General features: G+C 68.1%; 100 protein-coding genes and 1 pseudogene (1 of these 101 running past the window's edge). 47 read left to right on the top strand and 54 right to left on the bottom strand.

What is annotated here, in order from left to right; genetic code table 11:
* The 3 genes in view from N1F91_RS14005 to N1F91_RS13995 are tightly spaced (each overlapping or abutting the next) and all read left to right on the top strand, a layout consistent with a single transcriptional unit that may run on beyond the window.
* A protein-coding gene (locus N1F91_RS14005; protein ID WP_289992945.1) for a phytoene desaturase crosses the window boundary here: on the top strand, positions 1–1,186 show its 3' portion. Its footprint begins 347 nt before the window's first position; 1,186 of the gene's 1,533 nt are visible here — the last part of the coding sequence; its start codon lies off the left edge, out of view; its stop codon occupies positions 1,184–1,186.
* On the top strand, positions 1,164–2,246 hold the full coding sequence (locus tag N1F91_RS14000) for a phytoene/squalene synthase family protein (protein WP_289992944.1): 1,083 nt from the start codon (positions 1,164–1,166) through the stop codon (positions 2,244–2,246). The genes N1F91_RS14005 and N1F91_RS14000 overlap by 23 nt, the downstream gene beginning before the upstream one ends.
* The gene (locus N1F91_RS13995) at positions 2,243–2,443 is read left to right on the top strand and encodes a hypothetical protein (protein ID WP_289992943.1); all 201 of its coding nucleotides are present in this window, start codon (positions 2,243–2,245) and stop codon (positions 2,441–2,443) included. Before N1F91_RS14000 ends, N1F91_RS13995 begins: the two co-directional genes overlap by 4 nt.
* Before the next feature lie 36 nt (positions 2,444–2,479).
* Here the strand turns inward: N1F91_RS13995 and N1F91_RS13990 are convergent, their stop codons facing one another.
* Both N1F91_RS13990 and crtD read right to left on the bottom strand, forming a co-directional pair.
* Positions 2,480–3,427, bottom strand: a complete 948-nt coding sequence (locus N1F91_RS13990; RefSeq protein ID WP_289992941.1) for a carotenoid 1,2-hydratase — start codon at positions 3,425–3,427, stop codon at positions 2,480–2,482.
* Entirely contained in the window at positions 3,313–4,902 is a 1,590-nt protein-coding gene (gene crtD, locus N1F91_RS13985) for a 1-hydroxycarotenoid 3,4-desaturase CrtD (RefSeq protein ID WP_289992940.1), read from the bottom strand. The genes N1F91_RS13990 and crtD overlap by 115 nt, the downstream gene beginning before the upstream one ends.
* Positions 4,903–4,970: 68 nt before the next feature.
* On the opposite strand from crtD, the gene N1F91_RS13980 reads away from it, so the two are divergent.
* From N1F91_RS13980 to pufM, 11 genes are all read left to right on the top strand, one after another.
* Entirely contained in the window at positions 4,971–5,849 is an 879-nt protein-coding gene (locus tag N1F91_RS13980) for a polyprenyl synthetase family protein (protein WP_289992938.1), read from the top strand.
* Positions 5,846–6,994, top strand: coding sequence for a methyltransferase (locus N1F91_RS13975; RefSeq protein ID WP_289992936.1), 1,149 nt, complete (start codon positions 5,846–5,848; stop codon positions 6,992–6,994). The genes N1F91_RS13980 and N1F91_RS13975 overlap by 4 nt, the downstream gene beginning before the upstream one ends.
* Before the next feature lie 98 nt (positions 6,995–7,092).
* Complete coding sequence (bchC, locus tag N1F91_RS13970; protein ID WP_289992935.1) at positions 7,093–8,034, top strand: chlorophyll synthesis pathway protein BchC; 942 nt, start codon at positions 7,093–7,095, stop codon at positions 8,032–8,034.
* Positions 8,031–9,044, top strand: a complete 1,014-nt coding sequence (locus tag N1F91_RS13965; protein ID WP_289992933.1) for a chlorophyllide a reductase iron protein subunit X — start codon at positions 8,031–8,033, stop codon at positions 9,042–9,044. Before bchC ends, N1F91_RS13965 begins: the two co-directional genes overlap by 4 nt.
* A gap of 12 nt (positions 9,045–9,056) precedes the next feature.
* Positions 9,057–10,670: a chlorophyllide a reductase subunit Y gene (gene bchY / locus N1F91_RS13960; protein WP_289992932.1), complete on the top strand. Its 1,614-nt coding sequence runs from the start codon at positions 9,057–9,059 to the stop codon at positions 10,668–10,670.
* On the top strand, positions 10,670–12,118 hold the full coding sequence (gene bchZ / locus N1F91_RS13955; protein WP_289992931.1) for a chlorophyllide a reductase subunit Z: 1,449 nt from the start codon (positions 10,670–10,672) through the stop codon (positions 12,116–12,118). The genes bchY and bchZ overlap by 1 nt, the downstream gene beginning before the upstream one ends.
* Positions 12,119–12,146: 28 nt before the next feature.
* The gene (locus N1F91_RS13950; RefSeq protein ID WP_289992930.1) at positions 12,147–12,380 is read left to right on the top strand and encodes a hypothetical protein; all 234 of its coding nucleotides are present in this window, start codon (positions 12,147–12,149) and stop codon (positions 12,378–12,380) included.
* Between the two features lie 123 nt (positions 12,381–12,503).
* The gene (pufB, locus tag N1F91_RS13945) at positions 12,504–12,725 is read left to right on the top strand and encodes a light-harvesting antenna LH1, beta subunit (protein WP_289992928.1); all 222 of its coding nucleotides are present in this window, start codon (positions 12,504–12,506) and stop codon (positions 12,723–12,725) included.
* 13 nt (positions 12,726–12,738) lie between these two features.
* Positions 12,739–12,921 (top strand): light-harvesting antenna LH1, alpha subunit, encoded by a 183-nt coding sequence (gene pufA / locus N1F91_RS13940; RefSeq protein ID WP_187972610.1) that lies wholly within the window; start codon positions 12,739–12,741, stop codon positions 12,919–12,921.
* Positions 12,922–13,039: 118 nt separating this feature from the next.
* Positions 13,040–13,864 (top strand): photosynthetic reaction center subunit L, encoded by an 825-nt coding sequence (pufL, locus tag N1F91_RS13935; protein WP_289992926.1) that lies wholly within the window; start codon positions 13,040–13,042, stop codon positions 13,862–13,864.
* Between the two features lie 11 nt (positions 13,865–13,875).
* Entirely contained in the window at positions 13,876–14,799 is a 924-nt protein-coding gene (gene pufM, locus N1F91_RS13930; RefSeq protein WP_289992925.1) for a photosynthetic reaction center subunit M, read from the top strand.
* 558 nt (positions 14,800–15,357) lie between these two features.
* Here pufM and N1F91_RS13925 read toward each other — a convergent pair.
* From N1F91_RS13925 to bchF, 15 genes are all read right to left on the bottom strand, one after another.
* Positions 15,358–15,945, bottom strand: a complete 588-nt coding sequence (locus tag N1F91_RS13925; protein ID WP_289992924.1) for an NUDIX domain-containing protein — start codon at positions 15,943–15,945, stop codon at positions 15,358–15,360.
* Positions 15,946–15,976: 31 nt separating this feature from the next.
* A complete protein-coding gene (gene hemA, locus N1F91_RS13920) occupies positions 15,977–17,191 on the bottom strand; it encodes a 5-aminolevulinate synthase (RefSeq protein ID WP_289992923.1) in 1,215 nt (404 codons plus the stop codon).
* A 62-nt stretch (positions 17,192–17,253) separates the two neighbouring features.
* Entirely contained in the window at positions 17,254–18,087 is an 834-nt protein-coding gene (gene puhE / locus N1F91_RS13915) for a putative photosynthetic complex assembly protein PuhE (RefSeq protein ID WP_289992922.1), read from the bottom strand.
* Between the two features lie 8 nt (positions 18,088–18,095).
* The gene (gene acsF, locus N1F91_RS13910; protein WP_289992921.1) at positions 18,096–19,160 is read right to left on the bottom strand and encodes a magnesium-protoporphyrin IX monomethyl ester (oxidative) cyclase; all 1,065 of its coding nucleotides are present in this window, start codon (positions 19,158–19,160) and stop codon (positions 18,096–18,098) included.
* The gene (locus N1F91_RS13905; protein ID WP_289992920.1) at positions 19,157–19,459 is read right to left on the bottom strand and encodes a hypothetical protein; all 303 of its coding nucleotides are present in this window, start codon (positions 19,457–19,459) and stop codon (positions 19,157–19,159) included. The genes acsF and N1F91_RS13905 overlap by 4 nt, the downstream gene beginning before the upstream one ends.
* Positions 19,456–19,905, bottom strand: a complete 450-nt coding sequence (puhC, locus tag N1F91_RS13900) for a photosynthetic complex assembly protein PuhC (RefSeq protein WP_289992919.1) — start codon at positions 19,903–19,905, stop codon at positions 19,456–19,458. Before puhC ends, N1F91_RS13905 begins: the two co-directional genes overlap by 4 nt.
* A gap of 13 nt (positions 19,906–19,918) precedes the next feature.
* Positions 19,919–20,596: a photosynthetic complex putative assembly protein PuhB gene (gene puhB / locus N1F91_RS13895; RefSeq protein WP_289992918.1), complete on the bottom strand. Its 678-nt coding sequence runs from the start codon at positions 20,594–20,596 to the stop codon at positions 19,919–19,921.
* Positions 20,593–21,375 (bottom strand): photosynthetic reaction center subunit H, encoded by a 783-nt coding sequence (puhA, locus tag N1F91_RS13890; protein ID WP_289992917.1) that lies wholly within the window; start codon positions 21,373–21,375, stop codon positions 20,593–20,595. The genes puhB and puhA overlap by 4 nt, the downstream gene beginning before the upstream one ends.
* 23 nt (positions 21,376–21,398) lie before the next feature.
* The gene (locus N1F91_RS13885) at positions 21,399–22,841 is read right to left on the bottom strand and encodes a BCD family MFS transporter (protein ID WP_289992916.1); all 1,443 of its coding nucleotides are present in this window, start codon (positions 22,839–22,841) and stop codon (positions 21,399–21,401) included.
* Positions 22,838–23,530, bottom strand: a complete 693-nt coding sequence (gene bchM, locus N1F91_RS13880; protein WP_289992915.1) for a magnesium protoporphyrin IX methyltransferase — start codon at positions 23,528–23,530, stop codon at positions 22,838–22,840. Before bchM ends, N1F91_RS13885 begins: the two co-directional genes overlap by 4 nt.
* Positions 23,530–24,438 carry a ferredoxin:protochlorophyllide reductase (ATP-dependent) iron-sulfur ATP-binding protein gene (bchL, locus tag N1F91_RS13875; RefSeq protein ID WP_289992914.1) on the bottom strand — a complete coding sequence of 303 codons (909 nt, stop codon included), beginning with the start codon at positions 24,436–24,438 and terminating at the stop codon, positions 23,530–23,532. The genes bchM and bchL overlap by 1 nt, the downstream gene beginning before the upstream one ends.
* Positions 24,435–28,142 (bottom strand): magnesium chelatase subunit H, encoded by a 3,708-nt coding sequence (locus N1F91_RS13870; RefSeq protein ID WP_289992912.1) that lies wholly within the window; start codon positions 28,140–28,142, stop codon positions 24,435–24,437. The genes bchL and N1F91_RS13870 overlap by 4 nt, the downstream gene beginning before the upstream one ends.
* The gene (gene bchB / locus N1F91_RS13865; protein WP_289992911.1) at positions 28,117–29,664 is read right to left on the bottom strand and encodes a ferredoxin:protochlorophyllide reductase (ATP-dependent) subunit B; all 1,548 of its coding nucleotides are present in this window, start codon (positions 29,662–29,664) and stop codon (positions 28,117–28,119) included. Before bchB ends, N1F91_RS13870 begins: the two co-directional genes overlap by 26 nt.
* 2 nt (positions 29,665–29,666) lie before the next feature.
* Positions 29,667–30,956, bottom strand: coding sequence for a ferredoxin:protochlorophyllide reductase (ATP-dependent) subunit N (locus tag N1F91_RS13860; RefSeq protein ID WP_289992910.1), 1,290 nt, complete (start codon positions 30,954–30,956; stop codon positions 29,667–29,669).
* A complete protein-coding gene (bchF, locus tag N1F91_RS13855; RefSeq protein WP_289992909.1) occupies positions 30,953–31,465 on the bottom strand; it encodes a 2-vinyl bacteriochlorophyllide hydratase in 513 nt (170 codons plus the stop codon). Before bchF ends, N1F91_RS13860 begins: the two co-directional genes overlap by 4 nt.
* A gap of 301 nt (positions 31,466–31,766) precedes the next feature.
* Here bchF and N1F91_RS13850 point away from each other — a divergent pair, with 301 nt between their 5' ends.
* The 6 genes from N1F91_RS13850 to N1F91_RS13825 all read left to right on the top strand — a co-directional run bounded on the left by N1F91_RS13850 (position 31,767) and on the right by N1F91_RS13825 (position 37,910).
* Positions 31,767–32,747, top strand: coding sequence for a cobalamin B12-binding domain-containing protein (locus N1F91_RS13850; protein ID WP_289992908.1), 981 nt, complete (start codon positions 31,767–31,769; stop codon positions 32,745–32,747).
* Positions 32,728–34,104: a transcriptional regulator PpsR gene (ppsR, locus tag N1F91_RS13845; protein WP_289992906.1), complete on the top strand. Its 1,377-nt coding sequence runs from the start codon at positions 32,728–32,730 to the stop codon at positions 34,102–34,104. The genes N1F91_RS13850 and ppsR overlap by 20 nt, the downstream gene beginning before the upstream one ends.
* A gap of 57 nt (positions 34,105–34,161) precedes the next feature.
* A complete protein-coding gene (chlG, locus tag N1F91_RS13840; protein ID WP_289992904.1) occupies positions 34,162–35,067 on the top strand; it encodes a chlorophyll synthase ChlG in 906 nt (301 codons plus the stop codon).
* Between the two features lie 5 nt (positions 35,068–35,072).
* A complete protein-coding gene (locus N1F91_RS13835) occupies positions 35,073–36,383 on the top strand; it encodes a BCD family MFS transporter (RefSeq protein WP_289992902.1) in 1,311 nt (436 codons plus the stop codon).
* The gene (locus tag N1F91_RS13830; RefSeq protein ID WP_289992901.1) at positions 36,380–37,585 is read left to right on the top strand and encodes a geranylgeranyl diphosphate reductase; all 1,206 of its coding nucleotides are present in this window, start codon (positions 36,380–36,382) and stop codon (positions 37,583–37,585) included. The genes N1F91_RS13835 and N1F91_RS13830 overlap by 4 nt, the downstream gene beginning before the upstream one ends.
* Positions 37,586–37,655: 70 nt before the next feature.
* Entirely contained in the window at positions 37,656–37,910 is a 255-nt protein-coding gene (locus N1F91_RS13825) for a hypothetical protein (protein ID WP_289992898.1), read from the top strand.
* Between the two features lie 94 nt (positions 37,911–38,004).
* On the opposite strand, the gene N1F91_RS13820 is transcribed toward N1F91_RS13825, so the two are convergent.
* Genes N1F91_RS13820 through N1F91_RS13810 form a run of 3 tightly spaced genes read right to left on the bottom strand, consistent with a single transcriptional unit; the run spans position 38,005 to position 40,423 of the window.
* Entirely contained in the window at positions 38,005–38,772 is a 768-nt protein-coding gene (locus N1F91_RS13820) for a fumarylacetoacetate hydrolase family protein (RefSeq protein WP_289992897.1), read from the bottom strand.
* A gap of 22 nt (positions 38,773–38,794) precedes the next feature.
* Positions 38,795–39,700, bottom strand: coding sequence for a DUF6807 family protein (locus N1F91_RS13815; RefSeq protein ID WP_289992896.1), 906 nt, complete (start codon positions 39,698–39,700; stop codon positions 38,795–38,797).
* 3 nt (positions 39,701–39,703) lie between these two features.
* Positions 39,704–40,423, bottom strand: a complete 720-nt coding sequence (locus tag N1F91_RS13810) for a GntR family transcriptional regulator (RefSeq protein WP_289992895.1) — start codon at positions 40,421–40,423, stop codon at positions 39,704–39,706.
* A gap of 176 nt (positions 40,424–40,599) precedes the next feature.
* On the opposite strand from N1F91_RS13810, the gene N1F91_RS13805 reads away from it, so the two are divergent.
* The 4 genes from N1F91_RS13805 to N1F91_RS13790 are packed head-to-tail and all read left to right on the top strand — an operon-like array spanning position 40,600 to position 45,578.
* Positions 40,600–41,616: a TRAP transporter substrate-binding protein gene (locus N1F91_RS13805; protein WP_289992894.1), complete on the top strand. Its 1,017-nt coding sequence runs from the start codon at positions 40,600–40,602 to the stop codon at positions 41,614–41,616.
* Positions 41,617–41,626: 10 nt separating this feature from the next.
* Complete coding sequence (locus tag N1F91_RS13800) at positions 41,627–43,504, top strand: TRAP transporter large permease subunit (RefSeq protein WP_289992892.1); 1,878 nt, start codon at positions 41,627–41,629, stop codon at positions 43,502–43,504.
* Between the two features lie 26 nt (positions 43,505–43,530).
* Positions 43,531–44,559, top strand: a complete 1,029-nt coding sequence (locus N1F91_RS13795; protein ID WP_289992890.1) for a Gfo/Idh/MocA family oxidoreductase — start codon at positions 43,531–43,533, stop codon at positions 44,557–44,559.
* Positions 44,556–45,578 (top strand): Gfo/Idh/MocA family oxidoreductase, encoded by a 1,023-nt coding sequence (locus N1F91_RS13790; protein ID WP_289992887.1) that lies wholly within the window; start codon positions 44,556–44,558, stop codon positions 45,576–45,578. The genes N1F91_RS13795 and N1F91_RS13790 overlap by 4 nt, the downstream gene beginning before the upstream one ends.
* A gap of 438 nt (positions 45,579–46,016) precedes the next feature.
* On the opposite strand, the gene N1F91_RS13785 is transcribed toward N1F91_RS13790, so the two are convergent.
* From N1F91_RS13785 to N1F91_RS13775, 3 genes are read right to left on the bottom strand one after another with little or no spacing between them, the layout of a single operon-like run.
* Positions 46,017–46,649, bottom strand: a complete 633-nt coding sequence (locus tag N1F91_RS13785; RefSeq protein WP_289992885.1) for a pyridoxamine 5'-phosphate oxidase family protein — start codon at positions 46,647–46,649, stop codon at positions 46,017–46,019.
* Between the two features lie 10 nt (positions 46,650–46,659).
* Positions 46,660–47,124, bottom strand: coding sequence for a nuclear transport factor 2 family protein (locus N1F91_RS13780; protein WP_289992995.1), 465 nt, complete (start codon positions 47,122–47,124; stop codon positions 46,660–46,662).
* A gap of 51 nt (positions 47,125–47,175) precedes the next feature.
* Complete coding sequence (locus tag N1F91_RS13775) at positions 47,176–47,724, bottom strand: peroxidase-related enzyme (RefSeq protein ID WP_289992883.1); 549 nt, start codon at positions 47,722–47,724, stop codon at positions 47,176–47,178.
* Positions 47,725–47,841: 117 nt separating this feature from the next.
* Here N1F91_RS13775 and N1F91_RS13770 point away from each other — a divergent pair, with 117 nt between their 5' ends.
* The 9 genes from N1F91_RS13770 (at position 47,842) to N1F91_RS13730 (ending at position 57,982) form a co-directional block, all read left to right on the top strand.
* Entirely contained in the window at positions 47,842–48,735 is an 894-nt protein-coding gene (locus N1F91_RS13770) for a LysR family transcriptional regulator (protein WP_289992882.1), read from the top strand.
* Positions 48,736–49,623: 888 nt separating this feature from the next.
* Positions 49,624–50,658: an ABC transporter substrate-binding protein gene (locus tag N1F91_RS13765; RefSeq protein ID WP_289992881.1), complete on the top strand. Its 1,035-nt coding sequence runs from the start codon at positions 49,624–49,626 to the stop codon at positions 50,656–50,658.
* Positions 50,659–50,662: 4 nt separating this feature from the next.
* Complete coding sequence (locus N1F91_RS13760) at positions 50,663–51,478, top strand: ABC transporter ATP-binding protein (RefSeq protein WP_289992880.1); 816 nt, start codon at positions 50,663–50,665, stop codon at positions 51,476–51,478.
* Positions 51,478–52,293, top strand: a complete 816-nt coding sequence (locus N1F91_RS13755; RefSeq protein ID WP_289992879.1) for an ABC transporter permease — start codon at positions 51,478–51,480, stop codon at positions 52,291–52,293. The genes N1F91_RS13760 and N1F91_RS13755 overlap by 1 nt, the downstream gene beginning before the upstream one ends.
* 39 nt (positions 52,294–52,332) lie before the next feature.
* The gene (locus N1F91_RS13750) at positions 52,333–53,694 is read left to right on the top strand and encodes an FAD-dependent oxidoreductase (RefSeq protein WP_289992878.1); all 1,362 of its coding nucleotides are present in this window, start codon (positions 52,333–52,335) and stop codon (positions 53,692–53,694) included.
* Positions 53,691–54,848, top strand: a complete 1,158-nt coding sequence (locus tag N1F91_RS13745; protein WP_289992876.1) for a CoA transferase — start codon at positions 53,691–53,693, stop codon at positions 54,846–54,848. Before N1F91_RS13750 ends, N1F91_RS13745 begins: the two co-directional genes overlap by 4 nt.
* A complete protein-coding gene (locus N1F91_RS13740; protein ID WP_289992875.1) occupies positions 54,845–55,618 on the top strand; it encodes an enoyl-CoA hydratase-related protein in 774 nt (257 codons plus the stop codon). Before N1F91_RS13745 ends, N1F91_RS13740 begins: the two co-directional genes overlap by 4 nt.
* A gap of 37 nt (positions 55,619–55,655) precedes the next feature.
* A complete protein-coding gene (locus tag N1F91_RS13735) occupies positions 55,656–56,579 on the top strand; it encodes a LysR family transcriptional regulator (RefSeq protein WP_289992874.1) in 924 nt (307 codons plus the stop codon).
* Positions 56,576–57,982: an amidohydrolase family protein gene (locus tag N1F91_RS13730; RefSeq protein WP_289992873.1), complete on the top strand. Its 1,407-nt coding sequence runs from the start codon at positions 56,576–56,578 to the stop codon at positions 57,980–57,982. Before N1F91_RS13735 ends, N1F91_RS13730 begins: the two co-directional genes overlap by 4 nt.
* Here N1F91_RS13730 and fdxA read toward each other — a convergent pair.
* From fdxA to N1F91_RS13705, 5 genes and pseudogenes are all read right to left on the bottom strand, one after another.
* Positions 57,970–58,314 (bottom strand): ferredoxin, encoded by a 345-nt coding sequence (fdxA, locus tag N1F91_RS13725; RefSeq protein ID WP_289992872.1) that lies wholly within the window; start codon positions 58,312–58,314, stop codon positions 57,970–57,972. The two genes, N1F91_RS13730 and fdxA, sit on opposite strands and share 13 nt — an antisense overlap.
* 115 nt (positions 58,315–58,429) lie before the next feature.
* Positions 58,430–59,488: a lipocalin-like domain-containing protein gene (locus tag N1F91_RS13720; protein ID WP_289992870.1), complete on the bottom strand. Its 1,059-nt coding sequence runs from the start codon at positions 59,486–59,488 to the stop codon at positions 58,430–58,432.
* The gene (locus N1F91_RS13715) at positions 59,478–61,877 is read right to left on the bottom strand and encodes an FtsX-like permease family protein (RefSeq protein ID WP_289992869.1); all 2,400 of its coding nucleotides are present in this window, start codon (positions 61,875–61,877) and stop codon (positions 59,478–59,480) included. The genes N1F91_RS13720 and N1F91_RS13715 overlap by 11 nt, the downstream gene beginning before the upstream one ends.
* Entirely contained in the window at positions 61,874–62,530 is a 657-nt protein-coding gene (locus N1F91_RS13710; RefSeq protein WP_289992868.1) for an ABC transporter ATP-binding protein, read from the bottom strand. The genes N1F91_RS13715 and N1F91_RS13710 overlap by 4 nt, the downstream gene beginning before the upstream one ends.
* Positions 62,531–62,824: 294 nt before the next feature.
* A pseudogene (locus N1F91_RS13705) lies at positions 62,825–64,055 on the bottom strand (IS256 family transposase).
* Between the two features lie 216 nt (positions 64,056–64,271).
* On the opposite strand from N1F91_RS13705, the gene N1F91_RS13700 reads away from it, so the two are divergent.
* A complete protein-coding gene (locus N1F91_RS13700) occupies positions 64,272–64,652 on the top strand; it encodes a hypothetical protein (protein WP_289992867.1) in 381 nt (126 codons plus the stop codon).
* A gap of 82 nt (positions 64,653–64,734) precedes the next feature.
* Here N1F91_RS13700 and N1F91_RS13695 read toward each other — a convergent pair whose 3' ends face one another.
* Complete coding sequence (locus N1F91_RS13695) at positions 64,735–65,406, bottom strand: hypothetical protein (protein WP_289992866.1); 672 nt, start codon at positions 65,404–65,406, stop codon at positions 64,735–64,737.
* 209 nt (positions 65,407–65,615) lie between these two features.
* Here N1F91_RS13695 and N1F91_RS13690 point away from each other — a divergent pair, with 209 nt between their 5' ends.
* Positions 65,616–66,332 (top strand): enoyl-CoA hydratase-related protein, encoded by a 717-nt coding sequence (locus N1F91_RS13690; protein ID WP_289992865.1) that lies wholly within the window; start codon positions 65,616–65,618, stop codon positions 66,330–66,332.
* A gap of 25 nt (positions 66,333–66,357) precedes the next feature.
* Here N1F91_RS13690 and N1F91_RS13685 read toward each other — a convergent pair whose 3' ends face one another.
* The 13 genes from N1F91_RS13685 to N1F91_RS13625 form a co-directional block, all read right to left on the bottom strand.
* Positions 66,358–68,787: an EAL domain-containing protein gene (locus N1F91_RS13685; protein WP_289992864.1), complete on the bottom strand. Its 2,430-nt coding sequence runs from the start codon at positions 68,785–68,787 to the stop codon at positions 66,358–66,360.
* A 260-nt stretch (positions 68,788–69,047) separates the two neighbouring features.
* On the bottom strand, positions 69,048–69,968 hold the full coding sequence (locus N1F91_RS13680) for a methylenetetrahydrofolate reductase (RefSeq protein WP_289992863.1): 921 nt from the start codon (positions 69,966–69,968) through the stop codon (positions 69,048–69,050).
* A gap of 356 nt (positions 69,969–70,324) precedes the next feature.
* Positions 70,325–71,737, bottom strand: coding sequence for an aminomethyltransferase family protein (locus N1F91_RS13675; protein WP_289992862.1), 1,413 nt, complete (start codon positions 71,735–71,737; stop codon positions 70,325–70,327).
* Positions 71,738–71,929: 192 nt separating this feature from the next.
* Positions 71,930–72,892, bottom strand: a complete 963-nt coding sequence (locus N1F91_RS13670) for a VOC family protein (RefSeq protein ID WP_289992861.1) — start codon at positions 72,890–72,892, stop codon at positions 71,930–71,932.
* A gap of 54 nt (positions 72,893–72,946) precedes the next feature.
* A complete protein-coding gene (locus tag N1F91_RS13665; protein ID WP_289992860.1) occupies positions 72,947–73,663 on the bottom strand; it encodes an ABC transporter ATP-binding protein in 717 nt (238 codons plus the stop codon).
* A complete protein-coding gene (locus N1F91_RS13660; RefSeq protein ID WP_289992859.1) occupies positions 73,656–74,417 on the bottom strand; it encodes an ABC transporter ATP-binding protein in 762 nt (253 codons plus the stop codon). The genes N1F91_RS13665 and N1F91_RS13660 overlap by 8 nt, the downstream gene beginning before the upstream one ends.
* Positions 74,414–75,412 (bottom strand): branched-chain amino acid ABC transporter permease, encoded by a 999-nt coding sequence (locus N1F91_RS13655; RefSeq protein ID WP_289992858.1) that lies wholly within the window; start codon positions 75,410–75,412, stop codon positions 74,414–74,416. Before N1F91_RS13655 ends, N1F91_RS13660 begins: the two co-directional genes overlap by 4 nt.
* Positions 75,413–75,416: 4 nt before the next feature.
* On the bottom strand, positions 75,417–76,280 hold the full coding sequence (locus N1F91_RS13650) for a branched-chain amino acid ABC transporter permease (protein WP_289992857.1): 864 nt from the start codon (positions 76,278–76,280) through the stop codon (positions 75,417–75,419).
* Positions 76,281–76,319: 39 nt separating this feature from the next.
* A complete protein-coding gene (locus N1F91_RS13645; protein ID WP_289992855.1) occupies positions 76,320–77,501 on the bottom strand; it encodes an ABC transporter substrate-binding protein in 1,182 nt (393 codons plus the stop codon).
* A 299-nt stretch (positions 77,502–77,800) separates the two neighbouring features.
* Entirely contained in the window at positions 77,801–78,160 is a 360-nt protein-coding gene (locus tag N1F91_RS13640; protein WP_289992854.1) for an MmcQ/YjbR family DNA-binding protein, read from the bottom strand.
* Positions 78,161–78,271: 111 nt separating this feature from the next.
* Positions 78,272–79,168, bottom strand: coding sequence for a transglutaminase family protein (locus tag N1F91_RS13635; protein WP_289992853.1), 897 nt, complete (start codon positions 79,166–79,168; stop codon positions 78,272–78,274).
* Between the two features lie 13 nt (positions 79,169–79,181).
* Entirely contained in the window at positions 79,182–81,587 is a 2,406-nt protein-coding gene (locus N1F91_RS13630; protein WP_289992852.1) for a circularly permuted type 2 ATP-grasp protein, read from the bottom strand.
* A 4-nt stretch (positions 81,588–81,591) separates the two neighbouring features.
* Positions 81,592–84,975, bottom strand: coding sequence for a transglutaminase family protein (locus tag N1F91_RS13625; protein WP_289992851.1), 3,384 nt, complete (start codon positions 84,973–84,975; stop codon positions 81,592–81,594).
* Between the two features lie 398 nt (positions 84,976–85,373).
* On the opposite strand from N1F91_RS13625, the gene N1F91_RS13620 reads away from it, so the two are divergent.
* From N1F91_RS13620 to N1F91_RS13570, 11 genes are all read left to right on the top strand, one after another.
* Positions 85,374–85,712 carry an STAS domain-containing protein gene (locus N1F91_RS13620; RefSeq protein ID WP_289992850.1) on the top strand — a complete coding sequence of 113 codons (339 nt, stop codon included), beginning with the start codon at positions 85,374–85,376 and terminating at the stop codon, positions 85,710–85,712.
* Positions 85,709–86,077, top strand: a complete 369-nt coding sequence (locus N1F91_RS13615; RefSeq protein WP_289992849.1) for a response regulator — start codon at positions 85,709–85,711, stop codon at positions 86,075–86,077. The genes N1F91_RS13620 and N1F91_RS13615 overlap by 4 nt, the downstream gene beginning before the upstream one ends.
* The gene (locus tag N1F91_RS13610) at positions 86,074–88,122 is read left to right on the top strand and encodes a chemotaxis protein CheA (protein WP_289992848.1); all 2,049 of its coding nucleotides are present in this window, start codon (positions 86,074–86,076) and stop codon (positions 88,120–88,122) included. Before N1F91_RS13615 ends, N1F91_RS13610 begins: the two co-directional genes overlap by 4 nt.
* Positions 88,119–88,586, top strand: a complete 468-nt coding sequence (locus N1F91_RS13605) for a chemotaxis protein CheW (protein WP_289992845.1) — start codon at positions 88,119–88,121, stop codon at positions 88,584–88,586. Before N1F91_RS13610 ends, N1F91_RS13605 begins: the two co-directional genes overlap by 4 nt.
* Positions 88,587–88,611: 25 nt before the next feature.
* A complete protein-coding gene (locus N1F91_RS13600) occupies positions 88,612–90,345 on the top strand; it encodes a methyl-accepting chemotaxis protein (RefSeq protein ID WP_289992844.1) in 1,734 nt (577 codons plus the stop codon).
* A 66-nt stretch (positions 90,346–90,411) separates the two neighbouring features.
* The gene (locus N1F91_RS13595) at positions 90,412–92,238 is read left to right on the top strand and encodes a methyl-accepting chemotaxis protein (RefSeq protein WP_289992843.1); all 1,827 of its coding nucleotides are present in this window, start codon (positions 90,412–90,414) and stop codon (positions 92,236–92,238) included.
* A gap of 14 nt (positions 92,239–92,252) precedes the next feature.
* The gene (locus tag N1F91_RS13590) at positions 92,253–92,726 is read left to right on the top strand and encodes a chemotaxis protein CheW (RefSeq protein ID WP_289992842.1); all 474 of its coding nucleotides are present in this window, start codon (positions 92,253–92,255) and stop codon (positions 92,724–92,726) included.
* Positions 92,727–92,769: 43 nt separating this feature from the next.
* Positions 92,770–93,651 (top strand): CheR family methyltransferase, encoded by an 882-nt coding sequence (locus N1F91_RS13585; RefSeq protein WP_289992841.1) that lies wholly within the window; start codon positions 92,770–92,772, stop codon positions 93,649–93,651.
* 8 nt (positions 93,652–93,659) lie between these two features.
* Entirely contained in the window at positions 93,660–94,808 is a 1,149-nt protein-coding gene (locus N1F91_RS13580) for a chemotaxis response regulator protein-glutamate methylesterase (protein ID WP_289992840.1), read from the top strand.
* Positions 94,805–96,502, top strand: a complete 1,698-nt coding sequence (locus N1F91_RS13575; RefSeq protein ID WP_289992839.1) for a hypothetical protein — start codon at positions 94,805–94,807, stop codon at positions 96,500–96,502. Before N1F91_RS13580 ends, N1F91_RS13575 begins: the two co-directional genes overlap by 4 nt.
* 170 nt (positions 96,503–96,672) lie before the next feature.
* Entirely contained in the window at positions 96,673–98,079 is a 1,407-nt protein-coding gene (locus N1F91_RS13570) for a sigma-54 dependent transcriptional regulator (RefSeq protein WP_289992838.1), read from the top strand.
* A gap of 4 nt (positions 98,080–98,083) precedes the next feature.
* On the opposite strand, the gene hpxZ is transcribed toward N1F91_RS13570, so the two are convergent.
* From hpxZ to atzF, 9 genes are all read right to left on the bottom strand, one after another.
* Positions 98,084–98,470, bottom strand: a complete 387-nt coding sequence (gene hpxZ, locus N1F91_RS13565) for an oxalurate catabolism protein HpxZ (RefSeq protein ID WP_289992992.1) — start codon at positions 98,468–98,470, stop codon at positions 98,084–98,086.
* Complete coding sequence (locus N1F91_RS13560) at positions 98,470–99,246, bottom strand: 5-formyltetrahydrofolate cyclo-ligase (protein ID WP_289992836.1); 777 nt, start codon at positions 99,244–99,246, stop codon at positions 98,470–98,472. Before N1F91_RS13560 ends, hpxZ begins: the two co-directional genes overlap by 1 nt.
* Positions 99,239–99,922 carry a cysteine hydrolase gene (locus N1F91_RS13555; protein ID WP_289992834.1) on the bottom strand — a complete coding sequence of 228 codons (684 nt, stop codon included), beginning with the start codon at positions 99,920–99,922 and terminating at the stop codon, positions 99,239–99,241. The genes N1F91_RS13560 and N1F91_RS13555 overlap by 8 nt, the downstream gene beginning before the upstream one ends.
* 1 nt (position 99,923) lies before the next feature.
* Positions 99,924–101,402, bottom strand: coding sequence for an ABC transporter ATP-binding protein (locus N1F91_RS13550; RefSeq protein ID WP_289992990.1), 1,479 nt, complete (start codon positions 101,400–101,402; stop codon positions 99,924–99,926).
* 74 nt (positions 101,403–101,476) lie between these two features.
* On the bottom strand, positions 101,477–102,199 hold the full coding sequence (locus tag N1F91_RS13545) for an isochorismatase family cysteine hydrolase (protein ID WP_289992832.1): 723 nt from the start codon (positions 102,197–102,199) through the stop codon (positions 101,477–101,479).
* 10 nt (positions 102,200–102,209) lie between these two features.
* Positions 102,210–103,130, bottom strand: a complete 921-nt coding sequence (locus N1F91_RS13540) for an ABC transporter permease (RefSeq protein ID WP_289992831.1) — start codon at positions 103,128–103,130, stop codon at positions 102,210–102,212.
* The gene (locus N1F91_RS13535) at positions 103,127–104,236 is read right to left on the bottom strand and encodes an ABC transporter permease (RefSeq protein ID WP_289992830.1); all 1,110 of its coding nucleotides are present in this window, start codon (positions 104,234–104,236) and stop codon (positions 103,127–103,129) included. Before N1F91_RS13535 ends, N1F91_RS13540 begins: the two co-directional genes overlap by 4 nt.
* A gap of 208 nt (positions 104,237–104,444) precedes the next feature.
* Positions 104,445–105,548, bottom strand: a complete 1,104-nt coding sequence (locus N1F91_RS13530) for a BMP family ABC transporter substrate-binding protein (protein ID WP_289992829.1) — start codon at positions 105,546–105,548, stop codon at positions 104,445–104,447.
* 81 nt (positions 105,549–105,629) lie between these two features.
* Positions 105,630–107,456 carry an allophanate hydrolase gene (atzF, locus tag N1F91_RS13525; RefSeq protein WP_289992828.1) on the bottom strand — a complete coding sequence of 609 codons (1,827 nt, stop codon included), beginning with the start codon at positions 107,454–107,456 and terminating at the stop codon, positions 105,630–105,632.
* Between the two features lie 203 nt (positions 107,457–107,659).
* Between atzF and N1F91_RS13520 the strand changes: the two genes are divergently transcribed.
* Positions 107,660–108,571 carry a LysR family transcriptional regulator gene (locus tag N1F91_RS13520; RefSeq protein ID WP_289992827.1) on the top strand — a complete coding sequence of 304 codons (912 nt, stop codon included), beginning with the start codon at positions 107,660–107,662 and terminating at the stop codon, positions 108,569–108,571.
* Positions 108,572–108,586: 15 nt separating this feature from the next.
* Here N1F91_RS13520 and N1F91_RS13515 read toward each other — a convergent pair whose 3' ends face one another.
* The 3 genes from N1F91_RS13515 to N1F91_RS13505 form a co-directional block, all read right to left on the bottom strand.
* Positions 108,587–109,084 carry a hypothetical protein gene (locus tag N1F91_RS13515; RefSeq protein ID WP_289992826.1) on the bottom strand — a complete coding sequence of 166 codons (498 nt, stop codon included), beginning with the start codon at positions 109,082–109,084 and terminating at the stop codon, positions 108,587–108,589.
* Positions 109,081–109,764: an invasion associated locus B family protein gene (locus tag N1F91_RS13510; RefSeq protein WP_289992825.1), complete on the bottom strand. Its 684-nt coding sequence runs from the start codon at positions 109,762–109,764 to the stop codon at positions 109,081–109,083. Before N1F91_RS13510 ends, N1F91_RS13515 begins: the two co-directional genes overlap by 4 nt.
* 94 nt (positions 109,765–109,858) lie before the next feature.
* The gene (locus N1F91_RS13505; protein WP_289992823.1) at positions 109,859–113,908 is read right to left on the bottom strand and encodes an autotransporter outer membrane beta-barrel domain-containing protein; all 4,050 of its coding nucleotides are present in this window, start codon (positions 113,906–113,908) and stop codon (positions 109,859–109,861) included.
* Positions 113,909–114,104: the final 196 nt, after the last annotated feature.

Genomic DNA, 114,104 nt, shown 5'->3' with positions numbered 1-114,104 from the left:
GCGCGACGCGGACGCCATGCGCGCCGAGGTGGCACGAGCAGCGCCCGACGACGTCGAGGGTTGGGACCGCTTCATGGCGATGGCCCGCGAGATCTGTCGCGTCGGCTTCGAACAGCTCGGCCACAAGCCGTTCTCCTCCTTCGCCGACATGCTGCGCATCGCCCCGGACCTCATACGCCTGGAGGGCTGGCGCAGCGTCCACGGGCTCGTCTCCTCCTACGTCCGCTCGCCCAAGCTGCGCACCGTGCTCAGCTTCCACCCGCTCCTGATCGGCGGCAATCCGTTTCGCGCGCCGGCGATCTACTGCCTGATCCCCGATCTCGAGCGGCGCTGGGGCGTGCATTACCCGATCGGCGGCGTCGGCCGGCTGGTCGATGGCCTCGCCGGTCTGATCGCAGAACAAGGCGGGATCGTGCGCACGCGCGCCGAAGTCGCCGGGATCGAGACGAAGGAAGGCCGGGCGACCGGCGTGCGGCTCGCCAGCGGGGAGCGAATCGCCGCGGAGATCGTCGTCTCCAACGCCGATGCCGCCACCACCTATGGACGCCTGCTCGACAAGGCCGCGCCGCGCCGCTGGAGCGACCGCAAGATCGCCCGCGCACGCCATTCGATGGGGCTGCTCGTCTGGTACTTCGGCACCAGGGGCCGCTTCGACGCGGTCGGCCACCACACCATCCTGCTCGGCCCGCGCTACAAGGGCCTGATCGAGGACGTCTTCGAGCGCAAGCGGCTGACCGAAGACTTCTCCATCTACCTCCACCGCCCGAGCGCCAGCGACCCGGCCGTCGCGCCAGCCGGCTGCGATGCCTTCTACGCGCTGACGCCGGTGCCCAATCTCCAGGGCGACGTCGACTGGACGGTCGAGGCCGAACGCCGCCGCGCGGCGATCGAACGCCGGCTCGAGGAGACGCTGATGCCCGGCCTGTCCGGCCGCATCGTCACCTCGAAGGTGATCACGCCGGTCGATTTCCGCGACGACTACCTCTCGGCCCATGGCGCCGGGTTCGGCTTCGAGCCGGTCCTGACGCAGAGCGCCTGGTTTCGCCCGCACAACCGCAGCGAAACCATCCGCGACCTCTTCCTCGTCGGCGCCGGAACGCATCCGGGCGCCGGCCTTCCGGGCGTGCTGTCGTCTGCCCGCATCCTCGACACGGTCGTGCCCCATGCCAGCGCCTACCTTCGATAGACGCTTCTGCACCCCGGCCGATTGCGCGGCCTGCCGGCAGGCGATCCGCCAGGGCTCGCGATCCTTCTACCTCGCCTCCCTGCTCCTGCCGGTATCGATCCGCGAACCCGCCTATGCCGTCTACGCCTTCTGCCGCATGGCCGACGACCGCATCGACAACGAGAACGGCGGCCTTGCCGCCGTGGCCGAGATGCGGGCGCTGCTCGACCGCATCTATGCCGGCGCGCCGGGCGAAAGCACCGTCGAGCGCGCCTTCGCAGACGTCGTGACCGCCTTCGCCATTCCGCGCGCCCTTCCCGATGCACTGCTCGAAGGCCTCGCCTGGGACGCCGAGGCCCGCCGCTACGGGACGCTGTCCGAGCTGCGTGCCTATGCCATGCGGGTCGCGGGCTCCGTCGGCGCGATGATGACGCTGGTCATGGACCGCCGCCTCCCGGCGGTGCTGGCCCGGGCCTGCGATCTGGGCGTCGCCATGCAGCTGACCAACATCTGCCGCGACGTCGGCGAGGATGCCCGTGCCGGGCGTCTCTATTTGCCCCTCGACATGCTGCGCCGGCATGGCATCGATCCGGACCGGTTTCTCGCCGACCCCGTCTGCACGCCGGCGCTTCGCGCCGTCGTGGCGGAACTGCTCGCCGAGGCCGAGAAGCTCTACGACCGCTCGCTCTGCGGCATCGCGGCCCTGCCCGCCTCCACCCGCATCGGCATTTCCGCCGCCCGGCTGCTCTACCGCGAGATCGGGCGCGGCGTATCCGCCGGCATCGACCCGGTCGCGCAGCGTTCCGTCGTCACGATCCCGCGCAAGCTCTCCTTGCTGCTCGATGCGGTCGGCCAGGCCTATCCCGCCGAGGCGCCTTCCGCCTGGCCCGCGCTCGACGAGGCCCGAGGCATGATCCACGCGGTCGTCCGCTCCGCTCCGCCGGCCCGCAGCCGCGCCATGCCGCCCTGGTGGCGCGTCGAGGCGCGCGCGCTTCGGATGGTCGAACTGCTCCACACGTTCCAGCGCCGGCCGCGCGACCGGCGGATCCCCTTCGGCGAAACCCAGCGCTCGCGGCCATGAGTTCGGGCTACATCATCCTGTTCGAACTGGTTCTGGTGCTCGGTCTGGCGCTCGTCTTCGGCGTGCGCGAACTGCGCAATCTGAGGCGCTTCGACCGGGAACGGGCCGAACGGAACCGCCTGGCGGCTGGCCAGGCCGGAAACGGCGCCGATGCGTCCCCGACCGATCGCACCCCTGGCGACCGGACCCGCGACTGAACCGCGGCGACGGCCAGACGTTCAGGCGAACCTTCGCTACCGCCGCCGCGGCATGCGGAACGGCAGCAGCATGCGCACCCAGTTCGAGGCGAAGCGGTCGAGATCGACGCTCTCGCAGACGGTCGGTCCGGTCCGGCCGGGCAGGCCGGCGCGGCATCCGGTGCGGGTGTAGAAGGGCGTATCCTCGAACGTGTGGATGTCGGTCGGTGCGGTCGCCGAACGCATCGCGCGTCCGACACGCCACAGGGTGCCCGGCAGCTGGTGAACCGGTTCCTGCGCGATTCGCTCGACGGTTCCGTCGGCGCGGTAGGAGAGCGCCAGCCCCCGCCCGCCGTCCCGGCGCGTCTCCACGTCGTAGAAGATCGTCGTTTCGTCGGTGCCGGCCGTGCGCGACCATGTCCAGCCGCGAAAGCCGTTCTCGATCGGCTCGTCGCCGGCGTTCATGTCGACATAGGCCAGCCCGCTCCAGCCCAGGCGCGGATTGTCGAAGGACACCGTGGCGCGCGCCAGCGGCGCGACGGGCCGCCAGCGATGCAGCCCCCGGGCATCGAGCGCATGCACCGCATGGAACAGCGGCCCGGGGTCGATGACGACGCGCCCGGCCATCCGGCGCGGCAGCGGAAAGGCCCATTCGTCGATGTCGATGACGAGCTTGCCGTCCACCCACGCCACTCCGCTCGGCCCGATCGTCAGCCGGTCGGGCGCCCGCGCCAGCGCGCCCGCGCCCCGCTCGGTCATTGCCCATCGACCCGGCCCCGACCCGTAGAGGATGGCGTTGACCGCCACGTGGTCGAGCGGATTGACCGCGCCGCGCTGCCGCGCCCAGGCATGGTATGGCGAGAACACGCTGCCGACGAAGGCGATGATCGTCAGCGCGTGACGCCCGTCGTCGCTCGTCGCATCGACGTACCACCAGGCATAGCCGCCGGGCGGGACATCGCCGTCGAAGCGCAGTCGCGGGTCAGCAGGTCCGCCGCGTGCCATCCCGACAGCGCCGCCATCGGCAGGCCCGGCCCCGGATGAACCGCCCCGCCCGCCAGGTAGAGCCCCGGGATGCGGCTCCTCGCCGTCGGCCGCTGGAAGGACGCCGTCCATCCGTGCGAGGCCCGGCCGTAGAGCGCTCCGCCGGTTGCGGGAAAAAGCCGGTGAAACGCCGCAGGCGTCGTCACCTGTGTCCCGATGACCGACAGCGCGAGTCCCGAACGCCGCAGTCGCTTCTCGACCGCCTCGATGCATGTCGCGATCTCCCCTCTGCCCAGTGACGTGGAGCCGGTCTCGGCCGGCGCGTTGATGATGGCGAACAGCCGCTCGGCCCCGGTCGCGCCCGCATCACCCTCGTCGCGGTCCTGGGCGCAGACATAGACCGTCGGGTCGGCCGGCAGCCTGCGCTGCACGAAGATGTCGTCGAACTCGGCCCGGTAGTCCGACGAGAAGAAAACGCCGTGGCGGGCCAGCGGGAAGCCGCCGGCATCGGCGACCATCGACAGCGTCAGCGCCGAGAGCGACCGCTCCGCCGATGCGGCCGGTGCGATGGCGCCGCGCGCGCCCTCGCCCAGCAGGCCGGCGGCGAGCGCGGCCGGGTCGCCGTTGAAGACCACGGCATCCGCTTCGACCGTCTCGCCCGAGGCAAGCCGCACGCCGGCGGCCCTGCCCGACCGCATCACGATCTTGTCTACCGCTGCGCCGCATCGGATGACCGCGCCCGCCTCGGTTGCCGCGGTCGCAAGTCCCTCTGCCAGCCGGCGCATGCCGCCGTCGACGAGCCACACCCCGGACTGCTCGACATGGGCGACCAGCATCAGGGGGCCCGGCGCCGCGTAGGGCGAGGATCCGCAGTAGGTCGCATAGCGGCCAAACAGCTGTCGCAGCCGCTCGTCGGCGAAATAGGTCGACACCACCTGCCACAACGACGAGAAGGCGCGGATACGGGTCAGAGCGCCGAGACCGCCGATGCCGCTGCCGGCGACGAGTTTCGGCAGGCCGGGCTCGGGCTCGCGCATGAAGGGCGCGTCGAGCGTGCGGAACACCTCCTGCGTCCGGGCGCAGAAGGCCCGATAGGCCTTCGCCTCGCGCATCCCGGCCAGATCGCCGATAGCCTCCGCCGACCGGTCGGTGTCGGCATGCAGATCGAGCGCCGATCCGTCCGGCCACCAGTGCCGCGCAAGGATTTCCGCCTTCGACGTCGGCACGCGCTCCGAAAAGCTGAGCCCCGCCTGCGCGAACAGACCGTCGAAGACGGAGCGCATGGTCAGGACCGTCGGGCCCGAGTCGACCGGCCGGCCGGCCACGTCGAGCGCACGCAGCTTGCCGCCTGCGCGCGCCTCTTTCTCGATGACGGTCACCGCATGACCGCGGGCGGCCAGCAGCAGCGCGGCGGAGAGCCCGCCCACCCCTGCGCCGACGATCGCCACACGTGGTGCGGCGGCAATCCTGCCGGTCGGGGTCGAGCCGTTGATCATGCCCTTGTGTAAACTATTTTTTACATGCAAAGTAGTCTAAAGAAAGTGACGCCAAGAGGAATCCGGACATGCCCCATGACGATGCCTCGCTCCGTATCGAAGCCGCCCTGCGGCGGGCGCTGGCAAGGGCCTGCGGGCGCAACGCCCCGCCGAAGATCGCCAGCGCGATGCAGCATGCGGTGTTCCCCGGCGGCCAGCGCATCCGCCCGCGGCTGGCGCTCTCGATCGCCGCGGCTTGCGGCGACGACAAGCCGGTCCTGTCGGCGGCCGGTGCAGCGGCGGTCGAACTCCTGCATTGCGCCTCGCTGGTCCATGACGACATGCCATGCTTCGACAATGCCGGCATGAGACGCGGCAAGGCCTCCGTCCACGTGGCCTACGGCGAACAGATCGCGCTCCTGTCGGGCGACGGTCTGATCGTCCTCGCCTTCGAGACGGTGGCACTCGCGGCCGCAGCCGATCCGCTTCGCTCGGCGGCGCTGGCGAGCGTCGTGGCGCGCGCCGTCGGCATGCCCTTCGGCATCGTCGCCGGCCAGGCCTGGGAGAGCGAGCCATCGCCCGACCTCGTCGCCTACCAGCGCGCCAAGACCGGCTCGCTCTTCGCCGGCGCCTCGATGGCGGGCGCAGCGGCGGCTGGCCACGAGGCCGAGCCCTGGGGCGCGCTCGGCTTCTGCCTCGGCGAAGCATATCAGGTGGCCGACGACATTCGCGACGTGCTGTGCAGCGCAGCCGAGATCGGAAAGCCGATCGGCCAGGACGAGGCGCTCGGCCGGCCGAACATGGTGCGCGAACTGGGCGTCGCCGGCGCCGCCCGCCGGCTGAAGGATCTCGTCGACGAGGCCGTGGCCTCGGTTCCCGCCTGTCCGGGGCAGACCGCGCTGCGGATCGAGATCCAGAGCCAGGCATCGCGCTTTCTCCCGCGGGAGGCCTCGCAGGTCGCAGCGTGAGCGCCGACGGCAGTCTCGGGTCACGGTCGGCGCGGGCTCCGGCCGGCGCCGGTCTTGCCGACGCCTTCGCCGAGTGGAAGGCGCGGCGCCTGGCCGACCCGCGCTTTCGCCGCTTTGCCGCCCGCTTCTGGCCGACGCGCTTCGTGGCGCGCCGCGCTGCCGGCCAGCTGTTCGACCTGACGGCCGGCTTCGTCTATTCGCAGGTGCTGGCCGCTTTCGTGCGGCTGCGCCTGCCGGACTTCCTCTACGCGGCACCCCGCAGCCTGGAAGAGGTCGCGGCCCGGATCCAGCTTCCCGTCGACAGAACCGAGCGGCTGCTCGATGCCGCCGCCGCGCTCGGCCTTGCACGACGGCGGCGCGATGGCTGCTGGGGACTCGGCGATCTCGGCGCGGCCCTCGTCGGCAATGACGGCGTGACTGCGATGATCGAACACCACGCCCTGCTCTACGACGACCTGCGCGATCCGGTCGGCCTGCTGGCGTCGGACAGCGAGACGGAATTGTCCCGCTTCTGGAGCTATGCCGCGCGCGATCCCGCTGCGGCCGCCGAATCGGCCTCCTATTCGCGCCTGATGGAAGCATCGCAGGCCTTCGTCGCCGACGAGGTGCTCGACGCCCTGCCGCTGTCGCGCCATCACCGCCTCATGGATGTCGGCGGCGGCACCGGCGCCTTCGTCGCGGCCGCCGCGCGCCGGTCTCCGAGCCTCGGCCTCATCCTGGCCGACCTGCCGGACGTCGCCGACCTTGCGCGGTCGCGACTAGCGGAGAAGGGGTTGGCCTCCCGCATCCGCGTCCACGGCGTCGACATCTTCGACCAGCCCCTGCCGAAGGGTGCCGACATCATCACGCTGAACCGTATCCTCCACGATCACGACGAACCCAACGCATTGGCCATCCTGTCGGCGGTCCGCGCGGCGCTGCCGTCCGGCGGCACGCTGGCCCTGTCCGAACCCATGGCCGGCACGCCGGGCGCCGAGCGTGCCGGGCATGCCTATTTCGGCTTCTACCTCCTCGCCATGCGCCAGGGACGGCCGCGACGGTTCGACGAAATCGCGCGGCTGGTCGAGGCTGCAGGCTTCAGCGGTGTCCGCGAGTGCGCCACAGCCACCCCGCTCCTCGTCCGCGTGCTGTGCGCGCAAGCCTGACACAGGCATGTGTACATTTTAATTGACAACATCCATTGTAAATATAAGATGACACTCATAGCAGATCGCCGGATCAAGCCGGCGGCAAGGAGGAGGGGATGCGGTCACAAGCCGTCGTTCTCGAGAGCCCCGGGCACATCTCACTCGCGGAACTCGATCTGACTGACCCGAGCGACGATGACGTGATCGTCGAGGTCGAACACAGCGGCATCTCGACCGGAACCGAGAAGCTCCTCTTCACCGGCCGCATGCCGGCATTCCCCGGCATGGCCTACCCGCTGGTCCCGGGATACGAAACCGTCGGAAGGGTGGTCGAAGCCGGACCGCAGTCGCTGCGCCATATCGGCGACCGCGTCTTCGTGCCGGGTGCCAATTGCTACGGTCCCGTGCGCGGGCTGTTCGGCGGCGCGGCATCGCGCATCGTCGTCCCCGGCCGCCGGACCATGGCGGTCTCGCCGGCCATCGGCGACGACGCCGTGCTGCTGGCGCTGGCCGCCACCGCCTGGCATGCCCTGTCGCCCGACCAGTGCCGCCCGCCGGAGCTGATCGTCGGACACGGCGCGCTCGGGCGTCTGGCCGCTCGCATCGTCCTGGCCACCGGCGGCCGCGCCCCGACCATCTGGGAGACCGATCCCGCGCGTCGCACCGGCGCGTTCCCCTACGCGGTCGTCGCCCCGGATGACGATCCGCGCCGCGACTACCACCGCATCCTCGATCTCTCCGGCGATGCCGGCATCTTCGACAGCCTCGTTTCGCGGATTGCCCGCGGTGGCGAGATCGCCCTCGGGGGCTTCTACGCCGATCGGATATCCTTCTCGTTCCCGCCCGCCTTCATGCGGGAGGCGCGGTTCCGCGTCGCCGCCGAGTGGCGCCCCGGCGACCTCGACAGCATCTCGGCGCTCATCGAGGCGGGTCGTCTCTCGCTCGACGGGATCGTCACGCACCACGCGCTCCCGGCTGACGCCGGCGACGCATACCGCACCGCCTTCGGCGACTCGTCCTGCCTGAAGATGGTGCTCGACTGGAGAAATGCCGCATGAACGCTCCCGTGAAAACTCCGGAAGGCGGCTTGCTCGCTTTGGTCGAGGCCGTGCGCGCCGAAGCGGCGCAGGAGCCGGATCCCGTTCATGTCGGCGAGGCGAAGAAGGAAACGCAGATCATCGCGATCTACGGCAAGGGCGGCATCGGCAAGTCGTTCACGCTCGCCAACCTCTCCCACATGATGGCCCAGCAGGGCAAACGCGTCCTGCTCATCGGCTGCGATCCCAAGAGCGACACGACGTCTCTGCTGTTCGGCGGCCGCGCCTGCCCGACCATCATCGAGACCTCCTCGCGCAAGAAGGCCGCAGGCGAGGACGTCCAGATCGGCGACGTCTGCTTCAAGCGCGGCGGCGTCTTCGCCATGGAACTCGGCGGTCCCGAGGTCGGCCGCGGCTGCGGCGGTCGCGGCATCATCCACGGCTTCGAACTGCTGGAGAAGCTCGGCTTCCACGACTGGGGCTTCGACTACGTGCTGCTCGACTTCCTGGGCGACGTGGTCTGCGGCGGCTTCGGCCTGCCGATCGCCCGCGACATGTGCCAGAAGGTCATCGTCGTCGGTTCCAACGACCTGCAGTCGCTCTACGTCGCCAACAATGTCTGCTCGGCCGTCGACTACTTCCGCAAGCTCGGCGGCAATGTCGGCGTCGCCGGCATGGTCATCAACAAGGACGACGGCACCGGCGAGGCGCAGGAATTCGCCAAGGCGGTCGGCATCCCCGTCCTGGCCTCGATCCCGGCCAACGACGACATCCGCAAGAAGAGCGCCAACTACCAGATCGTCGGCTATCCCGGCGGCGAATGGGGCTCGCTCTTCGCCGAACTCGCCGAGAACGTCGCGGTCGCGCAGCCACAGCGGCCCAACCCGCTCACCCAGGACATGCTGCTCGGCCTGTTCTCGGCCAGCGACACCGGCGGCAACGTCGTGCTGGAGCCCGCCTCCCAGGCCGACATGCGCGGCGGCATCGTCATCGAGCGCCCGTCCCTCGAAGTCGTCTACGACGAAATCTGAGTGGCGCGGCCCATGGAAAGCCTTCCGCACAGCCCAGACAGGTCGCTCGACACCGCCGGCCCGGAGGTCGTCTACGACCGCGCCGCCGAGACCGAACTGGACAATCTGCCGGTCGCATCCTCCCGCGATCCGGCGCCGGCAGCCCCGGCCGAGACCGGCCAGGGCTGCCACGGCGGCAAGGCCGAGCTGACACGTGCGGCGATGGCGTCGGGCAATTCGGAACTCATGGAGCGTCTGAAGGCCGACTATCCGCAAGGCCCGCACGACCAGCCGCAATCCATGTGTCCGGCCTTCGGCTCGCTGCGCGTCGGGCTGCGCATGCGCCGCACGGCGACCATCCTCTCGGGCTCGGCCTGCTGCGTTTACGGCCTGACCTTCACGTCCCACTTCTACGGCGCCAAGCGCACCGTCGGCTACGTGCCGTTCAACTCCGAGACGCTCGTCACCGGCAAGCTCTACGAGGACATTCGCGACGCCGTGCACGGCCTCGCCGATCCAGCGCTCTACGACGCGATCGTGGTGACCAATCTCTGCGTTCCCACCGCCTCGGGCGTGCCGCTGCGCGCGCTGCCGAAGGAGATCAACGGCGTGCGCATCATCGGCATCGACGTGCCGGGCTTCGGCGTGCCGACCCATGCCGAGGCCAAGGACGTGCTGGCCGGCGCAATGCTCGCCTATGCCAGAAAGGAAGCCCAGGCGGGTCCGGTGCAGGCGCCCTCCGGCGGCCGCAAGGAGTTGCCGGCGGTGGCGCTTCTGGGCGAAATGTTCCCGGTCGATCCGGTGACCATCGGGCGCATGCTGGAGCCGATGGGCCTTGCCGCCGGTCCGGTCGTGCCGACGCGCGAATGGCGCGAACTCTATGCCGCGCTCGACTGCGTGGCCGTCGCCGCCATCCATCCCTTCTACACCGCCTCGATCCGCGAGTTCGAGGCTGCGGGCCGCCCGATCGTCGGCTCCGCCCCCGTCGGCATTGCCGGAACCGCGGCCTGGCTCGATGCCGTCGGACGCAGCTGCGGCGTTCCGCAGTCGACCATCGACAAGGCCAAGGCACCGATCCTTGCCGCCATCCGCGGCGCGCTCGAGACCGCCCCGGTCAAGGCCCGCATCACCCTATCGGGCTATGAGGGCTCCGAACTGATCGTCGGCCGCCTGCTCAAGGAATCCGGCGCCGACCTGCGCTATGTCGGCACCGCCTGCCCCGCCACCCGCTGGAACGCCGAGGACGCCGCCTGGCTGCGCGCGCAGGGCATCCATGTCGAGTTCCGAGCCTCGCTGGAAACCGATCTCGCGGCCGTCGACGGCTACGCCCCCGACCTCGCCATCGGCACCACGCCCGTGGTGCAGCACGCCAAGCAGAAGTCGATTCCCTCGCTCTATTTCACCAACCTCATATCGGCGCGCCCGCTGATGGGGCCGGCCGGCGCGGGTTCGCTGGCCGCTGTCGTCAACGCGGCGGTCGCCAACAAGGGCCGTTTCGAGCGCATGTCGGCCTTCTTCGACGGCGTCGGCGAAGGCCATCGCGCCGGCATCTGGCCGGATGCCGGCCGCCTCCCGCCGAAGGAGAAGCCCGTCGCGGCCAGGCCGCTCGTCGCCGCCAAGGCCTCCGTCCGGATGGAGGACTTCTGATGCTGATCGCCGATCACGACCGCGCCGGCGGCTACTGGGGCTCCGTCTACGTCTTCACCGCGCTCAAGGGCCTGCAGGTGATCATCGACGGTCCGGTCGGCTGCGAGAACCTGCCGGTGACGGCCGTCCTCCATTACACCGACGCCCTGCCGCCGCACGAACTGCCGATCGTGGTGACGGGCCTGGCCGAGGAGGAACTCGGCCAGAAGGGCACCGAGCAGGCGATGAAGCGCGCCCATTCGACCCTCGATCCGGACAAGCCTGCAGTCGTCGTCACCGGCTCGATCGCCGAGATGATCGGCGGCGGCGTCACCCCGGAAGGCACGCGCATCATGCGCTTCCTCCCGCGCACCATCGACGAGGACCAGTGGCAGAGCGCCGACCGCGCCCTCCTGTGGCTCTGGAAGGAATTCGGCCAGAAGAAGAAGCCGAAGAAGGCGCCGCCGCGGCCCGATGGCGCGAAGCCGAGGGTCAACATCGTCGGCCCGATCTACGGCACCTTCAACATGCCGTCCGACCTCGCCGAGATCCGCCGGCTCGTCGAAGGCATCGGCTGCGAGCTCAATCTCGTCTACCCGCTCGGCGCCGATCTCTCCGATACGCCGAAGCTCGCCGACGCCGACGTCAACGTCTGCCTCTACCGGGAATTCGGCCGCAAGCTCTGCGAGGCGCTGGACAAGCCCTACCTGCAGGCGCCGATCGGGCTGCACTCCACCACCGCCTTTCTGCGCAAGCTCGGCGAGCTGACCGGGATCGACCCCGAACCCTTCATCGAGCGCGAGAAGATGACGACGCTGAAGCCCGCCTGGGATCTCTGGCGTTCGGTCACGCAGGACTTCTTCGCCACCGCCAGCTTCGGCATCGTCGCCTCCGAGACCTATGCGCGGGGCGTCCGGAACTTTCTCGAGACGGACCTCGGCTTCCCCTGCGCCTTCGCGGTCGCAAGACGCCCGGGCGAGAAGCCCGACAACGAGGCGGTGCGGGCGCTGATCAAGGGCAAGCAGCCGCTGGTCCTGTTCGGCTCCTTCAACGAGCGCATGTACGCCGCCGAGGCGGGCGGCCGCTCGTCCTACATCCCGGCCTCGTTTCCCGGCGCCATCATCCGCCGGCACACGGGCACGCCGTTCATGGGTTACTCGGGCGCGACCTACCTCATCCAGGAGGTCTGCAATGCGCTCTTCGACGCCCTCTTCCGCATCCTGCCGATGGCCGCCGACCTCGATCGGGTCGAGCCGACGCCGTCCCGGCTGGAACGCGAGATCGCCTGGGACGAGGCGGCGCGCGCCGCACTCGACCGTGCCGTCGACAGCTATCCGGTGCTGGTGCGCATATCCGCCGCAAAGCGGCTGCGCGACCGCACCGAACGATCCGCCCGCAGCGCCGGCGAACGGCGCGTCACCAGCGAACGCATCGAGGCCACGCTGGCCGAGACGCTCGAGCTCGCGTGACGAGCGGGAAAACCAGGGGAGAACGATCATGGCAAGCATCGAGATGGACGCCCGTTACCCGCGCCACAACCGCCGTCGCGCGGAACAGCGCGAATACCGGCTGATCTGCATCCTGGCCTATCCGCTGTTCCTCCTCGCCGTCGTCATCGAGCGCCTTCTCGGGCTCGTCGGCCTGGTCGAGGCACGGCGCGTTCCGCGGCGCAACGTCTTCTCGGAGGCCCGCGCGGCCGCCCGGTCCTGCATTCCGTTCGCCTTCCGGTGAACGACAGAGCTTCCGGCAGGGCAACCTGACGGAGGAGGTCGACGGCCCGCGGGCCGCCGGCACAACCGCCGGACGAATCACCGTCCGGTTCATGGCCGAAAGGCCGAACTGAAGGAGGTAGCCATGGCTGCTAGTGACGGGTCCCTGTCGGGGCTCTCTGAAGCGGAAGCCAGGGAATTCCATTCCGTGTTCATGAGTAGCTTTATTGCGTTCGTGATCGTCGCGGTCATCGCCCACATCCTCGCCTGGATGTGGCGTCCGTGGCTTCCCGGGCCGGAAGGCTACGCATCGCTCGAGAACGGCGTGCAGCCGATCACGAGCGCCCTCCTCTCGCTCGTCGGATAAGGGGGAACATACGATGTGGAGAATCTGGCTTCTGTTCGATCCGCGCAGGTCGCTGGTCGCACTTTTCACCTTCCTGTTCGTGCTGGCGCTGGTGATTCATTTCATCCTGCTCAGCACCGACCGCTTCAACTGGCTGGAAGGGCCGCGGCCTGCCGCTGCCGCCGCCACGGTGGAGCTGGTCGCCGACGTCGCCTGACGGGCGAGGCCGGGACGGAACCGAGAATGACGCGGGCGGCTGCCGTGCCGCCCGCGCCGATCCAATTCGGCGGCGCCGTCGCGCCGCGCAAATCGCGCCCTGATGGGGGAGGCTCGACATGGCGATGCTGAGTTTTGAACGCAAATACCGGGTCAGGGGCGGTACCTTGCTCGGCGGCGACCTTTTCGACTTCTGGGTCGGCCCCTTCTATGTCGGCTTCTTCGGGGTCACGACCATCTTCTTTACCGCGCTGGGAACCGCGCTGATCGTCTATGGCGCATCGCTCGGCCCCACCTGGAACATCTGGCAGATCTCGATCAACCCGCCGGCCGAGGAAATCGGGCTGGGCTTCGCGCCGCTCAAGGAAGGCGGGCTGTGGCAGGTGATCACCATCTGCGCCATCGGTGCCTTCGGCTCCTGGGCGCTGCGCCAGGCCGAGATCGCCCGCAAGCTGGGCATGGGCATGCACGTGCCCTGGGCCTTTTCCTTCGCGATCCTCGCCTATGTCACGCTGGTCGTCTTCCGGCCGGTGCTCATGGGCGCGTGGTCCTACGGCTTTCCCTACGGCATCTTCACCCATCTCGATTGGGTCTCGGCCACGGGCTACGCCTACGGGAACTTCCACTACAATCCCGCGCACATGATCGCGATCACCTTCTTCTTCACCAACTGCCTGGCGCTCGCCCTGCACGGCGGCCTGATCCTGTCGGCCACCAATCCGAAGAAGGGCCAGGCGGTGAAGACCGCCGAACACGAGAACACCTATTTCCGCGACACGATCGGCTATTCGATCGGCACGCTGGGCATCCACCGGCTCGGCCTGTTCCTAGCCATCTCGGCATCCTTCTGGAGCGCGGTCTGCATCATCATCTCCGGGCCGCTCTGGACCGAGGCCTGGTCGGAATGGTGGGAATGGTGGCGCCGGATCCCGGTCTGGAGCTGAGGGAGGAGACCATGCTCGAGAATCAGAACATCTTCACCCGGGTTCAGGTGCGCGGCGCTCCCGACATGGGCGTGCCGATCCCCGCCGGGATCTGGAACCGCGAGACGCAGTCGCGCTTCGTTCATCTGTTCGGCCGCTTCGGCGACGCGCAGATCGGCCCGATCTATCTCGGCTGGCTTGGCCTCGCATCGCTGATGTGCGGCTTCGTCGCCATCGAGATCATCGGCCTTAACATGCTGGCCAAGGTCAACTGGGACCCGCAGGAATTCATCAAGCAGTTCTTCTGGCTGTCGCTCGATCCGCCCCTGCCCGAGCACGGGTTGCGCATCCTGCCGCCGCTGAAGGAAGGCGGATGGTGGCTGATGGCCGGCTTCTTCCTCACCTCGGCGATCCTGCTGTGGTGGGCCCGCATGTACCGCCGCGCCCGGGCGCTCGGCATGGGCACGCACGTGCCCTGGGCGTTCGCCTCGGCGATCTGGCTCTATCTCGTGCTCGGCTTCATCCGCCCGCTGCTGATGGGATCGTGGAGCGAGGGCGTGCCTTTCGGCATCTTCCCGCACCTGGACTGGACGAACAACTTCTCCCTGATTTACGGGAACCTGTTCTACAATCCCTTCCACGCGCTCTCCATCGCCTTCCTCTACGGTTCGGCCGTGCTGTTTGCCATGCACGGCGCGACCATCCTGGCCGTCAGCCGCTTCGGCGGCGAACGCGAGATCGAGCAGATCGTCGACCGCGGCACGGCCTCGGAGCGCGCGGCGCTGTTCTGGCGTTGGACGATGGGCTTCAACGCCACGATGGAATCCATCCATCGCTGGGCCTGGTGGTTCGCCGTCCTCTGCCCGCTGACCGGCGGCATCGGCATCCTGCTCACGGGAACCGTCGTCGACGACTGGTTCGGCTGGGGCGTAAAGCACGGGCTCGCTCCGGGCTGATCGAAACGGGCCGGGCGACCTGCGGAAGCCCGGTTCGACGTCGGCGACAGGCGGGATCGCAACGCCTTCGCCGCGACCGGGACGGACGTCCCCTCCTGTTCGTCCTGAAGGAAAGGGCCCGGATCCGAGCAGGATCCGGGCCCTCGCCGTTTCCCGACGACGCAGTCGGCCGGCGCCGCGCATCGCGGTCGTCGCCCGTCGATCTGACGGTGCCCGACCGCCTCCGTCGAACCCGCCTCGACCACCGACGGCCGCCCCTCCCGCCCCATCGAGGCATGCGGAGGGTCTTCAAGGATGGGATCGCCGGGAGGAGGTCGCCACGGGGCAGACCGCTTGCCGCACGGCCCCTTCCGCGCGGCCGCCCTCCACCGGTATCGAGCCTCATCGCCCATGGCATGGCCGGCGAAAGCAGCGGCCAACGCCCCGTCTCCCGCCGCGATCGCATCAAGCGACGAAGAGCCCGCTTCCCTGTGGGGACACGGGCTCCTTCGAACTCAGGCGATGAAGGGTGGCGATAGGTTGGCGGAGCCGTAGCCGGGTCAGCCGAGCGAGGCCGGCTCAGGCGGCCTGCAGGCCGAGCTCGCTCCAGCGGTCGAGATAGATCCGGAACCACGGGGTGAAGGACTGCGGGTCGGCGGCGATCGCCGCGTGCAGCTCGTCCCGGTCGAGCCAGGCAACGGCCTGCACCTCGGCCGGGTCGAAGCGGTCGAGCGGAAGTGCCGCGGCGCCTCCGGCCGCGGCGGCGGGCGAAACATGCGCCTCGAAGATGTGGACCCGTTCGTTCTCGATCATGCCGTTGCCGACGTCGGCGCGGTAGTCCACGACGTTGCGCGCCGAGAGCGGCAGCGTGAAGCCGAGTTCCTCCAGGAGGCGTCGGCGGGCGCAGGCAGCGGGCGCCTCGGCCCAGTTGGGATGGGTGCAGCAGGAATTGGCCCACTGGCCGCCGGAATGGTACTTGCCCGACGCCCGGCGCTGCACCAGCAAGCGGGCGCCGGCAAAGACGAAGACCGACACCGCGAGGTGCTTCTGGCCGCGATAATGGGCGTCGAGCTTGCACACCGGCAGGAAGGACCCGTCGCCTGCGATCGCGACGATGGTCTCCTCCGCCGGATCGAGCCGCTGCGAAATCGCGGTGGCGGACATCATCGTCTCCAACTCCCGTCCATCATCCCGGCCGTCATGCCACCTTCCTGGCCAGCGCGCAGCGCGACCAGAGTTCCGACAGGGCGCCGGCGAGGTGGTCGATGTCGGCGTCGGTGTGTAACGGCGTCGGCGTGATGCGCAGCCGCTCGGTCTTGCGCGGCACGGTCGGGTAGTTGATCGGCTGCACGTAGATGCCGTGGCTGTCGAGCAGGAGGTCCGACAGCCATTTGCACTTGGCCGCGTCGCCCACCATCACCGGCACGATGTGGCTGGGGTTCGGCATGGTCGGGATGCCGATCGCGTCGAGCCGCGCACGCACCTTGCGCACCCGCTCCTGGTGGCGGGCGCGCTCCATCTGGCTCTCCTTCAGGTGCCGGATCGAGGCCCGCGCGCCGGCCGCCACATGCGGCGGCAGGGCGGTGGTGAAGATGAATCCGCTCGCAAACGAGCGGATGTAGTCGCACAGCGCCGCCGAGCCGGCGATGTAGCCGCCGACGACCCCGAAAGCTTTGCCCAGCGTCCCCTCGATCAGCGTCACGCGGTCCATCAGCCCCTCGCGCTCGGCGATGCCGCCGCCGCGCGGCCCGTAGAGGCCGACCGCATGCACCTCGTCAAGATAGCTCATCGCGCCGTGCTTCTCGCACACCGCCAGGATCTCGGCGATCGGCGCGATGTCGCCGTCCATCGAATAGACGCTCTCGAAGGCCACGATCTTCGGCCGTTCCGGCCCGTATTCCGACAGGATGCGGTCGAGGTCCTCGACGTCGTTGTGGCGCCAGATGCGGCGCTCGGCCTTCGACTGGCGGATGCCCTCGATCATCGAGGCATGGTTGCCGGCGTCCGACAGGATGACGCAGTCCGGGATCGTCGAGCCGAGCGTGCCGAGTGCGGCCCAGTTCGAGACGTAGCCCGAGGTGAACAGCAGCGCTGATTCCTTGCCGTGCAGGTCGGCGAGTTCGGCCTCGAGCAGCACGTGGTAGTGATTGGTGCCGGAGATGTTGCGCGTGCCGCCGGCGCCCGCCCCGCAGCGGTCGATCGCCTCGTGCATGGCGGCGATCACCTTGGGGTGCTGGCCCATGCCGAGATAGTCGTTCGAGCACCAGACGGTGACCTCGCGCGTCTGGCCGTCGACATGGCGGGTCGCCCGCGGAAACGTCCCCCGCTGCCGTTCCAGATCGGCAAAGACCCGGTAGCGACCCTCGCCGCGCAGGCCATCGAGCTTCGTGGCGAAAAAGGCTTCGAAGTTCACGGGGCAGTCCTCCTCCATGCGCGGACGCGGTCTTGCCGGTCCTGGTCGTCCGGCGCGGCCGCTCATGCGGCCGGCCTCGGTTGCTTGATCTTCGCGGCCGGGCTGATCCGGCGCGCGCCCGCCGGCGGTTTCGCGGGCCGGTCTCTCGAGCCCAGGCTCCAGTTCCACAGGGCCTCGAAGGGCAGCGGAAGGATGAGAAACCAGTGCTCGATGATGGCGAGCGCCATGATGGTCGTGAGGAACATCATGCTCGTGCGCTCGAAATCGGTCTCTGCGCCGAAGGCCGCGAAGGCCGTCAGCGCGCACACCACGGTGGATACGGTCACCGAGACCGGAAACAGGAGGTTCATGTCGGCCTTGCGCATGAACCCCTTCAGGAATTCCAGGTGCTCGGGCAGGAAGTGCTCGTTCAGGTTCCTGACACCCAGGAAGACGTTCAGCCGCGCGCTCTCGTGCATCCACCACAGGATCAGGAACGTCCACAGCCCGGTCTTGTTGGGAGCCTCCCACGAGATCCACAGCACCACGCCGAACAGGGCGACGATGGCGAGCTCGTGCCAGATGTTTGCCTTCAGCGCATGGCCGAAATGGCGCCATCCCTTGCAGTCATGCGCGCAGCGTTCGATCGGCAGGCCGGTGACGAAGCCGAGATAGAGGCTGGATTCGAGCCAGGCCCAGACCGCCAGCACGCCGCAGAAGGCGAGGTAGGCGTCGTGCGCGTCCGTCCCGCCGGCCGACGCCCAGAGCAGCCAGAAGCCGGCCGCGGCCAGCGCCGTGGCGCCGGCCATGGTCCACTTGAAGGTGACGCGCGGCAGCCCGTCCAGCCAGATGATCGCCCCGGTGGAGAACCACCAGGCGAACAGGGCGAAAAGGGCGGGCGCCGCGTATCCGGACATGATGCCTCCTACCACACCGGCTGCATGCGGCTGGTGTCGGGCAGTTCGTTCTCGATCGTCGGGATCGTGTAGAGCGACACGAAGGTCATCGCCGCCGACAGGCCGCAGCCCGCGCGCCGGATCCGGGCGCCAATGCCGTTGCCCTTGATCGCATCCGCCTTCTCGTTGATGCGGCGAAGCTTCTCCAGCCCCTTGCGGAAGCGCGGATGGTCGATGTCGAGCACCAGCGGAAACACCTGCCGGGTGATCTCGCTCGTCAGCCGGAAGACCTTGTAGTCGTACTCGGTCGGATCCATGCCCAGCGCCTTGTGGAACTCCGGCCGGGCGTGATCGCGCACATACATGGTGGCATAGACCGCCAGCACGAAGAAGCGCACCCAGAGCCGGTTCATCCCCTTCAGATAGTCCGGATTGGCCCGCATCAGCAGCGCGAAGGCCTCGCCGTGGCGGAACTCGTCGTTGCACCACTTCTCGAACCACTTGAAGATCGGGTGGAAGCGCCGCTCGGGATGCCGCTCGAAATGGCGGTAGATGTTGATGTAGCGCGCATAGCCGATCTTCTCGGACAGGTAGGTGGCGTAGAAGATGAACTTGGGCCGGAAATAGGTGTACTTCTTGGCCTTGGTCAGGAAGCCGAGATTGACGCCGATCCCGAACTCCTTGAGCGAGTCGTTGATGAAGCCGGCATGGCGCGCCTCGTCGCGGCTCATCAGCCCGAACAGGCGAACCATCTCCGGGTTCTTGCCGCGCTTCTTCATTTCCTTGTAGAGCACGCAGCCCGAGAACTCGGCCGTCAGCGACGAGACCAGGAAGTCGACGAACTCGTTGCGCAGCCCTTCCGGCAGCGCCTCGAAGTCGATCTTGTCCCAGTCCTCGTTGCGCTTGAAATGGCCGCGGTTCGGATCGTCCTCCATCTCCTGCAGCAGCGCGTCCCATTCGCCCCGGACGCTCGACACGTCCATGCGGTCGAGCGCCTCGAAATCGGTGGTGTAGAAGCGCGGCGAGAGCAGCGTCGACTGCGCTGCCATTCCGTCGGTATCGGCCGCCTTCAGCGACAGTTTCTCGATGGTCATGACGCCCTCCCCGACGAGAAGCTGAACTCCAGCAGTTCCATGAACTCGAAGTCGCCGGTCATCCTGACCCACAGGCGTTCGGGCGCGGCGGCCTTGGTGACGGTGGCCATCCGCTCGAGCGTCACGCGCTCGCCATAGGGCACGACGATCTCGCCGCCCTGCACGTGCACCTCGTCGCCCGGACCGACGTCGACGCCGTCCAGTTCGACATGGGCATGCAGGCTTTCCCAGGTGTTCTCGATCTCGATGATGCAGCGGACGTCGATCTTCTCGCGTCCCAGTCCAAGATGCTCGATCATATCGGTTCCCTCCTCTGATCGATGAAAGCACCGAATGCTGCGGCATTCGGCTGACCGAAGGCATTCAAGGTGATGGTCCGTCCGGTCTCCGGATCCACCAGTCGCAAGGCCCCGTCCGGATAGCGGACGAGTTCGAAGGGCGTGGCATCGGAAATGCCGCGCTTCTTGCGGGCCATCGCAAGGCCACGCACGGTCGTTCGAACGAAGCCGCCCTCGCCGACGCCCAGGCGCGCCAGCTGGTCGCCGGTCGTCGCGTCGCTGACGACGACGATGCCGCCCGGCGCGTCCGTGAAACGGATCGGCAGGGTGACCTCTGCAGGTCCCGCAGGCATCGGAGCCTCGGATTTGGGCGAGAGGGCCGCGATCAGGATACCCATCATCGCAAGGGCGCCGCAGGCGATCGCCGGGCGGCGGAGCGGGTCGGGCTGGCGGATGGCCTGGGTCATCACGGTCTCTTTCTCAGGCGGGCAGGCCGATGGCGCCCTGCGACGAGGACGCGACGGCGGAGGCGCGTCCGGGCAGGCGTGCCGCCGGACCGACGGTGCCCTGTCCGGTGGCGGCCATCGCCTCGGCGATCAGCGGCGCCACCGCGGGCGCGTCGGCGATGGCGCGCAGCATCGGTTGCGGGTGGTTGAAGGCGAAAGGCGTGGCGTTCGGCCAGAGCGCCAGCCAGGCGATCCGGTTGGGCCTTGCGATCACGAAACTGATGCTCGACGTGCCGAAAGGAGCCGACCTGACGGCTGCGGTCTCGACGAGCGCCAGCGGAATGTCGAGCGTGATCGGCAGCGCGATGCCGGAGCGGATCAGCAGGCGCTTCGACGTCAGTGAATAGACCGTCGTGCGCGCATAGAACCAGGCGAGCGTCGTCAGGATCGCCAGCGTGATCCCGGCGAGCAGCGTCACCCAGGCGGCGGCGGCGACGATGTCGCCGGCTGCGCCGCCATTGGCCCAGACCGAGGCGGCGCGCCAGGCGCCGACCAGGACGAAGTAGATCGCCACGCCGCGCAGCCTGAACGCCGAAAGCGCGAGCGCCGTCCATTGCGGCCGTCCCTGCCACAGCAGGCGTTCGCCGCGCGGCAGCGGCGCCGGCAGGCCGGGAGCGGCCTCGAAGGCGAAGTCGTCGTGCTCCCGTGTCATAGCAGCGGCTCCGAGCGCAGCGGCGTCGCGTACATGTGGCCGCCGCCGAAATAGGCGCAGATGCGATCCTCCTCGCGGAAGGTGACGGAATCGGCCGACGCCGGGCGCGGTGCCTTGCCGATCTGTTCGGCCTTCAGCGACCGCACCTTGACGCTGTGTCCCGAGAGATCGGATCCCTCGATCGTCGACAGCGTCATCGGGATCAGCACGTTGTTGATGCCAGGCACGTCGACCTTGACCTCGAGGTAGCGGATCACGTGCTCGGCACGGTCGACCCAGATGTCGACGACGGTGCCGGCCGCCTTGCGGTCGAGGCCGATGACCGTCAGGCCGCGCGGGTCGACGTCACCCGACGCCACGCCGTAATGCCCGTCGACGCGCGTCGGCACGATCTTGTTGTGGCCGTCCCAGGTCTGGTCCGGCACCTCGCGGCGTTCGGCCCAGGCGGCGGGGCCGACGCCGTCGGCCAGCGGATCCCCGGTCGGGGTCAGCGGCGCGCCCGGCCAGGGTCCGACGCGGACCGCAGCGACGGGGCGTTGGTCGCGCCTGAAATTGGGAGCGGTGGCCGTGGTGCCGTCGCGCAGGAGGAAGGTCTTGGGGCTCGGCAGCAGCAGGAAGCCGCGGTCCTTCACCTTGCCGGTCGGATCGGATTCCAGCGGATAGCCCTCACGCCGGTCCTCCCGGCGAAGCCAGAAGACCAGGCCGAAGAAGAACAGCCAGAAGACGTAGAGCGCCACCTGCGCCGCGTCGATGTAGCTGGTGAATTCGTTGGGATACATGCTCTTTCTCCCCTTTGCCGGCCTCAGCCGGGAAATGCCGCCAAACCGAAGGTGTCGCCGTCCCGCCGGATCGTCTCGGGTCCCGCGTAGCGGGCGAGCGGGCCGACGGCGATGAGCGATGCGAACAACAATGCGATCTCGAGATGGTAGACGACGCCGTAGCCGGCCTCCGGTCCCTGGAAGACCGAGCCCAGCGTGCCGTTCGCCGCCATCGCGGTGACGACGTCGCGCAGCGCGCCGCCCACCGCGATCGCCAGGCCGGCAGCCGTTGCCTGCGCCGCACCCCATGCGCCGAGCGCGATGCCGCTGCTGGTCGCGCGCCCGAGCTTCATGGCCGCCGTCAGCAGCCCCACCGTGTAGAGGCCCCCGCCGAAGCCGATCATGGCGGCACCCGCCCGGAACAGCGCGCCGGATTCCAGCGGCGCCGAGACGATGACGAGCGAGAAGGCGACGATCCCGCAGACGCCGCCGACACCGGCCAGCCGATAGGGATTGACGCCCCGGTCCAGCGCGCGCGCGGCCAGGAACAGTCCGGCGATCGTGCCGCCGGCGAGCATCGCCGTGAGCAGCGTGGTCTGGGCGACGTCAAGCCCGAGGACCTCGCCGCCATAGGGTTCGAGAAGCACGTCCTGCATGGCGAAGGCCGCCGAGCCCAGCGCCACCGCGACCAGCAGGCGCCGCGCACCGGGCGCGCGGGCGAACTGGGCCCAGGCTTCCGCGAAGGGCTGGCGCGAACGGTCGTGCGCGGTCACGCGCGGGTCGCGGCCTTCCTGTTTCCAGAGCGCCACGAGGTTGAGCACCATGGTGACCGCTGCAGCCCCCTGGACGACCTGGATGAGGAGGACGTGGCCGAAATCGGCGAGCAGCAGCGAGAATGCGATGGCCGAGACGAACATGCCGACGAGCAGGACGAGATAGAGCAGCGCCACGACGCGCGGACGGCTGTCTTCCGGAGCGAGGTCGCAGGCCAGCGCCAGCCCCGCCGTCTGGACCGTATGCAGTCCGGCGCCCACCAGCAGGAAGGCCAGCGCGGCGCCGATCTCGCCGGCATAGGGAACCGCCGCCTCGCCGCCGCCCGACAGCACCAGCAGCGCGAAGGGCATGATGGCGAAGCCGCCGAACTGCAGCAGCGTACCGAACCAGATGAACGGCACGCGCCGCCAGCCGAGATGCGAACGATAGGTATCCGAGCGGTGGCCGATCAGCGCGCGCGCCGGCGCAAGCAGGATCGGCAGTGCCACCATGACGGCCACCACCGTCGCCGGCACTCCGAGCTCGACGATCATGACGCGGTTGAGCGTGCCGGTGAGAAGCACCATCGCCATGCCGACCGAAACCTGGAACAGGGACAGGCGCAGCAGGCGCGGGAGCGGCAGGCCCTCGCTCGCGGCATCGGCGAAGGGCAGGAAACGGCTTCCGAGCCGGATCCAGGCCGAAGACATCGCAAAGCCGCCGCGTTTGCTCATGATGGCACGACCTCCATCGCCTGGGAGGTGTAGAAGCCGTGCCCGATGCGGGTCGTGCGGCCGGAGCGCCAGCCCGGGAGGGCGTCGATGCGCGAGGCGATCGCCTCCGGCCGGACCGGCTCGATCGCCGGCGCGCGGTCGCCGCGCGGGAACAGCCGGCCGACCGCATGCATGGCGGCCAGCGCTGTCGTGCGCGGGGCGAAGGTGAAGACGATGCTGCGTTCGGTCCGCGCGGCGAGGCGGGCGAGCGCCTCGGCGGCGTCGGCAAGCGGATAGTGGATCAGCGAGTCCATCGCCACCACCGCGTCGAACCGGCCGAGCCTGTCGGAAAGCATGTCGCCCGACAGGAAATGGATGCGGCCGGACCCGAGGTCGGCGGGCATGGTCCGTGCTGCGAAGTCGACCATCTCCGGCGACAGGTCGATGGCGGTCACGTCCGCGCCGCGGCGGGCGAGTTCCACCGAGAACATCCCGGCGCCGCAGCCGGCATCGAGCACGCGCCAGCCGGAAAGGTCCTGCGGCAGCATGTCGAGCATGGCCGCGCGCATCCGCGCCCTGCCCTCGCGCACGGTGGCGCGGATGCGGCCGAGCGGCGCCTCGGTGGCGAGCCGCTTCCAGGCGTCCACCGCCGTGCGGTCGAAATAGGTGCGGATCCTGTCCCGCCGCTCGATGTAGGCCGCGCCGTCCATCAGTCGTACCCCAGGAAGTCGAAGATCTCGCGATCGGGCATCGGGTTGGCGTCGAGTTCCTCCGACCCCGCCCACAGCATCTCGGCGAGCTGCAGATACTCGCGCTGGACCGCCAGCACTTCCGGCGACGGATCCATCTCGAACAGGGTACGCTTCTTCAGCCGGCTCAGCCGCACCGCGTCGAGATCGCGGATATGCGCCAGCCGCTTCAGGCCGATGGCGGCGTTGAAGCGGTCGATCTGGTCGGTCTCGCGCGAGCGGTTGGCGATCACGCCGCCGAGGCGAACCTGGTAGTTCTTCGACTTCGCCTTGATGGCCGCCACGATGCGGTTCATCGCGAAGATCGAATCGAAGTCGTTGGCGGCGACGATCAGCGCCCGCTCGGCATGCTGCAGCGGCGAGGCGAACCCGCCGCAGACCACGTCGCCGAGCACGTCGAAGATGACGACGTCGGTGTCTTCGAGCAGGTGGTGCTCCTTGAGCAGCTTGACCGTCTGGCCGACGACATAGCCGCCGCAGCCCGTGCCGGCCGGCGGACCGCCCGCCTCCACGCAGCGCACGCCGTTGTAGCCTTCGAAGACGAAGTCGTCGGCGCGCAGTTCCTCGGTGTGGAAATCCACCTGCGCAAGGATGTCGATGACGGTCGGGATCAGCGACTTGGTCAGCGTGAAGGTCGAGTCGTGCTTGGGATCGCAGCCGATCTGCAGCACCCGCTTGCCCAGCATCGAGAAGGCGACGGAGAGGTTCGACGAAGTCGTCGACTTGCCGATGCCGCCCTTGCCGTAGATGGCGAAGACCTTGGCCGTGCCGATCTCCAGCGTCGGGTCCAGCTGGACCTGGACGCTGCCTTCGCCGTCTTCGCGGCCGGCGGCAGCCTTCAGGTCCCTCGGATGTGTAAACACGTTCATGCGGCAGCCTCCACGCCCACGCCCTCGACGCGGTCTTCGAGTTCGTCTCCGGCGGCCCGCAGCGCGTCGAGCGTGGCGGCGTCCGGGGTCCAGTAGGAACGGTCGGTCGCCTCGAGCAGGCGGCCGGCAAGTTTGGAGGCCGCGCGCGGATTGAGGTCCGCCATGCGCCGGCGCATCTTTTCGTCGAGCACGAAGGTCTCGGCCATGTTCTGGTAGACCCAGGGCGCGACCTGGCCGGTCGTGGCCGACCAGCCGAAGGTGTTGGTCACATGCGCCTCGATCTGGCGCACGCCCTCGTAGCCATGGGCGAGCAGGCCCTCGTACCATTTCGGGTTCAGCGTCCGCGTGCGGGTCTCCAGCGCGACCTGTTCGGACAGGGTCCGCACCTTGCCCTGGCCGCGCGTCTGGTCGCCGACATAGACCGGAACGTCGCCGCCCGAGGCGCGCCGCACCGCGCGGCTGATGCCGCCCAGCGTGTCGAAATAGTGGTCGATGGTGGTGATGCCGAGTTCGACCGATTCGAGGTTCTGGTAGGCGGCGTCGACGTCTTTCAGGATCGCGCCCATCAGCTCGGGCCGCTTCACCGGCTTGCCGTCGCGCCCATAGGCGAAGCACTTGCGCCGCGAATAGGCCTCGGCGAGTTCGTCCTCGTCCTCCCAGCACCCCGACTCCACCATCATGTTGACGTTGGAGCCATAGGCGCCGGCGGCGTTCGAGAAGACGCGCAGCGCGGCTTCCTCGATGGTGCAGCCCTTCTCGGCCGCATAGGCCAGCGCGTGCTTGCGCACGAAATTGCGGTCCAGCGGCTCGTCGGCCTCGGCCGCGAGCAGGCTCGCCTCCGCCAGCAGCTTCGTCTGCAGGGGCATCAGGTCGCGGAAGATGCCGGACAGCGTCATCATGACGTCGATGCGCGGGCGGTCGAGTTCGGCGAGCGGCACCAGATCGGCGCCGGCCAGGCGGCCGTAACTGTCGAAGCGGGGCCTGGCACCGATCAGCGCCAGCGCTTGGCCGATCGGGGCCCCCTCCGTCTTCATCGTGTCGGTGCCCCAGAGCACCAGCGCGATGCACTCCGGCAGGACGCCCTTGTCCTTGACGTGCCGCTCGACCAGCAGCGTTGCCTGGCGGGCCCCGTCGGCCAGCGCGAAGGCGGACGGCAGGCGGAAGGGATCGAAGCCGTGCAGGTTGCGGCCCGTCGGCAGGATCTGCGGCGAGCGGATCAGGTCGCCGCCGGAGACGGGCCGGATGTAGCGCCCGTCCAGCGCGGCGATCAGCGCCGGCAGTTCATGGTCGCGCGACAGTTGCGCGTTCATCTCGGCGAGCAGCGGGGCCGCGGCGCGCAGGCGCTCGTCGCCGGCAAGTCGCAGCGCCTCCAGTGCTCCGGCAGGCGCCTCGCCGTCGGCCAGCCGCTGCGCCAGTTCGCGCGGCAGCGCGATGCCATGCGACGCATCCGCGACGGCCTGCAGCAGGTCGGCCCTCTCCTCCGGCGTCGCGGCCTCTCCGACGACATGCAGCCCGTGCGGGATCAGCGTCGCCTCGAGTTCCGCGACCGCTTCGACCAGCGTCGGCACATCGGGCCGGCCGTTCACGAGGCTGGCCGTCTCGAGATCGAGCGCGCCGGCCTGCGCCACGATGGTTTCCTCCAGCCGGGTCCGCTCGTGATCATCCGACGGCGGCAGGCTGCGCCACCGGTCGAGCGACGCCTTGAGTTCGACGAGGCCCTTGTAGAGGCCCGCGGCCGCGACCGGCGGCGTCAGGTAGCTGACGAGCGTCGCATTGCCGCGCCGCTTGGCGATCGCGCCTTCCGACGGGTTGTTGGCGGCGTAGAGATAGAGGTTCGGCAGGTCGCCGATCAGCCGGTCCGGCCAGCAGTCGCGCGACAGGCCGACCTGCTTGCCGGGCATGAACTCCAGCGCACCGTGCGTGCCGTAGTGCAGCACCGCATCGGCGCCGAAATCCTCGCGCAGCCAGCGATAGAAGGCGGCGAAGGCGTGGGTTGGCGCGAAGCTCTTCTCGAACAGCAGCCGCATCGGATCGCCCTCGTAGCCGAAGCCCGGCTGGACCCCGACGAAGACGTTGCCGAAACGCTCGCCGAGCACGAGGATCGACGACCCGTCTGACTGGTGGCGGCCGGGAGCTGCACCCCACTGCGCCTCGATTTCGGCGAGATGCGTCTCGCGCTGCACGTGGCGCTCGGCGGGAATGCGGGCCGCGACGTTGGCAGGCTGGCCGAAGCGGGATGAATTGCCTTCGAGGATCCGCGTGCGAAGCGCATCGACGCTGGGCGGCAGGTCGACCGAATACCCGGCCTGCTTCATTGCGCCGAGCGTGTTCCAGAGCGAGCGGAAGACCGAGAGATAGGCTGCGGTGCCGGTCGCCCCGCCATTGGGCGGGAAGTTGAACAGCACGACGGCGACCTTGCGTTCGGCGCGGGCCGTGCGGCGAAGGCGCACCAGCTTCTCCACCCGCGCGGCGAGCATGGCCGCGCGTTCCGGTTCGCCCGCCATGTCGCGGCGGGACCCGCCGCGGTCCGCGCCGCCGGCCGACGTGCGGCCACCGAACAGCATCGGCCCGGTCGCGCCGTCGATCTCGGGCAGCGCCACCATCATCGTGGTCTCGACGGGGGTCAGCCCGTGATCGCCGGAGCGCCACTCCTCGACGGTCTGAAATTCGACCGCAAAGGCCGAAAGGTACGGCACGTCGAGGCGGGCGAGCATCTCCTCGGCCGCGCGGCTGTCGTTGTAGGCGGGGCCTCCGACGAGCGAGAAGCCCGTGAGCGACACCACGGCGTCCACCGTCGCATGGCCATCGGCCATGAAGAAACCCTCGACGGCCGGGGTCGCGTCGAGGCCGGCGGCGAAGGCCGGTACCACCTTGAGCCCCCTCGCCTCCAGCGCGCCGATCACCATGTCGTAATGCGCGGTGTTCCCGGCGAGCACGTAGGAACGCATCACGAGCAGGCCGACGGTCCCCGCGGAACCGGTACCCGGCAGGTCGCGCAACGTCTCGCCGATGCGGTTGGGCAGCCGCGGGTGGTAGAGCCCGGCCTCCGGATAGTCGAGCGGCGCGCGCGCCGTCACCGCCTTGCGCAGCGCCGCGCGCGGTCCGGCGGCATAGCGCGACACCAGATGGCGCACGAGGTTGGCGACGTTGTCGTCGGAGCCCGCGAGCATGTACTGCAGGGTCAGGAAATAGGCGCGCACGTCCTGCGCCTTGCCGGGAATGAAGCGCAGCAGCCGCGGGATCTGGCGCAGCATCTTCATCTGCTGGCGACCGCCCGACTGTCCGGGCTTCGCCGCGCCGCGCAGGCGCTTCAGCAGCCCCAGCGCCCCGCCCGGCGCACTCGACATTGAGAAGCCGCCGAGCCTGGTCGTCCGCACGATGTCGCCCGCCGACAGGCAGCCCACCATGCAGTCGCAGGCGTCACGCCGCGCTTCCAGCCAGGGCTGGACCTTGCGGATGTGTTCCTCGAGGAAGATCATGTTGGCGACGACGATGTCGGCCGTCTCGACGTCGCGGCGGCAGCGGTCCTCCGCGGCCGGGTCGGAACCCCACTCGGCCAGCGAGTGCAGCGTCAGCTTCAGCCCCGGCAATTCCCGCTTGAGCAACAGGGAGGCGCGTTCCACGGCGCTCGCCATGTGGCTGTCGAGAGTCACGATCGACATCGTGATCGGGGTCGCGTCAGCGACTGTAGTGAGCCTTGGCATCGTACAATGTCTCTATTGTGATGGTCTGCAGTCCGCGTTCGACGGCAAAGCGCTCGGTGTTCTTTCTGGCCTTGCCGCGTACGAAGAACGGGATCTTCCTCAGTTCCTTTTCGGCTTCGCCGGTCCAGGCGACGGGCCTGGCCAGCACGACGAGGGTCGGATCCTCCGCCTCCGCCACGGGTGCGGCCGCGTGCCCGAGATGCGAAGGCGCGGCCCCGTCATTGAATTCGAAATCGTCGCGGAACATGCCGAGCAGGTGTTCCTCCAGGCCCATCATCAGCGGATGGACCCAGCTGTCGAACAGCACGTTGGCGCCCTCGTGGCCCATCTGCGGCGAGTACCGCGCGGGAAAATCCTGCACGTGCACGGGCGCCGAGATGACGGCGCAGGGGATGCGCAGGCGCTTGGCGACGTGCCGCTCCATCTGCGTCCCGAGAATGAGCTCCGGCTGCGCGGCGATGATGGCGTCCTCGACGGCCAGGTGATCGTCGCTGATCAGCGGCTCCACCCCGTAGCGGACGGCCGCCGCGCGGACCTCGCGGGCGAATTCGCGGCTGTAGGTGCCGAGGCCGCAGACGGCGAAGCCGAGCTCGTCCGCCGCCACGCGGGCTGCCGCAACCGCATGGGTGGCGTCGCCGAAGATGAAGACGCGCTTGCCGGTGAGATAGGTCGAATCGATCGAGCGCGAGTACCAGGGCATCCGCAGGGCGGCCGGCGAAGCGGCGGGCGCGGCCACGCCCGCAAGGCCGGCGACGGCGGCCAGGAAGTCGGCGGTGGCGCGAACCCCGATCGGCGGGATCGAGACGAAGGCCTGGCCGTGGTTGCGCTTCAGCCAGTCGGCCGCCGTGCCGGCGATTTCGGGATAGAGCACGACGTTGAAGTCGGCGTCGGGCAGCCGCGCAAGATCGGACGGGCTGGCGCCGAGCGGCGCGACCAGGTTCACGATCACCCCCAGCCGCTCCAGCATGCGGCGGACTTCCTCGATGTCGTCGCGATGGCGAAAGCCGAGCGAGGTCGGCCCGAGGATGTTGCAGCTGCGCTCGCCGGCCGGGCGCACCACCCGCGGTGCGGGACGCTGCGGCGCCGGCGCGAAGGCCCGCACCAGCCGGTAGAACGTCTCGGCAGCGCCCCAGTTCTCCTTCTTGGAATAGGACGGCAGTTCGAGAGGAATGACGGGAATGGGAAGGGCGAGTGCCGCGGCGAGTCCCGCCGGATCGTCCTGGATCAGCTCGGCCGTGCACGACGCGCCAACGATGATGGCTTCCGGCTTGAACCGCTCCACCGCGTCCCGGCAGGCGATCTTGAAGATCTCGGCCGTATCGGCGCCGAGGTCCTGCGCCTTGAAGGTCGTGTAAGTGACCGGCGGACGCGTGTCGCGCCGCTCGATCATCGTGAACAGCAGGTCGGCATAGGTGTCGCCCTGCGGCGCATGCAGCACGTAGTGCAGCCCCCGCATCGAGGCGGCGATCCGCATGGCCCCGACATGGGGAGGTCCTTCGTAGGTCCAGACGGTGAGCTGCATGGTCAGGCCCCCAGCTTCAGCACGGCGCGGCGGGCGAGCGGCCGCACGAACAGTTCGGCGAGGTCGCCGGCCTGCTCGTAGCCCTGCACCGGGGTGAAAACGAGTTCGATCGACCACTTGGTGGCGATGCCCTCGGCTTCGAGCGGATTGGCAAGCCCCATGCCGCAGACGGCGAGGTCGGGCCGCGCGGCACGGCAGCGGTCGAGCTGGCGGTCGACGTCCTGACCTTCCGAGAAAGGAATTCCGGGCGGCAGCAGCGCGAATTCGCCCGCCAGGTGCTGGCGGTGGAGGTAGGGCGAGCCGATCTCGACGATCTCGGCGCCCGCCTCGCGCGCCAGGAAGCGGGCGATGGAGGGTTCGAGCTGTGAATCGGGGAACAGGAAAACGCGCCGGCCTTCGAGCTCGGCACGATGGCGCCCGACCGCTTCGCGCGCCCGGCGCCGTCCGGCCCTGGTGATGGCGTCGAAACGGCCCGGCGCCACGCCGAACGCATCGGCCGCCGCGCGCAGCCAGGCGGTGGTGCCCTCCTCGCCGAGCGGAAATGGCGCGGCAAGCACGGTTGCGCCGCGCGCTTCCAGCGCCCGTGCCGCCTCGCCGAGATAGGGCTGCGCCAGAAGCACGCGTGTGGCGGGTCCGACCGGCGGCAGGCCCGAGGAGGCGCGCGACGGCAGGAAGGAAACCGGGCCGATTCCCAGCGCGTCGAAGATGCGGCGGAACTGGTCCTCGACCACGTCCGGCAAGGCACCGGCCACCATCAGCGACGGCGGCGCCTTGGCCTCCGCCGCCGGCAGCTCGCGCGCCAGCGCAGCCAGGAAATTGTCCTCGCCCTGGGTGAAGGTCGTCTCGATGCCGCTGCCGGAGAAATGCAGCACCCGGGTTGCGGGCGCATGCAGGCGGGCGAGCCGCTCGGCCGCCTTGCCGAGGTCGAGCTTGATGACCTCCGACGGGCAGGATCCGACCAGCACCAGCATGCGGATTTCCGGCCGGCGGGCAAGCAGGCGCGCCACCACCCGGTCGAGTTCCTCGTGCAGGTCGGCCATGCCGGCCAGGTCGCGCTCCTCGATGATGGCGGTGCCGAATCGCGGCTCGGCGAAGATCATGACGCCTGCGGCGGACTGCATGAGGTGCGCGCAGGTGCGCGACCCGACGATCAGGAAGAAGGCGTCCTGCACCTTCCGGTGCAGCCAGATGATCGACGTGAGTCCGCAGAAGACCTCGTGCTGGCCGCGCTGCCGCAAGGGCGTGACGGGGCCGCAGTCCTGCGCGCCGGTGCGGGGCGGCATCGCGTTCATCGGCCCGTCTCCGGCATTGCGGCCTGGACGCGCGCGGCGTCGAGCCTTGCGGCGCGCAGCTTCACCAGGAACTGGGTGGCATTGATCACGTAGGTCGCATAGGCGGCGAGCGCGAGCAGCATCAGGCCGCCGGGGTCGAGAGCGCCTTGGAAAAGCGCGACCAGGTAGGCGGTGTGGAGCGCCAGCACCAGCATCGAGAAGACGTCTTCCCAGAAGAAGGCGGGGGCGAAGAGCCAGCGGCCGAAAACGACCTTCTCCCAGATCGAGCCGGTGATCATGATGGCGTAGAGCACGAGGGTCTTGGCGACCACCGACGCGTTGGCCGCGGCCAGCCCCTCGCCGGTCGCGAGGTAGCGCAGGATGAGGATCAGGCTGGCGAGGAACACCACGAACTGCAGCGGCGCGAGCAGCCCCTGCACGATCGTCCAGGCTGTCTTGTCCCGCCGACGCCGCTGCTCGGGCGTGTAGAGCGGGCGTCTGGCCTGACCCTTTGCTGGTGCCTCCCTCATCGCCTTTGCGCGACCGCCTCCCTCTCGTGTTTTCTTGTCGTTCTTGTCTTGCAGTCCACGGACACTAATCCCGACGAACGGGATGTGTCAATCTGGATTGACGTCCACAATGGTTGACGATGTCACTTTTACTGGACAGATTCCGCTGGACAAGCGCGTTGAAGGGAGTATCGTTGGATCAACAATAAGGATCAGCGCGAAGACCACGCCATGCAACCAACGGCGCTCCGTGCAGCAGCACGGCGCGAGGGGGAAGCACAGCGCGCGACCTTTACGCTGGCGAACGGAGGGATCGCCAGTCATGACCAGCAGCAGCCCCGACTCCATCATGAACGGCACCCAGCGCGGCGTCGTCACCGGAAGCCGGTCGCATGGCGACCGCAAGGCACAAGGCGGCGAACCCCAGGTGGCCGACCGGCTCGCGGCGACCCTTCGGGAAAACGTCGTACCGCTGCTCGTCGGGCGCAATGCTCAGCGCAAGCCGAACCGGCGCGGCGCCTCCACGCGAAACCCCGCCATCGACGACTTCACCCGGCTTCTCCTCGACGAGAACAGCTCGCGCTGCGAGGATGTGCTCGAAGGGTTCGTGTCGCTGGACGGCGATCCGCAGACCGCGACCGAGGAGCTCCTCGCGCCTGCCGCGCGCCTTGTCGGCGACTACTGGCGCATGGACATCTGCGACTTCATGCAGGTGACGGTCGTCATGACCAGGATCCAGCGCCTGTTCTGGCGCCTGGCGACCGAATATCCCGCGGTCGGCGCGGTGCGGCCGGGACGTACGGCACTGCTCGCGCCCACGCCGGGCGAGCAGCATTCCTTCGGGCTGAGCATCGTGGAGGATGCCTTGCGGCGCGACGGCTGGCACGTCGACTGCTGCGGCTGCGGCGATGGTCCCGACATGTTCAGGCTGGCGGAGAGCGGCCATTATGCCCTCGTCGGCCTGTCACTCTCCGGCGCGGCGCTGCTGCCCGAGCTCGCGGGCGCGATCCGCAGACTTCGGTCCACCATGCGCAACAAATCCGCCACCATTCTTGTCGGCGGCCCGATATTCGTCGATAAGCCGGAACTGGCATTTGAGGTCGGGGCCGATTCCCTGGCCCTGAACGCTCGGCACGCGGTGGCCATCGCCGCCCTTGCCGACGACAGGGCGAACGGTATGCGTCCGCCCGTCGCCGCCGAGATGAACTGGAACTCGAAAGTCTCAGATGGACAAGCTGGTTTCACGGGACGTGTGCCGCTCGTTTCGCGACAGTGGCCGGTTCTTGAAGGAGCTGGACGCTGAGGCCGTATCGACGATCGTCACGGCCGGCGCCGATATCGCACTCGTCCTGTCGCCCGATGGCGACATACTCGACATTGCCTATCGCGACAGCGAGCTGAAGGCCTGGGGGCTCGAGACCTGGGTCGGGAAGCGCTGGCAGGACACCGTCACGGTCGAAAGCCGCGAAAAGCTGCGCGACCTCCTCAGCGATTCGGCGAACGTCCAGATCACCCGCTCGCGACAGGTCAACCATCCGGGGTCGGGCAACCGCGACCTTCCCGTCTCCTATCGCGTGGCCTCCTTTGCCGGCAGCGACACCCGCCTGGCGCTGGGTGCGGACGCCCGCTCGATGGCCGACATGCAGCAGCGGCTGGTGCGGGCCCAGTTCGAGATGGAGCGCGACTACCGGCGCGTCCGCGACATCGAGGCCCGCTACCGCATCATCTTCCACCTCGCCTACGAACCCCTGCTCGTCGTCGATTCGCAGAACTTCAAGGTGATGGACGCCAATGAGGCCGCCGCGCGGCTGTTCGCGCGGCCGGCCAAGAAGCTCACCGGCACCCCCGTCACCGCGGCCTTTGCGCGGACCGATCAGCAGACGGTCTCCGAGGCACTGTCGGCGATCGCCGCACGCGGGCGCGAGGACGTCATCACGGCGCGGATCGCGACGCTGGACGAGCCCCTGTCGATCCGCGTCACGCCGTTCCGCGAGTTCGGCCGCACCAATCTCCTCGTCTGCTTCCTGGCCGACCGCGACCTCGAGGGCGGCGTCTCGTCCGTGTCGGCCATGCTGTCCCTCGCCGAGAGCCTGCCGGACGGCCTTGTCGTCATCGACGGCGACGGCAGGGTCCTCGAAGCGAACATGGCCTTCCTCGACATGATCCGGGTGGTCGGTTTCGACCGGATCGAGGGCAAGAGCGTCGACGCCTGGATCGGCGGCTCCGCCGTCGACCTGCAGGTGCTGATCGCCAATCTGCGCGAGCACGGCTCGGTCAGGCGTTTCTCCACCATGGTGCGCGACGACCTCGGCGGCACCGAAACCGTGGAGATCTCCGCCACCCGCGTCGCCGGGCATGACGGCCCGCGCTACGGCCTCTCCGTTCGGGCCGCCCAGCGCGGCGACACGGTGCCCTCGCCGCTCGGTGCGATGAACGCCCAGTCGGCCGGCCAGCTGACCGAACTGGTCGGGCGCGTCCCGCTCAAGGATCTGGTGCGCGACACCGCCGACATCATCGAGAAGCTGTGCATCGAAGCCGCCCTCAAGCTCACCGACAACAACCGCGCCTCGGCCGCCGACATGCTCGGCCTTTCCCGCCAGAGCCTCTACATCAAGCTCCGCCGCTACGGCATATCGGACGTCGAAGACGATTCGGATTGACACTCGCGAGTGTCAATTTGAGTTGACGACAACGGGTCTGTCGACTTAGTCTGCGGCATGGCCTCACCGATCTCCATCGCAGCCGTCGCCGTCCGGACACCCACGCCGGGCGCCGTGCTCGAACTGCTGAAGCCGATCACCTGGTTCGCGCCGATGTGGGCCTATGGCTGCGGCCTCGTCTCGGTGGGTGGAGCGAGCATCGACCGCTGGCCCTACGCGCTGGCCGGCATCCTGCTCGCCGGTCCCCTCGTCTGCGGCACCAGCCAGGCCATCAACGACTGGTTCGACCGCGAGGTCGACGCCATCAACGAGCCGAACCGGGTCATTCCGTCCGGCCGCATGCCGGGCCGCTGGGGCCTGGCCGTCGCGGTCGCGGGCACGCTCCTGTCGCTCCTGGTCGCCGCGATGCTCGGTCTCGTCGTGTTCCTCGCCGCGATCGTCGGGCTGGCCCTCGCCTGGGCCTACAGCGCGCCCCCGTTCCGGCTGAAGCGCAACGGCTGGATGGGCAATTCCGCCGTCGGGCTCTGCTATGAAGGCCTGCCCTGGTTCACGGCGGCCGCCGCCGTGGCGGGCGGCTTCCCGGCCTCGCCGGTGGTGACGATGGCGCTGCTCTACAGCATCGGCGCGCATGGCATCATGACGCTCAACGATTTCAAGGCCGTCGGTGGCGACCGGGTATCGGGCATCGACAGCCTGCCGGTCCTGCTCGGCGAGGGGCTCGCGGCACGCGTCGCCTGCGCCGTCATGGCCGCGCCGCAACTGGTCGTGATCGGCCTGCTGCTCTCCTGGGGCTTCGCCTGGCATGCCGGCGCGGTCGCCCTGCTCCTCCTGCTTCAGGCCGCTTGCATGGTGCGCCTGCTGTCCGACCCGGAACGCCATGCCGCCTGGTACAACGCCACCGGCACGACCTTCTACGTGCTCGGCATGCTGGCGGCGGCCTTTGCACTTCAGGCCATGGGATGAACGCCATGCACGCAAGTCTCGGCTGGATCGGCATCGTCAGGCTGGGCCTCGTCCAGACCGCGCTCGGATCGATCGTCGTCCTGACCACCGCGACGCTCAACCGTGTCATGGTGGTGGAACTGGCGCTGGCCGCCACCATCCCCGGCGCCCTGGTCGGTCTGCATTACGCGGTCCAGATCCTGCGACCCGTCTGGGGCCACCGCTCCGACCACGGCAACCGGCGCACGCCCTGGATCATCGGTGGCATCGCCACGCTCGGCCTCGGCGGCGCGCTGGCCGCGCTTTCGGTCGCGCTGATGGCCGACCGGTTCGCCCTGGGCATGGCGCTTGCGGTCGCCGCCTTCCTGCTGGTCGGCGTCGGCGTCGGCGCGGCGGGCACGTCGCTGCTCGCGCTGCTGGCCAGCGCCGTCGCTCCGGCGCGCCGTCCCGCCGCCGCGACCATCGTCTGGCTGATGATGATCCTCGGCATGGCCGTCACCGCGGTTCTGGCCGGCGGCTTTCTCGATCCCTACTCGCCCTTGCGGCTCGTCGCCGTGACGGGCGGCGTCGCCGGGCTCGCCTTCATGCTCGCCTGCGCCGCGCTGTGGCGCGTGGAGAGCCGCCTCGCCCGCCCGGTGCTCGCCGCGGAGCCTGCCGCACCCGGCTTCCGCGTCAGCCTCGCCGATGCCTGGGCCGACCCGCAGGCCCGGCTCTTCACGATCTTCGTCTTCGTCTCGATGCTCGCCTACAGCGCGCAGGACCTGATCCTCGAACCCTTCGCCGGGCTCGTCTTCGGCATGACGCCCGGAGAGACCACGAAGCTCGCCGGCGTGCAGCATGGCGGCGTCTTCCTGGGCATGGTCTTCACGGGCATCGCCGGCACGCTGCTGTCGCGCCGCCATCCGGGCGTGTTGCGGATATTCACGGTCGCCGGCTGCTTCGGCTCCGCGCTGATGATCGGCGGGCTCGTGCTCGCTGCCGCGGCGCCGCAGGGGTGGCCGCTCGTCGGCAACGTCGTCGCGCTCGGCGTGGCGAACGGTGTCTTCGCGGTGGCCGCCATCGGCTCCATGATGGCGCTCGCCGGCACCGCCGGCCCCCGCCGCAGCGGCATGCGCATGGGGCTCTGGGGCGCCGCGCAGGCCATTGCCTTCGGTCTCGGCGGTCTCGCCGGCACGGTCGCGGTGGATCTCCTGCGCCTTGTCACCGACGATCCCGCCTCCGCCTACGGCGCGGTCTTCGCGCTCGAAGGCGTGGCCTTCCTCGCCGCCGCCGTCATCGCCCTGCGCCTCGCCGGCGCACGGCCGTCCGCTTCTCCTGCAATGGTGCCTGCCGAATGAGCGCCGAAGCCCGCCCCTTCGATTATGACGTGGTCGTGGTCGGCGGCGGCCCCGCCGGCGCGACCGCCGCCGCAGATCTGGCCCGCGCCGGACGGCGCACGCTGCTCGTCGACCGGGCCGACCGCATCAAGCCCTGCGGCGGCGCCATCCCGCCGCGTCTGCTCGCCGATTTCGACGTGCCCGAGAGCCAGCTGACGGCGCGTATCGCCGCCGCCGACATCGTCGCGCCCTCCGGCCGGCGCGTCGACATGGCCGTGCAGGGCGGATATGTCGGCATGGTCGACCGCGACCGCTTCGACCCCTGGCTGCGCGCGCGGGCGCAGGCGGCCGGCGCCACGCTCGCCATCGGCCGTTTCACCGAGATCGAGAACGATCCGGCCGGCGGCGTGGTCGTGCGGCTGAAACCGGCCGCCGGCGGCGCGACGCTGAGCGTTCGCACCCGCCTGGTCATCGGCGCGGACGGCGCCAACTCGCTCGTCCGCCGCGCGGCCTTCGGCCCCGATCGCCGGCCGCCCTACGTCTTTGCCTACCACGAGATCGTCCGTTCGCCGGCCGGCGCGACCGCCGGCTTCGATCCCGCCGCCTGCCAGGTCCACTACGACGCGCGTGTCTCGCCCGACTTCTACGGCTGGGTCTTCCCGCATGGGGACGCCACCAGCATCGGCGTCGGCTCGGCCGTCAAGGGCTTCGACCTCAAGGCCGCGACCAGGATGCTGCGCGAGGCGTCCGGTCTCGCCGAGGCCGAAACGATCCGCTGCGAGGGCGCCCCCTTGCCGCTCAAGCCGCTGTCGCGCTGGGACGACGGCCGCGCCGTGCTGCTTGCCGGCGATGCGGCCGGCATCGTCGCCCCCGCCTCCGGCGAGGGAATCTGGTACGCCATGACGGCTGGCCGCCTCGCCGCCGAGGCCGGCAACGAGTTCCTGCGCACCGGCGACGCCCGGGCGCTGGCCTCCGCCCGCCGCCGCTTCATGGCCGATCACGGCCGCGTCTTCATGGTCCTCGGCTTCATGCAGTCCTTCTGGTATCGCAGCGACAAGCGGCGCGAGCGTTTCGTGGCGATCTGCGCGGATCCCGACGTGCAGCGGCTGACCTGGACCTCCTACCTCGACAAGCGCCTGCAGCGCAGCGACCCGCTCGCCCATCTGCGCGTCTTCGTTAAGGATCTCGGCCAGATGGTGCGCCTCGCCTTCCAGGGCTCCTGATGCGCCCGTCGCGACCGATCGCGATGCCCTGCGACGGCGCCCTGCGCCGCGAACCGGCGCGAGCTCTCCCGTGCTGATCGCCCTTGTGGAAACCGGAGCCGTCGCGGTCATCGCCGCGGCCATCATCGCCACGGAGGTCGTCATCGTCTGGCTGAGCGGCAATCCGGGACGCACGGCCTTCGCCGCCAATGGCCTCGCCGGCATCATGATCCTGACAGCACTCGGCCTCGCCCTGCGCGGCCATGGCGCCGTTCCGATCCTGCTTGCGCTCGCCGCCTCCTTCGCCGCCCACCTCTTCTGGCTGCTCGCCGCGCGTCGAAGCTGACCGTCGAACCGCTCCCCGGGAAACCGCGGGAACGCACTCCCCGGGTAAATCTCCCGGTCGCGAAACGGTCCGTCCAGCAGCCTCGACGGTCCAGCTATTCCGCGACCACCGGATTCGTCAGCGTGCCGACGCTTTCGACCCAGACGTCCACGCTGTCTCCCGGCTCGATCGGCCCGACGCCGGACGGGGTCCCGGTGATGATGACGTCGCCGGGCAGCAGGCTGATCGCCGAACTGAGATAGGACACCAGCGCCGCCACCCCGAACAGGAGGTCCGATGTCGAGCTCGACTGGCGCTCGACGCCATTCACTCGCGCGCCGAGCAGCAGTCCGGCAGGATCGAGGCCGGTCGCGATGACCGGGCCGAGCGGACAGAAACTGTCGTAGCCCTTGCCGACCAGCAATGCGCCCTGGTCCATCTCCTCCTTCTGGATCACCCGCTCGGAAACGTCGTTGGCGCAGGTGTAGCCGAGCACGTGGTCGAGCGCGGCCTCCGGCGCAATGCGTCGGCCCGCGCGGCCGATGACGACGGCAAGCTCGGCCTCGAAATGCACGTTGCGGCCTTCGCGCGGATAGACGATCGGCGCGCCCGGTCCGACCACCGTGGTCGGGGGCTTCATGAAGAACAGCGGCCGCACCGGCGTCTTGGCGCCCGATTCCTCGATGTGGGCCACGTAGTTGAGCCCGACGCCGAAGATTCGCGGCGGCTCGACGGGCGCCAGCAGCGTCGCGTCGGCGAGGCTGTCGGTGATGCCGGCCCGCGCCAGCGACGCGAAGGGCGATCCGGCCAGCCGGTGCAGCCGGTCGTCTTCGAGCACTCCATGGTGGACGGCGGCGCCGATCCGGTAGCGTGCGATGAGCAAGTCTGTCCTCCCCTTCCGCGTCTCAGGCCGCGGCAATCCCTTCGATCTCGTCGACGTCGGCGGGACCGTCGTGCAGAAGCACCGTGAAGCGGCTCTCGAAGATCTCCCCGCGAGCCAGCACCAGCGCTGCCTCGCGGAACGGTCCGACGGTGACGACGCCCCAGTCGGCAACGAACCAGAACGGCGCCCGCGCAGCGACCCGGTGCGGGATGACGCTCACCCCGGCCACCGCGCCACCGCCGACCGGACCGGTGAAATCGATCCAGCGCGCGCCCGCCCCGCTGACCGCGACGCCGCCGCTGCGGCCCCTGTCGTCGATAACGGCGCCGCCATTGCCCACGATCATCGTCTCGGCCACCCGCACGTTGAACCAGGCATGGCGGGTGGGACCGAGCTTCAATGCGAAATCGCCGCATTCGAGCCGCGAGGTCACCTCGATGCGGTGACGCTGCCGTCCGGTCTCGACGGTGGTCGTGCGCGTCTCGACCGCCACGCGCCTGCCTCCGGGCGCCGCCCATTCCGCCGGCCCGCGCCAGTCCATCCGCTGCACGATGCGGAACCGGCCATCGTCCAGGGCCTCGCCGTTCCGCTCGGTTTCGACGACGCAACCGGGCGCCCGGCCCTGGAAGGTCTCGTCGACATAGAAATTGTAGGTGTATTCCTCGATCATCCCATGCGCGGCCGGCACCTGCGCATGGACATGGTCCGCGCCGATCCAGAGCCCGCTGTGGTGCGGGTGGTCGGCGGGCCGCTCGGCCGTCACGCAATAGCCGGCGGGCGTCGACAGCGGGTGCAGATAGGGCCGGAACGGTCCCTGCGTCAGCGCCAGCACGCTGGCGCCGTCATGGCGCAGCCGCAGCCGATGTGTCTTCGCCCAGGCGCCTGCCGGCAGGACGATCGCGTCGGATTCCAGGGTGAAACCGGCCATGGCTCAGTCGACCGGAGCGAGACCGGTGGAGTGCGCCGGCAGTTCGGTGTCGGCGAACAGGTCGGGATGGGCGGCGGCGATCTGCGGCAGCGCCACAAGGATCTCCCGCAGATGCCTGCGCATCGCCGCTTCCGTGCCGTCGGGATCGTTGGCGGCCAGGCGCTCCACGATCGCCTCGTGCTGGCGGATCAGCAGCGGCATCGGCGACGCGTCGGGGAGGCTGAGGAAGCGCACGCGGTCGGTCTGCACCCGCGCACTCTCGACTATCCGCCAGGCATAGTCGCAGTCGACGATGTCGGCGATGGCGCGGTGGAAGGCTTCGTCGAGGTCGTTGAAGCTGCGGTAGTCGTTGTGCGCGGCGGCGACCCGCTGTCGATCGAGGTGCCGGCGCAGTGTCTCGACATGTTCTGGTCCGGCCAGCCGCCCGGCATTGCTGGCGATGTCGCATTCGATCGCCTCGCGTACGAACCGCGCATTGGCGAGCTCGCGCGCCGAGATCTTCATGACGTAGGTGCCGCGGCTCGGCCGGATCTCGACGAGCCCGGCCTCGGACAGCTTGATGAAGGCCTCGCGCACCGGCTGCCGGCTGACGCCGAACCGGCCGGCGATGTCGCTTTCCGACAGGGCTTCGCCGGGCCGCAGGCGCAATTCGACGATACCCTGCCGCAAGGCGGAGAAGAGCTGGGGCGCGATGGGCTCCCTGGCGCGCAGCGCGATGTCCATGCGTCACCATCCTCCGAAGCCCGCGCAGCTTCGCCGGGCGATACGGTGATTTCCTGCAACTGGTCCGACCACACTTGCGCTGGCCGCTCGACGATGTATCCTACCAGTATGGTGCCATACCGCAAGCATGGGGATGAGACACCAAAGGACGTCCGAGGGAGGAAACAATGACCGCCATGCGTACACATATCTCGAGGCGCGGCTTCATCGCCGTCGGAACCGCCGCCCTGGCGATGCCGGCATTCATCCGCGATGCGCGCGCGCAGGAGAAATACGTCTGCAAGATCGCCCATACCGAGGGCGTCGGCACGCCGATCACCAACGCCTTCGACGCATGGGCCAAGGTGCTCAACGAGAAGAGCGGGGGGCGCATCGACGCCCAGCACTTTCCCGCCGCCCAGCTCGGCGGCCTCGCCGAGGCGCTCGAAGGAAGCCGCATCGGCACCATCCAGGTCACCACCGCCGGTCCGGATTCGGAAGAGGCCATCGCCCCCGAGATCGCGGCCTTCGGCGGAGCGCCGGGCTTCATCTACAAGAACGAGGCGCATGTCGACGCCGTCCTGCAGGGCGAACTCGGCCAGAAATGCTCCGACATCGCCCGCGCCAAGACCGGCGTCGAATTCGTCGCCTATGGTGAGACCGGCTTCCGCCACATCCTGTCCAAGCGCCCGGTGGGCAACCTGGCCGATCTCGCGGGCCTGAAGATCCGCGTGCCGCAGCTGCGTATCTGGGTCGATTTCTGGTCGCTGCTGGGCGCCGCGCCGACGCCGCTGCCCTATTCCGAGCAGTATTCCGCGCTCTCGACCGGCATCATCGACGCCATCGATTCCGACGTGTTCTCAATCGTCGGCTTCAAGTTCCACGAGCAGGCCAGCAATCTCACCCTGACCGGCCACTGGTTCCTGCCCAAGGCCGTGCGCGTCAACGCCGCCTGGCTGGACAGCCTGCCGGAAGACCTGCGCGATCTCGTCCGCACCTCCGCGAAGGAAGCCTTCGCCGAGCAGCGCACCGTGAACCGCGCCAATGCCGCCAAGACGCTGGAAGACCTCAAGGGCCTCGGCGTCACGGTCCAGCAGCTGCCCGCGGAGGAACTCGCGAAGATGGAGGCGCAGACCGCGAAGCTCTTCGACGAGTTCGGGTCCAAGAGCCCCGAGACCGCCGCGATGATCAAGGCCATCCAGGCGCTGGGTTGAGATCAGACGCATGGCGATGAATGCCGATGCCGACGCCGCACCGGAAGGTGCGGCGGCCGACACGTCGCTGGCAGGCTTCGCGCGGATCGTCGACCGCGTGCTGGAGGCGCTCTGCGTCGGGCTGATGCTGGCTGCGGTCGCGGTCGCGTCCCTGCAGGTGGTCTTGCGCTACGGCTTCAACTCCGGCCTGCCCTGGCCGGAGGAGTTCGCCACCTGGGTCTTCGCCTGGGCGGTCTTCCTCGGCATGGCGGTCGCGACCGGGCGCGACGCCCACATCGCCATCGACGTCGTCACCCGCGCCCTTCCCGAGCGGCCCCGGCAGATGCTGCTCGTCTTCAACCGCGCCGTCATGGCCGCGGCCAGCATCATGCTGGTCATGCACGGCTCAGACTATGTCAGCCGCGCGATCTCGGCGTCGCCGGCGCTGCAATGGCCGATGAAGTACTTCTTCCTCGCCGTACCGGTCGGCGGTGCGCTGAACCTGTTCTTCCTGTTCTGGCCGAGACCCGGACGCAGCCTCCTCCAGGGCGTTGCCGTCATCGCCGGCGGTCTGGCGCTCTATCTCATGATCCGCCTGGGCGCCTCCAGCGTCTATGGCGAGAGCGGCAGTGCGGTCGTCCTCGTTCTGGTCGGCATCGTGTCCATCGTCATCGGCGTACCGGTTGCCTTCGCGCTGTCTTTCGGGGCCTTCGCGGCATTCGCCGCCTTCAACCCCATCCTGCTCGTCACCATCTCGCAGAACATGGGCGCGGCGCTCAATTCCTTCACGCTGCTCGCCATTCCCTTCTTCATCCTCGCCGCAGCGGTGATGAACGCGGGCGGCATCACGCCGCGCCTGGTCGATCTCGCCATGCAGCTCGTCGGCCACCTTCGCGGCGGGCTGGGGCAGGCCAACGTCATCACCAACACCATGCTCGCCGGCATTTCCGGATCGTCGACGGCCGACGCCTCGACGATCGCCAAGCTGATGGTGCCGGAAATGGCCAGGCGCGGCTACGGTCGGCCCTTCAGCGCCGCCTTGACCGCGGCCAGCGCGACGCTCGCCAACCTCATCCCGCCGAGCCTCGGCCTCATCATTTACGCCGCGCTCGCCTCCGTGTCCGTGGGCGCGCTGTTCGTCGCCACCATCGTTCCGGGGCTGATGGTCGCCGCATCCCTGATGCTGGTCGTCTACGTGCTGTCGCGGCTGCGCGGCTATGGCGGCGACATTCCGAAAGCCTCGCTGCGGCAGCGCATGACGTCGCTCGGCCTGGCGATCCCGGCGCTCATCCTTCCCGTGATCATCGTCGGCGGCGTGCGCTTCGGCATGTTCACCGCCACGGAGGCCGGCGCCATCGCCTTCCTCTATGCCCTGCTGTGCGGAGCCCTGCTCTATCGCAAGCTGACGCCGTCGAACCTCCTGGCGGCGATCCGCGAATCGGTCTTCGACACCGTCGTCATCGTCGTCATCATCGCCGCCGCCGCCCCCTTCGCCTGGGTGCTGGCCTTCGAACAGGTGCCGCAGAAGATCGCGCAGGAACTGTCGGGGCTCGTCTCGACGCCGGTGCTGCTGATGCTGGCGATCAACCTCTTCCTGCTGATCGTCGGGCTGTTCATGGAAATGATCGCCTCGCTCGTGATCCTGGTGCCGATCCTCGTGCCGCTGGTGATCGCGGCGGGCGTCGACCCGATCCATTTCGGCATCGTCATCGTCATGAACCTGGTCATCGGCGCTCTCACCCCCCCGCTCGGCGTGCTGGTCTTCACCACCGCCCGCGTCGGCGGCGCCAACCAGACCGAGACCTTCAAGGCGATCATACCCTTCATCCTGGCCCTGGTAGGCGTGCTCCTCCTGATCACGTATGTACCCGGCTTCACGCTGCTGCCCGTCAAATGGCTCGGCCCCTGACATTCGACATTTCAGAGGTTGGACAGGTGAAGAAGACACGCATCGCAATCGTCGGCCTCGGCATGGCGGTCACCCCCCATGCCCGGGGCCTGGTGGATCTTGCCGACGGGATCGAGGTGGTCCACGCCTTCAGCCCGAGCGAGGCACGCCGCCGGGCGTTTTCCGACAGGTTCCCGTTCCCGACCTGCGACAGCCTCGAAACGATCCTGAACGACGCGAGCGTCGAGGCGGTGGCGGTCTTCACGCCCGCCAACACCCATCGCGACATCGGCCTGGCGTGCGCGGCCGCAGGCAAGCATGTCCTGATGGAAAAGCCGCTCGACATCACCACCGCCCGCGCCGTCGAACTGGTGGAGGGGTGCCGGCGGGCCGGCGTCACCATGGGGGTCGTGCTCCAGCACCGCTTCCGCCCGGCCGGCATGAAGCTCGCGCAGATGCTTGCCGACGGCGAACTCGGCCGCATCGTCGGCTGCTCCACGGCCATCCGGCTGTGGCGGCCGCAATCCTATTACGACGAGCCGGGCCGCGGCTCCTTCGCCCGCGATGGCGGCGGCGTCCTTATCTCGCAGGGCATCCACACGCTCGACCTGATGCTGTCGCTTGCGGGCCAGGTCGATGTCGTCACCGGCTTCGCCACGACGACGCCGGTCCACCGCATGGAGACAGAGGACATGGTCTGCGCGGCCATGCGCTTCGACAATGGCGCCTTGGGCACCGTCGACGCGACCACCGCCGCCTATCCCGGTTTCCTCGAGGAAATCGTCGTCACGGGCGAAAAGGGCACGGCGCGGCTCGCCGGAACCGAACTTCTGGTGCAGCTGCAGGACGGCCCCAAGGTGGCGATCGAGGCAGACCGGAGCGCCGGCGGCACGGGCGCCGATCCGATGGCCTTCCCGCACGACTATCACCGCGCCGTCATGGCGGATTTCGCCGCAGCGATCCGCGAGGGACGCCAGCCGAAGGTGAGCGGCGAGGAAGCGCTCAAGGTCCACCGCCTCATCGATGCGCTGATCGAGACCGGCCGCACCGGCGCGCCTGCGACGGTCGCGCGATGAGCCGCGGCCTGTATTTCGCCGCGATCGGTCTCGACCACCGCCACATCTACCATCTCGTCGCCGAGAACGTCGCGGCGGGCGCCGAATGCGTCGGCTATTGTCCCCGGACCAGCGACCCCCGCGTCCTCGACGGTTTCCGCGAGCGCTTCCCGCAGCTGAGGCCGGTGGAGCGCGAGCGGCTACTGGAGGATCCGTCGATCGATTTCGTCGTCTGCGCCGCGATCCCCGTCGACCGCGCGGACGTCGCGATCGCGGCGATGCGTGCCGGCAAGGACGTCATGGTCGACAAGCCGGGCGCGGTGACCGAGGCGCAGGTCGCCGCCATCGAGCGCGTCGCGCAGGAGACGGGGCGCATCTTCTCCATCTGCTTCTCCGAACGCTTCGTCGTAAGGGCCTGCGAAACGGCATCGCGGCTGGTCGCGGAAGGTGCCATCGGCACCGTGGTGCAGACCACGGGCCTCGGGCCGCACCGGCTCAACCGGCAGATCCGCCCGGAATGGTTCTTCCGGCCCGAAGCCTTCGGCGGCATCCTCACAGACATCGCGTCGCACCAGATCGACCAGTTCCTGCACTTCACCGGCAACGCCACCGCCGGGATCGTCGCGAGCACCGTCGCCAACCACGCACTGCCGGATGTACCTGCCTTCGACGATTTCGGCGAGATCCTGCTGCGCGCAGGCAACGCCTCGGGCTTCATCCGCGTCGACTGGTACACGCCGGACGGCCTGCCGGCCTGGGGCGACGGCCGCCTGTTCCTGCTCGGCACCGGCGGAACCATCGAGCTCAGGAAATATGTCGACCTCGACGGCCGCCCGGGCGCCGATCACCTCTTCCTCGTCGACGGCAAGGGCGCCCGGCACATCGACTGCTCGGCCGAACCGCTGACCTACTTCGCACGGTTCCAGGACGACGTCCGCGACCGCACGGCGAGCGCGATGCCGCCGGGCCATGCGCTGACCGTCACCCGTCTCGCCATCGCGGCACAGACGACCGCGCATCGGCACGACGGCAGGACCTGAGACATCCGTACCGGCACGCCGGCTGCACGACAGACGGCCGCAGTTCTTATTCGACTGGACCTGGACGCGTTGGCCCGGCGTCGGGAGGGTGAAGGACGGGCCGGGCGTTTCCATCTGTCCGGCTTCCTCACCACCACGCCGAACGCCGATGTGCCGCCCGTACATCCGAGAGGGATGCCAGTCGTCCCCACCACGCCCGACGAGGTCGTCCGCGCCGTGGGAGGGAGCGAAGGCGCTGCGGCGGACTACCGGATGACGCGGAGCGATCCTGAGCCGGATGGAGCCATCCATGTCGGCGACGGGGAACAAAGCGCCGAGGTCACACCTGGCAGTGGGGGCCGGCCTGGCAACCAGCCTTCTCCAGGCTTGACTGGTTGTTTTCACGGGCCCAGGCGGTACAGATGCACGATCTTGCGGTCGAATGGCGCAGCCCCTACGTCATGTGCTCCGGCACCGAGCGCGGTGTGCCGCACTAAGTTGAGAGACCTCGGCTTCAAGCGCGGCGATCCGCGCATCGCGCGCTGAGAGGGCCGCCGCCACATCCGCAGCCTCGAACCTCTGTGGGATGTGCTGGGGACAATTCGCATCCCAGGCAGAGACGGTGAACATGATCACCTGTTCGGCGCGCGCCTTGTAGTCCCTCGGCATGAGGTCCGCGACCAGCGCCTCATCGCCCTCGACGACCCTCGCCGTTCCCCAGATCTTGATCCGGCGACGCTCTGCGTAGTCGATCAGGAACAGATACGCCTTCGGGTTGTCCGCAAGATTGCCCGAGGTGATGAACTGCCGGTTGCCGGCATAGTCGACAAAGCCAATCGTGTGCGCTTCGATGACCTTCAGGAACCCCGCAGCTCCCCCGCGATGCTGGATGTAGGGTTGCCCATCGGCGTTTGCGGTCGCCAGAAAGATGCTGGTCTGCGCCTCGATGAACGCCTTGAGATCGGGCGTGATCTCCGTTCGCCAGCCGCCCGACCGCTCCTGGCTTGCATAGGCGCGGCGCGAGCCCTTGCGGGCCTGGACAGCCTTCACGGTAGGCGTGAAGGCAACATCGCTTGAGTAGGTTGCTTCCACAAGATCCGTCCTAGAGTCCAAGGTCGCCGAGGCCGGGATGGTCGTCGGGACGGCGTCCCAACGGCCAGTGAAACTTGCGGTCCGCGTCCGCGATCGGCAGATCGTTGATGCTCGCGATGCGCCGCTGCATCAGGCCTTCGGCGTCGAATTCCCAGTTCTCGTTGCCATAGCTGCGAAACCACGCCCCGTCGGCATCGTGCCATTCGTAGGCGAAGCGCACCGCAATCCTGTTTCCGGCAAAGGTCCAGACCTCCTTCATCAGGCGATAGTCAAGTTCGCGTTCCCACTTTGCGGTGAGGAACGCCTCGATCCCGGCGCGACCTGACAGAAACGTGGACCGGTTCCGCCAGCCGCTGTCCGGCGTATAGGCAAGCGCCACGCGCGCGGGATCGCGGCTGTTCCAGGCATCCTCGGCCAGGCGCGCCTTTTGCGCGGCGGTCTCGGCGGTGAATGGGGGAAGCGGCGGACGGGTCATCATGACGGCTCCGTGGTTGAGGGGGCCGCCTTGGCGGCGGCCCCGCCGGGCTCAGGCTACGAGCGCCTCGGCGGCAGGGAAGTCGACAGCCGTCTGCGCCACTTCGTTGGCGTAGTTGGTCAGCGTGTTCACCGCGACATGCAGCACGATCTCGACCACCTGCGCATCGGAATAGCCGGCAAGCTTGACCGCCTTCACCTCGTCATCGCCCACGTGACCCCGCGCCTTGACGACGCTTGCGGCGAAGCGCACCGCGGCATCGGCCTTGGGGTCCGTCGAGTGGCCGCGACGGTTGGCGGCGATCTCTTCCGCATCGAGCTTGGCCATGTTCACGCCGATGTAACTGTGCGCGGCCAGGCAGTAGCCACAGCCGTTCAGCTCGGCGACGGCCAGCGCGATACGCTCGCGGGTGGGGGCAGGCAGGCTGCCCTTCGCGAGCGCGCCCGAGAGGGCAAGGTAGCCTTCCAGCGCGGCAGGGCTGTTTGCAATCAGGCGAAATAGGTTCGGCACCATGCCCAGTTGCTTTTCCACTTCCAGCAGCAGCGGCTGGCTGGCGGCGGGGGCATCGGCTGTCGTGGCAGGGATGGCGAGGCGGGTCATCGAAGGTCTCCTGTGGAAAAGGCCAGTCACTCTGGTCGTCCCTTAAGTAGAGACTGGCCAGAGGCGGGATAATCCAATAAATTCGGTGACCACCGTCCCATTTCCCGGAAGCCTCTGATGGACCGGCTCGACGCGATGACCGTCCTGCAAGCAGTTGTCGAGGCCGGAAGCCTGTCGGGTGCCGGTCGGCGGCTCGGCATTCCCCTGTCCACCGTCAGCCGCAAGGTCTCCGATCTCGAGGCGCATCTCGGGGCGCGTCTGCTTGTCCGGTCAACGCGCAGCATCGGTCTGACCGAGGTCGGGAAGGCCTATGTGGTCGCGACCCGGCGCATATTGGAAGATCTTGCCGAGGCCGAGCGCGCGGCGGCGGGCGAATACGAGGTCGTGAAGGGGGAAATGGTGATTACTGCGCCGATCGTGTTCGGGCGCCTGCACATGGTCCCGGTTGTCGCGGACTTCCTTCGTGCCTATCCGGAAACGGATGTGAGACTGGTCCTCGCAGACAGGCTACTGCACCTTGTGGAAGATCACGTCGATCTGGCCGTGCGCATCGCGACGCTGCCGGACAGCAGCGATGTGGCGATGAAGGTCGGAACCATCCGCCGTGTGGTCTGCGCAAGTCCCGAGTACCTGAAGCGGCGCGGCCGTCCGGAGAATCCGGCGCAGCTCGCGGAGCATGACATCGTGACCTTCTCCGCGCTCGCCCCGGCCGGAGCCTGGACCTTCGGGAGAGGAGCAGGGGAGCAGGTCGCACCGCTCCGCTCGCGTCTGACCGTCAATACCGCCGAAGCTGCAGTCGACGCGGCCATCGCCGGAGTGGGCCTGACCCGCGTGCTGTCCTATCAGGTCGCGGACGCAGTGAGTGCCGGACGGCTGGTGACTGTCCTTGACGATCACGCGCCAGACCCGGTGCCCGTCAGCCTCGTCTATCCCGTCCAGGGACTGCTACCGCTGAAACTTCGGGCCTTTCTCGATTTCGCGGCCCCGCGTCTGAAGGCCGCAATGCAGTAATCGGTGCAGCGTCAGCACGCTCGGCGCCGCGGTTCATCTGGATGTCCAGCCAAGTGGCCGCGCCACCGGTTCCACCGATCATGCCGGAGGGCGAGTGCGGCCGCTCAGCGCGGAGCGGCAAGTGCGCCACGGTGACAGCTTCATCGACGGTCGTCCTCACGTCCGTCATGCTTCCCATGCCCCTCGCCCCTACTGCGAAGGAAACAGGATCGGCATCGCGGCAAATCGTTCCGCCCACCCAGATACCTGCCCACGACCCCGCGCGCGCCTCTCCCATACCGCGTCCGGAGGAAACGGACGAGGCGACAGACCGACCGGCGGCATGCTGGACCAGATCCTGGCGCTGCTCGTCTGCCGGTCTCGCCAGCCGTGCGGCCGTCCAGCCTCTCCTGCTGCAGCTCCCCGGGCCCGGGCCCTGGCCCGGGGAAAGGAGGTGGCGCGATCCTTCGCCGCCTGACTGCCGTCCGGTGCGCCTGCCTCCGTCATGGCATCGTCTGCGGCCGACCGAGCCGAACGGCTGACCATGGAGTCTTCGCGTGCCGGCGCGGGTGCTGCGACAGCGTCCGGCACGGGCAAGGCTGCGGGCGCCCGCTGCCGGTCCTGAGAGACGCCCGGGTGGCGGATGCGTCTATGCCCGCGCGCGGCTTCGCCCGGCCGGAGCACTTCGTGCCGGCGCTGCGCACCCGGCACGAAGTGCTCCGGCCGCCGCGCCGCCCGCCTCCTCTCACCGTCGTGCTGCGGGGGGCCACCGCCCGTTGCCGAATCGGCAACGGGCGGTCCGAATCATTCTACTTTATTCGAACGTCCGCCGGCCGCATCATCCTCCCCGACCTGAGAGCTCAGCCGGCGTACGGGAACGCGCCAGGGTCCACCAACGGGAGATCGTCCATGCCTGAATTCCGCAGCACGCGCCGTCAATTCCTCCAGACTGCCGCCACGGTCGGCGGCCTTGTCGCCACCCACAGCCTGCTCAATGTCACCCGGGCCTCCGCGCAGTCGCCGGCCAAGGTCAACATGCAGCTCGGCTGGCTCGCCTCCAACGGCATCCTCGGCGAAGTCGTCGCCATGAAGAAGGGCTTCTACGCCGAGCAGGGCGTCGAACTCATGATCACGCCGGGCGGCCCCAACATCGACGGCGTCGCGAGCGTCGCCTCCGGCCAGGCGATGGTCGGCCAGACCTCGTCCAGCCCCTCCGTCATGCTCGCCCGCTCGGCCGGCATCCCGATCAAGGCGATCGCCGGCGGCTACCAGAAGCACCCCTTCACCTATTTCTCGCTCGCCAAGGATCCGATCCGCGAGCCGAAGGACATGATCGGCAAGACCATCGCCACCCAGCCCACCGCCTTCATCCTGGCGCGCGCGCTCTTGGCCAAGAATGGCATCGCCGAGGACCAGGTGACGCTGGTCAACATGGGCGCCGACATGAACCAGCTTCTCACCGGCCAGGCCCAGGCCGCGACCGGCTGGCTCACCAACACCAACGCGCTGAAAATCCTGGGCGACGACCGCGTCGACATGATGCTCTGGGACACCGGCATCCAGCTCTACGCCAACGTCTACTTCGCCACCGACAAGGCCATCGCCGAGACGCCGGACGTGCTGGCCAAGTTCATCTCCGGTTCCGCCATGGGCTGGGGCTACGCAAAGGACAACCCGGAAGAGGCCGTCGAGATCCTGGTCGAGACCTATCCAAACCTCGACAAGGCAAGCGAGCTCGAGGCCGTCAAGCCGGTGCTCGAATTCAGCTTCGGCGAAACCACCAAGTCCGAAGGCTGGGGCGCGATGAACCGGCCGAACTGGGAGGCCCAGCTCAAGACCTACGCCGATCTCGGCCAGTTCAAGGGCACGGTGCCGACGGTCGACGACATCATGACGCTGTCGATCCTCGAGGCGACAGCCGACATCCGCAAGAAGGTCGGCTGAGGTCATGGGCGCGAGCGCGCTGGCCCGGCCGGCCGCCATGCCCGCGGCCGCCGGGGACAAGGCGAACGTCGCCGTTGCGGTCCGCAACGTCGACGTCGTGTTCGGCGAAAGGGACAGCGCCGTGACGGCGCTGTCGGGGGTGTCGGTCGACATCCCCGTCGGGTCCCTCGTCACCATGCTTGGACCCTCGGGCTGCGGGAAGTCGACGCTGCTGCGGGCCATCGCCGATCTCGTGCCGCTCAGCGCGGGCGAGATCACGGTGCTCGGACGCTCGCCGGAGCAGGCGCGGCGCGAACGCAACTTCTCCTTCGTCTTCCAGGACGCGACGCTGCTCCCCTGGCGCAGCGCCATCGACAACGTCCGGCTGCCGCTCGAAGTCGGCGGCGGCGGCTCGGCGCACGCCGAACCCGCCGAACTGCTGGAACTCGTCGGCCTCAAGGGCCGCGAGAAGGCGCTTCCCTCCGAGCTCTCGGGCGGCATGCGCCAGCGCGTGGCGATCGCCCGGGCACTCGTCTCGCGGCCGAAGATCCTGCTCATGGACGAGCCTTTCGGCGCGCTCGACGAGATCACGCGCGACAAGCTCAACGAGGAGCTGCTGCGCATCTGGCGCGAGACGGGCACGACGATCATGTTCGTCACCCACTCCATTCCCGAGGCCGCGTTCCTCGGCCAGCACGTGCTCGTGCTCGCCTCCCATCCCGGCCGGGTGAAGGAGTTCGTGACGGTCGACCTGCCCGCCGAGCGGCGCCTCGCCATGCGCGACACGCTCGAATTCGTGCAGATCACGGCGCATCTGCGCCGCCTTCTGGAGGAATGCTGATGGCCGACGTCGCACATCGCTCCCCTGCCCTGACCCAGACGGCTGCCTTCGGCTTCGCCGACCGGTTTCGCGACAAGATGCCGGCAACGCTCGCCGTCGTCGGGCTCGTCGCCGGCTGGCAGTTCATCGTCTGGGCCTTCTCGGTGCCCACCTACATGGCGCCGGGCCCGCTCGACGTGCTCGCCTCCTTCCGCGACGACGGCCGGACGCTGTGGAGCAATTTCTGGCCGACCTTCTTCGAGTCCGTGCTCGGCTTCATCTTCGGCAACCTCGTCGCCATCCTGCTCGCGATCTGGTTCGTCCATTCGAGGACGGCCGAGAAGGCCTTCTACCCGATCGCCGTCTTCATCAACACGATCCCGATCATCGCGGTGGCGCCGATCCTGGTCCTGATCTTCGGCAGCGGCTACCTGCCCAAGGTCATCATCGCCGCGCTGATCTGCTTCTTCCCGACGCTGGTCAACATGGTGCGCGGCCTGAAGGCGGTAACGCCCGCCACGCTCGACCTGATGCGCGTCCTGTCCGCCTCGAAGTCCGAAGTCTTCTGGAAAGTGCGCATCCAGAGCTCCCTGCCCTTCCTCTTCGCCGCGCTGAAGATCGCCAGCACCACCTGCGTCATCGGGGCCATCGTGGCGGAATGGATCGGCTCCAACTACGGCCTCGGCGCCCTGATCATCGAGGCGACCTACAATTTCCGCTCGCCGCTGCTCTACGCGACGGTCTTCACGGCGGCGCTGCTCGCCGTGCTGCTCTTCACCCTCGTCTCGATCGCCGAGACGCGCCTCATCCGGTGGAAGACGTCCGACGTCCACTGAGACCGGAACGCCTGCCGACTAGAAAAACGGAGGAACATCATGGGACCCGTGACCATTCATGAAGCCGCGCGCGAGGCGAAGGTGGCCGACCGCTCCGACGTCGTCGTCGTCGGCGGCGGACCGGCCGGCATCTCGGCCGCCGTCTCGGCCGCCCGCAACGGCGCCAGCGTCACCCTGCTCGAGCGCTATCCCTATCTCGGCGGCCTCGCGTCCGGCGGCATGGTGCTGGTGCTCGACGACATGCACAATGGCGAGGAAGTCACCGTGCGCGGCATCTGCATGGAGATGATCGACCGCATGCGCGCCTGGGGCCTCTGCGTCACGCCCCCGGAAGAGGACCTGAGGCCGGGCGTGCGCGAGACGGAGGCCATGTGGCGCAAATGGGCGCGCTGGGGCCTGTTCGACTTCCACACCCAGACCATGCCGCACCCGGCCTGCTTCGCCGCCGCCTTCGATCCCGACGCCTTCAAGCGCGCCTCCTACGCCGTCATCGGCGATGCCGGCGTCAAGCTGCGCGCCCATTCCTGGTTCTCTTCGGCGATCGTCGAGGACGGCGCCATAAAGGGCGTGATCTGCGAGACCAAGGAAGGCCGCCAGGCCATCCTCGGCGACGTGGTGATCGACGCGACGGGCGATCTCGACGTGGCGGCGAGCGCCGGAGCGAAGTCGCAGGAGAGCTCCTTCATCCTCACTACCGTCTCGCGCTGGGGCGGCGTCGACACCGACCGCGCCGAGGCCTTCCAGTTCGAGCGGCCGGAGGAGTTCGCGAAGCTCGACCATGAGGCCAAGCGCATCATCGGCGGCTGCTGGAACTTCTGGTGGCTGAAGACGCCGCTGCCGGGCGTCGTCTGGCTCAACTGCCCGCACGTGCCCAAGCTGCACGGGCTGAAGGTCGCCGACCTCACCGCCGTCGAGATCGAAGGCCGCGCCCGCATGGAGCGCCTGATGGCCTTTGCCCGCGAGAACATGCCGGGCTTCGAAAAGGCCTATGTCGTCGACTTCGCGCCGCAGACCGGCGTGCGCCAGACGCGCATGCTGGAAGGCGAATACGTCGTCACCAAGGACGACGTCATGCAGCGCCGGCACTTCGCCGACACCGTGTGCCGCGGCCGCGACTACTACACCCCCTACCGCGCCATGCTGCCGCGCGAGGTCGACCAGCTGATCGTCGCCGGCCGGCACTATTCCGCGACGCCGCAGGCGCAGAAGTCGAGCCGCGAGATACCGCCCTGCATGGCCATGGGCGAGGCGGCCGGCATCGCCGCCACCGTCGCGCTCAACGCCGGCGTCAAGGTGCGCCATGCCGACGTGTCCGCCATCCAGCGCCAGATGCGCGCCCAGGGCGCCGATCCGGGCGATGTCCCGTCCGAAAACGCGATGCTCCTGGAGGCCGCCGAATGACCACTCTTCCGCTCGACGGCGTCCGGGTGATCGACTTCACCCAGGTGATGATGGGGCCGTGCTGCACCCAGATGCTCGCCGATTACGGCGCCGAGGTCATCAAGATCGAGAAGGACAGGATCGGCGACCTGTCGCGCTGGTCGCTCGGCTCGGATCCGGACGGATTGAACAACCCGGTCTTCTCCTCGCTCAACCGCAACAAGAAGAGCGTCGCGCTCGACCTGAAATCGGAGGAAGCGAAGGCGCAGGTGCAGGCGCTGATCGACGCGGCCGACGTCGTCGTCAGCAACTTCCGCCCGGGCGTCATGGAGCGCATGGGCTTCGGCTACGACGACCTGAAGCGGCGCAATCCGGGCATCATCTTCGCCATCGGCTCCGGTTTCGGCCTCGAAGGCCCCAACGTCCACAAGGGCGGCCAGGACGTTCTGGCCCAGGCGATGACCGGCGTCATGGCACGCAAGGCCGACGCCACCCAGCCCACGTCGATCTACTCGACGGCACTGTGCGACTATTCCGCAGGCATGCATCTGGTACAGGGGGTGCTGCTGGCGCTGCTGCAGCGCCAGAAGACCGGCCTCGGCCAGGTCGTCTCGGTGTCGCTCTACAACTCCATGCTCGCCATGCAGATGCAGGAGGGCGCCGCCCACATGATGCGCGGCAAGGACCTGAATTGGGGCGCCTTCCCGCTGACCGGCGTCTTCGAGACCACCGACCGTCCGATCGTGATGGTCGGCGCCTTCAAGCAGAACCCGCTGCGCGACATCTGCGAGGCGCTGGAGATCGAGGACCTGTCGAAGGAGGAGCGCTTCGCCGATCTCGACCGGCAGATGGAGCACAAGGCGGAGCTCCAGGCGGTGTTCCGCGCCCGCTTTGCCGAGAAGGGCTGCGACCACTGGCTGGCGCGGCTGGAAAAGGTCGACATCCTCTGCGCGCCGGTGCGCACGCTGGCGGAGGCGCTGGAGGACGAGCAGACCCTGGTCAACCGCATGATCCTCGACGCTGGACGGTCGCCGAATGGCCCGATCCGCCTGATCGGCAGCCCGATCGACATGTCCTCCGCACCCGTCACGATCCGGCATGCACCGCCGCGTCTCGGCGAACACAATGACGAGGTACTCGGCATGGCCGACGAGCGCCGCCGGGGGGCCGCATGACCGTCCGCCTCGACATCGCCGATCGCGTCGCGCGTGTCGTCATCGACCGTGCCGACCGGCTGAACGCCGTCGACGCGGCACACGAGGCCGAGCTCGAGGCCGCGTGGCAGGAAATCGAGCGCCGCTCCGACGTCTCCTGCGTGGTGCTGACCGGCGCCGGCGAAAAGGCCTTCTGCGTCGGCGCCGACATGAAGGACGTCGGCAAGTCCGGCCTCGAATACTGGGCGGACGCGCGGCCGCACGGCTTCGGCGGCATCGCCTACAGGCGCTCGCTCGACGTGCCGGTGATCGCCCGCGTCAACGGCTATGCGCTCGGCGGCGGCTTCGAGATGGTGCTCGGCTGCGACATCGTCGTGGCGTCCGAGAAGGCGCAGTTCGGACTGCCCGAGGGCCGCGTCGGCCGCATGCCGCTCGACGGCGGGATGGTGCTGCTGCAGCGCAAGATCCCGCACAACCTTGCCATGGGCGTCATGCTCACCGGCCGACGTTTCTCGGCCGCCGAAATGGCCGGCTTCGGCATCGTCAACGAGGTCGCGCCCGCCGACCAGCTCGACGCGGCGGTCGACCGCTGGGTGGCCGACATCGTCGCCAACGCCCCCCTGTCGCTGCGCGCCATCAAGCAGACGGTCAACCGCACGGGCCATCTCTCCCCGGCGGAGGCGCAGGCGCTGCGCACGCCCGCCCTCGTCGCAGCCCTCGCCAGCGAGGATTCGCAGGAAGGGGTCCGCGCCTTCAACGAAAAGCGTGCGCCGGTGTGGAAGGGACGTTAGGGTCGCCTGATCCATCGCGGAGGAGCGACCCGTCACCATGCATGCCGCCGTCCTGCGCTACTTCGTCGCCGTGGCGCGCGCGGGCTCGATCCGCAAGGCCTCGGAGGAGCTGCACGTCGCCAGTTCCGCCGTCAGCCGCCAGATCCAGAAGATCGAGGACGAACTCGGCACGCCGCTGTTCGAGCGGCTGCCGAGCGGCCTGCGGCTGACGCGGGCCGGCGAGATCGCGCTCCGCCACGCGCGCGAGACGCTGCACCAGTTCGACATCATGCGCGGCGAACTCGGCGACCTGAAGGGCAAGAAGACCGGCCGGGTCCATATCGCCTGCCTCGACAGTCTCTCGGTGCAGTTCCTGCCCGAGCGCGTGATGACCTTCCACCGCCGGCACCCGGCGATCGACCTCAGGATCCGCAACGACAACTACAGCCAGATCTTCGGTTTCGTCGCCGATGGCGACGTCGACGTCGGCATCACCTTCGACCTCGCCCGCCCCGAAGACATCCGCCGCGTCGCGGGCGTGCCGATGCCGCTGATGGCGATGGTGGCGCGCGATCATCCCCTGGCCCGGTCGAAGTCCGTGACCCTGCAGGAATGCGCCCAGTTCAATCTCCTGCTCCAGCTCGACAACGAGGTGATGAGCTCGATGATCTCGATCGAGCTCGCCGCGCTCGACCGCACCGGCCGCACGCTGGTCGCCACCAACAACCAGATGATGCTCAAGCCTCTCATCCTGGCCGGCGTCGGCGTCGCCTTCTTCACCCCGATCGGCCTGCTGAACGAGTTGCGCGAGGGCAGTGTCGTCGCCCTGCCGATCGCCGGTTCCCGGCTGCAGGAGCTGGAAATCTCCGTCATGGTCCCCCGCAACCGCCCCCTGACCGGCGCCACGCAGGCCTTCGTGGATTTCATTGCCGCCGAACTGGTCGCCTACAGCAAGGACATCCACGAGGTGCTGAACCGATGAGCGTGACAACCGCCGTCGAACGCTACCTGCCGACGCCCGGCCGCGGGCCTGCACTTCGGGACGTCGAGATCACCATCGGCATGGAGGGTCCGGCGATCACGGGCACCAGCACGGCCGGCGCCGGCCTGCTTGCATTGCCTGCGCCCGTCAACGCACACGACCACGGCTACGGCATCCGGCCCTATGATTTCGGCGGCCTCGACGACGCGCTGGAAGCCTGGATCCCCTTCATGCGGCTGAGGCCGCCGACGGATCCCTATCTCGAAGCCCTCGTGGCCTTCGGCCGGATCGCCTCGTCCGGCTGCGGCGCGACCATGCACTGCCACAACTCGCTCAACCTGGCGACACTCGTCGGCGAGGCATGCGAGGTGGTGCGGGCCGCGCGCGACGTCGGCATCCGGCTCGGCCTCTCCTGCCCCCTCCTCGACACGTCGCCCTTCGTCTATGGCGGCCTGCCCGAATTCCTGCCGGGCCTGTCCGCCACCGAACGCGCGCGCGTCGAGGCGCTGGCGCCGAGCTATGCGCCGATCGCCGACCAGCTTGCCGCCGTCGACGCCATCGCCCGCGCGCACGGCTCCGGCATGGTCGACGTGCAGTACGGTCCGGTCGGCCCGCAATGGGCGAGCGACGCGCTGCTCGAAGCCGTCGCCGAGGCCTCGGCGCGCACCGGCCGGCGCATCCACATGCACCTGCTGGAGAGCCCGCGCCAGCGCACATGGCTCGACCGGCGCTTCCCGCAGGGCGTGGTCCGGTTCCTCGACGAGATCGGCTTCCTGTCGCCGCGTCTGGCCATCGCCCACGGCGTGCAGCTGAGGCCTGACGAATGCGAACTGCTGGCCGCGCGCGGCGTCATCCTTGCCAGCAATCCCGCCGCAAACCTGCGCCTCCGCTCCGGTATCGCGCCCCTCGAGACCATCCGCGGCGCCGGGCTTGCATACGCCATCGGCCTCGACGGCACGGGCATGGACGACGACCAGGACATCTGGCGCGAGATGCGCCTATTCCATCTCCTGCATGGCGGACGCGGACTGGAGCCGTCGATCCCGACGGCGGAGATCTTCGACGCCGCAATCGGGCGCGGCGCGGCCGTCGTCAACCAGCCGCCGGCCCGCGACCTCGTCGTGGTCGACTACGCGGCGCTGGTCGCAGACGCCATGTTCGACGATCTCGACGAGGCGGAACTCCTGTTGGGTCGCATGACAGCCCGCCACGTGCGCAGTCTGGTCGTGGGCGGCCGGTGGATCGTGGAGAATGGGCGACTGGCGACGGTCGATTTAGAGGCCGCGCGCCGCGAACTGGTCGGCCAGGCGCGCGCGTCGGCGGGCAAGCTCGGCGAGCAGCGCGACAATGCGCGGTTCCTGTCGGAATTGGTCCGGCGCCACTATGCGGGCTACGCCGGCTGATCTCCCGGCCGCGGCGGCCGACCGGCGACCAGCGGATGGTCGAGATCGGTCTTGCGGGTCATGTCCCAGCCGCCCGGCGAATGCCACCCCGTCACCGCATCGCCGAAGAAGTCGCGGTTGACGGCCTCGAACGGCATGTGCTGCGGCTTCATCTCACCGTCCCAGACGATCGCGTCGACCGGACAGATCGACAGGCACAGCCCGCAATTGATGCACTCGTCGGGATGGATGTAGAACATCCGCCCGCCTTCGTAGATGCAGTCGACGGGACAGGCGGCCGTGCAGGCGCCGTCCTTCACGTCGATGCAGGGTTCGGTGATGATGTAGGCCATCGTGCCTGTCCGGTCTCCTCTATTCAGAGAGTGTCGCAGCAGGGGGCGTTCCAAACAATCATCGATTGTCGCCATCCGCGTTGCCGATCAGGCAACGCCGAGAACGCGTCGAGCGTCAGGGCGCCTCGTAGCCGGTCATTTCCAGATAGCCCCTGCCCTCGTGGCTGCCGCTGACGATCACCGGCCCTTCCCAGTAGGGCACGGTCAGCCCCATCCAGGCCTGGCTGTTCAGCGCAGCCACCGTCACGTCGAGCCCCTTGTCCTCCAGGATCACCCGCCAGCGCGTCGGCACAGCGCGGCCGGCGACCTGGCTCTCCTCCAGCGGCGTCGCCACCAGCGCGCCGTCGCCATAGGGCGTCGTCGTGCCGTCGGCCTCGATCCAGGTCGCCGAGGTGAAGTCGCCGCCGGCGGCGTCCCGCAGCCGGAAGCCCATCAGCTTGTCGCCGTCCGCGAAGGAGAGCGAGAACCAGTCCCAGCCGGACTGGGTTTCGGCGAGCGGCTGCGACGACCATTCCCGGTCGAGCCAGGCCGTTCCGCGCACGGGGATTTCGCCTTCCGGCAGCGTGAGCGTGCCTTCGACCTCGAAGAACGGCTGCGAATAATAGTGGCTCGCCTGTCCCGCCGCGGATTTGACCGAGTAGCCGTCCTGGCCGTGGAAGACGAGCGGCCCTGCGGCGCGCATCGTCACGTCGTAGGCGAAGTCGGCGCCCGTGGCCGACAGCCGAGCGGTGCCGAGAAGATCGCCCTCCATGTGCCAGTCGTCGATCCAGGCCTCGAAGGGCTCCGCGGTCACGCCGGCCTGTCCCGTCCCGCCGCGCCCGAAACGTTCGGCGGCCTTGTGGACCGTCGCGCTCGTCACAGCAGCATGGCCGAACCAGACCTGCGGGCTTTCCCATCCTTCCGCCTCGCCCGGCTTCAGGGCGGAGCGGAACAGCGTCCATTGCAGGCCGTAGGGCGTGCCGTCGGGGCCGCTCAGGTTCGCGGTGACGTACCACCACTCGATGCGGAAGTCGGGATGTGCGCCATGGTCCTGCGGAAAGGAGAAGACATGGCCCGGTTGCGGCATGGCGAAGCCTTCGGCATCGGTGCCGAGCCCGGCGAAACCCTGCGCGAAGGCCGTGCCGCCGCAGGCGAGCCAGAGAACCAGAAGGAGCGATCGGAACCTAGCGTTCATGGGCAAACACCTTGAGCAGGCTTGCCGGCGCCATGCGCGACAGCCGCCAGGCCGGCCAGGACGCGGCCAGCAGCGCGGCCGCGAGCGTGAGCAGGATCAGCCGGCCATATTCCAGCGGAAACAGGAACATCGGCAGGCGCCAGCCGAAGGCCTCGACGTTGACTACGGCAAGCAGCACCCAGGCAAGCAGAAGCCCGAGCGGGATGGCCAGCACCGCCGTCAGCAGCGCCAGGAGCACGGTGCGCAGCACTTCCAGTCCCGCCAGCCGCCGCTGCGTCACGCCCATCGCCCACACCGGCGCGAGCTGCGGCAGCCGCATTGCCGCCAGCGTCAGCAGGCTCATCAGGATGGAGAAGGCCGCCACCGCCAGCGTCAGCACGTTGAGCGCCTCGGTCACCGAGAAGGTGCGCTCGAACACCGACAGCGAGAACCGCTTGATCGCGGCCTGGTCGATGATGGACGAGGACGGCAGGCCGAACTCGTCGACGAGCGCGCGCCGCAGCGCTTCGGGATTGTCGGTCCGCAAGCCAAACCGGGCGGCCGAGACCGCCGGATAGGCTTGGCGGAACAGCGTCTCGCTGACGATCGCCTGCCCGATCGGATTGCCGTAGTCGCCGACGATGCCGGCGATGGGCAGTGCCAGGCCCGGCGCCGCCGCAAGACGGTCGCCGAGGCCGAGGCCGGCCCGGCGCGACAGCTGCTCGTTGACGATCACGGCCTCCCCGTCGGCCACCCGGTCCCAGACATCGGCCTCGGCGGCGAGGAATCGCCAGTTCTCGCGATAGGTCCGCCCGATCCGGGCGCCGTAGAGCTCCGCCGGCAGCCCGGCGAGTTCGGTCTCCACCGACAGGATCGGCTGGATCTCGTCGGCGCGCGTGTCGAGGAAGCGCTCCAGTGCCGCGCGGTCGTCCACGCCGGCCGCGTCGACATAGAGTTCGGCCGACAGGCGCTGGTCGAGGAAACCGGTGAAGGTCAGCCGGAAGCTCGACACCATGGTGGAGACGCCGACATTGGCCGCCATGGCCAGCAGCAGCGCCATCAGCGCCAGGCTGAGGCCGGGCAGCTGCTGGCGGCTGTCGGCCCAGAACCATTGCGGCAACACGCCCGACGACCGGTCCTGCCCCGTCTTCAGGATCACGGCGAGGCAGAGCGGCAGGGCCAGCGCCCCGCCGAGGAACAGGCAGGCGAGGATCGCAAATCCCGCCACCAGCCCGGCGCCCATGACGGCGAGACCGCCCGCCGCCGCGAGGAGGAAGAGCGCGGCCGCCGCCTGGATCGAGCGCCCGCGCCCCGACGCGACGGCCCAGGCCCGCCCCCCGGCACTGGCCAGGATCGGCATGCGCGAGAGACGCCACAGCGCGCTCGCCGCCGCGACCAGCGCGCCGCCCACGGCCATCGCCAGACCAGACAACCACCAGACGGGTCGGATCTGCAGCGTGCCGGCGACGTCGGCTCCGTAGAGGCCGCGGATCGTCGCCGCGACGTCGGGCAGCAGGACCGCCGCGACCAGATAGCCAAGCAGGATCCCGATGCCGCCGGCCAGCAGGGCCAGCACGACGAGTTCCAGGATCATCAGCACGATCAGCCGGTCGAGCGGGATGCCGAGCGCGCGCAGCGTGCGCACCATGCCGCGCCGCTGCTCGAAGGCGAGGCCGATCGCCCCGTGCACGATGAAGATGCCGACCGCGAAGCTCAGGAAACCGAAGGCGGTCAGGTTGAGATGGAAGCTGTCGGTGAGGCGGCCGACATCGCTTGCGCCGTCGGCCCGCTGGAGGACGACGTCGGGTGCCACCTCGGCGAGCGGCCGTTGGCGCAGCGGCTGGACCGGCGAAACCACCAGCCGGCTTATGCGACCGCCTCGGTCGAGCAGCTCCTGTGCCACGCCGATGTCGGCGATCACCGTGCCCGACGCGATCGACGCATCGACGATCACCGGGTTCGGCAATGCGCCCCGCAGCACGTCCGCCGCCTCCGGCCCGGCCATCAGCGTGTCGGCTTCGAGGAACCCCGCGAGGTCCGTATTGGCCAGCGCCGCACTCGCGGCGGCGCCGACCGGCACGGTCAGCGGTTCGATGCCGACCAGTCTCAGCGTCGACGTGCCTGCGCGAAGCCGCCCCTCGACCACCGGGCTGACCAGCCAACCGGCGCGGCGCAGGGCGATAAACCGCTCCTGCGGCATCGTCTCGCCATTGGCCGGAACGAGTTGGTCGAGCCGTCCCTCGCCCAGCGCGGCGGCCGCCGCGTCGTAGCTCGCGCGCGCCTCTGCATTGATCGCCTGGACGCCGGACCACAGCGCGGTCGCCAGCGCGAGACCAACCACCAACGTCAGGAACTGGACGCGGTTGCGCATCCAGTGCGAAGCGAGCGCACCGAGCGTGGCCGCCGTCATGCGAGGCGGCCCTGGCTCAGATGGGCATGGCGGCCGAGCTTGGCGGCAAGACGCGGCGAATGCGTGACCATGAGAAGCGCGGCACCTGTCTCGGCCACCAGCGCCAGGAACTGGTCCATCACCTCGTCGGAGGTTTTCTCGTCGAGGTTCCCGGTCGGTTCGTCGGCGAGGATGAGCCGCGGGCTTGCGGCAAGCGTGCGGGCGATCGCCACGCGCTGCTGCTGTCCGCCCGACAGTTGCTCGGGATACTTCCGCAGATGCGGCTCGAGCCCGAGCGCCTTCGTCAGTCCAGCTGTTCTTTCCGCGTCAGGCGCGCCCCCGAGACGCGCCTGGAAGGCGATGTTGGCCGCGATGTCGAGCGACGGGATCAGGTTGAACTGCTGGAAGACGATGCCGACCTTGGTGCGCCGCAGGGCTGCGCGCCCCCGGTCGTCCAGCGCCGTCACATCCGCGCCGTCGAGCAGGATGCGGCCGCTATCGGCGCCGTCGAGTCCAGCGACCAGATGGAGCAGCGTGCTCTTGCCGGAGCCGGATTCGCCCGTCAGCGCCAGGCTCTCGCCCAGCCCCAGCGCCAGCGTCACCCCGCGCAGCACGGGAACCGGTCCGTCGGGACCTGGATAGGATTTCGTGATGTCGTCGATTTCGAGAAGCATGCGCCGAAGCTATCGCACGCCGCGCAAACGGAAAGCCATCATGGCTGGATTTCTTGCGGGCGGAAGGCCCGGTGCGACGCTGCCTCGGCGCGTTCTCCAGATGACGGATACACTCCAGGCCCCTGCATCGGTGCGCAACTCCGGCGCGCAGAAGCAAGGCGACGACCACCGGCCTGCATCCGGCAAGCGGCTTAGCCGGTACGCCGTGTCTAATGCAGGTCGTGTGCGTCAAGTTCTGCAAATTGGGCGGCCACGGCTCTGGTCATGCGGCTTTTNGGGCGGCCACGGCTCTGGTCATGCGGCTTTTCGGAGTTGGAGCTTCTTGTGCTCTCTGAGGTCGTCCATGTTGAGGTAACGGTTGGCCTCCATCCAGTTTTCGTTGGTTTCGACCGCGAGCGCACGCACGAGGCGCAGGCAGCTCTCTGTGTTGGGGAAGATGCGGACGACGTAGGTACGGCGCCGGATCTCCTCGTTGAGGCGCTCCAGCATGTTGGTCGACTTGAGGTGCTTGTGGTGCTGGCGCGGCAGCCGGAAGAAGGTGAGCGTCTGTTCGATGCTCTCCTCCGCCCAGCCCGTCAGGCGCGGATACTTGCCTGACCACTTGGCGAGCCAGGCGGCGAGATCGGCCTTGGCCTCGGCGAGATCGCGGCGGTCCCCCGGGTCCGGCTTCGCCGGCCCGAGGACAGGCTCCGAGCCAGCGCAGTTCCTGCAGGCAGTCGTCGGCGTGCTTTCTCGGCAGATGGTCGAGCGCGTTCCGGAGGAAGTGCACGTAGCAGCGCTGCCAGGCGGCTTCCGGGATGGCTTCGCCGATCGCCGCCACCAGGCCGGCATGGTCGTCGGACACGACCAGTTCGACGCCCCTAAGGCCGCGCCCCTTCAGGCCGACGAGAAAGTCCCGCCAGGACGAGCGGCTCTCGCGACTGGCCATCTCGACGCCCAGGATCTGGCGCCGCCCGTCCCAGTCGATGCCGACCGCGATCAGCACCGCCTGGCTCATGACGACGCCTCCCTCGCGCACCTTCTCGTAGCGGGCATCGAGGATGAGATAGGGAAAGGGCTCGTGAAGCGGGCGCCCGGCAAAGGCGGCGAGGCTCTCGTCGAGCCGCTTGTTGATGGCCGAGATCGACGAGGCCGAGAAGGCGTGGCCGCACAGCTCTTCCGTGATCGCCTTGACCTTGCGGGTCGAGACACCCTGCACATACATCTCCGCCAGCGTCGCCACCAAGGCCCGCTCCGAACGCTGGTAGCGCTCGAACAGCTCGGTGGAGAAGCGACCGCCCCGGTCCTGCGGCACCCTGAGCTCGAGCTTGCCGACGCGCGTGACGAGCGTGCGGCTGTAATGGCCCGAACGGTAGCCGAGCCGCTCCGGCGTGCGTTCGCTCTTCGAGGCGCCGAGTGCTTCATCCATCTCGGCCTCCAGAACCTCCTGCATGACTACGCGGATCACGTCGCGCAGCCCATCCGGGTTCGAAAGCAGAATGTCTTTGACGGCGGCGCTCGCGGTCTTACCTTCAGTCTTGGTCATGGTGGCGTTCCTTCGCGGGAATCAGGTGACGTTGAACATCACCAGCCTGCCATGACCGCCCCTCTCAGCGAATTTGCAGAACTCTCCGCACACTACCTCTAATGCACGTTCTATTGAAGATCACTTTGTTGCTGGCAGTGAAGCCTCTGCTGGGTTACCGTGAAGTCAGCATCCAGCGACTGCAGGAGTATTCCTATGCCTCGATGGACCCTGGCGGTGGCAACGCTTCTCGCGCTGGTTCCGACGCCGATACTGGCTCAGAACGCGGCAGCGCTCAGCGGCACATGGCGTTGCGTGATGAATTCGGCCCCAGCAACGGTTGAAACTACCGTTTTTCTCGCCCCCGATGCGTCTGTCGTCGCCAACGGACTCATCATTCTCAACGGCACGAGCGGCTACTTTCCCTATACCGGTGCGAGGGGAGTCTGGAGCATCGGGCCGGGCGACAACGGGCAGGCCATGGTGCGGATCCAGATCTTTCCGCCGAACCGGCCGGTGTTTTCCCTGTTCGTCATCCCGCGGGACATCAACAACATGTACAATTACTTCGCCCAGCAAGGCGCCCGCGTGGAGACCGCCTGTCAGCGGATCGGGTAGGCACGCCAGCACTCCTGCTTCTCCGTCGAGCAACCGGCGGCCGGTACCTCGGTGTCACGAGCCAGGATCGCGCTCCGCCGGTCTATCTCCGCCTCGCCATCCAGATGACATGCCGCGCCCCTCCCCCGCCGCGTCGGGCACGAACCCGCGTCTCTTCGACCGCGAAGCCTGCCTGCCCGAGGCGGCGGGTGAAGCCGGCGTCCGGCCCGGACGACCAGACAGCCAGCACGCCGCCGGGGCGCAACGCCGCCCGTGCGGCCGCCAGGCCTGCATGATCGTAGAGCGCGTCGTTGGCCTTGCGGCTGAGGCCTTCGGGACCATTGTCGACGTCGAGCAGGATCGCGTCGTACGAGGCCTTGGCCGACCGGATCAGGTCGGCGACATCGTTTTCCCGGACGAGGACGCGCGGATCGTCGAGCGATCCCTCGAACACCCCGGCCATCGGCCCCCGCGCCCACGCCACGACCTCCGGCACGAGTTCGGCCACCGTGACACGGGCATCGGGCGGAAGCGCGGCTAGCGCGGCCCGCAACGTGAACCCCATGCCGAGCCCGCCGATGAGGATTTGCGGCGCGGGGCGACCGTCGAGGCGAGCCCAGGCCAGACGCGCCAGCGCCTCCTCCGAACCGCTCAGCCGGCTGTTCATGAGTTCGTTGGCGCCGAGCATGATGGAGAATTCGCCGCCGCGCTGCTTGAGCCGCAATTCGCCGCCGCCGGGTACTTTCGCGCTGTCGAGCTGGATCCACGGTATCATCGGTCCTCCATAAGCCGCACCGCTGCCGGCGACAACGCCGATCCCGCCGGATCGTGACGGGGAACCCTTCGGCCACGACTTGCCCCGATGCCCCCATCCCATGCTAAGGCGCTGGCGTGATCCATGGTCTGCCGGTATCAGCCGCCGTCAGACGCTCCGGGAGGCAACGCGACGTGCAGGAACTGGAATGCCTACGGGAAGGCGGCGTCTTGCGCCTGACCCTGAACGTGCCGGGCAAGAAGAACGCCCTGACGGACGTGCTGCGCGCCGAACTGCGCGAAGCCATCGCGGCCGCGCAGGACGATGCCTCCCTGACGGCCATCGTCCTGTGCGGCGCCGGCGGCAGCTTCTCGTCGGGCGGCGACATCTCGGCCATGACGAGCGATCCCGACGTGGCCAGGCGCCGGATGAGCGTCCTGCACGACATCGCGCGCCTGCTGATCGCCGGCCGCAAGCCCTCGGTGGCGGCCGTGTCCGGCGCGGCCTTCGGCGCGGGCCTTTCGCTTGCACTCTGCTGCGATGCCGTCATCGCCGACACCAGCGCAAAGTTCTGCGCCTCGTTCGGCCGCATCGGCCTGCCGCCGGACCTGGCGCTCGGCTGGACCCTTCCGGCCCGGATCTCGCTTGCAAAGGCGCGGCAGCTGCTCCTGTCGGGGCGCGTCGTCGACGCTGCGGAAGCCGGCGCGCTCGGCATCGTCGACGAAGTCGTGGAGCCTGCGTGGCTCCTGGCGACAGCCGACCGTTGGGCGGAAGCGCTGGCTGCGAACCTGCCGGGGCCGAAAGGCCACCTGAAGGCGCTTCTTGCCATGGACTCGCTGGACCGCGTTCTCGCCGCGGAGATGGAATCCTACGTCGCCTGCCTCGCTTCGCAGGAGCACCGCAATGCCCGGGAGGCGTTCCTGTCGAAAGGCAGGCCGAAGCCCTGACGAGACAGTCGCCCCGCAGCCGGGTTCAGCCGCCGGCCGCCTGATGCGGAGCCGGTGCTTCCAGCAACGCAAGCCGGCGCTGCACCAGGCACTCGATCGGCTCGGGCTTGTGAAACAGATAGCCCTGGCCGAACTGCACGTGCATTCCCTGGAGAATGCCGACGGTCTCCTCGTTCTCGATCCTCTCGGCGATGACGTCGTAGCCGAGCCCGCGCGCGACGCGGCTGATCGACGAGACGATCTGACGGTCGAAACGGCTGGTCGGCAGGTTCTCGACGAAGGATCCGTTGATCTTGAGGCTGTCGACCGGAAACCGCCGCAGATAGTCGAAGGATGACAGCCCGGCGCCGAAATCGTCCAGGCTGATCCGGCAGCCATGGCTGCGCGCCTGTCGGACGAACCGGTCGGCGGCTTCGAAATTCGTCACTGCCGCCGTCTCGGTGATCTCGAAAACCACCCGCTCGGGCAAGGCCCCGGTCTCTTCGAGGAGGCCGTGCACGTATTCCCAGAGCCGTGGATCGCTCAGCGTCTGCGCCGAGAGGTTGACGCCGACGGTCAGACCGCCGGGCCTCAGGACGTGTCCATGGTCGCGCAGGAGCTTGGCGATGATCCAGCGGTCGAGCGCGGCGGCACGGCCGAAACGCTCGGCCGCGGGAATGAAGGTGGCTGGCGGGACGAAGTGACCCTGCCGGTCGACGAGGCGCGCGAGGATCTCGATCTTTTCCCCGGGAGCGTCCGGATCGGCAAGGGAGCGGATTTCCTGGCCGTAGAGCCGGAGCCGGCCGTCTTCCTTGGCGTCTGCAATGTCGCCGACAAGTCGCGCCGCGGTCAGGCGCGACGCCTGGCGTTCCCCGGTCTGGGAATGCACGACCAGACGGTTTCGTCCCGCCGCCTTGGCCGCGTAGCAGGCATCGTCCGCATGGGCGATCACGTCCGGCGCATGCAGGCCCTCATCGGCCACGACGATGGTCCCGACGCTGGCACCGAGACGTCGATAGCTCGCATTGCTGCCAAGATCCGCACTGCCGATGGCCGCGAGCACCGATTCCGCAAGGCGCTCCGCATCGCCTTCGTCGCCGCAGTCGACGATGGCGGCAAACTCGTCGCCGCCCAGACGGGCAGCGACGGAGCCGGCGGGCACGCTGCCGACGATCAACTGCGCTATCATCACCAGGGCGCGGTCGCCGGCGGCATGGCCGGCATAGTCGTTCAGTGCCTTGAAATGATCGAGGTCGATGTAGAGCAGCGCAAAGGGCGTTTCGCCGGCGGACGCGACGCGCGCCTGCAGGATCTCTTCGAAGGCGGACCGGTTGTAGAGCCCCGTCAGCGCGTCGTGTTCGGCGGCGTAGGCAAGTTCGCGCTGCTTCTTCTGCTCGCTGGTCACGTCGAGCAGCGTGTGGACGAAGCCGCTGACGGAGCCGTCGGCGCGGGTGATCGGATTGGTCGTGCAGCGAACCAGGATGCCGCGTTCATGCCTGCCAGGAAGCACCATCAGACCTGCGGCGGCGGCATCGAACCCCGGCAGGTCCCCGACGGTCCCCGGCCGGGCGAAGAGTTCTTCGCTCCGCTGCCCCAACAGCGCCTCGGGCGCAAGACCGAGCATCTCCGCCGCAGCGGGGTTGGCAAAGGTGATGCGGTCCTTGCGATCGGTGCTGACCACCCCGTCGCTGATCGACGCCAGCGTCACGCGCAGGCGCTTCTCCTCATTGCGGAGGGCTTCTGCCGCAAGCACCTCCTCCGTGATGTCACGGACCGTGCCGACGATGCTCCCGTGCGGCTTCGGATCGCTGGAGAACCGCGCCAGCGTCTCGAGATGCCGCACCTCGCCGTCGGGCCGCAGGATGCGATACCGCATGCGCCGGTCGCCGTGGTCGAACAGCGAGAGGTCCGCATGCGTCGCCACCGCCTCGTCCCGGTCCTCGGGATGAAGGAACCCGAGCCAAGTGTCGCTCGGAACGGCGCCTTCCTGTGGCGGAAGCCCCATGATGACATGGGTATGGGTGTCCCAGAAGCTCTTGCGCGTGGCGATGTCGAAATACCAGATGCCCGTTCGGCTCGCCGCGAGCGCCAGACCGAAGCGCTCCTTGATGTCGTGCAGCGCCGCTTCAGACGCCTTCTGGCCGCTGATGTCGGTCTGGACGCCGACCACCCGCAGCGGGGCTCCGGCAGCGTCGCGCTCGACCACACCGCCGCGATCGAGCACCCAGACCCAGTGCCCCGCCTTGTGGCGCAAACGCATTTCGGCTTCGATGAAAGGAGTCTCACCGCGCAGGTGCCGCTCCCCCTTGTCGATCGTTTTTTCCCGGTCGTCGGGATGCATGAGGGTGATCCAGAGATCACCACCGCGCGGAAAATCGCCGGGCTCGTAGCCGAGCATCCTGAACCAGGTGTCGGAATACACGCAGGCGCCGGTGCGCAGGTCCCAATCCCACACGCCGAGGTTCGCCTGTTCCAACGCATGCGCCCAGACATCCACACATGCGGAGTCGGACGGTTTGGTTACCCCCATCCACGTCTCCCGGCATTTCGCCTTGTCGTTTTGGGAGACCCTACAGTCTATTCTAGAACATCAAGTTAATTGCATACGACGCCGCGCGGGCATCGCAGGAAGAGCGGCCCCGCCGCCGTCGAAACTCCGACGTTTCCGCCGTCGACCGGAAGGAGCGGAGAGCGCGCCACAGCCCTGGAACGTGCGGCCTGGAGCAGGCAGGCGGTTCAACCCGTCCTGCGCAGCGCCCCTGCCTGCACCGTCTCGCTGGCCCATTCCGCAGACGTCTTGATGCCGCCAAGCGGAAAGAAGTGAACCTGGTCGATCAGGCTGTCCGGATTCGCCGCCTTGTGGGCCGCCAGATCCGTGAGGACATCGGTCGGCTCGTAGGGCATGACCAGCTTGCGGATGTCCATGGCGCGGCGCTGCAGCACTCGGATCGAGGGGCCGACGCCGCAGGCCATGGCGAACTTGATCAATGTCTGCAGTTTCGCCGGGCCGGCGATGCCCACATGGATCGGCAGCGAGATGCCGGCCGTCTTCAGCCGGTCCGCCCAGGCGATCACCGGCTGCGCCTCGAAGGCGAACTGCGTCGCGATCGCCATGGCTGCGTCGGTGCGCTCGGAGAAGGCCTGCTTCCACTGCAGCGCGGCATCGACCTGACGCGAGGAACCGTCGGCGTCGATGTCCTTGTTGCCCTCGGGATGGCCGGCGACGTGCAGGCGCTTGAAGCCGTGCTTGTCGAAAAGCCCGCTCTCCATCAGGTCCATCGAGGTGGCGAGGTCACCATGCGGATTGGTCACGCCTCCGGCCAAAAGCAGCGCCTCGCTCACGCCGGCGTCGCGATAGCGCAGGATCCAGTCTTCCAGCATGGCGCGGTCGCGGATGATGCGCGCCGGGAAATGGGGCATGACGGGAAAGCCGTCGCCTGAAAGCCGCGCGGCGGTCTCGACCATTTCCTCGATCGGCGTGCCCTCGATATGGGCGACGTAGACGCGCGTGCCTTCCGGCAGGAGAGACTTGAAGTCGTCGATCTTGGCTGCCGTGCGGGGCATGACCTCGATCGAATAGCCTTCGACGAAGGCGCCGAGCAGAGGTTCGGAACCGGCGGCGGGCGCCTCGGGCGCGGCTTGCTTGAAAAAGGCCATGGTCTTCCTCCCTTTATCGTCCATGTATACACGACCCGCCCGCCAGGTCGCAACCCGGCTGCGACATGCCGCGACGCAATTGCGTATGGCGTGCGCAGAAAGCAGGCTTCCCGAACGCCTTGTCGCCACGAGACGCCGCGCGCGGGAGCCGTGATGCATACATGCAGTCAGCCCGCATACGCCGACATTCGTGACCGGAGACATCCGTCGGACGCATGGCGACGCGACAATGGGCCGGAAGCCGCCGGCGACAGCGCGTTCCTGCGCCATCGGATCGACCAAAAACGACGGGCGGCGGATTGCTCCGCCGCCCGTGATCGTCCTGTCGTCTAATCGATGCTCGAAAGCGTCGCGCCTTACGCGGTCGCCTTCGTGCGCCAGCTGTCGGCGTAGTTGGTGCGCGCCTCGGCGGCATAGGGCGTCTGCGACACGCGGACGCGGATCTCGGTCTGCTTGTGCTTCTCGGCAGACGTCTTTCCGGTCTGCTGCGGCTCGCCCCACTTCATGGTCAGGACGTCGCCGATCTGGACGTCCTGGTCCACGACGCCCAGCGAGAGCATGCAGCGCTCGTTGTAGGAGTAGCCGTTGAACATCGACATGCCGACCATCCTGTCGCCGTGCATGACCATGTCGGCGCTCGTGGAGGCGTAGTTGGGCTGCGGGAAGTCGATCCACTTGAAATGGTCCTCGCCCGGCTTGAAGGCCGACGCGATGACCTTGACAACGTCCTCGGCGTTCCACTCGAAGGTGACCTTCTTGCGGTTCTTCCGCTCCTTCATCTTCAGCAGGGCGTCCTTGCCGATGAAGTCGTTCTTCTTCCAGCCGATGTAGAAGTCGTAGCCGAGCTCGAACGGATTGACGTAGTAGTCCTCGATGTTGTCGGACACGAACGAGCCGCCGATCGCGCCGGAGGCCTCGTAGCTGTCGGCGCCGAGCCACTCGCGGTAGTCCTTGAGCATGCCGTCACCGGTGTAGATGCCCGGCAGCGGCGACGGGATCCAGCCCGACTCCAGGGTGTTGGTGGAATAGGCGCGGCTGCCGCAGCGCACGAGGTTTACGCCGGCGTCCTGCGCTGCCTGCAGAATGGCCGACAGGATGTAGCTCTTGTCCTCGTAGGGACCCCAGATCTCCAGGCCGGGCGCACCGGACATGCCGTGGCGCAGCGCCTGCACCTTCTTGGAGCCGATGTTGATCCAGTCGACGTGGAAGAACTTGATCTCCTGGATCGGTCCGCCGTTCATCTTCTCGAAGATCTTCGGCGCGTCCGGTCCCTGGATCTGGTAGCGGTAGTGCGTGCGCAGCACGCGCTCGCCCTCGGGCCGCGACGGCGAACGCGGATCGTGCTTGATACGGACGTTCCACTTGCCCCAGGCGGCGCAGAACATCAGCCAGTTGGAGGTCGGCGCGCGGCCGACCAGCACGAACTTGTCCTGGCGCTCGCGGAAGATGATGTGGTCGCCGATGACATGGCCGTTCGGCGTGACCGGCACATAGTGCTTGGCGCGGTTCAGGTCGAAATTCCCGAAGGCGTTGATGCCGTGATAGGCGAGGAATTCCTCGGCCTGGGGACCCTCGACGATCAGCTCGTCCATGTGGTGGGTCTGGTCGAACAGCACCGCCGACTCGCGCCAGGCGCGCTGCTCGTCACGCCAGTTGGTGAACTCCGGCGCCACCACCGGGTATACATACATGCCGACTTTCGAGTTGCGGAGGAGCTCGACGGGGTTGCCCGTCTTCTCCAAAACCGCCTCAAGACTGAATCTGCTCATCTGGGTTCCTCCCATGGTTCATAAGCCGTGTATACATGATCTCTGACCCAGCGGGTCGAAAAATGCAAGAGCGGAGTGCAGCGGAAAAGCGGATGATGGCGCGGGGAGAGGCGCGTCAAGCGCCGCGGTGCCCTCATCGAGCCGCCGCCGACCTCCTTTTGCCAGGCAGGCGCGCCCGTCCCTACCCGCCCGCTACTCCGCTGCCTTCGTCACCGGCGGCGTGCCGTGCGTGTGGAAGCTCTCGATGGTCTTGAGCCCCCAGGCCTGCCCCTTCTTCCGGTCGGCTTCCGTCCACACGACCGTCGGCCAGTCCGGATCGAGGATCAGCCGCGCACCGGCATTGGCGATTTCCACGCGGTTGCCGGCCGGCTCCCAGACGTAGAGGAAGAACGTGCCCTGGATGGCGTGCTTGTGCGGGCCGGTCTCGATGAAGACCTTGTTCTCCAGGAACACGTCCGCCGCCCGCAGGATGTCGTCGCGATGGTCGGCGGCATAGGTGATGTGGTGGAAGCGTCCGCGCGAGCCCGAATGGTCTTCCGTGCAGGCCATGTCGTAGCCCTTGTTGTTGACGGTGAACCAGCACCCGCCGATGCGGCCATTGTCGAGCTGGATCAGCTCCGTCACGCGGCTGCCCATCGCCTCGACCATGAAGTCGCGCATCCTCGACACGTCGGTCGCAAGCAGGTTGAAATGATCGATGCGGCGCGGCGACGCCCCGCGGCCGTGGAAGCGCTGCGCGACGTTCTTCAGCGCCGGACGCTCGGCTTCCGGAGCGTCATACTTCACCGTCTCCCAGTAGAGCTCGAAGACGTGGCCGTCCGGCGAGTGGAAGCGATAGCTCCGGCCGTGGCCAAGATCGCCCTCGGTCCAGCCGATGCCGAGGCCCATCTTCTCGATGACCGCAGCCCGGCGATGCAGCGCGGCTTCCGACGAGGTGCGGTAGCCGCAGTGCGCCATGCCGGTCGTATCCGAGCGGGTCAGCTTCAGCGAGTGGAACTCGTAGTCGTCCCAGGCCCGCAGATAGACCGAGTCCCCGTCCCTGCCGCTCTCCGTCAACCCGTAGACCCTGACGAAGAAATCGAGGCTTTCCTCGAAGCGGTTCGTCAGAAGCTCGACATGCCCCAGATGCGCCACGTCGAAACACGGCTCGCTCATCGTCCCGTCCTTTCCTGTTCCCGGTCCGCGCACCGTCCGGACCGCGCTTGAAGTCTATTCCGCCGCCAGGTTCAGGCCGACGAAACGGTCGAGCGTCTCGCGGTCGGCGAGGAGATCGTGCGACTTGGCCCGATGCGCGATCACCCCGCGCTCGATCACCACCGCGTCCTCGGTCAGGTCGAGCGCGACCTCGGCATGCTGTTCGACGAGCACGAGCGCCATTCCCTCGTCCCTGGCCATGCGGCGGATCGCGGCGGTCAGTTCCTCGACGATGATCGGTGCCAGCCCTTCCAGCGGCTCGTCGAGCAGAAGCACGTCGGGATTGGTCATCAGCGTGCGGCCGATCGTCAGCATCTGCTGCTCGCCGCCCGACAGCTGGTTGCCCATGTTGCCCTTGCGCTCGTGCAGCCGGGGAAACAGTCCGTAGATCGAAGCGAGGTCCCAGCGCCCGGCCCGCGCCGCGACCGTCAGGTTTTCCTCCACCGTCAGCGACGGAAAGATGTCGCGCTCCTGCGGCACCCAGCCGATGCCGCGCCGGGCGCGCTGGTGCGCGGCAAGCCGCGACACGTCCTGCCCGCGAAAACGCACCGCGCCGCCCGCCAGCGACAGGAAGCCCATGATCGTCAGGATCATCGTCGTCTTGCCGACCCCGTTGCGGCCGAGAAGCGCCAGACTGCCACCGGCCGGCAGGAAAACCGAGACGTGGTCGAGCACGATTCCTTCGCCGTAGCCGGCACTGACGTCATCGAGTTCGAGCAGCGGTTCAGCCATGATGCGCCTGCCCCAGATAGACGTCGCGGACGCGCTGGTCGGTGCGGATCACGTCCGGCTCGGCCTCCAGCAGAACGCCACCGGACACCAGCACGATGATGCGCGCGGCGAATTTGAAGACGAGGCTCATGTCGTGCTCGATGAAGAGCACCGAAATGTCGTCGGGCAGCGCCGCGATGACCGAGAAGAGTTCCGCGCTCTCGCCCTTCGGCACGCCCGCCGCCGGCTCGTCGAGCAGCAGCACCTTCGGCCGTGTCGCCAGCGCGAGCCCGATCTCGAGCAATCGCTGCTGGCCATAGGCAAGAACCCGCGTCGGCCGCGTCGCGACCTCGGTCAGGCGCAGCTGCGCGAGGATTCCCCACGCTTCGTCGATCGCGTCGCCGTGCGAGGCAAGGCTCCGCCAGAACTGGCCGGCGGTGCCCTTGCGCTCGGTGACGGCGAGCGTGATCGCCTCGATCGGCGTCAGCGCGGGGAACAGCTGGTTGATCTGGAACGTGCGGGCAAGCCCCGCCTTGACCCTGGCAGCGCGGTTCAGCCGCGTGATGTCCTGCCCTTCGAGCAGCACGCGGCCGGAATCCGGCGGCAGCTGCCCGGTGATCAGGTTGACGAGCGAGGTCTTGCCGGCGCCGTTAGGTCCGATCAGCGCATGGCGGGCGCCGCGCGGCAGGGTGATCGAGACGTCGCGCGCCACCTCTAGCGAGCCGAAGCGCTTGCGCAGGTTCTCGGTGCGCAGGGCATAGGTTTCCGTGCTCATCGCCGGATCCTTTCCCAGAGCTGCGCAAGGAAGCCGAGGATGCCCTTCGGCATGACGAGCACCACGATCATCAGGAGGATGCCGATCCAGAAGTACCAGTATTGCGGGTTGATGCCCGCAAGCTGGTCGCGCGCCACCATGAAGATGATCGCCCCGATGATGCCGCCATAGAGCCGCCCCGTCCCGCCGAGGATCAGCATCACCACCACGTCGGCCGAGCGCTGGAAGGACAGAACGTCGAGCGCCACCTGCGATGTCGTCTGCGTCAGAAGCGCGCCCGCCACGCCGGCCATGCCGGCCGAGATCGTGTAGATGACCTGGAGCCGGCGCTGGTACGGCGCGCCGATGGCCGGCATGCGGTTCAGGTTCTCGCGGATGCCGCGCAGCGACAGGCCGAAGGCCGAGTGGACGATGCGCCGCGCGATAAGCAGGCCGACGAACAGCACCGCCAGCGTGTAGGAATAGGCGGTGTAGCCCCAGAGGTCGTAGTCGAAGGTGCCGAAGATCGGCCAGACCGAGACCCCCTGCAGGCCGTCTGTGCCGCCGGTCAGCCAGCTCATCGCATTGGCGAGTTCCAGCGTCAGGAGCCCGAGCCCGAGCGTGATCATCAGCAGCGCCAGGTGCTGCACGCGCACGATCACGAAGCTGACCACGAAGCCGACCAGCGCCACGAATGCGCCGGAGATCAAGAGGCCGGTCAGCGGTTCGCCCCAGCCCGTCTTGGTGAGCAGGCCGGCGGCATAGGCGCCGAGGCCGAAGAACATGGCATGGCCGAGCGTGATGATGCCGGCATAGCCGAGGATCAGGTCGACCGAGAGCGCAAACAGCGCCGCGATGGCGATCTGGCTCGCCAGCGTCAGGTAGGTGGGAAAGAAAAAGAACGGGACGAACACCGCGATCCAGAACGCGATCTCGTACGGGCTCCAGCGGCCCTGGCGCCGGATCCAGGCCTGGGTCCCGGCAATGGTGGCTTGGTTCGCGGACGGATCGGCCATGGCGTCAGCGCTTTCCGAACAGGCCGAGCGGACGCCAGAACAGCACGCCCACCATCAGGAGATAGATGAGGAAGGAGCCGAGTTCGGGCACGAAGTACTTGCCGCCGACGTCGGCGATGCCGAGCAGTGCGGCTGCGAGGAACGATCCGCCGATCGAGCCGAGCCCGCCGACGGCCACCACGATCAGCACGTAGATCAGGTAGTGGAAGGCGAAGGTGGGATCGAGGCCGACGATCTCGATCGCCAGCGCCCCGCCGAGGCCGGCAAGGCCGCAGCCGAGTGCGAAGGTGATGGCGAAGATGGTGTCGACGTCGATGCCGAGCCCCTGCGCGACCCGCTGGTTGTCGACCGCCGCCCGCACACTGGCTCCGAAACGGGTGAACTCCAGCCCGAAGATCAACGCCGCGGTGACGGCTAGCGCGACGACGATGAGGAAGATGCGGTAGATGCCGAAGCGCAGGCCGCCGATTTCGACGGAGCCGCGCAGGACGTCCGGAATCTGGATGGGCTGCTGGCCGGTGCCGAACAGGAAGGTGGCGATCGCGGTTGCCACGAACACGAGGCCGACCGTGAACAGCACCTGGTTGAGCTCTCCCGACCGGTAGAGCCGGCGAAACAGGGTGCGCTCGCAGGCGATGCCGACGACAGCCGCCCCGACGAAGGCAGCAGGCAGCGCCAGAAAGAAGGAGAGCCCCGCCTCGCGCGTCACGACGAGGGCCACGTAGCCGCCGAGCATGCCGAAGGCGCCGTGCCCGAGATTGACGAAGTTCATCAGCCCCAGCGTGACCGACAGCCCCACCGACAGGACGAAGAGAAGCATCCCGAAGGCGAGGCCGTCGAAGAGGACGATCAGGAGATTGCCGGTCACGTGAGCGCCGATTTCCGATTCAGGGCCAGGGGCTTGGCGTCAGTTGCTCGCGCCGTGCAGCGGGTCCTTGACGTTCTCGATCGTGTCGATGATCACGTTCTGGAGCTTGCCGCCGACCTCCTGCACCTCGCGGATGTAGACGTTCTGCACGATGTCGCGCGTCTCCGGATCGATCGAGATCGGGCCGCGCGGGCTGTCCCAGGCCATGCCCTTTGCCGCCTCGACGAGCGCATCGCCCGACGTGTCGCCGTTGGTCTTCCTCAGCGCCTCGTAGATGAGGTGCATGCCGTCATAGCCGCCGATCGAGAACAGGTCGGGGCTGCGGCTGTTGTTGGCCTCGCGATAGGCGGCCACGAAGGCGTTGTTGAGCGGCTCTTCGCGCTCGAGCGTGTAGTGGAAGGTGGTGACGATGCCGCGCGCGTTGCCGCCCATGCTCTCCAGCGCTTCCGGATGGGTCAGTTCGCCCTGGCCAAAGATGCGGGTGGCGGGCGGGGTGAGCCCGCGCTCGGACAGCGCCTTGCCGATCGCCGCCGGCTGGCCGCCGCCCGGAACGAAGATGTAGACCGCTTCCGGACTGGCGTCCTTCACGCGCTGCACGAAGGCAGAGAAGTCGGGATTGGCCACCGGCGTCTTGTCGGCGCCGACGATGGTGCCACCGGCCTCGGTGAAGCCCTTGGCGAACGACTTCTCCGCGTCATGGCCCGGGCCGTAGTCGGCCACCAGCGTATAGGCCTGCTTGACGCCGCCCTTCTCGAACGCCCACTTGCCGAAGGCATAGTTGACCTGCGGAATGGTGACGGAGGTGCGTACGATGTAGGGCGACTTCTCGGTGACCACGGACGTGGCCGCGTTCATCACAACCATCAGCTTCTTGGCCTGGGTTGCGACGTCGGCCGCACCGAGCGCCTCGGGCGTCAGCGCAAAGCCCGCGATGATGTCGACGCCGTCGCGCACGACGAGTTCCTGCGCCAGCCGCTTCGCAACATCCGGGGCCGGGCCGCCGGTGTCCTTGCGGACGATCTCGATCTTCTTGCCGGCGACCATGTCGCCGTTCTGCTGCATGTAGAGCTTGATTCCGGCGTCGAGCTGGTTGGCGGCGTCGGCGAAGGGCCCGGAATAGGGCAGGATCACCCCGACCTTGACCGTCTCCTGCGCCTGCGCGCCGGCCGACCAGGTGAGACCTGCCGCGATAGCAAGTGCGAGCGTTGATTTCGTTGGCATCTGTTTTCCTCCCAGAATGCAGTGAAGCCTGGGCACAGTGTATACACGGCACCACCAAAATCAATGGGGCTGGAGGTCCTATCGACGGGACGCAAAGCCGGGAGCGCGCAGCCTGTCCGTTTTTGCGGAACGTCCGCCTCTTTCGCCGGCTTGTCTGATCCGCTGCCGTCTCTCGTCAGGACGGACAAGAAATGGCGATGCGCAAACAAGAAGGGGAGCGTTGCTCTCGGGCGCTCCGGGCTTCAATTCGCCGCCACCCTGTATACATGACGCAGGACTGGCCGCGGGACTGCAGCCGGTCAGCGCGCTTCGTCGGAGGCAAGCTGGCGCCGGAGCGCAGCTGGAAGCTTGGCCCGAATGATGTCGTAGGAAGACGCCAGCCGATGGCGAAGCTCCTCCTCGTCCGTCTCTTCCGGCAGCAGGATCCAGCTCTTGTGGAAGTATCGCGCATGCCCCGCCACGCCGGCTTCCTTCAACATGGTGGCAGTCTCGATGTCCCGGCACTTAACGGCGACCCCCGGCTGCACTGCGCCGATGCACGCGAACATCCGGTCTCCGACCTTCCAGGCGTCATGCCCACCGCCCCAGGGATCGGAGACCTGCGCGCCCGGGAGCGCGCCGCAGATGGCGCCGACGCGGGCGCGAAAACCGTCTGACATGGCTACTCCTCCTCGGGAGGCTGAAATCCCGCCACCATCGCCGGCGAGCGCAGTTTGCGCAATCCTGCCTCGCCCGCCTCATGCAACGCATGAAGCGGTTGATTCTCTTTCTCAGGATGCCTTGGCCGTTTCGCGCACCGGCACCACGTCGACGGCATGCGTGCTGGACTGCGGACCAGACGTGCGCATCGTGCCCTTGATCGGCGAGACGTCGAAATAGTCGCGGCCGCGCGCCACGACCACGTGGTCCTCGCCTGCGGCAATCGCATTGGTGGGATCGAACTCGACCCACCCGAGGTCCGCGCCGCACCAGGCGCGAACCCAGGCATGCATGGCGTCCGCCCCCTCCAGCCGCTCCTCCCCCTTCGGCGGGATCGTCCGCAGGAAGCCGCTGACGTAGCCGGCAGGGATGCCGATGCCGCGCAGGCAGGCGATCATGACGTGCGTGAAGTCCTGGCACACGCCGTGGCGACGCTCGAAGGCCTCCAGCATCGGCGTCTCGACAGTCGTCGCCTTCGGGTCGAAGCGCATCTCCTCGTGCAGCGCCAGCCCGATCGCCCGGACCGCTTCGAGCACGCTCGGCCGGCCGGCCGCGATCGCGCGGGCATGGTCGGTCGTGGCCTGTTCGACGGGCACGCGCGGCGAAGAGCCGAGAAAATGGTGCGGCGACATGCAGTCCATGCCGCGCCAGTCGAAGATGTCGTCCGCCAGCCCGACGAGCGGAGGCGAGATGTCGAGGATGTCTCCCGGCGCGTGACGCTCCACCCGCGACTGCACGGCAAACACGATCTCCGTGTGCGGATGATCGAAGCCGACTTCCACGCAGGGGTTGCCGAAGAAGTCGACGAAATTGACCCACTCGTCGGGTTTGGGAACGATGTTCAGCGCGCCTGCCACGAGGCGCTGTTCGCCCGGAACGTCTGCCGGCAGCAGCCTGGCGATGTGCCGGCCGGCATCCGCCGAAAAGTCGTAGCGGTAGGCCATCTTCAGGCTGATGTCGTAGAGCATGCGCGGACGGTCCCTATCGCATGTACTTGGTGGAAATGGCGTCCGACAGCGCGCCGATATCGGCGCCGAGCGTTTCGAGCGCCTCGGTGTCCAGCGTCTCCGGCAGTTGCAGCTCGAGCCCGGTACGGAGCTTCAGCAGGGCGCGGCGCAGCGGCGTCAGCGGCTGGTTCGGATCCTGGCCGGGCAGATAGTCGAGATGCCCGGCGATCTCCCCGATCTGGAAGATCACCGAGCGCGGATTGAGGTTGTCGAGTGCCAGCAGGTCGACGACGGTCGCCCGGTTGGTCGCCACGGCATAGCGACGCCGATGCGACATGACGCTGTCTCCGATCTCCACAGCCATGTCGAGACTGCCGTCGGGCGCGCTCTCGTCCGCAAGCCGCGCAAGCAGGTGCGCCATGGAGAGCGAGCGCTCCAGCGAGCGGCCGATCGTCAGGAACCGCCATCCCGCGAAATGATACATGTTCTCGTGGACCAGGCCGGAAAAGCCCGAGAGCTTGCGCAACAGCACGCTCATCGCCCGGGACATGTCGTCGCCGGGCACTGCGGTCCCGCGCATCGCCCGCACGGTCTTGGCGAGATCGGTCAGCGCCATCCAGCCGTCCGACGAAAAGCGGTCGCGCACATGGCCGGCCGACCGCGCGGCAGCCGCGATCGTGTCGCCCAGGGTGGCCGGCATCTCCTCGGAGATCACGACCCCGAGACTTTCGAGATGCTCGGCGCAGTGTCTCAGGAGAGGCGTCTCCGCCGTCGCCGCTTCCGCAAGGCGCACATGATAGGCACGCAGGACCCGCACGAGGTTCTCCGTGCGCTCCACGTAGCGGCCGAGCCAGAAGAGGTTGTCGGCCGCGCGGCTCGGCAGCACGCCCGGCTGCTGGCGCGCGAAGGCCTTGCCGTTGGAAGCGTGCATGGTGTCCGGCGGCACCGGCTTGCCGCTGACGATCCAGACGTCGGCGGCCGACCCGCCCTCCTGCAGGGCGAGCGCGGCGGACTTCGCGGTGCGTCCGATACGGGCGAAACCGCCCGGCATGACTTTCCAGCCCTCGCTCGTGCGGGCGAGAAAGACGCGCAGGCTCATCGGTCGGGGCGTCAGGCGACCGTCGACGAGCGCCGGCGTCGTCGACAGCGTCACCGCCTCCTGTCCGACGAGCTGTCCGGCGCCGTGATCGATCCAGGCTCCTACGGTCTCGCGCATTTCCCGGGTGAATTCGCCGCCGATCGCCGAGACGTCGTCGAGGTCGAAGAGGAGACGGGTGGAGAAGGCCTTGCCGATCGTCATGCGCCCGGCATTGGCCTTGACGTAGTCCCTTTCGGCCGACTGGCCGCACCACCAGGTGGCGACATTGGCGAGTTTCAGAGGTTCGCCGAGCAGCGCGCGACAGATGCGCGGCATGAAGGCGAGGAAGGCGCGCGCCTCGACGACGCCGCTGCCCAGCGCGTTGACCATGGTGACGTTGCCGGCGCGGATGGCGCTGAGAAGACCGGGGGTGCCGAGCCTCGAACCCTCGTTGAGTTCGAGCGGGTCGGCCCAGGCCGCGTCGAGCCGGCGCCACAGCACGCTGACGGGCTTCAGACCCGCCACAGTGCGCACCATCAGTTCGCCGTCGCGCACCGTCAGGTCCTCGCCTTCCAGCAGCATGAAGCCGAGATAGCGGGCGATGTAGGCATGTTCGAAATAGGTGTCGTTGTGCGGGCCGGGCGTGAGGATGCCGATCCGGCTGTCGTCACCGTCCCGCAGGCCCTGCAGCGTGTCCCGGAAAGCGCGGAAGAAGCCGGCGAGGCGATGCACGTTCGCGCGTCCGTAAAGGTCGGAATAGACCCGCGCGGTGGCGATCCGGTTTTCGAGCGCGAAGCCCGCACCGGACGGTGCCTGCGTCCGGTCGCCCAGCACCCACCATTCCCCGTCGGGACCGCGGCCGAGATCGAAGGCAAGGAAATGCAGGAACTGGCCGGACCGCGGCACGACGCCGACCAGCGGCCGCAGCCATTCCTGGTTTCCCGCAACGATCGCAGGCGGCAGATGACCCTCCGAGACCAGCCGGTTCTCTCCGTAGAGATCGGCCACGATCTTCTCGAGCAGGTCCGCGCGCTGGACGAGCCCCGCCTCGAGCGCCGTCCATTCCGCCTCGTCGATCAGCACCGGGATATGGCTCAGCGGCCAGTCGCGCTCCGCGGCCTCGTCCCGCCCGTACTGCCGGTAGAACACGCCGGCGTCCCGAAGATACTGGTCGCCGCGGGCCATGCGCTCCGAGAGTTCCTGCGGCTTCATTGCCGCCAGTGCCTCCAGAAAGCCGCGCCACACGGGCCGTATCGCCCGGTCCGGTCCGAGAAGCTCGTCCGGAATCGTCTCCGACGTCCGGTAGCCGGCGATCAGCTGCGCGATGGGATCCTTGCGGGCGGGTTCGACCTTGGCGGCCATGACATCAGACCCCTGGCGCGCGTCTCAGGTCGAGCGTCATGGGAAACTCCCGATGCGGGGTTTCAGGCTGAGGCATGTAGGCGCCGGGCGTATGGCCGTGCGGCTCGAACCGTGCAAGCCGCCGCGCTTCCGCCTCGTTGGCATTGACCGGGAAGGTCTCGTAGTTGCGCCCGCCGGGATGCGCGACGTGGTACACGCACCCCCCGATGGCGCGCCCGCTCCATGTATCGAAGACGTCGAAGGTCAGCGGCGCGTTGATCGGCAGCACCGGGTGCAGCGCCATGGCCGGCTGCCAGGCCTTGAACCGCACCCCGCCAACCGCGACGCCGCCCGTCGAAGCCTTCGCCAGCGGGACGCGGCGGCGGTTGCAGGCGACGATGTAGCGTTCCGGATTCATGGTGGTGAGCTTCACCTGCATGCGCTCGACGGAACTGTCGGTGTAGCGCACCGTGCCGCCGATGGCTCCCGTCTCGCCGAGCACGTGCCAGGGTTCGAGCGCCTGGCGCAGTTCGAGGTGCACGCCTTCGATCTCGACCTCGCCGCAGTAAGGGAAGCGAAACTCGGCCTGCGCCTCGTACCATTCCGGCCGCAGGGAGAACCCGTGGTCCGACAGATCGCGCAGCACGTCGAGGAAATCCTCCCAGACGAAGTGCGGCAGCATCAGCCGGTCGTGCAGCACGGTGCCCCAGCGCACCGGCGTGCCGGTGAGCGGCGCTTTCCAGAAACGGGCGATCAGCGCCCGGATCAGCACCTGCTGGGCAAGGCTCATGCGGGGGTTGGGCGGCATCTCGAAGCCGCGGAACTCGACGAGACCGAGCCGCCCTGTCGGGCCGTCCGGCGAGTAGAGCTTGTCGATGCAGATCTCGGCGCGGTGCGTGTTGCCCGTGACGTCGATGAGCATGTTGCGCAGCAGGCGGTCGACGAGCCACGGCAGAGGCGGCGCCGCCTCGCCATGGCTCGGGATCTGCGACAGCGCGATCTCCAGTTCGTAGAGGGCGTCGTGGCGCGCCTCGTCGATGCGCGGCGCCTGGCTGGTCGGGCCTATGAACAGGCCCGAGAACAGGTAGGACAGGCTCGGATGCCGCTGCCAGTGCAGGATCAGGCTCTTCAGGAGGTCCGGCCGGCGCAGGAACGGGCTGTCCGTCGGCGTCGCGCCGCCCACCACGACGTGGTTGCCGCCCCCGGTGCCGGTGTGGCGGCCGTCGATCATGAACTTGTCGGCCCCCAGCCGCGACTGGCGCGCCTCCTCGTAGATCGCCTCTGTGGTGGCAACGCAGTCCTCCCAGCTCGACGCCGGGTGAATGTTGACCTCGATGACGCCCGGATCGGGCGCCACCCGGATCACGTTCATGCGCGGGTCGACCGGCGGCGCATAGCCCTCGATGTGGACGGGCATGCCGAGATCACGTGCGGCTTGCTCCGCCGCCGCCACCAGTTCGAGATAGTCCTCGAGCCGCTCCACCGGCGGCATGAACACGCACAGGCGTCCGTCACGCGGCTCGACCGAGATCGCGGTGCGGACAGCGCCTTCTAGTTCGCTCGCGCCCTGCTCGACGCGTGTCTGGCGAGAATCGGCGGCCGTGAACGACGCGACCGGCTGCGCCGTGCCGCCGAGCCCGTCCGTGCCCATGCCCACGCCCTCCGAACCTTCCGGTCGCGCACGAGCCCCGCCTGCGGAGGCGAACGCCTCCGGCAGCGGTTGTCTCTGCTCGGTCGGATCGGCCGGGTTGACGAAGGGATAGTGCGACGGTGCGATCCACGGCAGCGAACCGAGCGGCAGGCGGTAACCCACCGGACTGTCTCCAGGCACGAGGAAGATGTAGCCACGGCGGCTCTTCCACTTCTCCGAGCGCCAGCGGTGGCCGGACGCCCTCGCCTGCCAGCGCTGCACCGGCAGGACATAGCCTGACGGCTCGGTCAGGCCGCGCTCGAAGACGCGCGCCATGCGGTGCCGTTCTTCCGGATCCTTCAGCCGCGAATTTTCCGGCGTCACGTTCCCCGGCAGGTTCGCCTCCCGCAGCAGCCATTCGCCCGGATCCTCGAAGGCCGGCAGGACGTGGTCCGGCTCGATGCCGAGATGGCTGGCGATGCCCTGCAGCAGCGCTTCGGCCTGGTCCTTTCGCACCTCGCCGATGCCGCCCTCGGGCGCGATCAGCGCCGGGTCGTTCCAGATCGGCCTGCCGTCGCGGCGCCAGTAGAGCGAGAAGGTCCAGCGCGGCAGCGTCTCGCCGGGATACCACTTGCCCTGGCCGTAGTGCAGGAAGCCCCCGGGTGCGAACCGGTCCCGCAGCTTGCGGATCAGCCGGTCCGCAAAGAAGCGCTTGGTCGGGCCGACGGCCTCGGTGTTCCACTCGGGCGCCTCGAAATCGTCGATCGACACGAAGGTCGGCTCGCCGCCCATCGTGAGCCGCACGTCGCCCGCGGCCAGCGCCGCATCCACCTTGCGCCCCAGCGCGTCGAGCGCATCCCACGACTCGTCTGAAAAGGGCTTGGTGATGCGCGGATGCTCGGCCACGCGCGAGACCGTCATGTCGAAGTCGAAAGCGGTCTCGGCGTACCCGAAATAGCCGCCGGAGATCGGCGCGGCATTGCGGTAATGCGGCGTCGCGGCAAGCGGGATGTGGCTCTCGCCGGTGAGCAGTCCCGATGTCGGATCGAGCCCGATCCAGCCCGCGCCCGGGATGAAGACCTCCGCCCAGGCATGCAGGTCGGTGAAGTCGTGTTCCGTCCCGGCTGGTCCGTCCAGCGCGACGAGGTCCGGCTTGAGCTGGATCAGGTAGCCCGAAACGAAGCGCGCGGCGAAGCCGAGATGGCGCAGGATCTGGACGAAAAGCCATGAGGAATCGCGGCAGGAGCCGGTGCCGATCGTGAAAGTATCCTCCGGCTCCTGGACGCCGGGCTCCATCCGGATGACATAACCGATCTCGCGCGCCAGCCGCGCGTTCAGGTCCACCACGAAATCCACGGTGCCCTTGGGGCTTCGGTCGATCGTGTCGAGGAAGGCCTGGAGCTTCGGCCCGGCCTCCGCTGGCCGGCGATAGACGTCGAGATCGCCGCGGATGTCCTCGGGATAGTCGAACGGCCAGGTGGTGGCGCTCTCCTCCACGAAGAAGTCGAACGGATTGTAGACCGTCATGTCGGCGACGAGATCGACCTCGATCCGGAACTCCGTCACCGGTTCGGGAAACACGAAACGCGCCAGCCAGTTGCCGTAGGTGTCCTGCTGGTAGCTCACGAAGTGCTCGGTAGGCGTCACCTTCAGCGAATGCGAGATGACGCGCGTTCGGCTGTGCGGCGCCGGGCGCAGACGGATGATCTGCGGCCCGAGCGTAACCGGCCGGTCGTAGCGATACGCGGTAAGGTGATGGATGGCCGCCTTTATGGACATGGGATCCCTGCCGTTGGTCTTGGTAAAGTCGTTCCACATTCCGTTGCGATGCACAATCGTATTGGCCGGACGCGGTTCGATTCATCGACCTTTCCCGATCGGCACCCCCATTCCCTGATCCGTTCGCCCGCATGAGACGCAGGGAGCGGCGGGGCTGCCTCCGGGATGCGCCGGCGCAGGCGCGCCCCTCCCCGTTTCCCGATCTGCAAAGAGCGCATTGCAAACTGCGAAGCTGCGCGCGGCATCCTGGCGATCCGGCCTCGTCCTGCCGCCGAAAAAACATGGCTTTCCTCTGATTTCATTGGATTTTTCAAAAGTGGCACGCTCGTTGCTGATGTGTTGGCACGACAAGGGGCGTGTGAGGCACGCTCGAAACGAAACCAGAGAGACGAGTGAAAATGCACGTTCAACAAGTCATTCGCTGGAAGGGTCATCTTACGATCCGCGACGGAGCCCGCTCCGCCCGCGACTTCCTCGAAGCCCTGTCCACCGGCGCCGAAGTCACGGTGGACACGAGCGAGCTTCAGTCCGTCGATGTCTGCCACCTGCAGATCCTGGTGGCCGCCCACAGCTTTGCGCGCTGCCTCGGCAAGCGGCTCGAGGTGCTGGCTGCGCCCGGCGGCGCGCTCGACGAGGTCATGAACAAGGCCGGTCTGTCCAATCCGCTCGATGCGCAGTTGCTCCGCAACGGCGGCACCTGGACCGGGATCGCCTTCGACGAAAGGAACGCAGCATGAGCAAGACGATCCTGACGATCGACGATTCCTCGTCCGTGCGCCAGATGGTGAGCCTCACGCTCGCCTCCGCCGGCTACTCGGTCGTCGAGGCGGTGGATGGAAGCGACGGCTACGACAAGGCCACGTCGGCGCCCGTCGACGCGATCCTCACCGACCTGAACATGCCTGGCATGAACGGCCTCGATTTCGTGCGCAAGTATCGCACGCATCCGTCGAGCCGCGGCATTCCGATCGTCTTCCTGACGACGGAGTCCGACGAGAGCTTCAAGCAGCAGGCCAAGGCCGCCGGCGCGACCGGCTGGATCGTCAAGCCGTTCCGCCAGGATCAGCTCCTGGCCGTCGTGAAGAAGGTTGCGGGCGCATGACCATGACCGACGCCAACGAGACCTTCCGCACAGAGGTAGCGGAGCTTCTCGAAACCCTCCAGGCCGGCCTCATGGAACTCGAGCAGACGCCCGGTGACCTCGCGCTCGTCGACAGCGTGTTTCGCGCCCTCCACACCATCAAAGGCTCCGGGGCGATGTTCGGCTACACGGCCGCTGCCGCCTTCGTGCACGAGTTCGAGACCGTCTTCGACGGCGTTCGCAAGGGCAAGACCCCGGCGAGCCCGGCCCTGATCCGCATTGCGCTCGGCGCATGCGACCATATCCACGCGCTGGTCCAGTCACCCGACGCCAGCGACATCGGTGGAGAACCGATCCTCGACGCTCTGCGCGAGGCCGTCGGCAGCAGCACCCGCGAACCGACTACGGCAGCCGAACATTCATCGGCAGCCGTATCGGTCCCGGGGTGGAGGGTGCGCTTCCGTTTGCCGTCGGACGCGCTGATCCTTGGAACCAGCCCGATCCTCCTGCTCGAGGAACTGTCCGCCTTCGGTCCGTGCGATATCCGCGCGGTCATCGGCGGGGTTCCCGAGCTCGGTGCCCTGGATCCCGAGGCCTCCTACCTGGGATGGGAAGTCACGCTGCAGGCCGGCGTGCCGCGCGAGAGCGTCGAGGACGTCTTCATGTTCCTCTCCATGACCGGAGACGATCTCGTGATCGAGCCGCTCGACGTGCAAGGGCCCGACATGGCCGGCGACCGGACCAACCTGAACGACCAGAACGACGACTCGGTGGGGCACGCCGCCCCGACTTCTCTTCAAGGGGCGGCGACCGGGGCCGGAAGGAGCGAAAGCGGTAGTGGGGCAGTTCCCGCCCGCTCCTTCCGGGCAGACAAGGCGGGCACGTCATTGCGCGTGCCCGCCGAACGGCTGGACTCGCTGATGGACCGCGTCGGCGAACTGGTCATCGCGCAGGCTCGGCTGAGCCAGCTCGCGTCGGTCTCCACGGACCAGAACCTGAAGTCTGTCGCCGAGGACATGGAGCGGCTGAGCGCAAGCCTGCGCGACACGACGATGGGTATCCGCATGGTGCCGATCGGGTCGCTGTTCGGACGCTTCCGCCGTCTCGTGCACGACCTTTCGCACGATCTGGGCAAGGAAATCGACTTCGTCACCAGCGGCGAGGAGACGGAGCTCGACAAGACCATGATCGAGCAGCTGGCCGACCCGCTGGTGCATCTGATCCGAAACGCCGCGGATCATGGGCTTGAAAGGCCCGACACCCGCATCATGAATGGCAAGTCGCCGACGGGAACGCTCCGCCTTTCGGCCGTCTATGCCGGAGCGGAAGTCGCCATTTCCATCGCAGACGACGGCGCCGGCCTGGATGCCGAGCGTATCCGCGCCAAGGCGGCTGAAGCCGGGCTGATCGCGGCCGACCAGGTGCTCACGGAAAACGAGCTGTTCCAGCTGATCTTCCATCCCGGCTTCTCGACGGCCAAGGAAGTGACCGCGCTGTCAGGCCGCGGCGTCGGCATGGACGTGGTCAAGAAGACCATCGAAGGCCTGCGCGGCAGCATCGACATCGCCAGCAGGCCCGGCCACGGCACGACCGCGACGTTGCGCCTGCCCTTGACGCTCGCCATCATCGACGGCCTGCTCGTCCGGGTCGGCGACGGCTGCTACACGATCCCGCTGGCCGCAGTCGAGGAATGCGTCGAACTGCCGACGGACACCGAGCGCGCACCGAAAGGACGCAGCTTCCTCAACGTCCGCGGCGCTCTGGTTCCCTATCTGCGGCTGCGCGAACTGTTCCGTACCGACGCTCCGGCCGACCTTCACCCGAAGGTCGTGATCGTCTCGTCCGGCGAAACCCGCGTTGGCCTGGTCGTCGACCAGATCATCGGCAACAACCAGACGGTCATCAAGCAGCTTTCGACGCTCCATGCCGGGCTGAAGAACTTTTCCGGCGCGACCATCCTCGGCGACGGCTCCGTCGCCCTCATCCTCGACGTGCTGAACCTCGTCGGCTCCGGCCAGGACAGCGACGAGCGCAGCACCAGCAGATCCATCGGGAGGGCCGCATGAACGGCACAGTCGAAACCAACGCGGCCATGCGCGCCCTGACGATGCGGCTCGACGACGAGACCTTCGCCATCGACGCGGAAAGCGTCCGCGAAATCCTCGAAGTGGTGCCGATCACCCGGGTGCCCAGCGCATCGGACGCAGTCTTCGGGCTGATCAACGTGCGCGGCAGCGTGGTGCCGCTCGCCGACTTCCGCGTCCTGTTCAACATGGATCGCCGGCCGGCGACCGAAGACACCCGCATCGTGGTGGTCGAAGTCCAGCAGAACGGCGAGCGCCTCATCGCCGGCGTCCTCGCCGACAAGGTCTACGAAGTCGTCGACCTCGAGGGTTCCTCGCGAGAGCCGGTGCCTCGCGTCGGGATGCGCTGGCCCGCAGAACTCGTCCTCGGCATTGCCCGGCGCAACGACACCTTCGTCATCATCCCCAACGTTCAGAATATTTTCGCAACGCTTGCCGCGGCCTGACCGCCAGAACCGAAAGACCAGGACGATGTCCCAGACCGAAACCAAGAAGCGCGGCGCCCTCAAGTCGATCGCCGCCAAGATCGTCCTCATCCAGTCCGTTTCCTTCCTGGCGATCGCCGCCGTCGGCGGTGCCGGCTACTACGGACTGAACGAGATGCACAAGAAGATCGTCACCATCTACGTCGATCGGGTCGTGCCGATGCAGCAACTGAAGGACATATCGGATTCCTATGGCATAGCGATCCCGACCGGGGCCGTGAACCTGAAGAACCGCGTTGCGGAGTGGCAGACGGTCCAGACCGAAGTTGCAGACGCCCGGACGCTGATCAAGAAGGACTGGGACGCGTATCTGCTGACGCCCCTGACCGACGATGAAAAGGTCATCGTCGACCGCCTGACGCCGCACCTCGCGACCGCCGATGCCGCGATCGACAAGCTCGACGGCATCATCGCGGCACGCGACGCCGTCGCGCTCGAGACCTTCATCGCCAACGACCTCTATCCGGCCTTGGAACCGGCCCTGAAGGAGATCGTCGAGCTCAGCGCCTATCAGAACCAGACGGTGGAAAAGCTGATGGGCCTTTCGGAAGGACTCTTCCAGATGCTCTCCACGCTGATGATCGCGCTCGGTGTCGGCTCCACCCTGGCCGCCCTAACCTTCTCCGCATTCTTTACCCGCAGCGTGAAACGGAACCTCACCTCGGCCGTCAACCTTGCCAACTCGGTTGCCGCCGGAGACCTGGCCGCCACCGCCGAAGTCCGTTCGAACGACGAGATCCGCGATCTGGTGGACGCGCTGAACGACATGACCGCCAAGCTGCGTTCGGTCGTCGGCGAGGTCACCACGGCCGCCCGCAACGTCTCGTCCGGCTCCGAGGAACTGTCGGCGACGGCCGAACAGCTTTCGCAGGGCGCGACCGAACAGGCGTCTTCGACCGAGGAGGCGTCTGCCTCGATGGAGGAGATGACCTCCACCATCAAGCAGAGCGCCGACAACGCCGCGCAGACCGAGCAGATCGCTCGCCAGTCCGCCGCCGACGCCATCGCCAGTGGCGCCGCCGTCAGCAAGGCAGTCGATGCGATGCAGACCATCGCCACCAAGATCATGGTCGTGCAGGAGATCGCCAGGCAGACCGACCTGCTTGCCCTCAATGCCGCCGTCGAAGCCGCCAGGGCCGGCGAACATGGCCGCGGCTTTGCGGTGGTCGCATCGGAAGTGCGCAAGCTCGCCGAGCGCAGCCAGGCCGCCGCCGCCGAAATTTCGACCCTCTCCGTCGACACGGTCAAGGCCGCGCAGTCGGCGGGCGGCATGCTGAACCGGCTGGTGCCAGACATCCAGCGAACCGCACAGCTCGTCGAGGAGATCTCGGCCGGCTCGCGCGAACAGAATGCCGGGGCGGCGCAGATAAACGCCGCGATCCAGCAGCTCGACAAGGTGACGCAGCAGAACACGGCCGCGGCCGAGGAAATGGCAGCCACTTCCGAGGAACTCGCCAGCCAGGCCGAACAGCTCCAGTCTTCCATCGCCTACTTCCGCATCGACACCGCAAATGCCTCGAACAAGGCGACCCCGTCCGCAGTCAAGCCCGCGCCGGCCCGGCGACCGGCAGCCGCACAGGAGCATGATCTGCGCGAGGCTGTTGTCGCCCACGCTCCGCGCATTCCCTCTCGCCGCCAGCAGAAGGGCGGCTTCAGCCTCGAACTCGACAGCAGCGGCGACAGCCTCGATACCGAGTTCACCCGCCGCCACGCGGCCTGATCCGATAACCCTGGCGCGTGCACGGGCACGCGCCCATTGCCCAGTCTCAATACAAGGATGTTTACGATGAAACTCAGCCTCAAGGCGCAGCTCGGAGCCGGTTTCGGGTTCCTGATCCTGCTGACCGCAACCCTCGGCGTCCTGGCCACGTGGCAGATGAGCAGCATGAAGGGCGCGTCCACTGAAATCGTCAAGCTCTGGATGCCCTCCATCGACTCCGTTCACCGCCTTAACACATTGATCACCGACCTTCGCGTCGCGGAACTCGAACATGTCGTTGCGACGGAGGGGTCAGCGCTCGATCGCTGGTCGTCCACCGTCAAGACCCTGCTGGGCCGGATCGAGGAGGAGCGCGGGCGCTACGCGGCACTCCTCGCGTCCGACCAGGAGCGCTCCGTCTACGAGGAGTTCGGCGAGACGTTCGACGCCTACATGGCAGAGCACGACAAGGCCATGCGCCTGTCGGCGGAGGGCCAGAAGGAGGCGGCGATGCGCGTATATGACGGGCCGGCGCTGACCAAGTTCGAACATTTCAACGAGCTTCTCGACACGCTCGTCCGGATCAGCGCCGAAGGCGGCGCTGCAGCGAGCGCAAGGAACGACGCCGTGTTCAGCTTTGCGCTCATGACCACGCTCGCCACCGTCGGCGCAGCAGCCGCGATCGGCGCCGTGATCGCCTGGCGGATCACCACCGGCATCATGCGCAATGTCGGCGGCGAGCCCGACTACGTCCGGTCGATCGTCGGCGAGGTGGCGAACGGCAACCTGTCGGTCGAGATCCTGACCGCAAAGGGCGATGCCGCCAGCATCCTCGCCCGCCTCAGGCTCATGGTCGACAATCTCCTCGACACTGCCAAGGTGGTGGACGCCATCGCCGCAGGCGACCTGCGCGTCGAGCCGGAGCCCCGCTCCGACCAGGACGCCATGGGCCTTTCGCTGAAGCGGATGGTCGAGCGGCTGCGCGCTGTTGTCACGAACGCGAGCGGCGCCGCGGAGAATGTCTCGTCCGGCAGCCAGCAGCTGTCCGCCACCGCCGAACAGCTCTCGCAGGGCGCGGCCGAGCAGGCTGCCTCCACCGAACAGGCTTCGGCCTCCATGGAGGAGATGGCCTCGACCATCAAGCAGAGTGCCGAGAACGCCTCGCAGACCGAGAAGATCGCCCGCAAGTCTGCCGCCGACGCCATCGCCAGCGGCTCGGCCGTCGAGAAGGCCGTCGGCGCCATGCAAACCATCGCCTCCAAGATCATGGTCGTGCAGGAGATCGCTCGCCAGACCGACCTGCTCGCCCTCAACGCGGCGGTCGAAGCTGCCCGGGCCGGCGAGCACGGCCGCGGATTCGCCGTGGTCGCCTCCGAGGTCCGCAAGCTCGCCGAGCGCAGCCAGGCAGCGGCGGCCGAAATCTCGACGCTTTCTTCGGAGACCGTCAAGGCCGCGCAGTCCGCCGGCGAGATGCTCGGCAGGCTCGTGCCCGACATCCAGCGCACGGCGCAGCTGGTCGAGGAGATCACGGCGGCGACCCGCGAGCAGAATGTCGGCGCGTCGCAGATCAATGGCGCGATCCAGCAGCTCGACAAGGTGACGCAGCAGAACTCGAGCGCAGCCGAGGAAATGTCCACCACCGCCGAGGAACTGTCGATGCAGGCGGGCGAGCTCCAGAACGCCATCGCCTACTTCCGCATCGATGCTGCCGGCGAACGGTCGCCGGCCCGCGCCGCCGAACCTGCCGGCAAGGGAGCCACACAGCGCGAGAACCACCTCAGGCAGGCGGTCGCGACGGCGGCGCCGCACATGAAGCGCGCCCGCCGCGACCACGCGAAGGGCGGCTTCGACCTCGAGCTCGACGCCGGAACCGACGAACTCGATGCCGAGTTCACGCGGCGCGACGCAGCCTGACGGGAGCCAGGATCATGTCCGGAACGTCACAGTTCGTCACGCTCGGTGCCGCCGAGGAAATCTACGCCGCTCCGGTCGAGATGGTCCAGGAGATCCTTGAACTGAGGCCGATCTCGCGCCTGCCCAAGGCACCCGCCAACCTTCTGGGCATGATCGACGTACGCAGCGAGGGCATCCCGGTGCTCGACCTTCGCGCCACGCTCGGCCTGCCCGTCGCCGGCGACGACGAGAACACCCGCATCGTGGTGCTCCGCTTCCATGCCGATGGCCGCGAGCTGAGGCTTGCGCTCAAGACGGACCGGGTCTTCGAGGTGACCGTGCTCGACGACGAGACGCTCTCGCCGCCGCCGCCGACGGGCCGCCGCTGGGATTCCCGCGTCATCGCGGGCATCGGCCGGCGCAATGGCGCCTTCGTCACCGTGCTCGATCTCGACCGCCTCTTCTCCCTCTCCGACGTCGACGGCCTCGACGCACCGCTCCCCAACTGAACCGCAATATGCCGGGCCGCGAGCCCGGCAGCAGGAGACTGCAATGCTAGCCGCACGAAACCGCCTGCCGGACATGGATACCGATCCCGCAGACAGCCTCTCGAACAGGGACTTCGAACGCCTGGCGACCTTCATCGGCAACAAGGTCGGCATCAAGCTGCCACCGACGAAGCGGCTGATGGTGGAAGGCCGCCTGCGCAAGCGCCTGCGCGCGCTCGATATTCCCGACATGCAGACCTACTGCCGGCTCGTGATCGAGACCCGGACGCTCGACTCGGAGATCACGCATCTGATCGACGTCATCACCACCAACAAGACCGACTTCTTTCGCGAGGTCGAGCACTTTGACATCATGCGCGACCGGCTGGTGCCCGCGCTGCTGGCGGAGCGTTCGAAGGAACGCATGCCGCTCCTGAAGATCTGGAGCGCGGCCGCATCGACCGGTGCGGAAGCCTACACCGCGGCCATGGTGCTGCATGACATGACCACGAAACGAAACGCCTTCCGCTTCGCCATTCTGGGCACCGACATCTCCACGGCGGTGCTCGATCAGGCGCGTTCGGGTGTCTATCCGGCCGACATGATGGCCCCGGTGCCGAAGGACCTGCGCGAACGCTACGTCATGGAACCGGTCCGCAAGTCCCTGCGCCCGGACGTGAGGATCGTCCCGGAGCTGCGTCGCCTGGCTTCCTTCGAGCGGCTCAACCTGATGGACGAGACCTATCCCTATGACCTGGACGTCGACATCGTTCTCGTTCGAAACGTGCTGATATACTTCGAGAAGGAGGATCAGAGCGCGGTCGTGAAGCGCCTGGTCGGACATCTGCGACCGCGCGGCTACATCATGCTCGGCCACTCAGAATCGATGGTGGGCAACCTGCCGGGCCTCGCGCAGGTCGCGCCGGCCGTGTTCCAGAAGATCTGAGGCCGGTCATGCCCGAAACCAGTCCCGAATCCGCCCGCGCCGGCGGCAAGGTCCGCGTCCTGATCGTCGATGACTCGGCGTCGGTCCGCCAGGCGCTGAGCGACATCATCAACGCCGATCCCGATCTGGAGGTGATGGCGACGGCCGCCGATCCCTACATCGCAGCCGACCGCATTCGCGCCGAAGTGCCCGACGTCGTCTTCCTCGACATCGAACTGCCACGGATGGACGGGCTCACCTTCCTGCGAAAGATCATGTCGCAGCGCCCGCTGCCGGTCGTCGTCTGTTCCAGTCTCGCCCAGGAAGGGTCCGACATCTTCATGCAGGCCCTCGAGGCCGGTGCGGTCGAAGTGGTGATGAAGCCACGAATGGACGCTGCGCACTACCTGCTCGAATCGCGCATGCGCATCTGCGACGCGGCAAAAGCGGCCGCGCATGCACGGCTGCGCACGCTCCGCCGGCCTGCCCCGACCCTCACCGTCGAACCGAAGCTCAAGGCCGACGCGATCATTCCGCCGCTGTCGGCCGGACGAATGGCCGCCCTGCGCGCCATGATCCCCCAGACCGAGCCGATCATCTGTATCGGTGCATCGACCGGGGGGACGGAAGCGCTGCGGACCGTGCTGGAGGGCCTGCCCGCCTCCTGTCCGCCGGTGCTGATCGTCCAGCATATGCCCGAGAAGTTCACGGGAACCTTTGCAAAGCGGTTGAACACGCTCTGCCCGCCGACGGTGAAGGAAGCCGAGCAGGGCGATGCGGTGTTGCGCGGACGGGTGCTGATCGCGCCGGGCAATCGCCACATGCTCCTTCGCCGGACGGGGCGCAGCTACGTGGTCGACATCGTCGAAGGACCGCACGTGTCGCGTCACCGCCCGTCGGTGGACGTGCTGTTCCGGTCGACCGCCCACAATGCCGGAGCCAACGCCATGGGCGTCATCCTGACGGGCATGGGCGACGACGGCGCGGCAGGCATGCTCGAGATGCGCGCCATGGGCAGCTTCACGATCGCGCAGGACGAGGAAAGCTGCATCGTCTATGGAATGCCGAAGGAGGCGGTGGACCGCGGCGCGGTGGCCAAGGTTCTGCCCCTCGGCACCATCGCCGCCGAGATCATGAAGCAGGCGCGCGTGGCGGACACGGAGAAAGTCGCACGATGAACGCGCCCGCGGCTTCTCCCGGCTCGGCATGGCATTCCATCCTGGAAGACCTCGCCGATACGCGCGCGACGATCGATATGTCCGTGGCGGGCGCCGGCAGCAGGCTCTTGCGGTGCGTCGGCGATCTGAACCGCAACTCGGCTCTGTTCGAGGCGCTGCCGCGCGATATCCGCAGCGCGGAACTCGACCAGGCCTGTCGCGACATCGCGTCGATCGGCGACCGGGCAAGGGAGGTCACCGCCGCTTTCGGACGCGAGCGCGAGACGATGGACGACCTGAGCCGGGCGCTCGCCGCCTCGGCCTCGCCGATCTCGGATCTGCAGCGCAGCGTCAAGATGATCGGCATCCTCTCGGTGAACGCGCGCGTGGTCGCCGCCGAACTCGGCCAGGTCGAGGGTTTCGAGGTCTTCACCATCGACATCGACCGCCTCTCGCGCGAGGCCGGGACCACCGTCAGCCGCTTCTCCGACCTGTTCCGCCGCCTGCGCAGCGATCTGAAGGCGGTGGCCGACAAGCGCCTGACCTTCGAGCTCTCGCATTCCGGAACGCTGGCCGACCTCGGCGACAAGCTCGCTTCGCGTCTGGAGCGGGTCGAGGACCGGCGGCGGTCGGCCGCTGACGTCGGTCAGCGTACGAGCGAGACGGTCCGCCAGATCGCGGCCCGCGTCGGCGCCGTCGTGTTGTCCCTGCAGTCCGGCGATCGCATTCGGCAGCGCATCGAGCACGCCGAGCGGGCTTTCGTGCCGGGAACCGGCGCGGGCATGGATGACGAGGCGGGGGCGGATGCCGCCGAGGCACAGCTGAGGGAAATCGGCAAGCTGCAGGCGGAGCAACTCGCCGCCGCAGTCGCGGAATACGATGCTGACATGGCATCGGCCGAGGACGCCCTCGTCGGCCTCTCCCGCGACGCTCTCGACATGGTGCGCTCGGCGGCGGCACTGGTGGGGAGGTCGGGGAGCTCCGGCGAGGGCCCGATCTCTTCCCTCGCGAAGGAACTGCACCAGGCGATATCGCTGCTGCGCCGTTGCGCGGCCGAACGGACCGAACTCGATGCCCTCGCCGGACGGATGGCCAGTGCCGTCGCGGAGCTGCTGGCGCATGTCGAGGTGGTCCAGGACGTCGAGGCGGAGATGCGGATCCTCAGCCTCAACGCGACCGTGAAATGCGCCCAGCTGGGCAGCCGCGGCCGGGCACTCAACGTCGTGGCCCAGCAGCTGCGGGACCTGACCATGGAGACCGTGGCCTCGGCCGAGGCAGCCGTGGAGGCGCTGCGCGCCTGCGCGGGCGTGACAGACAGGATCCGGGCCGACGCCAGCGGCGACCTCGCGCGCGAGATCGGCGGGATCGAAGCCACGGCGCGGTCCGCCGTCGATCTTCTGATGACGATCGACCGACGGACCAGCGACGCGATACACACCCTCGAGGCGGAAGGACCCGGCATGGCCAAGACCCTGGAAGACGCGGCATACGACATCAGGACCGGTCGCACGCGTGCGGCCGAGCTTGCCGATCAGTCATCCCGGCTGGCCGCGGGCGAGGGCCTGCCCGCCGCGGTCGAGAACGACGAGCTCGTCGCCTCGCTGCTCGGAACGCTGGACAGGCTACGCAGCGGCTACACGATGGAAGACGAACGCCGTATTCACGACGCCTTCGCCGCCCGCATCGCCGCCCGGCGCACAGCCATGGGAGAATGATCCGGCCGACTTCGATGCCCGTGCGGTCCGTGGTCCTCGGTTTCGCCGATCCTTAATGGATATCGGATAAAACGCGCCCATGGCAGGCCAGCAAGGACTGCAAGGCAGGGCGACAGATGCAGTTTCACGCTGCGACGAATGGAGAGACACAAAGGGGTCGACGCCCCGTCGTGCTCGTGGTCGAGGATACCCCCTCGCTCTCTGCAACCTACCGCGCGATCCTCGAGAAGCAGGACTTCGCCGTCGAGACGGCGGCCACCGGCGCCGAGGCCCTGTCCCTTCTGAAGACCTGTTCGTACGACGCGCTGGTGCTGGATGTGCGTCTGCCCGACATGACCGGGCTGGACGTGCTCGACGCGCTGCGCGAGCGCGGCGACGAGACCGAAGCGGTGGTCATCACCGCCGATGGCTCGATCAACCTCGCCGTCGACGCCATGCGCCGGGGAGCCTTCGACTTCATCGTCAAGCCGCTCAACGCGCACCGACTGGCGGTCACCGTCACCAATGCCACCGAACGCGCGCGGCTGAAGGCGGAAGTTTCGACGCTGAAGCGCGAGCTCGGCGACGAAGCAGGCTTCTGTCGCTTCATCGGTCGCTCTCCGGCCATGCAGACCGTGTACCGCATAATCCGCAACGCCGCGCCGTCGAGCGCAACGGTCTTCGTCCTGGGCGAGAGCGGCACCGGCAAGGAACTCTGCGCGGATGCCATCCATCGCACGTCGAAACGGGCGAGCGGACCTTTCGTGACGCTGAACTGCGCGGCGATCCCCAAGGACCTGCTGGAAAGCGAGATCTTCGGCCATGTCCGCGGCGCTTTTTCCGGAGCGACGTCCGATCGCAGAGGCGCGGCGCTCTCGGCGGACGGCGGCACGCTGTTCCTCGACGAGATCTGCGAGATGGACATCGCGTTGCAGTCCAAGCTGCTGCGCTTCCTGCAGAGCAAGGAGGTGCAGCGCCTGGGCGAGGACAAGGTCCAGCGTTCGGACGTGCGCATCGTCTGCGCCTCAAATCGCGACCCCCTGGCCGAAGTTCAGGCCGGCCGCTTCCGCGAGGACCTCTATTACCGCCTGCACGTGATCCCGATCGAGCTGCCGCCGCTGCGCGACCGCGGCGAGGACATCGCCCAGCTGGCGCAGTCCTTCCTCACCCGCTTCGCAGAGGAAGAGGGCAAGGAATTCAGCGCTTTGTCGGCCGATGTTCTCGCTGCCATGCGCCGCCACTCCTGGCCCGGCAATGTGCGGCAGCTGGAAAACCTGATGCGGCGGCTTGTCGTCCTGAACGATGGTCCGTCGATCGAACCCGCCATGCTTCCGCCCGATATCCGGGCGCCGGTGCCCACGGCTTCGGCAGCCGGTTCCGCCGCCGACGCGCATCGCATCCTGGCATCGGCTCCCTCGATGGCCGGGTCCGGTCACCCCGACCAGCCGGTCGGCCCGCTCGAGACGACCATCCGCGAGGCGATCGAGCGCGCGATAACCGCCAGCGGCGGCTCCATTCCGAAGGCGGCGCAGATGCTGGAGGTCAGCCCGTCGACCCTCTACCGCCGCATCGAAGCCTGGGAAAATCCGCCCCGGTAGCCGCCTAGGAGGTCCGGGTCTCCGGCATCATCGACACATGCGCGGCCGCCACCTTCCAGCCGTCGTCGCTGCGCACCCACGTCTGCATCTGCCGTCCGACTTCGCCAGGAAAGTCGTTCCGGAAGAACAGGGTGGACGCGACCGCGAAATCGGTGCCGTAGGTGGTGATGACGGTGCGCGCGAGCTGCCGCTCGAAGGGCGCCTGAACCTTGCGGAAGGCGCGGATCTCCTCGTAGCCATGCTGGACTTCGGCCACGCCATAGCGGATCGTCAGTGGCGATGGCATGAACATCGCTTCAAGCGTGGCATTGTCGTTGGCCAGCAGAGCCGTCTCGTAAGCCTCGAAGGCTGCGATTGCCTGCGCCAGCGTCTCCGGATCGTTGACGACCATCATCGGCTCCCCTCCTCCCGCGCCAGCATCCGGTCCCGCAGCCGCGCGAGAAACGGGATCGTCTCGAACTGATCGGCCCGCACTTTCTCCCAGGTCACGCCCGCCGGCCGCGGCATGGCATTCTGCGTCTCGATCAGTTCAGCCTCGGTGGCGATGAAATCGAGCGGGCTGTCATGCGCCTCGATCACGACGACGTCGTCCGGCACGAGTTGCAGCGAATGCACGGTCGTGGCGAGCGGCGTGATGTCGCTGACGACGCCGAGCTCACGGAAGATGCCGGTCTCGAGGTCTGCGAAGCCGGCACCCTTGCCGGTGCGCCCGCCGCCGCGCCCGACGGCGACCGAGCCGACGACGCAGAAGTCGAGCGGCTCGACATCCTCGAACTCGATGCGCTCGCCATGCTGCATGAAGCCCTGCGCCGTGGCGGCGAGTTCGAACGAGACACCGTCGGCCTGGAGGCGCTTCGGGTCGAGCCTGAGATAGGGAAAATCGTGCGTCAGGTACGGCACCGGCGTGTAGACGGTCTTGCCTTCGTAGAGCGCGCGGACGCGGATCGGGATCTGCGGGTGGTCGGGATTGGTCTTCACCGTGCGCGCCGCCTTCCAGGCGGCGGTCTGTGAGAGCCGCCAGGCCGCGACATCGGCGCCGACGAAGTTGGGGATCATGCTCCAGGCCGGTCCGACGGCGACGCCGGCCCCCTCCAGGAGCCGCCACACATCGTGGCGAACGATGTCCTTGCCGGGATGGCGTCCCGCCCAGCGACCCTGTTCAGCCATGCACCAGCTCCCGCGCGAAAGCCGTTTCGAGCGCCGCGAGCCTCGCCGACCAGCCGACGATACCGCCCTGCGCCACGATCATCTCTATGGCCGACGCCTTGAACTCGGGAAAATAGCTTTCCGTCGCCTCCTCGATCAGAAGACACTCGTACCCGCGATCATTGGCCTCGCGCATCGAGGTCTGGACGCAGACCTCCGTGGTGACCCCGGCGATGACGAGCTGCGTGATGCCTTTCTCCGACAGGATCTCATGCAGGCCGGTCGCCCAGAACATGCCCTTGCCAGGCTTGTCGATCACCATTTCGCCGGTCAACGGGGCAAGCTCCGGCACGATGGCGTTGCCCGGCTCGCCGGCGACGAGAATGCGGCCCATTGCCCCCTCGTCACCGATCCTGAGACCGGGCGCGCCGCGCAGCCGCTTGGCCGGCGGACAGTCGGACAGGTCCGGCCGGTGCGCCTCGCGGGTGTGCAGGACTGGCAGGTTCTGGCCGCGAAACAGCGAGAGCAGCGCCGCCACCGACGGGATGATGGCGGTGAGCCGCGACACGTCGTTGCCGAGCACGGCGCCGAAGCCGCCCGGCTCGATGAAGTCGCGCTGCATGTCGATGACGACCAGCGCCGCATGCGCCGGATCGAGCGTGAAGGGATAGGGTCGGGCTTCGACGGTGATGGCCATGTCAGTGTCCCGCCATGTGCTGGCCGATGGTGTTGCGGTCCGTCTCGCCGATCGGCGACACGTAGCTGATCGTGCCGCCCGACATCACGGCGACCCGGTCGGAAAGCTCGAGGATCTCGTCGAGGTCCTCCGAGACCAGCAGCACCGCCGCACCACGGTTGCGCTGCTCCATGATCTGGCTGCGGATCTCGGCGACGGAGGCGAAGTCGAGGCCGAAGCAGGGGTTGGCGACGATCAGCACGTCGACTTCGCCCGACAGTTCGCGGGCGAGCACGGCGCGCTGGACGTTGCCGCCCGACAGCGCCTCGATCGGCGAATCCGGCGATGTCGTCTTCACCCGGTAGCGCGCGATCAGACCCTCGGCCTTCCGGCGCATCGGACCCGGCGACAGCCACCAGCCGAGGCTTGCCATCGGCGGCTTGTCGAAGGCGCGGAACGCCATGTTCTCCGCCACGCTCATGCGCGGCACCGTGGCGTTCTTCAGCGGCTCCTCCGGCAGCCCGTAGACCTTGAACCGGTCGAAGTCGGAGCGCTTCGGCTCGAACGGCTTGCCGTGGATGAAGACGCGGCCGTCCGACAAGGGTCGCTGGCCGGCCAGCGCCTCCACCAGCGCGCTCTGGCCGTTGCCCGACACGCCCGCTATGCCGACGATCTCGCCCGAGCGGATCTTCAGATTGACCCGGTCGATCGCCAGCCGCCCCTCCTCGTCCTCGGCGCAGAGGCCAGCGAGTTCGAGCACGGCGGAGCGATCGTTGTGCATGACGCGCTCCGCCCGCTCGCGCACCTCGGTGTCGCCGATCATCATGCTGCTCATCTCGGCCACCGTCGCCGTCCGCGCGTCGCCCGAGCCCGTCAGCCGGCCGCGGCGCAGAACGGTGAACGAATCGCAGAAGGCCTTCACCTCCCGGAACTTGTGGGAAATCATCAGGACGGTGATCTCGCCCCGTGCCGCCATCTGGCCGAGCAGGCCCAGCACCTCGTCGGCCTCGCCCGGCGTCAGCACCGAGGTCGGCTCGTCGAGGATCAGGAAACGCTGGTCGAGATAGAGCAGCTTCAGGATCTCGAGCTTCTGCTTCTCGCCGGCCGACAGCGTCGACACCTGCCTGTCGAGCGGGACCTGGAAAGGCATGCGCGCCATGAAGGCCTCGAGCTTCGGCATCTCGGCCTTCCAGTCGATGATCGCCGGCGCGTCGGCGCGCGAGATGACGAGATTTTCCGCCGCCGTCAGGCAGGGCACCAGCGTGAAGTGCTGGTAGACCATGCCGATGCCGAGGTCGCGCGCGTCGCGCGGGCTCTTCACATCGACTTCCTTGCCGTCGAGCAGCACCGAGCCGCGGTCGGCGGCGTAGAAACCCATGATGCATTTGACCAGGGTCGACTTGCCGGCGCCGTTCTCGCCGAGCAGCGCGTGAAACGAACCGGCTTCCACCTTGATCGACACGGTGTCGAGAGCCACGAGTGGCCCGAAGATCTTGGTCATGCCCGCCGTCTCCAGCGACGGCGCGCGTTTGGCGGCCGGCGGGACGGCAATGTCGGCGACGAGCAGCGCGGCGCTCACGGCAGGGCCTCCAGCAGGGCGCCCGAGGTCGCCACCGCGCCGAACACGCCGCCCTGCATCTTGATCATGTCGATGGCTGCCAGATGGTTCTCCACCTTGGTCGCCGCGCAGCAATCCTCGAGCAGCAGGCACTCGTAGCCGCGGTCGTTGGCGTCGCGCATGGTGGTGTGGACGCAGACGTCGGTCGTCACCCCCGTGAAGATGATGTTGCGGATGCGTCTGGTCTGCAGGACGAGGTCGAAGTCGGTGGCGAGAAAGGTTCCCTTCCCGGGCTTGTCGATGATCGCCTCGCCGGGCTCGGGCTGCAGTTCGGGGATGATCTCCCAGCCCGGCTCGCCGCGCACCAGGATCCGGCCGCAGGGGCCCTGGTCGCCGATGCCCGCGCCGATGCGCTGCGACCGCCAGCGCTTGTTGGCCGGCAGGTCGGAGAGGTCGGGCTTGTGGCCTTCCCGCGTGTGGATGACGAAATAGCCCTTGGCCCGCATCGCCGCCAGCACGGTCTGGATCGGCCCGATCGGCGCGCGCGTCAGGGAAATGTCGTAACCCATTGAATCGACGTAGCCGCCCGGCGCGCAGAAATCGGTCTGCATGTCGATCACGACGAGCGCGGTGTTGTGCGGCCCGATGTCGCCGTCGAAGGGCCAGGGATAGGGATCCGAAGCCACCGTCACGGCGCCCGGCACGCGGGCTTTCTCGATGCGTTCATCGACAAGGCTCATGGTTTGGTCCTCACTTGACGATCGACAGTTCGCCGGGTGCCTCGCGCGCAGCGCTCTTGGAGCGGGCCGAGGCGATCATGATGAAAAGGGTCAGGATGTAGGGGGCGGCGTTGAAGAAGTAGTAGCCCTGGCTGATGCCGATGGACTGCAGCGACGGGCCGATGGCGCCGGCCGCCCCGAACAGCAGCGCCGCGAACACGCAGCGCACCGGGTCCCAGCGCGCGAAGATCACCAGCGCCACCGCCATCAGGCCCTGGCCGGACGACAGACCCTCGTTCCAGCTGCCGGGATAGTAGAGCGACAGGAAGGCCCCGCCGACGCCGGCGAGGAAGCCGCCCGCGGCGGTGGCGAGCAGCCGCACCATGTCGACCGAGACGCCCATGGCCTTGGCCGAGGCCGCGCTGTCGCCGGTCATCCTGAGGATCAGGCCCCAGCGCATGTTGCGGAAGGCCCACCACAGGAAGACCGAAAGCGCGATGCCGACGAAGAAAAGCGGGTTGACCTGCAGCGCCTGGGCGATGGAGGAATTGCCGGTCCAGTCGCCGAGCGGGATGGCTTCCAGCCGCGGCGCGGAGGGCTGGATGTAGGGCTTGCCGAAAAAGAAGGCGAGGCCGGTGCCGAAGCTCATGAAGGCGATGCCGACCGCGATGTCGTTGACCTTCGGCAGCTTGCAGATCCACCCGTGCAGCGCACCCAGAACGAGGCCCGCGCAGCCTGCCATCAGCACGCCGAGCCAGGGGCTTCCGGTCGTGTAGGAGCCGGCATAGGCGACCATCGCGCCCAGCACCAGATTGCCCTCGTGCCCGAGGTTGATGCGCCCGGACTTCTCGGTCAGGCACTCGCCGAGCGCCACGAACATGAAGGGCGTGGAGACGCGGATGGCCCCGCCCACCATGGCGATCAGCACGATGAAGAGGTCGGCGCCCGTCATGTCCGGTCTCCCGTCGTTCTGGCCTGCAGGAAGGGGATGCGCCCGTAGAAGGTCTCGGACACGAGCAGCACCACGAAGATGATGCCCTGGAGCACCAGCACGGTGGCGTCGGGCATGCCCATGCGGCGCTGGATCAGCCCGCCGGAGGCCGCGAGCGCGCCGAACATGATCGCGACGGGCACCACCGCGAGCGGGTTCTGGCGCGCCAGGAAGGCGACGAGAATGCCGGTGAAGCCGTAGCCGGCCACCAGCGAGGCGTTGGCCTGGCCATGCACGGCGGCGACCTCGTAGAAGCCGGCGAGCCCGGCGCAGGCGCCTGCAATGGCGCAGCAGGCGACGACGAGGAAGCCGACGGGCAGGCCTTGCGCCTTGGCGGCGCGGACGTTGCCGCCGGTCATCCGAGCGGCAAAACCGAAGGTCGTGCGCGTCATCAGGATCCACAGCGCGACGGCCAGCACCAGCCCGGCCGCCAGACCCCAGTGCACGGATGTGCCCGGCATGGAGCCGACGCGGTAGGCGTCGCCGATCGGCATGGTCGACGGCTTGTTGGCCGACGCCGGATCGCGCAGCAGGCCTTCGACGAAGAAATTCATGATGGCGACCGCGATGTAGGACAGGAGCAGCGACGAGATCGTCTCGTTGACGCCGCGATAGTGGCGCAGCCAGCCTGCGAGCCCGATCCACACCGCACCGACTGCCATCGCCGAGAGCGCCATCAGCGGCAGCGTCACGACCGGCGCGATCCCGCCGGTGACCAGCGGAATGGCGACTGCGGCTGCGGTGAAACCGCCAAGCACGAGGGCGCCCTCTGCGCCGATCAGCGTCAGCCCGATGCGGGCGGGAATGGCGAAGGCCAGCCCGGTGAGGATCAGCGGCGCGCTGCGCTGCAGCGTATTCTGGATCGAGAAGGACGAGCCGAACCCGCCCGTCCAGATCAGGCTGAAGAAGGTCGCCGGCGACTTGCCGAGCAGGATCAGGAAGACGGAGAAGAGCAGCGCCGAAGCGATCAGCGCGCCGAGCGGAATGACCAGCGCCTCGAGAGCGCGCATGGTGCGCGGGCCGAGGCTGATCGGCCGGGCGGCAGGGGGCGAGACGACGGCGGTCATGGCAGGGTTTTCCCATCCGAGAGGTCGCAGCACCCCCTCACCGTCACGCTTCGCGTGCCACCTCTCCCCCTGCCCGGGGGAGAAGAAGCGCCTGCCGCAGCGCCGGCGTCCGTCCAGCCTGGGCTCCTCTCCCCCGGGCAGGGGGAGAGGTGGCCCGAAGGGTCGGTGAGGGGGTGCTTCCTCACGTCGCGACCCCGTGCCCGCGCGATCAGGTGATCGAGCCGACCACGCCCTCGAGCAGGTAGTTCATGCCGTCGAGCACCGGGTCGTAATTGTCCATCGAGCCTTCGATCACCAGCTTGCCGGTGTTGTCCTTGAGCGGACCGACATAGATCGGCTTGCCGGCCTTCAGGGCCTCGATCGCCGCCTCGCCGGCCTTGACCGCTTCCGGCGAAGCACCCGCGCCGAAGGCCGAGTTGCGCAGCATGTCGTTATGGTAGCCGCCGGCGATGAAGTTCGGCAGCGCCTCACCCTTGGCCAGAGCGTCGGCGTAGATCTTGTAGATCGTCTCCCACTTGTACTCGGCGCCGGTGATGAAGCCCTTCGGCGCCAGCGGCGCCTGGCTGGCATTGTGGCCGCAGCTCTTGACGCCGCGCGTCTCGGCCGTCTCGACCACGACCTTCGGCCCGTCGACATGGCAGGTGATGACGTCGCAGCCCGCATCGATCAGCGCGTTGGCGGCTTCCGCCTCGCGCACCGGCATCGACCATTCGCCGGTGAAGATGACCTGCACGGTCGCGGCCGGATTGACGCTGCGGGCGCCGAGCAGCACCGAGTTGATGTTGGACAGCACCGACGGGATCGGCTTGGCCGCCACGAAGCCGATCTTGTTGGACGTCGTCGACAGGCCCGCCGCGACACCGTTCACGTAGTGCGCCTGGTTCAGGTAGCAGAAATAGCTGCCGGCGTTCTTCGGGTCGGTCGCCTCGTTCCACAGCGGCGCGGCGTGCCGGAACTGCACGTTCGGATACTTCTTCGCCGTCTCGACGACGAAGGGATTGTAGTAGCCGAAGGAGGTGGCGAGCACGAGGTTGGCGCCGTCGAGGTTGATCATGGATTCCATCGACTGGGCGACGGCGTCCGTCTCCGGCACCTTCTCCTCCTCGATGACGGTCACGCCCGGCACCTGCTTGAGGATGTCCATGGCCACGGCGTGGGCCTGGTTCCAGCCGAAATCGTCACGCGGGCCGACATAGACGGCACCGAGCACGATCGGCGTCTGGGCACGGGCGAAACCGAGAGGCAGAGCGCTCGCGGCCAGGCCGGCAGCGCCGGCCTTGAGCAGGGAACGACGGGAAAGCATCGACGTCATGGGAGGCTCCAAGGTTTGGGTGGGAGGTTGCAGGAAAGGCGGCGAGCCGCCGGGTTCGAAGAAGGGTCGGAACGGAGGAGGTCAGACCGCATGGGCGCGCGCCTCCGCCGGCTGCGGCCTGTCCTTGTCGCGCAGGTAGCCGCGCCAGCCGCCGAAATGAGAGATGTCGCGGGCGCCCTCGAGGCCCCATGGCTCGCAGAGGAAGCCCTTGACCAGGCTGCCGTCGTCGAGCGCAAGGCTGCCGATCCCCAGCGGCGAGGGAATGCCCGCCATGAAGTCGCCGAAGGCCGCGCGCGGCAGCGCCCAGACCTCGACCTCGATCGCCGCCCCGCCGCCGCGCTTGCGCACCATGCCGGGCCGGAACGGCGGTCCTCCTGCCAATGCATGCAGCGTGTACTCCGGCGCGGTTCGGCAGGCCTTGAGGAAGCGCGCGCCGCGGGAGGTGAGTTCGTGATTGAGCGGCAGGCCGGACATGTGCGCGCCGCAGACCGCGATCGCGATGTCGTCGGCGTCGACGACGCCGGCGGCCACCCGGTTGACCGGGCGGGCCAAGCCCGTCGCACCGAGCGTTCCTGCTTCGATGGCCAGAGCGACCGACGCGGCGCGGTGGTCCTCGCCCTTGCGCGCCAGCACGGTGAGGCTGCCCGGCCGCCCGTCTCCGCGCAGACCCGTCGGGACGGCGATCCCGCAAAGGTCGAGCAGGTTGACGAAATTGGTGTAGGTGCCGAGCATGGAGTTGGGGCCGATCGGATCGGCGGCGATCTCGTCCAGCGTCACGACCGTCGGGATGGTCGGCACGCAGAGCAGGTCGACGTCCTCCATCAGGTCCTCGCAGCGCCGCGCCAGCGCCTTCAGGCGATACAGGCCCTCGAAAGCGTCGACCGCGCTGAGTCTGAGCCCTGGCTCCAGAACGGCGCGGGTGGTCGGGTGCAGCGTCTCGGGCGCATCGACGAGACGTGCGCCCACGGCTGCCACCCGCTCGGCGAGCCAGGCGCCCTCGTAGAGCATGCGCGCGACCGCATAGAAGGGCCCGAAATCGATCTTCGTGACCGACGCGCCGGCCGTCCGCAGCCTGACCACGGTGCTGCGGAAATGCTCGGCCTGCTCGTCATCGCCGAACGTCTCGAGCGTCGCCTCGTCCGGAATGCCGATGCGGATGCCCGCGTGCATGGCGGTCAGCGGGCGGATCGCCACCGGCCGGGAATAGGCGTCATCCGCATCATAGGCGGCAGCGATGCCGAGAACCTCGAAAGCCTCGGCCACCGTCATGGCGAATATCGAGACCGTGTCCAGAGTGCGGCAGGCCGGCACCACGCCGCTGCCCGACAGGGCGCCGAGGGTCGGCTTCAGCCCGACGATGTTGTTGAGCGCGGCCGGCACGCGTCCCGATCCGGCGGTATCCGTTCCAAGCGAGAAGGCTGCGATGCCGCGCGCCACCGCGACGGCCGATCCCGACGACGAGCCGCCCGGCACGAGGGCCGGATCGATTGCGTTGCGGGGCGCCGGATAAGGGGACCGCACGCCCACGAGGCCGGTCGCGAACTGGTCGAGGTTCGTCTTTCCGATCAGGATTGCGCCGGCGGCTGTCAGCCGCGAGACCACGAACGCGCTCTCGCGCGGCACATAGGCGAAGTCCGGGCAGGCTGCGGTCGTCTCGAGGTCGGCGACGTCGATGTTGTCCTTCACCACGAAGGGAATGCCCCAGAGCGGCCTGCCGTCGGGAGTGCCCAGCGCACGGGCTGCGCGAAGCGCCTGCTCGCGCGTCTCGAGGATCAGGATCCCCGGATCCCCTGCGGCTTCGAGCCGACGGAACGCTTCGCCGACGACCGCTTCCGGCGAGACGCCCTCGGCATAGGCCCGTCGAAGCGCGTCGAGCGTGAAGGACAGGGTTTCGATCGCCGATGCCATCGCCCCGTCAGCTCCGGCGGAAGGAGACGGCGTCCGGCGTGCCGGCGCGGCGGAAAGCTTGGGGTCGAAGGGACATTGCGGCGCCTCTGCATGCACGAATATTGCTGTCGGAAGACGTTGCAGATTTCGCCGTTCGCGAAAATTGCTATAAACTCACCGTCCCGGTGCAAATTTGGCACCAGGGCTGGCGAGGGGCAGGAAAAATGAAGCATCTTCAGACATTTCGGTTGATCGAGGCGGTCGCTCGGGCGGGGTCGATGCGCAAGGCGGCCGAGGACATGAACATCACCGCCTCGGCACTCAATCGCCGCATAAACGGCTTCGAGGACGAGTTCGGCGCCGAGCTGTTCGAGCGGCTGCCCGGCGGCGTGCGGCTAAACCCTGCGGGCGAGCTTCTGCTGCACCACTACCGGGCCACGCTGTCCGACCTGTCACGGGTGCAGGGCCAGGTGGCGGACCTGTCGGGCGAGCGGCGCGGTCACGTGTCGATCGCCTGTTCGCAGGCGCTGCTGCCCTATTTCCTGCCGCAGCAGATCGCCCGCTACCGCCGCGACCATCCGGGCGTCACCTTCACCGTCAACATCCGCGACCGCTCTCAGGCGGAGCAGGAACTGGCAAGCTATTCGAGCGATCTCGCGCTGGTCTTCGAACCGGTCTACCTCGTCGATTTCGAGGTGATCCAGGCGGTCCCGCAGGCCGTCAACGTCGTGATGACGCCCGACCATCCGCTGGCCCGCAAGCCGGAACTGCGGCTGCGCGACTGTCTCGACACGCGCCACGTCGCGCCATCGCTGAAATACGGCGTGCGCCACCTGCTGGACTTCGCGGCCAAGCGCGGCACGCGCCGCGTCTCGCCCGTCGTCGAGACCGAGAGCTTCGAGCTGATCCGCCACTATGTGCTGCACGAGAAGGTGATCGGCTTCCAGATCCCGATCGGCCTGCGCGATCCCGGCGACGGATCGCTGCTGTTCCGGCCGATTTCCGAGCGCGACCTGCCGCCGGGAAACCTGATCCTCGGCCAGATGCGCGGCCGCACCCTCCCCGTCGCCTCGGCCCGCTTCGCCATGCAGCTCGCCACCGCGCTGAAGGACGTCACCGGCGCCGCCATGCAGTGAACCCGATGAGACAGGTCAGCGAGGGTCGGCAGGATCCGGGACTTCCCTGGCCGGCGCTGCAAAGCTCATGTTGCGGACGGCAGCCTTCCTGTCGCCAGTGCTGCGATCGCGCTTGAACACCGCTAGCCTGCCCGGGTTGCGTGCCCGCGCCTCGCGGATGAGCGGGAGCACGTCCCGACGGTCGGGACAATGGACGATGGTGCAGGCGACGACGTCGGCGACACCGTCCGCGACGGGGGAGAGTTCCGCCTCGTCGTTCAGCCACCTGTCGCCTATCTCGCGGGACGTGAGCAGCCAGCCGCAATAACCGGCAAAGCGGCCGCCCCGCATGAGGCAGACATGATGGCGCCGCTCGAGCTGCTGCTGGAGGGCGCGCACCAGGACGCGGCTGCGGAATTCGGAGAAGGGCGCCGTTGCGCTGAGGAAGGCGACGAGCAATCCGAGCGCCTCATGCGTCGGACGAAGCTGCCTGATCTCGAAGCCGCCATTCGTCGAACCAGGCTCCCCGGTCAATTGCCGCCTCCGCCGGTGCGCAGGTCCTCGATCGCCGCAGCGAGCCCCTTGGTGCTGATCGGAAAGCGAAGGGTCTGTCCGTTGGTGAGGACCATGGAAACGGCCACGTCCGGCACGTTCTTCATCCTGTCGACGAATTCGTTGGCAAGCCTGACGCTGGAGACGCAATGGCTGGCGTTGCAGCTCTGGTAGGGCAGAACGACGGCATCGGGCAAGCCGGCATCGATGCGCAGGCCACTGCTCAGGAGCACGTTCTGCGGGGTTTGCCAGATGCTGGTCAGCGACGCGCCGTCGCCGACGATCCGCCAGGACAGGAGGAGGCGCCGCGTTTCCTTGTGAAGGAGGTTCTGGACGATGGAGCAGGCTCGCTTGCCGTCGTCCCGTGTCAGGCATGCATGGCGCCAGTCGCCGTAAGCGCGCTGATCGCTCACCTGCACGCGCTGTCGGGATGCGTCGGCGTCGTGCCCGGCGCGCGGCTGAGACTGGTTCACGGGCGGCGTGTCCAGCTGCGAGGTACTGGCCGTCGATGTCGGGGCGCCGCGAACGAAATCGGAAACCTGGCTCCAGTTGGTGACCCCCACATACCCGCCGAGACAAAGTACGAAGGCAAGGCTGACCAGCACGAGAATCCGGCCGAAGCCGCGGGAGGGCGCCGGCACTTCGCGGTTCTCGTCATCCATCCGGAGTGGCATCGAGCCGTCTCCCGTGAAGTTCGAAATCGAAAGGGGCCGGTCATGCACGACCGGCCCCCCTTTTTCTGCCTGGAGGCAGCGATCAGAAGTTGATCCGCAGCCCGGCATTGGCGCCGTAGGACTGGTAGTCGCTTCCGAACTGCCCGGTGCCGGAGATGAAGCCCGACCAGCCGCTGTTCGCGCTCTTGAAGGTCAGGGTGCCCGTGACCTCGCCGAAGACGCCGTCGATGTCGTCCGAGAAGGTCGCGGTGTTGACGCCGTCCGAGACCGTCACGCTGTTGTCGTCGCCGAACTCGTTCCAGATCCGGCCGAGCAGCGCGGCTTCGGTGATCATGCCGCCGGCAGAGGCGAACTGGGCCCCCACCCGCACGCCGGCGCCGAGCCGGGCGCTGCTGCCGTCGTCGAACGAGACCGAGTGGCCGGCCGAAGCGACGTCGTCGACCGAGGTGTGGACATAGGCGCCCGAGACCAGAGGCTCGATGAAGGCCGTCCCCCGCGCCATGCGATAGCCGACGTTGCCGTAGACGCCGTAGTTGAAGACGTCGGCGTCGACGTCGATCGCCCCGAAGCGGTAGTCGGCGTTGAGGAAATCGCCCTTGGCCGTCAGGTCGGCGTAGAAGGCCCCGTTGTTGTAGGCACCATAGGCGCCGACGGTGCCGCCGCTGTAGTCGACGGAAGAGCCGTCCGAGGCAAAGTCCATGTCGGAGGCGACGTAGCCGCCGAACACGCCGAACCGGAAGAAGCCGTCGCCGGGAATGAAGTCGGCGCCTGCCAGCACGCTGTACGTGTTCTGGTCGGACGATCCGTCGACCCCGACGCCGCCGATCGTCAGTTCGCGGTCGCGCTCGGTCCAGCGGCCGCCGACCTTGCCCCAGATGCCCCCGTCCGGCGACGCTGTGGTCATCGGAGGCGCCATCTCGACGACGTCCGCGCCGCCGCCGCCCGATTGGCCGAACTGGCCGCCGTAGATGTGGTCTTCCACGCTGGCCACGGTATCGTAGAAGATCTGCTGCGCGCCCGTGACGATCGCCGGAGCGTTCTGCGCGCCCGGGCCCCAGTCGTTGACGAGTTCGTAGTCGTCGTCCCCGGCGTCGTGCTGGATGAACCAGGCAAGGAAGCCGTCCTGGATGTAGTCTTCGCCCGCGACCTCATAGTAGTCGTCGGACATGCTGGAGATGAAGAAGGCATCGTCGGCCGGCTCGTTGTCGTTGAGCTGGTACTCCACGACGTCGATTTCGGTGCCGAAGGTGCCGAGGCCCGTTCCCTGCGCCCGGCGGATGACGATTCCGGTCTCTCCGGAGATGTCGCCGCTGACCAGGAGCCGGTCGCTGGCGGCATCGGCGAAATCGACGTCGACGGCGAGATAGCCCCCGCCGGACGTCTCCTCCAGTTCATCCAGCACCATCGTCATGGTGCCGCCGAAATAGTCGCCGAGAATCGTCGTCGTGTCGCCCTCAACGCCGTCGGCCATGCTGAGGAAACCACCGTTCGAGAACGTGTCGATGTCGAAGGACGTGGTTTCGCTGACGCCGTCGTCGAAGGCGGTCTGGATCCAGCCGCTGTTGACGATCGTGTCGAATTCCGAGTCGCCATCGATATCGGTCTCGCCCGTCACGAACCAGGCACCGTTGTTCACCACGGAGTTGCCGACTTTGCCGACGTCGTTCGATCCACTCATCTGCACCCGGCCGGCGATGAGGCTGCCGGAACCGTTCTCCAAGTAGCCAGCGCCGCCGCTGGTCTCGACGATCAGGTCAGAGGCCGCGTCGGCATAATCGTCCATGGCGTCAGCGTCGAGGGGGCCGCCGTCGACGACGAAGCTCTGGAAGCTGGTGACGTCGGCCCAGAGCGCGACCGAATCGAACGTCGAGGCAGGCACCTCGGTCGCGTCCGGAGAACTCCAGGAGCTGTAGAGGAAGTGAGGCAGGTTGCGGCTGGCGATGATGCCGCCTTCGGTGTTGTAGATTTCGGTCGCGGCGCCAGTCGTGGTGCCCACCTTGTCGGTGTCGGTGCCCGAGACCTCGATGACCGGCTGGTCCGAGTCGCCGTCGCCGATGATGAGACCGGTCGACTGCACGCGGACCGTCTCGGCATCGTCCACCGCGATCGCCCGGTCGCCGGCGAGGATCCAGCCGTCATTGCCGATTGAGACGGTGCCGCCGTATCCGTCGAAGCTGTCGACCTCGCCGATCTGGATCGCATCGCCCCAGAGGCCCTGGATCAGGCCGCCGTCGCCGTTGATGACGAAGACGCCGCCGCGCCAGATGTCCTCCGCCTCGATGCCGTTCTCGCGGCCGAAGATCGTGCCGATGCCGTTGTCGACAACGACGTTGCCGTCGATGTTCCACAGGTCGATCGCGTTCTCGCCGCCCCAGACGAGGCCGCCCTGGTCGGGATTCTCGGTCGTGGCGCCATTGCCGAGCTGGAAGCCCGCGTAGAAGTCGGAATCGCCGTTGTCGACGAACAAGCCCTCTAGATCCGACACCTCGACCGCATGATCATCGATGCCGACGATCAGGCCGCTCCCGTTGTCGATGAGGACGAAGCCGCCGTCATCGCCGGCGCCGTCGATCTCGATGCCGTGATCCTGCCCCCAGATGCCGGTCGTGAAGCTCGTCCCGGCGAGCTGGCCGCTCGGGAAGAAGCCGTCGACCGCGTCGTTCAGCCCGCCGAGGCTAATGCTGCTGCCGGACCAGTTGTAGGTGTTGCTGTTGTCGATGATGATGTCGACGTCGGCATCCGTGATCTGGATACCGCTGCCGCCGACGCCGTAGATCAGGCCGCCGCTGTAGTCGACGAGGCCCGACGTGTAGCCGTTGTTGTTGATGACGACGTCGCCATTCTGGACGTTGTTGACGTCGATGCCGTTCACGCTGCCCACGAGGACGCCGCCGCCGAGGGTGAGCGGCTCGTCACCCGTGCCTGCACGGCCGCGATTGCTGATCGTCACGCCATCGGCACCGGACACGAGGTCCAGGTTCACGCCGTCACCCGCGAGACCGGCCACCAGGCCGCCGGCATTGTCGAGCGAGAATTCGCCGATGCTGCTCTGGTTGATGCCGTTGGTGCCCCCCACGATCGACTGGTAGCTGGCATTGGTGATCGTGCTGCTCGCCGCGCCCGTCACGTCGATGCCGTTGCCGACGCCGCTGATCGTGTCGTCGTTGTAGATCACGACGTCGCCGCCGACGTTGAGGTACACGCCGGCCCGGTTGACGCCCTGTCCGGTGATCGTGCCGTGGTTGGAGATGCTCGCACCGCCGGTGGTCGCGACGTGGATCGCCGAGCTGTTGCCGCCGAGGATCTCGCCGCCCTCCTCGTTCTCGATATCGACGTCGCCCGCGGCGCGGTCCGCGAGGTTGAGGTTCTGCGAGACGACGATGCCCATGCGCTCGAACGGCAAGGGGGTCGCATCTCCGCCCCCGATCTGTCCTGCGTTGGTGATGGTCAGGAGACCGCGCAGGCCGGCTAGCTGGATACCGTCATCCTCCCCTATGACGGCGCCGCTCTCGAGGACCGAAATGGTCACGTCGTCGGCATTGCCGGTCGCGCTCGCCGTGGCGTTGCCCGAGCCCGAGATCTGGATGCCGTCGCCGTTGGAATCGTTGCTGGTGACGGAGCCGGCGATCACGAACTCGAGGAGTTGCCCGTCCGTTGCGCCGCCCGGCACCACGAGGATGCCATGGCGGGTGTTGAAGGTGTCGGTGGCGTTGTCCTCGATCAGGATCGAGGAATTCTCGGTCACCACCACCCGGCCGCTGTTGTTCTGCGCATTGACCTGGAGCGCCGCACCGGCCACCGTCCCGGAGGCGATGGTGATAGTGCCCTCGTCCTCTACGTCATTGATGTCGACTACGCCGACATGGACGACCCAGTCGTCGCTTGCGGTCAAAGTCTGCGGATCGGTCTCGCCGGACGGCATGTCCATGCAGGTGATGAAGTTCGTGCCCACCGCGCAGTCTGCGCGGGCAGGCGTCGGCATCGCGATCAGGGCTCCGAGACCCGCCACCACGCCGGCCGTCAAGGCCGTGCCGCCCAGCAGCCAGCGCCGCTCCGACTTCGGAGCCGCGAAAAGCCGCGCCGCCCGCTTGGCGTTCACTCGTCCCGCCTTCTTCTTCCCCGTAGAAAACATCGATCCGCTCCCGTTCCTGGCCGGCAAGGCAATTCCAGAATTTGCTCGACGCAGCGCAGCCCTGCTCGGACTCCGGCCTCAAGTATCCCCTCATTTATTATCCGACGGCGAGGACGGCGGCGGTGAGGTTGTTTTGGCGGATCAACGCCTGGAAGCGCTGGATCAGGGCGCATAAGTCTGGCTCCGGCATGTTGGG

The organism is Aquibium sp. ELW1220, assembly GCF_030398385.1.
Taxonomy (GTDB): Bacteria; Pseudomonadota; Alphaproteobacteria; order Rhizobiales; family Rhizobiaceae; genus Aquibium.
The sequence above is the reverse complement of the archived record's forward strand: the minus strand, read 5'-3'. Positions and strand labels throughout refer to the sequence as shown.

Excerpts from the sequence above, each read along its gene's own strand:
- N1F91_RS13745 (WP_289992876.1), top strand. The coding sequence starts at position 53,691 with ATGACCACTCTTCCGCTCGACGGCGTCCGGGTGATCGACTTCACCCAG.
- N1F91_RS13720 (WP_289992870.1), bottom strand. The coding sequence starts at position 59,488 with ATGAACGCTAGGTTCCGATCGCTCCTTCTGGTTCTCTGGCTCGCCTGC.
- N1F91_RS13545 (WP_289992832.1), bottom strand. The coding sequence starts at position 102,199 with ATGAGCCTTGTCGATGAACGCATCGAGAAAGCCCGCGTGCCGGGCGCC.
- N1F91_RS13580 (WP_289992840.1), top strand. The coding sequence starts at position 93,660 with ATGCCCGAAACCAGTCCCGAATCCGCCCGCGCCGGCGGCAAGGTCCGC.
- N1F91_RS13620 (WP_289992850.1), top strand. The coding sequence starts at position 85,374 with ATGCACGTTCAACAAGTCATTCGCTGGAAGGGTCATCTTACGATCCGC.
- N1F91_RS13870 (WP_289992912.1), bottom strand. The coding sequence starts at position 28,142 with ATGCCAAGGCTCACTACAGTCGCTGACGCGACCCCGATCACGATGTCG.
- N1F91_RS13625 (WP_289992851.1), bottom strand. The coding sequence starts at position 84,975 with ATGTCCATAAAGGCGGCCATCCATCACCTTACCGCGTATCGCTACGAC.
- N1F91_RS13735 (WP_289992874.1), top strand. The coding sequence starts at position 55,656 with ATGCATGCCGCCGTCCTGCGCTACTTCGTCGCCGTGGCGCGCGCGGGC.
- N1F91_RS13555 (WP_289992834.1), bottom strand. The coding sequence starts at position 99,922 with ATGGCCATCACCGTCGAAGCCCGACCCTATCCCTTCACGCTCGATCCG.
- bchL (WP_289992914.1), bottom strand. The coding sequence starts at position 24,438 with ATGAACGTGTTTACACATCCGAGGGACCTGAAGGCTGCCGCCGGCCGC.
- bchB (WP_289992911.1), bottom strand. The coding sequence starts at position 29,664 with ATGCAGCTCACCGTCTGGACCTACGAAGGACCTCCCCATGTCGGGGCC.
- N1F91_RS14000 (WP_289992944.1), top strand. The coding sequence starts at position 1,164 with ATGCCAGCGCCTACCTTCGATAGACGCTTCTGCACCCCGGCCGATTGC.
- N1F91_RS13575 (WP_289992839.1), top strand. The coding sequence starts at position 94,805 with ATGAACGCGCCCGCGGCTTCTCCCGGCTCGGCATGGCATTCCATCCTG.
- N1F91_RS13885 (WP_289992916.1), bottom strand. The coding sequence starts at position 22,841 with ATGAGCAAACGCGGCGGCTTTGCGATGTCTTCGGCCTGGATCCGGCTC.
- N1F91_RS13610 (WP_289992848.1), top strand. The coding sequence starts at position 86,074 with ATGACCATGACCGACGCCAACGAGACCTTCCGCACAGAGGTAGCGGAG.
- N1F91_RS13675 (WP_289992862.1), bottom strand. The coding sequence starts at position 71,737 with ATGAGCAGATTCAGTCTTGAGGCGGTTTTGGAGAAGACGGGCAACCCC.
- N1F91_RS13510 (WP_289992825.1), bottom strand. The coding sequence starts at position 109,764 with ATGGATGACGAGAACCGCGAAGTGCCGGCGCCCTCCCGCGGCTTCGGC.
- N1F91_RS13710 (WP_289992868.1), bottom strand. The coding sequence starts at position 62,530 with ATGCTTCTCGAAATCGACGACATCACGAAATCCTATCCAGGTCCCGAC.
- N1F91_RS13980 (WP_289992938.1), top strand. The coding sequence starts at position 4,971 with ATGCCCCATGACGATGCCTCGCTCCGTATCGAAGCCGCCCTGCGGCGG.
- N1F91_RS13600 (WP_289992844.1), top strand. The coding sequence starts at position 88,612 with ATGTCCCAGACCGAAACCAAGAAGCGCGGCGCCCTCAAGTCGATCGCC.
- N1F91_RS13595 (WP_289992843.1), top strand. The coding sequence starts at position 90,412 with ATGAAACTCAGCCTCAAGGCGCAGCTCGGAGCCGGTTTCGGGTTCCTG.
- puhB (WP_289992918.1), bottom strand. The coding sequence starts at position 20,596 with ATGACACGGGAGCACGACGACTTCGCCTTCGAGGCCGCTCCCGGCCTG.
- N1F91_RS13605 (WP_289992845.1), top strand. The coding sequence starts at position 88,119 with ATGAACGGCACAGTCGAAACCAACGCGGCCATGCGCGCCCTGACGATG.
- bchF (WP_289992909.1), bottom strand. The coding sequence starts at position 31,465 with ATGAGGGAGGCACCAGCAAAGGGTCAGGCCAGACGCCCGCTCTACACG.
- N1F91_RS13990 (WP_289992941.1), bottom strand. The coding sequence starts at position 3,427 with ATGGCACGCGGCGGACCTGCTGACCCGCGACTGCGCTTCGACGGCGAT.
- N1F91_RS13715 (WP_289992869.1), bottom strand. The coding sequence starts at position 61,877 with ATGACGGCGGCCACGCTCGGTGCGCTCGCTTCGCACTGGATGCGCAAC.
- N1F91_RS13780 (WP_289992995.1), bottom strand. The coding sequence starts at position 47,124 with ATGACCCGTCCGCCGCTTCCCCCATTCACCGCCGAGACCGCCGCGCAA.
- hpxZ (WP_289992992.1), bottom strand. The coding sequence starts at position 98,470 with ATGGTCGTCAACGATCCGGAGACGCTGGCGCAGGCAATCGCAGCCTTC.
- puhA (WP_289992917.1), bottom strand. The coding sequence starts at position 21,375 with ATGTATCCCAACGAATTCACCAGCTACATCGACGCGGCGCAGGTGGCG.
- N1F91_RS13550 (WP_289992990.1), bottom strand. The coding sequence starts at position 101,402 with ATGACCAAGATCTTCGGGCCACTCGTGGCTCTCGACACCGTGTCGATC.
- N1F91_RS13770 (WP_289992882.1), top strand. The coding sequence starts at position 47,842 with ATGGACCGGCTCGACGCGATGACCGTCCTGCAAGCAGTTGTCGAGGCC.
- bchM (WP_289992915.1), bottom strand. The coding sequence starts at position 23,530 with ATGGACGGCGCGGCCTACATCGAGCGGCGGGACAGGATCCGCACCTAT.
- N1F91_RS13660 (WP_289992859.1), bottom strand. The coding sequence starts at position 74,417 with ATGAGCACGGAAACCTATGCCCTGCGCACCGAGAACCTGCGCAAGCGC.
- chlG (WP_289992904.1), top strand. The coding sequence starts at position 34,162 with ATGGCCTCACCGATCTCCATCGCAGCCGTCGCCGTCCGGACACCCACG.
- bchZ (WP_289992931.1), top strand. The coding sequence starts at position 10,670 with ATGCTGATCGCCGATCACGACCGCGCCGGCGGCTACTGGGGCTCCGTC.
- fdxA (WP_289992872.1), bottom strand. The coding sequence starts at position 58,314 with ATGGCCTACATCATCACCGAACCCTGCATCGACGTGAAGGACGGCGCC.
- N1F91_RS13760 (WP_289992880.1), top strand. The coding sequence starts at position 50,663 with ATGGGCGCGAGCGCGCTGGCCCGGCCGGCCGCCATGCCCGCGGCCGCC.
- N1F91_RS13755 (WP_289992879.1), top strand. The coding sequence starts at position 51,478 with ATGGCCGACGTCGCACATCGCTCCCCTGCCCTGACCCAGACGGCTGCC.
- N1F91_RS13585 (WP_289992841.1), top strand. The coding sequence starts at position 92,770 with ATGCTAGCCGCACGAAACCGCCTGCCGGACATGGATACCGATCCCGCA.
- N1F91_RS13925 (WP_289992924.1), bottom strand. The coding sequence starts at position 15,945 with ATGATGTCCGCCACCGCGATTTCGCAGCGGCTCGATCCGGCGGAGGAG.
- pufA (WP_187972610.1), top strand. The coding sequence starts at position 12,739 with ATGTGGAGAATCTGGCTTCTGTTCGATCCGCGCAGGTCGCTGGTCGCA.
- N1F91_RS13535 (WP_289992830.1), bottom strand. The coding sequence starts at position 104,236 with ATGACCGCCGTCGTCTCGCCCCCTGCCGCCCGGCCGATCAGCCTCGGC.
- N1F91_RS13640 (WP_289992854.1), bottom strand. The coding sequence starts at position 78,160 with ATGTCAGACGGTTTTCGCGCCCGCGTCGGCGCCATCTGCGGCGCGCTC.
- N1F91_RS13665 (WP_289992860.1), bottom strand. The coding sequence starts at position 73,663 with ATGGCTGAACCGCTGCTCGAACTCGATGACGTCAGTGCCGGCTACGGC.
- N1F91_RS13800 (WP_289992892.1), top strand. The coding sequence starts at position 41,627 with ATGGCGATGAATGCCGATGCCGACGCCGCACCGGAAGGTGCGGCGGCC.
- N1F91_RS13635 (WP_289992853.1), bottom strand. The coding sequence starts at position 79,168 with ATGCTCTACGACATCAGCCTGAAGATGGCCTACCGCTACGACTTTTCG.
- N1F91_RS13830 (WP_289992901.1), top strand. The coding sequence starts at position 36,380 with ATGAGCGCCGAAGCCCGCCCCTTCGATTATGACGTGGTCGTGGTCGGC.
- N1F91_RS13905 (WP_289992920.1), bottom strand. The coding sequence starts at position 19,459 with ATGATCGAGCATCTTGGACTGGGACGCGAGAAGATCGACGTCCGCTGC.
- puhE (WP_289992922.1), bottom strand. The coding sequence starts at position 18,087 with ATGTCCGGATACGCGGCGCCCGCCCTTTTCGCCCTGTTCGCCTGGTGG.
- N1F91_RS13670 (WP_289992861.1), bottom strand. The coding sequence starts at position 72,892 with ATGAGCGAGCCGTGTTTCGACGTGGCGCATCTGGGGCATGTCGAGCTT.
- bchY (WP_289992932.1), top strand. The coding sequence starts at position 9,057 with ATGGAAAGCCTTCCGCACAGCCCAGACAGGTCGCTCGACACCGCCGGC.
- N1F91_RS13630 (WP_289992852.1), bottom strand. The coding sequence starts at position 81,587 with ATGGCCGCCAAGGTCGAACCCGCCCGCAAGGATCCCATCGCGCAGCTG.
- N1F91_RS13505 (WP_289992823.1), bottom strand. The coding sequence starts at position 113,908 with ATGTTTTCTACGGGGAAGAAGAAGGCGGGACGAGTGAACGCCAAGCGG.
- N1F91_RS13740 (WP_289992875.1), top strand. The coding sequence starts at position 54,845 with ATGACCGTCCGCCTCGACATCGCCGATCGCGTCGCGCGTGTCGTCATC.
- N1F91_RS13815 (WP_289992896.1), bottom strand. The coding sequence starts at position 39,700 with ATGGCCGGTTTCACCCTGGAATCCGACGCGATCGTCCTGCCGGCAGGC.
- N1F91_RS13810 (WP_289992895.1), bottom strand. The coding sequence starts at position 40,423 with ATGGACATCGCGCTGCGCGCCAGGGAGCCCATCGCGCCCCAGCTCTTC.
- N1F91_RS13530 (WP_289992829.1), bottom strand. The coding sequence starts at position 105,548 with ATGACGTCGATGCTTTCCCGTCGTTCCCTGCTCAAGGCCGGCGCTGCC.
- N1F91_RS13695 (WP_289992866.1), bottom strand. The coding sequence starts at position 65,406 with ATGATACCGTGGATCCAGCTCGACAGCGCGAAAGTACCCGGCGGCGGC.
- pufL (WP_289992926.1), top strand. The coding sequence starts at position 13,040 with ATGGCGATGCTGAGTTTTGAACGCAAATACCGGGTCAGGGGCGGTACC.
- pufB (WP_289992928.1), top strand. The coding sequence starts at position 12,504 with ATGGCTGCTAGTGACGGGTCCCTGTCGGGGCTCTCTGAAGCGGAAGCC.
- N1F91_RS13590 (WP_289992842.1), top strand. The coding sequence starts at position 92,253 with ATGTCCGGAACGTCACAGTTCGTCACGCTCGGTGCCGCCGAGGAAATC.
- N1F91_RS13835 (WP_289992902.1), top strand. The coding sequence starts at position 35,073 with ATGCACGCAAGTCTCGGCTGGATCGGCATCGTCAGGCTGGGCCTCGTC.
- bchC (WP_289992935.1), top strand. The coding sequence starts at position 7,093 with ATGCGGTCACAAGCCGTCGTTCTCGAGAGCCCCGGGCACATCTCACTC.
- pufM (WP_289992925.1), top strand. The coding sequence starts at position 13,876 with ATGCTCGAGAATCAGAACATCTTCACCCGGGTTCAGGTGCGCGGCGCT.
- N1F91_RS13750 (WP_289992878.1), top strand. The coding sequence starts at position 52,333 with ATGGGACCCGTGACCATTCATGAAGCCGCGCGCGAGGCGAAGGTGGCC.
- N1F91_RS13615 (WP_289992849.1), top strand. The coding sequence starts at position 85,709 with ATGAGCAAGACGATCCTGACGATCGACGATTCCTCGTCCGTGCGCCAG.
- N1F91_RS13950 (WP_289992930.1), top strand. The coding sequence starts at position 12,147 with ATGGCAAGCATCGAGATGGACGCCCGTTACCCGCGCCACAACCGCCGT.
- N1F91_RS13850 (WP_289992908.1), top strand. The coding sequence starts at position 31,767 with ATGACCAGCAGCAGCCCCGACTCCATCATGAACGGCACCCAGCGCGGC.
- N1F91_RS13560 (WP_289992836.1), bottom strand. The coding sequence starts at position 99,246 with ATGGCTGAACAGGGTCGCTGGGCGGGACGCCATCCCGGCAAGGACATC.
- puhC (WP_289992919.1), bottom strand. The coding sequence starts at position 19,905 with ATGACCCAGGCCATCCGCCAGCCCGACCCGCTCCGCCGCCCGGCGATC.
- N1F91_RS13540 (WP_289992831.1), bottom strand. The coding sequence starts at position 103,130 with ATGACGGGCGCCGACCTCTTCATCGTGCTGATCGCCATGGTGGGCGGG.
- acsF (WP_289992921.1), bottom strand. The coding sequence starts at position 19,160 with ATGACCATCGAGAAACTGTCGCTGAAGGCGGCCGATACCGACGGAATG.
- N1F91_RS13520 (WP_289992827.1), top strand. The coding sequence starts at position 107,660 with ATGAAGCATCTTCAGACATTTCGGTTGATCGAGGCGGTCGCTCGGGCG.
- N1F91_RS13860 (WP_289992910.1), bottom strand. The coding sequence starts at position 30,956 with ATGAACGCGATGCCGCCCCGCACCGGCGCGCAGGACTGCGGCCCCGTC.
- N1F91_RS13965 (WP_289992933.1), top strand. The coding sequence starts at position 8,031 with ATGAACGCTCCCGTGAAAACTCCGGAAGGCGGCTTGCTCGCTTTGGTC.
- N1F91_RS13775 (WP_289992883.1), bottom strand. The coding sequence starts at position 47,724 with ATGACCCGCCTCGCCATCCCTGCCACGACAGCCGATGCCCCCGCCGCC.
- N1F91_RS13655 (WP_289992858.1), bottom strand. The coding sequence starts at position 75,412 with ATGGCCGATCCGTCCGCGAACCAAGCCACCATTGCCGGGACCCAGGCC.
- N1F91_RS13730 (WP_289992873.1), top strand. The coding sequence starts at position 56,576 with ATGAGCGTGACAACCGCCGTCGAACGCTACCTGCCGACGCCCGGCCGC.
- N1F91_RS13680 (WP_289992863.1), bottom strand. The coding sequence starts at position 69,968 with ATGGCCTTTTTCAAGCAAGCCGCGCCCGAGGCGCCCGCCGCCGGTTCC.
- N1F91_RS13645 (WP_289992855.1), bottom strand. The coding sequence starts at position 77,501 with ATGCCAACGAAATCAACGCTCGCACTTGCTATCGCGGCAGGTCTCACC.
- N1F91_RS13805 (WP_289992894.1), top strand. The coding sequence starts at position 40,600 with ATGCGTACACATATCTCGAGGCGCGGCTTCATCGCCGTCGGAACCGCC.
- N1F91_RS13790 (WP_289992887.1), top strand. The coding sequence starts at position 44,556 with ATGAGCCGCGGCCTGTATTTCGCCGCGATCGGTCTCGACCACCGCCAC.
- atzF (WP_289992828.1), bottom strand. The coding sequence starts at position 107,456 with ATGGCATCGGCGATCGAAACCCTGTCCTTCACGCTCGACGCGCTTCGA.
- N1F91_RS13765 (WP_289992881.1), top strand. The coding sequence starts at position 49,624 with ATGCCTGAATTCCGCAGCACGCGCCGTCAATTCCTCCAGACTGCCGCC.
- N1F91_RS13995 (WP_289992943.1), top strand. The coding sequence starts at position 2,243 with ATGAGTTCGGGCTACATCATCCTGTTCGAACTGGTTCTGGTGCTCGGT.
- crtD (WP_289992940.1), bottom strand. The coding sequence starts at position 4,902 with ATGATCAACGGCTCGACCCCGACCGGCAGGATTGCCGCCGCACCACGT.